The organism is Chitinimonas lacunae (assembly GCF_042650885.1).
GTDB classification, from domain to species: domain Bacteria; phylum Pseudomonadota; class Gammaproteobacteria; order Burkholderiales; family Chitinimonadaceae; genus Chitinimonas_A; species Chitinimonas_A lacunae.
Genome location: NZ_JBHSBU010000001.1, coordinates 852,847 through 968,189 on the forward strand (window position 1 = coordinate 852,847; position 115,343 = coordinate 968,189).

Sequence of the window (115,343 nt, forward strand, 5' to 3'; positions counted from 1 at the left end):
CACCAGGCAATTGACGCACCTTGGAGCCAGTGGCGACGATCACATGGGTGGCTTCGATGGTGTCGGACTTGCCGTCGGCGCCCTTGACCTCGAGCTGCCACTTGTCACCGGCGCGGCCCTTGAAGCTGCCAAGACCGTGCAGGCTGGTCACCTTGTTCTTGCGGAACAGGAAGGCGATGCCACCGGTGTTCTTGCTGATGATGTCTTCCTTGCGCTTGAGCATCTGCGCCACGTCCATCTTGACCGTGCCGGTCGAGATGCCGTGGTCGGCGAACTTGTGCAGGGCGCGCTCATAGTTCTCCGACGATTCGAGCAGGGCCTTCGACGGGATGCAGCCGACGTTGAGGCAGGTACCGCCCAGGCTGGGCTTGCCGTCCTTGCTGCTGGTGGCGTCGATACAGGCAGTGCTGAAACCGAGCTGGGCGGCACGGATGGCTGCAACGTAGCCGCCGGGGCCGCCGCCGATCACCACGACATCGAATTGCTTGGACATTCAAAAACTCTCCGGTTGGCCGACGGGGGCGAATCCCGTCAGCGGATATGCAGGCGCGAGGTACGCCGCTTGCCGTCCACCACCTCGGTCTTGCGCCAGGTGCTTTCGTCGTTGAGGGTGCGCCAGCGGCGCTCCTCGCGGAGATACACCCAGTCGCGCTCGTTCTGGTAGAAGATCTGCGTATCGCGTGCCTCGATGATATTGAGGATGCTGTTGTCGTGCTGGTTGCACTCGTCGAAGTCGGTGACGGCACGTTGGCCCATCTCCGAATAGAACTCGTTGAGTACCAGCAGCATATTGTTGGTCTCGTCGTCGAGCCCTTCGACATTGAGACCGATCCGCGCCGCTTCGCGCCGGGTGATCGGGTAGCTGTGCGAGGGATAGTCGCTGTTCATATGCTGGCTGATCGCGGTGGCCCGGGCGTCGTCGGTCATGTGATAGCGCAGGATTTCGGCGCAGATGCGGATCGACAGACTGCTCGAGCGATCGATCGCCCCCACCACCAGCGGATGGATATAGCGGAAGATTTCGCTATACGGATTGGTGGCGTGGTGCTCCTGACCACTCAGGCGCCAGAGCCGGATGATCCGGGCCAATTCGTCGGCGCTCACGCTGACCCGGTCGTTGTCGCGATCGAGCGGCGACAGATCGTGGGTCAGCGAAGAATCGACCGCCGTCAGATAGGACAGCGGCCCCATCCGGATCACATCGGCACCCAGGGCAATCATGGTGGCGGCCGAGGCGCATTCGAGCGGAACCAGCACATTGATGCGGCCACAATACTGCCGCATCAGATGCACGATACGCAGCGCCGACTCGGGGTCGCCGCCGCGTGACTTGATGAACAGCGAAATCTCGTTCTGCGTCCCGATCTTCTGGAACAGGTTATGCAGTGCCACCAGATCGTTGGCACAGACCGACCCATTGTTCGAGGTCCAATACGCCAACAGCCGGTGGCCGAGTCTGGCTTCGAGTTCACCGATCAGTTGCTGGGTCTTGGGGAACAGCACTGGCGGCCGCTTGACGCGCGGTTTCTTCACTTCGTCTTTGGCTTCGGTCATATTGGTCTCCTCCTGCTCCGGCGACCCCGGCCGGACGGCCGGGGACGGCGGGACGGTTTACAGGTCCAGCAGCAAGCGGGCCGGGTCTTCGATCGCGTCTTTGATCGCCACCAGGCTCAGCACCGCTTCGCGGCCGTCGATGATACGGTGGTCATAGCTCTGTGCCAGATACATCATCGGACGTACCACCACTTCGCCGTTTTCGACCACGGCGCGATCCTTGGTGGCATGCATGCCGAGGATGGCCGATTGCGGCGGGTTGATGATCGGGGTGGACATCATCGAGCCGAAAGTGCCGCCGTTGGAGATGGTATAGGTGCCACCCGACAGCTCTTCGATGCTCAGCTTGCCTTCCTGGGCACGCTTGCCGAAGTCGGCGATCTGCTTTTCGATCTCGGCCAGGCTCAGCTGGTCGGCATTACGGATCACCGGCACCACCAGGCCGCGCGGGCTGCCCACGGCCACGCCGATGTCATAGTAACCATGGTAGACAATGTCGCTGCCGTCGACCGAGGCATTCACGATCGGGAATTTCTTCAGGGCATGCACGGCCGCCTTAACGAAGAACGACATAAAGCCGAGCTTGACGCCGTGTTCCTTCTCGAACTTGTCCTTGTAGCGGTTACGCAGATCCATCAGCGGCTTCATATTGACCTCGTTGAACGTGGTCAGGATGGCGGCGGTGGATTGCGACTGGACCAGGCGCTCGGCCACGCGCTGACGCAGACGCGACATGGCCACGCGCTGTTCGGGACGATCACCCTGGATCTCGACCGGGGCCACGGCCGGTGCCGGCGCCGGAGCGGGCGACTTGGCGGCGTTGACCACGTCTTCCTTGAGCACCCGACCACCACGGCCGCTGCCTTCGACCTTGCTGGTGTCAACGCCCAGATCGGCTGCCGCCTTCTTGGCGGCCGGCATCACGGCGGTGCCGAAACCGATGGCGTTCTCCGGCACACCTGCCTTCTTGGCAGCTTCAGCGACACGGCCGGCTTCCGCGGCGGGCGTGGGAGCCGGCGCAGGTGCCGGGGCGGCGGCGGGAGCCGGGGCGCCTGCCCGGGCTTCGGTATCGATGGTGGCGATGATTTCGTTGCTGACCACGGTAGCGCCGTCGTTCTTGACGATCTTGACCAGCACGCCGGCTTGCGGTGCCGGCAGTTCGAGCACCACCTTGTCGGTTTCGAGATCGATCAGGTTCTCGTCACGTTCGACATAGTCGCCCGCCTTCTTTTTCCAGGCCACCAGCGTGGCTTCGGACACCGACTCGGGCAATTGCGGGACTTTGACTTCGATCAACATTTATTGTGACTCCAGGTTTTTTGCAGCCTAGCGTTGGGGTAGAACACGGCAAGCGGCCGCCCGTGGGCGGCCGGCTTGGCACGATTTACTTGCTGAGGGTCATGGCTTCGTCGAGGAAGGCCTTGAGCTGGGCGACGTGCTTGCTCATATAGCCCACCGCCGGCGAGGCCGAGGACGGCCGTCCGGCATACAGCAGGGCCTGCTTGGGCCGCATGCAGTTTTCCAGACGGTGGCGGATCTGATGCCAGGCGCCCTGGTTCTTCGGCTCTTCCTGCACCCACATGATCTCGCGCGCCACGATGTACTTGTCGAGTTCGGCCTTGAGCTCTTCGGTCGGGAAGGGATAGAGCTGCTCGACCCGGACGATGGCGATATCCTTGATGCCACGTTCCTTGCGGGCGTTCTGCAAGTCGTAGAACACCTGGCCCGAGCACACCAGCACGCGCTTGACCTTCTTGACATCAGGCTGGTCCGGGTCGCCGATCACCGGACGGAAGCCGCCCGAGGTGATCTGCTCGAGCGGGCTCATCGAGTCCTTGTAGCGCAGCAGGCGCTTGGACATCAGGATGATCAGCGGCTTGCGGTAGGGCCGCAGCATCTGCCGGCGCAGCACATGGAACATCTGGGCCGCTTCGGACGGCATCACGATCTGCACATTGTGCTCGGCGCACAATTGCAGATAGCGCTCGAGACGGGCCGACGAGTGCTCGGGACCCTGGCCATCGTAACCATGCGGCAGGATCATGGTCAGGCCGCAGTAACGGCCCCACTTGGTTTCACCCGACGTGATGAACTGGTCGATCACCACCTGGGCGCCGTTGCCGAAGTCGCCGAACTGGGCTTCCCAGATCACCAGTTCGTCCGGTGCCGAAGAGCTGTAGCCGTATTCGAAGGCCAGCACCGCCTCTTCGTTGAGGATCGAGTCGATCACCAGGAAATGGGCCTGATTGTCCGACAGATGGCGCAGCGGCACATAAGCGCCCTGGTCCCAGCGCTCGCGGTTCTGGTCGTGCAGCACGGCATGACGGTGCGAGAAGGTGCCGCGGCCCGAGTCTTCGCCCGACAGACGCACGCCATAGCCTTTTTCCAGCAGCGAGCCGTAGGCCAGCGTCTCGGCCATCCCCCAGTCGATTGCCTGGTTGCCAGCAGCCATTTCTCGGCGGGCGGCCAGGACCTTGTCCACGGTGGGATGGAGCTTGAATTCTTCGGGAATCCGGGTCAGTTTTTCGCCCAGACGCTGCACTTCGCCGGCCGACAGGGTGGTATCGGTCGGATGAGCCCAGTGGGTGCCCTTGAAGGCGCCGTAGTCGATGGCAAAGCTGCGCTTGAAGTCGGTCAGGGTGGTCTGTTCGACATGCTCACCCTTGTCGAGCGCGGCGCGGTAGGCCTTGATCAGCTCATCGGCCTCGGCTGCCGACAGCAGACCTTCGCCGATCAGACGGTCGGCGTAGAGCTTGCGTGCGCCGGGGTGCTTGGCGATCTTCTTGTACATCATCGGCTGGGTCAGCATCGGGTCGTCGCCCTCGTTGTGCCCGAGCTTACGGAAGCAGACCAGATCGATCACCACGTCCTTGTGGAACTTCATGCGGAATTCGAGCGCCGCCTGCATCACCAGACAGACCGCTTCCGGGTCGTCGGCGTTGACGTGGAAAATCGGCGCTTCGATCATCTTGGCGATATCGGTGCAATACAGGGTCGAACGCGCGTCGCGGGTGTCCGAAGTGGTAAAGCCGATCTGGTTGTTGATAACGATATGCACCGTGCCGCCGACACCATAGCCACGGGTCTGCGACAGGTTGAAGGTACCCTGGTTGGTGCCAAGGCCGATAAAGGCCGCGTCACCGTGCAGCAGCACCGGCAGCACCTGATCGCCGGTACGGTCGCCACGGCGCTGTTGCCGGGCACGGGCCGAGCCCACCACCACCGGATTGACGATTTCGAGGTGCGACGGGTTGAAGGCCAGACTGACGTGGATCGGGCCGCCCGGGGTCGGGATATCGGAGCTGAAGCCCATATGGTATTTCACGTCGCCCGACGGCAGATCCATGGTCGACTTGCCCTCGAATTCCGAGAACAGTTCGGCCGGACGCTTGCCCAGGGTATTGACCAGCACATTGAGGCGGCCACGGTGGGCCATGCCAATCACCATTTCCTGCACGCCCACGGCGCCGGCACCCTGAACCAGATGGTCCATGGCGGCGATCAGGCTTTCCCCGCCTTCGAGCGAGAAGCGCTTCTGACCGACGTATTTGGTATGCAGATAACGCTCGAGCGTTTCGGCGGCGGTGATCTGCTTGAGGATGCGCGCCTTCTTGGCCTGGTCGAAGCTCGGGGTCGAGCGGATCGACTCGAAGCGCTGCTGCACCCAGTGCTTCTGTTCCGACTGGGTGATATGCATGTATTCGAGACCGACATTGCTGCAGTAGGTCTGCTTCAGGCGGGCCACAATATTGGCGAGCGAATCACGCTCGGGGCCGACCAGGCTGCCACAGTCGAACTGTAGCGCCATATCGGCGTCGGTCAGGCCGTGGTAGGACGGCTCGAGCTCGGGCACCGGATTGAGATCCATGCGCTTGAGCGGATCGAGGTTGGCGTGACGCGAGCCCAGCACCCGGTAGGCCGAGATCAGCTTGAGCACCGCGACCTGCTTTTTCATCGACGCCGATTCGCTGGCGGCGCTGCGCGTCGCCAGACGTGGCTGCTTGGCCAACTGGATAAACGACTGCTCGATCGGCGCACGCGGAATATCACGATCCGCACTGCCGGGCAGTTGTTGCAGTTTGTCGAAATAATCCCGCCATTCCTGCGGGACCGACTGCGCGTCGGCAAGATATTGCTCGTACAGCTCCTCGATGAACGGCGCATTGCCGCCGAACAGATAGGAGTGGCTCATGAAGGTTTGCATCATGGTGAGGCCTTTTCCGGATTCCTTCTTCGCCCCCGGTTGAGGCGGGACGATTTCGACAAACGACTTGGGATAAAACGAACGGATGATTCGAGCCATACCGATGCCCCGCCGTCCGTCGGGGCATCGGTACGCTCCGGCCGGCAGGCCGGAGCGTCAGACGGGATTACTTGCGCTCGTCGAGCGGAACGTAGTCGCGACGCGGCGAGCCGGTGTAGAGCTGACGCGGACGACCGATCTTCATGGTCGGGTCGGCGATCATCTCGGTCCAATGCGAGATCCAGCCCACGGTGCGGCTCAGGGCGAAGATCGGGGTGAACATCGACACCGGGATGCCGATGGCCGACAGGACGATGCCCGAGTAGAAGTCGACGTTCGGGTAGAGCTTGCGCTCGACGAAATACGGGTCGTTCAGGGCGATCTCTTCGAGCTTCATGGCCAGCTTGAACTTCGGATCGTCCTGGAGGCCCAGTTCGGTCAGCACTTCGTGGCAGGTGCGGCGCATGATCTCGGCGCGCGGGTCCATATTCTTGTACACGCGGTGGCCAAAGCCCATCAGCTTGAAGCGCTTGTCCTTCACGCCCTGGATGAATTCGCCGATCTTCGACTCGTCGCCGATCTCGGCCAGCATCTTCAGCACCGCTTCGTTGGCGCCGCCGTGCGACGGGCCCCACAGACAGGCGATACCGGCAGCGATACAGGCAAACGGATTGGCACCCGACGAGCCGGCCAGACGGACGGTCGAGGTCGAGGCGTTCTGTTCGTGGTCGGCGTGCAGGATAAAGATGCGGTCGAGCGCCTTGGCCAGCACCGGGTTGACCTTGTACTCGGTCACCGGGGTCGAGAACATCATATGGAGGAAGTTCTCAGCGTAGGACAGACCACCCTTCGGATAGGAGAACGGCAGACCCTTGTTATAGCGGTAAGCCTGGGCGGCGATGGTCGGCACCTTGGCGATCAGGCGGAAGGCCGACACTTCGCGATGGTGCGGATCGTTGATATCGAGCGAGTCGTGGTAGAAGGCCGACAGCGCGCCGACCACCCCGACCATCACGGCCATCGGGTGGGCGTCGCGGCGGAAACCCTTGTAGAACGACAGGATCTGGTCATGCAGCATATTGTGGCGCATGACCATATAGTCGAAGTCGGCCTTTTCCTTGGCGTTGGGCAGTTCACCGTTCAGCAGCAGGTAGCACGCTTCGAGGAAGTCGCTGTGCTCGGCCAGCTGTTCGATCGGGTAGCCACGGTAGTAGAGCTGGCCCAGATCGCCATCGATAAAGGTGATCTTGGATTCGCAACTGGCGGTCGCCAGAAAACCCGGGTCGTAGGTGAACAGGCCGGTCTTGCCGAAGCTGCGGATATCGACGACATCGGGGCCGAGCGAGCCTTTCAGTACCGGCAGCTCGATCGAGTTCTGGTCGCCGTTATACGAGAGCGTGACCTTATCCATATTAGAAGTGCTCCTGAATTGTAGTTTCGGGTCGCGCCGGACCTGATCGGTCCGGCACGCGAATTACCGCATTATTGTTGATTTCCGGGCGCTTGCCAGCTACGCAGCCGGACCACCAGGGACTGGAAGCGTGGATCGTCGCTGTCGGTACGGCCATCGACCAGATCGAGCAGGTCGTTGTCCGGCAGCATCAGCAGATCGTCGTAGGCGGCCAGGGTCGCCTCGTCCAGATGCTCGAACTCGTGCGCCAGAAAGCGTTGCAGCACGAGATCCAATTCCAGCAGTCCGCGCCGCGAACGCCAGCGGATGCGGTTCTTGTCCGCCTCGGTATACATGACGACGACCTCAGACGATGCGCTTGACCATCAGATCCTTGATCTTGCCGATGGCGCGGGTCGGGTTGAGATCCTTCGGGCAGACATCGACACAGTTCATGATGGTATGGCAGCGGAACAGCCGGTACGGGTCTTCCAGATTGTCGAGCCGCTCGTTGGTCGCGGTATCGCGGGTATCGGCGATAAAGCGGTAGGCAGCCAACAGACCGGCTGGGCCGACGAATTTGTCGGGGTTCCACCAGAACGATGGGCACGAGGTCGAGCAGCAGGCGCACAGAATGCACTCGTACAGGCCATCGAGCTCCTTGCGGTCTTCAGGCGACTGCAGACGCTCGCGCTCGGGCGGCGGCGTGTCGTTGACCACATAGGGCTTGATCGAGTGGTACTGCTTGAAGAACTGGGTCATGTCGACGATCAGGTCGCGCACCACCGGCAGACCCGGCAGCGGCCGGATTTCGATCGGCTGCTTCAGGGTATCGATATCGGTGATACAGGCCAGGCCGTTCTTGCCATTGATATTCATGGCGTCGGAGCCGCAGACGCCCTCGCGGCAGGAACGACGAAACGACAGGGTGTCGTCCTTGACCTTGAGCTTGACCAGGGCATCGAGCAGCTTGCGCTCGGTCGGGTCGAGTTCGACGCTGATATCCTGCATATAAGGCTTGGCGTCCTTATCCGGATCGTAGCGGTAGAGACTGAATTTGACGGTACGGGTGGTCATTGCTAATCCCCTCAGTAGGAACGCGCCTTCAGGGCGATGGGGTCTACCGTCAGCGGCTGCATATTGACCGGCTTGTAGTCGAGCCGGTTGCCGTCGCGGTACCACAAGGTATGTTTGAGCCAGTTCTCGTCGTCACGGCCGTTCGGATGCGCGGGCGTGTCGGGCGCGTCGTCGCGCACATGGGCGCCGCGCGATTCGGTGCGGGCCTCGGCCGAGATCATGGTGGCCTTGGCCACTTCGATCAGGTTTTCCAGCTCCAGCGCTTCGATGCGGGCGGTGTTGAACACCTTGGACTTGTCCTTGATCTCGGTGCTGCGCACCATCTTCTCGACTTCGAGAATCTTTTCCACGCCCTGCTTGAGCAGGTCCTTGAAACGGAACACGCCACAGTGGGCCTGCATGGTGCGCTGCATGGCGAGACGGGCTTCGTTGACGTCGACGCCGTTCTTCTGGTTGTCGAGTCGGGCCACCCGGGCCAGGGCGCGGTCGATTTCCGACTGCGGCACGGGCGGCAGGCCGTCGCCTTCGCGGCGGATATAGTCGATCACCGAATCACCGGCGCTCTTGCCGAACACCAGCAGATCGAGCAGCGAGTTGGTGCCGAGGCGGTTGGCGCCATGTACCGAGGCACAGGCGACTTCGCCGGCGGCGTAGAAGCCCGGGACCACCCGGTCGCTGCCGTCGATGCGTTCGACCACTTCACCGCGGTAGTTGGTGGGGATGCCACCCATCTGGTAATGGCAGGTCGGCACCACCGGAATCGGCGCCTTGATCGGGTCGACGCCGGCAAACTTGATCGAGATTTCGCGGATGCCCGGCAGTTTCGACTTGATCAGTTCGGGGTCGAGGTGGGTGATGTCGAGCAGCACATGGTCCTTGCCCGGACCGCAGCCGCGACCTTCGTTGATTTCCGTGACCATGGCACGCGATACCACATCGCGCGAAGCCAGGTCCTTGGCAACCGGAGCGTAACGCTCCATGAAACGCTCGCCGGCGGCGTTGCGCAGAATACCGCCTTCGCCGCGCACGCCCTCGGTGATCAGCACCCCGGCGCCTGCCACACCGGTCGGGTGGAACTGCCAGAATTCCATGTCTTCGAGCGGAATGCCGGCACGGGCAGCCATGCCGAGACCGTCGCCGGTATTGATAAAGGCATTGGTCGAGGAATAGAAGATCCGACCGGCGCCGCCGGTGGCGAACAGCGTGGCCTTGGCCTGGAATACCACGACCTGGGCGGTTTCCATTTCCATCGCCACCACGCCGAGCACGCGGCCGTCTTCGGCACGGATCAGATCCAGCGCCATCCATTCGACGAAGAACTGGGTATTGGCCCGCACATTACGCTGGTAGAGCGCGTGCAGCATGGCATGCCCGGTACGGTCGGCAGCGGCGCAGGCGCGACGGACCGGCTTTTCGCCGAAGTTCGACATATGACCGCCGAACGGGCGCTGATAGATGGTGCCGTCGGCATTGCGGTCGAACGGCATGCCGAAGTGTTCGAGTTCGATCACCGCATCCGGTGCGGCGCGGCACATGAATTCGATGGCGTCCTGGTCGCCGAGCCAGTCGGAACCTTTGACGGTATCGTACATATGCCAGTGCCAATGATCGGGCTCGGAATTGCCGAGCGAGGCCGACACCCCACCCTGGGCCGCCACCGTATGCGAACGGGTCGGGAACACCTTGGAGAGCACGGCCGTCTTGAGGCCGGCTTCGGACAATTGCAGGGCGGCGCGCAGACCGGCGCCACCGGCGCCCACCACCACTGCATCAAAATGACGTTTAGCGATCGTCGCCATTACACACCCCACACCACTTTAACCGCGTATACGAAACTGCCGACCAGCCACAGAATGGTCAGGACATGGAGAGTCAGACGCAGACCGACGGGCTTGACATAGTCCATCCAGATATCGCGCACCCCGACCCAGGCGTGCAGCAGCAGCGCCAGCACCGTTACCGAGCTGAACACCCGGACCCAGGTCTGCGACAGCAGCGACTTCCAGCCTTCGTAGCTGGCGTCGGCGGCAAGGAACAGGAAGGCCAGCAGGCCCAGCGTATAGACCAGCATCACCACGGCGGTGATGCGTTGCAGCAGCCAGTCGCGCAAGCCGTAATGCGCGCCGATCACATGGCGATTTACCACAGGACACCTCCGATAACGAGCGTGAGCGCAATGCTGACGACCAGAACGGCCATCGCAGTCTTGCGGGCGGTCGGAAGATCGAGGCCCTTGTGCACGTCGAGGAACAGGAAACGCAGGCCGGCACAGGCATGGTGCAGATAGGCCCACAGCAGGGCGATCAGGCCGAGCTTGACGATGGGATGGGAGATAAAGCCACGGAACGCTTCGAATTGGGCTTCAGAGCTGAGCGACCCTTGCATCAGCCAGAGGACGACAGGGATGGCCAAGAACAGCAGTGCGCCGCTGATGCGGTGCAAGATCGAGACAAAACCCGGCAAGGGTAGCCTGATCTTGGGCAGGTCTAGATGCTTGGGGCGTGTTTTCTCCATGACTCTTTCCTTTTTAATAAACCACGCGACAAGACGGACAGCCCCGCCAGTTCGAACAAGACGGGGCAACCAAGCAATCGTTGCCGCAAAGCCTTGCGATTCTAGCAGAGTCTCCCTGCCGCATCCGGCGCCCCACCCCGATTTTGGGACGAACGCTCAAGGACGATAGCCGTACAGGTCGGTGCGGCACCATACGGTGGTCCACTCGACCGGACGGCCATCCATCCCGCTAGCGGTGCGAAGCACTTCAAGCAGCGGGGCGTCGAGACCGACACCCAGCAGCCGTGCCTCCTCCCGCCCGGCCAGACCCGCCCGATACAGCGGCGAATCGGACACCACCCGCAAACCGAACTGGCGTAACCAGATTCGGCGCAGATTGCAGTCGGCCTGCTTGATCCGCCGGGCATCGAGCCCGTCGAATCGTTCACTTGAGACACAACTATCGATAAGGGCGAACGGTTCGCCGGCCACCCGTGCAAGCCGCCTGACCACGGTGATGGCTGCACCGCGTCGCAGCCCCAGGGCGGCAGCGGCGGTATCGCCGGCATGGCCACGGCTGCAACTGAGCAGTTCGAGATCGGCGTCGAGCGGATGGCCGATGCCCGGCAATTCCGCCCTGCCCCAACCGTCGTCGGCCTCGGCCACGAAAGTGCCAAGTCCTTGACGGCGGCGTAGCACGCCTTCGGCTTCGAGCAGGTCCAGGCCTTTACGCACCGTGCCCTGGCTGACTCGGAAACGGTCAGCCAGTTCGAACTCGCTCGGCAGCATGTCGCCGGCATGCCATTCACCGGCTTCGATGCTGGTCACGATCTGATCGCGGACTTGTACGTACAGCGGCTGCCGACTCGGCAATTCTTCGCCGGTGCGCTGCGAATGGACGCTTGCCATAACTGTGCTGGGGATAGGGTTTTGCGTTTATACCCTTATCATGCACGGCTGTCTACCGCAGTCTTATATAAGACATAAGATTTCGTGCCGATCAGGCCGATGGCCGCGCTGGCGCGTGATGAATTCGGCCAAGGCCGGTGTTACACTGCGCGTCGTTGCACTGCCGCAAAGACGCTGCCTGGCCTAGCCGGGCGCCATGCACCAGACGGCGGGAACCGCCGCCCTAGTCCCACAGGAGTCCCATGATGAAAAAACCCGTTCGCGTTGCCGTGACCGGCGCCGCCGGCCAGATTGGTTACAGCCTTTTGTTCCGTATCGCCTCGGGCGAAATGCTGGGCAAGGACCAGCCGGTCATTCTGCAACTGGTCGAAGTGCCGTTCGAGAAGCCGCAACAGGCCCTCAAGGGCGTGATGATGGAATTGGAAGACTGCGCCTTCCCGCTGCTCGCCGGCATGGAAGGTTTCGACAACCCGCAGGCCGGTTTCAAGGATGCCGACATTGCCCTGCTGGTTGGCGCCCGTCCGCGCGGCCCGGGCATGGAGCGCAAGGACCTGCTGCTCGAAAACGCCAAGATCTTCACCGAACAGGGCAAGGCCCTGAACGACGTCGCCAGCCGTGATGTCAAGGTGCTGGTGGTCGGCAACCCGGCCAACACCAATGCCTATATCGCGATGAAGTCGGCGCCGGATCTGCCGGCCAAGAATTTCACCGCCATGCTGCGCCTCGATCACAACCGCGCCCTGTCGCAACTGGCTGCCAAGTCCGGCAAGCCGGTCGCCGATATCGAAAAGCTGGTGGTGTGGGGCAACCACAGCCCGACCATGTACCCCGACTACCGCTTCGCCACTGTCGGCGGCGCTTCGCTCAAGGACCTGATCGGTGACGAAGCCTGGAACCGCGACACCTTCATTCCGAAGGTCGGCAAGCGCGGCGCCGCGATTATCGAGGCACGTGGCCTGTCCTCGGCTGCTTCGGCTGCCAATGCCGCCATCGACCATATCCGTGACTGGGTGCTGGGCAGCAATGGCAAGTGGGTGACGATGGGTATTCCGTCCGACGGTTCCTACGGCATTCCCGAAGGCGTGATCTACGGCTTCCCGGTGGTTACCCAGAACGGCGAATACAGCATGGTCCGCGATCTGCCGATCGACGAGTACAGCCGCACCATGATGGACAAGACCCTGGCCGAACTCGAGGAAGAGCGCGCCGGCGTCGCCCATCTGCTGGGCTAAACGGCAAAAGCCCGTCACTTGGACGGGCTTTCTGTCAGGCAATAGAAAACGGCACCCGAGGGTGCCGTTTTTCATTGTTGGTGGCCGGTGATCAGGCGGCCACCACAAGAATTATTTAGCGGTGTTTTCCACCAGCTTGGTCCAGCCGGTATCGGCCTTGGCCACGCTGCAACCGCCGCTGGTCTTGATCCAGCCGAACGGCACATCGCAGGGGGTCGGGAACTCGCGGCACTCGCCGGTCAGCGGGTTGTAGGCGGGAGTGATCACCTGGATGCAGGCGGGCTTGGTGGGCTTGAGGTTGATCGCGGGAGCAGCGTGGGCAACACCAACGATCATCAGAGCGGCAGCAGCCAGTTTCAGAGTCAGCTTCATTTAATGTTCCTCCGGAGAGTTTTTGATTTACAAGTCACTGCACTTGGGTGTTTTTTGGCTTTAAAGCCGAGGCGAATAATAATTAAAATAAACAGACAAAGCAACACAAGAAACAATGCGAATAGTGCTTATATACTAAAAAATATATTTCATAAATTTGAAAGATTTATATTTAGTAAACATCAAAAACAGGTCGATTGGAAACAAAAAGGCATAAACGCCCCACCCCCTTCATCCACTGTCTCTCCAAAAGAAAATATCCTGCAAGTCACTTGCAGGATATTTCGTATTCCAGCCACTTCTTGCGGACTATTCAGTTCGGTCGCATCGCTGTAATCAAACCGATATGGGTCAGGCGGGAAGTCAGCGCCGTATCGGCCCGCTCCAGCGCCAGCGCGACCCGTTGCGCTGGTGAGGAATCGGCGAGCCGCAGGCCGAATTCGAACTCGGCCTCTCCCAGGCAGTAGCGGTGGCTATCGAGACCGAGCTGATACTGCGCCGCCCGCTCCAGCATCAGCGCCGCCACCGGCAGCTCGCGGCAGCGGGTCAGGCCGTCGGCGACAAAGCGGGCCAGGGTGGGCCAGTCCTGTGGATGGTGCAGCAGATGGGCACGCAGGATATTGGCGCATACGGCCAGATGGCGGGTCTGGGCACGGTCGGCGCTGCCGAGCAGATCGGCGGAGACCGGGTCGAAGCTGTGCCAGGTCGATTCGCCGAAACCGTCGAGCGGCGACAGCACCGCATCGAACAGCAACGCCACCATCGCTACGCCGCCCAGATAGTCGAGCCGGCCTTCGAGTATCTCGCGGCTCCAGATATCGAGCGGAAACAGCACCTGGTTGCGATCGTTTCCGGCTGCTTCCGACTGAAGCGTGGTCAGCTCATCGACCGGCCCGGCCAGATCGATCAGCCGTTGGCGGAAACCGGCGGCATGGCGGGTCTCATCGACCAGATAGGTGACGAAATATTCGCGCTCTTCGGTATTGGGGGCGAGCGCCGCCAGATGGCACAGGCTATGGGCTGCCAGATCCTTGGCATAGGCCCGGAACGATAATTCACGCACCAAGGCCCGGCGCAGCGGGCCATCCTCGCGCAACCACGGTGGCACCGGTTGACCACAGCGAAAACGTGCTGCCTGGACCGGGGCGAATTGGCGCATCCATTGTTCGACCCCGCAATCGCCCGGATGCAGCGTCATGACGCTGGTGGCTTCGTGCAGCACCGGGGGAGCATCGCTATCGGACGGCGTTTCGAGTTTCATCGGACAAGCTCCTCGCAAGGAATGCCATAACGAACGCAGCCGGATCGAGCCGGCGCGGCGAAACGGAAAATAACCGTGGCAGATTGCAGCAATATGCCGGACAGCCTGCTTTTTATAGACGCAAATAATCGTTTCGCCGAATCAGGCGAAATCGCATCGGGTTTTTATCGGGAAAAACAACGGAATGGTACTGCGGCGCGTCTCCTCGCCTCCGGTGCCGGCACTACATGGCGCTGGCTATCCGGACCCTGCCGTTTTGTCTTTTTGTGCAGCGGCGATCATACAATGCCGCCAGTTTAGGCCGCAACCGCGTCAGTCGGACGGCATATAGAAGGGTGAGTGGATTCATCCAGTTCAAGTGTCCGGTCTTCTGGATCAGCCCGATAAATCTCCGCGCCTTTCTTTCCCCTGCCGCAAAAAACCGCCGCCTGTGGTCCAGGCGGCGGTAAACAGGCGCTTAGGGATTTCTGACCTTCCACATCTCGCTCAGCAAGCTCCCGCTGCCATCGTCGCCGTCGAGCGACCAGCCAAACAGGCCACCGAGCCGCTGCTCCCGCACATAGCCGGCCTTGCGGGCAATCACGCTGGGGTCGTCATAGCTCCAGAAGTTGTTGCCGTCGTAGAACCAGAGTTGCGCGGTGACGGGATGGTAGTAGCGATTGCCGGTCTTGCCGCGCAGCACCTTGTAGTCGTCATAGCCATCTTCCCAGCTTCCCTTGGCCGGACCCGTTGCCGGCTGATACAGCCCGTCCCCGGCCGGCCCGGCCGTCACCCCCTGCCAACCCCGCCCGTAGAACGGAATGCCGACATTGAGCTTATCGCGCGGCACGCCTGCCTCGACCAGGGTACGCAGGGCATCGTCAACGGTGTAGTAGACGGCATCGCCCGTCACCGGCGCCTGCGGGTCGCGGAACAGATTGGAATGGAAATTGGTCGGCCCCATCGCTTCCCAGCCGCCATGGAAGTCGTAGCTCATCACGTTGATCCAGTCGAGATACTGGCTATAGAGCGCAGGCTCGGTATTACGGATCTTGTCGCCGCCGGAGCCGATCGCCACCGTCAGGTAGTAACGCCGCTGGTGCTGCCGGCCAATCTCGTCGAGCTGACGGCGAAATTCGGCCAGCAACAGGGTGAAGTTGCGCTTATCGGCTGGGTCGACCGAATTGCTCGGCAGACCGCCCCCGCCGGGATATTCCCAATCGATGTCGATCCCATCGAATACGCCCTTGGCAGCCCCCAGGCCACCTGCCCCCTCGGCGCGCGGCAGATTGCCCTGGATATACAGATCGATGCAGGACCGCGCCATCTCACGGCGACCGGCCTCGGTCGCCGCGAACCTGCCGAAGTTGCGCGACCAGGTCCAGCCGCCCAGCGAGATCAGCACCTTGAGATTGCGATTCTTGAACTTGAGCTTGCGCAATTGGTTGAAATTGCCGCGCAGCGCGTCATTCCAGCTATCGCCCACACTATCGACCGATTCGCCGGCAGCAAAGGAGCGCTGGTAGTCGGCCCAGCCATCCCCGCCATCGCCGTTGCCGTTCTCGGCCCGGGTGACGATGCCGCAGCGGCCGTCTGCATAGACATTGCCAAAAGCGTAGTTGAGAAAGGTCAGCCGTTGATGGCCGCCACTATCGACCAGATTGCGCAGCTTGTAATTGCGTCCGTAGATACCCCATTGGGTGAAATAGGCGCCGACATGGCGGCCTACCGTCGGGGTCGGCTCGGGTGGCAGGGTCGGGTCGGGCGTGCCGCCGCCGTCATCGCCGCTGCATTCGCCCTCAGGGCGCTGTTCCCACGGCCCCCAGGCCGATGCGCCCGGACGTTCGTTCTGGGTCCACCATTTGGCGCGCCAGGTCTTGCCGTCGGCCAGCGCATAGCTGCCCTGGGTGTAGACCTGACCGCTTTTCCATTCACTACAGACAGGCGCAGCCCAGACGGTGCCGGCCAGCGCCAGTCCCAGCCAGGGCAAAGTCCGGACAAACAGATGGGTAAAACGATGCATGACGTCCTCCTTCAAAGCCACGGCCAAGGCCGTGTCCGCCCAAGCTGTCAGTCGCTTTGCGGGCGGAAATCGATCAGTTGGTGGAATGGATGCCGCCTCGTCTGGCCGTAGGATGGGTCGATTGGACAGACATGCAGCAATCCAATCTAGTACCAGTTTCGATACCAGTCAAAGCCGAATTTTGCCTGTGGGCGGCAAATGGCTAGGTCTGCAATATGGCCCAGGAGAACGTGAGGAAGAAAACTGAAAATTCAGGAAAAACGACTGCAAGTTGCTGATGGAGTTTAAATGAAAAAATCAAATTACCAGCAAGTGACCTGTGGGGAGGTGGATTCGATGGACCCGCCCCGGCAAGACAAGACCAGTGGTGCTGTCGCGGCTACTCAGTGTCCTGCTCCTGTTGAACGATCCCGGCCAGCCCGAAAAGCGCGACCTTCGACTCCACCACCACCGGCAAACCGACCTCAAAAAGCCGTATAGCCCCACCAGGCGAGGAAAGGCACAGCAAACAGCGCGGCGACAGCATCATCGACCATCACGCCAAGGCCGCCCTTGAGATGGCGGTCGAACCAGCGGATCGGCCATGGTTTCCAGATATCGAACAGCCGGAACAGCCCCAAGGCCACCAGCATGCCGCGCCAGTCCTGCGGCGCCAGCGCCAGCAGCGGCAGCATGGCCACGATCTCGTCGATCACGATGGCGCCGTGGTCGCTGACGCCCAGTGCCCGGCCGGTCCGCTCACAAGCCCAGATGCCGAGGAAGAAGGCGGGAATGGCCAGCAGTGCAATCCATAGTGGTGGCATCAACAGCGCCAACCCCAAGTAGAGCGGCACGGCCGCCAGCGAACCGAACGTGCCGGGCGCCCAAGGCGCCAGCCCACTGCCGAAACCCAAGGCGATGAAATGGGCCGGATGGGCCAGCAGAAAACGGAATGTGGGCTGCAACGCAGGCATCGGCATTACTCGGTGGAGCCGCCCGACGACCCTCGTCGGGCGAAGCGGCGCGGATTATACGTCAAGCTCAGCCCGCAGCATCTCCACCTGCCAGGCCACCAACAGCATCCAGTCATTACTTTCGGCATAGACCCGGCGCAATTGCTCGGCATCGGTATCGCGCTGGTCGACCCGCTCGCGCAAGGCGTCGAACTGGGCGGTGCTGCCCAGCACCTCGGCATACGGCTGCAGTCGCTCAAGCAGATCGCTCAGTGCATCGCCGATATTTTCGCGCCGGGCATTCATTGGGTCGACGATATCGGCCTCCATCCCGAACCGGGCGGCCTGGAAGCGGTTATAGGCGTAGACGCGATACAGCGAGGTCATATCGAGCGGCGGCCGTTCATCGAGCAACCAAGCAACCAGTGCCTGGAGGAAGGCCGTGGTCGTCACGGCGCTGGAGATACGCAGCGGTGTATCGCAGATCCGTACTTCGACCGTGCCAAATTCGGGCTTGGGCCGGACATCCCAATAGAAATCCTTCATCGTCTCGACGATGCCGAGCCGACTCATATCGTGGAAATACGCCTCGAAACCGGCCCAATCGGCCACTTCAGGCATATGGCCGGCAAAGGGGAAGGCGGCGACATTGTTCATCCGCGCGCTGGCAAAACCGGTATCGACGCCTTGATAGAACGGCGACGAGGCCGTCAGCACGATCAGGAAGGGCACGAAGCGGCCAAGCTGGTGGATCAGATAGACGGCCGTATCGCCGTCGGGACAACCGATATGGATATGCTGACCAAACACGGTAAAGCGCTTAGCTAGATAACCGTATAGATCAGATAACATCCGGTAACGATTACCGGGAAAAATCAATCTTTCCTGCCAACGTTGGAAGGGATGGGCACCCCCGCCGGCCAGATCGATGCCAAGCGAGTTGGCCGATTCGACCAGATGGCGGCCGATCAAGCGCAGCTCTTCGGCCAAGGTGTCGATACGCTGATGGACTGAGCTGTTCAGCTCGATCATGCTCTGGGTGATTTCGGGCACGATCTGGTTGTGGTAAGGGCCGGCAGCGGTCAAATCCAACAGCGACTGGGCACGCGGTGCCAGATCACGGTCATTGCGGTTGACCAGCATCAGTTCAAGTTCAACCCCCAGCGTCAGCGGGGCCGAATGCCGGAACGGAAAGGCAAACAAAGGGGAAACATGGCTCGTCATGGGCGTCTCCGGGAGATCACCACGTCCGCGATGGGACGCGCTCTCAGGTTAGACACGGCAGCGGCTGTCACGATCACTCACAGCTCACCGCCACGGCGAAACCGACCCATGGTAGCCCATATTCCCCAACCGTTTAAGTCTTATTCAATCGATCCTGAAATAACAATAGCGCTATCTCACTGTCCCTCCTCGCCTCTCTCCCACCTTCCGACTCAGCAACCACCCTATCGAGGGCATCCAGGCCAGATGCCCAACCCATCCGGAGTCAATGTGCCCGACCCTGAAAGCACAAGCGTGCAACGAGCTACCAGCGTTAGCTGGCGACACCGGTTGAAATGGAAATACTCTGACGGCAAAGCGGTACAACGCTGTCCGGACAAGATAGGGGAATGGACACGATGGCAGCTTGCGAGCATCGGTCTGTACTGCTTGGCGAGCCTGGTTGCTACCTGGACGCCAGGTTGAAGACCGATGTGGAGCAATTGGGAGGGTGGAGGACAGATGGGAGAGGCGGGAGAGGAAAATATTTATATATTTATTTACCCCGCCATAAGTCTTGCAGACGCTTTTCCTTATTTTTTCTATTTGCCTGCAAAATGATCAAATCCGAGCCGTTCTACCTGTTGTGGGCGACCCGCGTCATCCAATAGCCGTACCCCCTGCCCTGCTTCGATCTGGCCGATCCGCGTCAACGGCAGGCCAAGTTTCTCGCCGATCCGCTCGATCGTCGCACGCTGCTGCGGCGCAGCGGTGAAGCAGAGTTCGTAGTCATCCCCGCCGCCCAGTGCGGCACGCCAGGCTGCGGCGGAGTTGGCCAGCGCGGGGGGCAGCGGCAACGAGGGAAGAAGATCGGTATGAAGATGCACCGCCACGCCTGAACAAGCAGCCAGATGGCCGGCATCGGCCAGCAGACCGTCGGAGATGTCGATGGCGGCATGCGCCAGGCCAGCGAGAGCCAGACCCAGCTCGACCCGGGGTTCAGGCCGATCAAGCCGGTTGGCGCAATAGGCCAGATCATCCGGCGCCAGCGTCAGGCGGCCGTAGCGCGCTTCGACGGCCAGTGCAGCGGCGCCGGTCGGGCCAGATAGCCAGACATCGTCGCCGATCCGGGCACCAGCGCGGCGCAATGCTTGCCCTGGCGCCACCTCCCCCAGTATCTGCACCGAAAAGGCCAAGGGGCCGCCGGTGGTATCGCCACCGATCAACTCGACCTGATGGCGCTCGGCCAGCGCATAGAGGCCGGCCGCGAAGCCGGCGAGCCAGTCGGGCTCGGCGGCAGGCAGAGTCAGGCACAGGGTGAACCAGCGCGGCGTGGCGCCCATGGCGGCCATATCGGACAGATTGACCGCCAGCGCCTTCCACCCCAGCGCCTCGGGCGCGGTGCCGGCGAAGAAATGGTGGCCTTCGACTAGCGTATCGGCCGCCACGACAAGCGCCTGACCCGGCGTTGGCGCCACCAGCGCGGCATCGTCGCCGATGCCCAGCAGTGCCGACGGCGTGGCGCGGCTGAAATAGCGCCGGATCAGATCGAATTCGCCAAGCGCCATGGTGGCTCAGCGCTGGCGGGTCTGCCGGCCCGAGCCGACCTCGTCGGGGCGGACCAGCAGGGCAAATTTGTCGAGCACACCGTTGACGAATTTATGGCCGTCGGTGCCGCCGAAGGTCTTGGCAATCTCGATGGCCTCGTTGATCACCACGGCGTAGGGGGTTTCGGGCTTGTTGAGCAGCTCGAACGCGGCAACGAACAAGATGGCGCGCTCGACCGGGGAAATCTCGGCCTCGTCGCGGTCGAGGCAGGGAACCAACCGCTCCTTGAGCTGTTCGGCGTCACGCATCGCCCCGTAGAAGATCTCGCGGAACAGGCTCTCGTCGGCGCGGCTGAACAGGGTGCTGCTGTCGCGCAGATACTTGTCGATACTGCCGACCGAGTCGCCGGTCAACTGCCACTGATAGAGTCCCTGCACGGCAAATTCGCGGGCACGGCGACGGGCCGATTTGTGCGGACCTTTCTGGGTAGAGGCGGGAGTGGCATTCATGGCTCGGTTCCTTTCAAAAAGAGCAAGGCGCGGCGGAAACGCCGCGCCGATCGATGGGTAGAAAGTCGGAAAAGGCAGATTTAGCGCGGATGGCGCAACGCAGCGTTGAGCCGGGCCATCTCGACCGCCACGCGGGCAGCGTCGCGGCCTTTTTCCTGCATCCGGACCAGGGCCTGGTCATCGGTATCGGTGGTCAGGATGGCGTTGGCGATCGGCATATCGTGGTCCAGCCCGACCCGGGTGACCCCCGCGCCCGACTCATTGGCCACCAGCTCGAAATGATAGGTCTCGCCACGGATCACTGCGCCCAGCGCCACCAGCGCATCAAAGCGGCTCGATTTGGCCATGGTCTGCAGCAGCAGCGGGATTTCCAGGGCTCCGGGCGCCGTCACGATCAGCATGTCGGCATCGCGCACGCCGAGCGCCTTGAGCTGGTCGGTACAGGCCGCGAGCAGACCCTCGCAGACGTCGGAGTTGAACCGGCTCATCACAATGCCGATCTTGAGGCCGCTGCCGTCGAGATCAGGTTCGATTTCCGGAATATGCGCAAAACGGGGCATGGGACATCCTCAGCTTAGGGAAGCGGGCACACAGCAGCGACGCAAACGCTCGGCCAGCACCGGGCGATCCAGGGCACCGTGCGCCGCATCCATGGTCCAGGTGAACAGTTCGGTATTGCTTGGCGTCGCGACGACGCCATTGAGGGACAGCAAGGTCAGCATGCAATCGGCGGCAGTGCGCCGGTTGCCGTCGATGAAGGGGGCTTCGCGCAGCAGTGCCAGGGCCAGCTCGGCGGCCGCTTCGATCAGGTCGCCACACTGGCGCCAGACCAACTCGGCAGCATCGAGCGCCGCCCGCAGCCGTTCGCCGTCGCGCAGGCCATGGCGACCGCCGAACACGGACTGCTGTTCGTGCTGCACGGTCATCACGGCAAGCGGACTGAGAAAAACCGGCATCGCTTCAGGCATCGGCCAGTTGATGGAAAGCACTGCGGTAGCGCCGCAGCAGCTCGCGGTGGGCCGCGAGCACCTCATCGAGTTCGGGGGAAAGCGGGGTAAGCACCAGACGGCCGTTCTCCTGGGCGATTTCGAAGCGCTGGCCTTCCTGCAATTGCAGCGATTGGACCAGTTCGGCCGGAATCGTGGTGACGAAACTCGAACCGACTTTACGCAAGGAAACCTGGCTCATAGGGCGACGCGACCGGGCATATATACAAAGGTATATATGCTAATACAGCGCCGCCCGGCCGTCAAAAAACCGTCACGCCTCCGGCTCGACAAAGCCTGTCACTTCGAGGCCGAAACCGGCCATGCTGGGCATCTTGCGGGTCGGCGACAGCAGCTTCATCCGTCCGACGCCCAGCGACTTGAGCATCTGGGCGCCGATGCCGTAGGTGCGCATATCCCATTTGCGCGGCACATTGCGCTTGAGTTCGGGCAACGCCCGCGCCAGCAGCTCGTCGCCGCTTTCGCTGCGATGGAGCAGGATCATCACCCCGCGCCCTGCGGCATTGATGGCGTCGAGGCTGGCGTGCACGCTCCAGGAATGGCGCGTCTGGCCGCAATCGATCCAGTCCATCACCGACAGGGGCTCGTGGACACGCACCAGCACTTCATCCTCGGGACGAATCTCGCCCTTGACCAGGGCCAGATGCACCGCTCCGGCCGTGGCGTCGCGGAACACCACCAGTTCGAACTCGCCGCGCGGCGTCATCACCGGACGGCTGTCGACCCGCTCGATCAGCGACTCGGTGCGGCTGCGGTAGTGGATCAGGTCGGCGATGGTGCCCACCTTGAGATCATGCTGACGGGCAAACTCGACCAGCTCGGGCAGACGGGCCATGGTGCCGTCGTCGTTCATGATTTCGCAGATCACCGAAGCGGGCGAACAACCGGCCATCGCGGCCAGATCGCAGCCGGCTTCGGTATGACCGGCACGCACCAGCACGCCCCCCTCGCGGGCCATCAGCGGGAAGATATGGCCGGGCTGGACCAGATCGCCCGGCCGGGCATCACGCGCCACCGCCACCTTGACGGTATGGGCGCGGTCGTGGGCCGAGATGCCGGTGGTGACGCCTTCGGCCGCTTCGATCGATACGGTGAAGTTGGTGCCGTGCGGGGTGCCGTTATTGCTGACCATCAATGGCAGATTGAGTTGACGGCAACGCGCTTCGGTCAGGGTCAGACAGATCAGGCCCCGGCCGAAGCGGGCCATGAAGTTGATCGCCTCAGGGGTGACATGGTCGGCGGCAAGGACCAGATCGCCTTCGTTTTCGCGGTCTTCCTCGTCGATCAGGACGACCATCTTGCCGGCGGCGAGGTCGGCAACAATATCTTGAATCGGGGCAATGGGCATGGCAGATGACATCGGTTGGCTTAACGGGCCTGGCTGTCGAAGCTCAGCATACGCTCGACATAGCGGGCGATCAGGTCGATTTCGAGATTGACCGCTTCGCCGACCTTGAGATGACGCAGGGCGGTCACAGCCAGGGTATGCGGGATCAGGTTGATCGAGAATTCACAGCCGCCCGGCACATCGCTGATCCGATTGGTGGTCAGCGACACACCATTGACCACGATCGAGCCTTTGGCGGCGATATATTTGGCCAGCGCCAGTGGCGCCCGGATCACCAGTTCGGTGCTCTCGCCCACCGGCTGGAATTTCACCACGTTGCCCAGGCCATCGACATGGCCGCTGACCAGATGGCCGCCCAGCCGGTCGGTGGGACGCAGCGCTTTTTCCAGGTTGACTTCGCGGCCGACATCATCAAGGCCGGAGGTGCAGTCGAGCGATTCTGCCGAGACGTCCACCTTGAAGCTCTTGTCGGTACGCTCGACCACCGTCATGCAGGCGCCGTTGATGGCGATGCTGTCGCCGATCTGCACATCGGACAGATCGAGCTGACCGGCGATCACCGTCAGGCGCACGCCCGATTCGAGCGGTTTGAGCATCCCAATGCGTCCAACGGCTTGGACGATTCCGGTAAACATGGTTTTCCTTTCGGTAAGAGGAAGAAGCGGGCCGCTCAGGCAGGTTTGCGGCAGGCCCGCATCCGCAGCGGCCAACTGACCGGGCGGGCATGGGTCGGGTCACCCCAGGCGGGTTCCAGTTGGTCCCATAGTTCAGGCAGCGGGTCGTGCTGCCGTGCCTCACGGTAGCGCCGGGTTGCCGACCAGGTGCCGAAATAACCGACCAGTTCCGCCAGAGTCCAGTGTTGGGTCATGGCAAAGGCCGGGGCGATCAATTCGGGGAACGGCAGATCGATGCCGGCATAGCCCTGTTCGATCCAACGCCGTTCAGGCGGCCAGTAGGGGCCGATGGTGTCATCGTAGAAGTGGGCCACCACGGCGTCCACCGCCGGCGCCACCTGACAGGTTTCATAGCACCAGGCTGCCAGCACGCCACCGGGTCGCAGCACCCGGCTGGCTTCGGCAAAGAAAGCCGGCATATCGAACCAGTGCAGCGCCTGGGCCACCGCGATCAGATCGACGCTGGCGTCAGCGAGGCTGCTGCGCTCGGCGGGCTCGCAGCGATAGTCGATGCGGGGATGGCGTGGCGCAGCGGCCAGTTGTTCGGCGCTGGGTTCGGTCGCAATAAGGTGTTCGAAGTGCTGGGCCAGCGCCAGCGTCGCCTGGCCACTGCCACAAGCGCATTCCCAGGCCAGCTGGCGCGAGGGGGCCTGGGCGGCCAGCCAGTCGAATAAGGCGGGGGGATAGTCGGGGCGGTAACGCGCATACTCTCCGGCATGAGCAGAGAAATGGTCTTGAAACGACATCAGGCAATCCTTTCGCACTGAAATCGGCCAGGCGCCGGGTGGGAAAACGGCAATGATGGCCTGATCGCGCTACGCCGTCGAGTCTGCCGCGCCGCGCTAGGACTTGGATAGCGCTTGGCGTCCCAGCGAATACGGCAGCAGGCGGGTGATATTGCGGGCGTCGTCGATGCCGCGATGGTGGGTGCCGGCAAAGCGCAGTCCGGCCAGACGCACTGCCTGCCCCAGGCCGATCCCGCGCTCAAGACCCTGCTTCTCGGCAAAGGCCCGTTTCAGATTGAGATGCGGGCCACGGATCGGATAGCCAACCCGGTGATAGCTGCAATCCTGCCGCAACTGGCGCTCGTCGTAATCACCCCAGGAGCCGAACACCAGGTCCGGCCAAGGTGCCAGCCAGTCGCGGAACTCGGCCATCACCGCCTTGAAGTCGCCGGCACCATCGACGTCGGCCTGGGTGATCGAGGTCAGTTGCGTACAGAACGCGGTCAGGCGCCGATGCCGCACCGGGCGGATAAAACGCTGAAATTCGGCCAGCGGCGCCAAGGTATCGGCAGCCACCATCACGGCGCCGATCTCGATGATTTCCATTTCATGACGCGGAACACTGCCTCGGTCGCAGCAGGTCGCTTCAAAATCGATCACCAGATAATGGGCTGGCGAATCGGACATATTCCATCTCCTTGAAATTCAATTACTAAAATTTTGCGAAAACTCTCTGCAAGATCACTAGCCGGCAAGAAAGAATAATGAACATTTCTCGCAGCCACTGGCAGTCGGACTCAGAACCCGCACAGTGCCCATAGGTTGGCCATCGTCACCATCGCAGTCGGACTCAGATAGGCGACAAAACCCAAGGTCAGCGCCACCATCAGCGCCAGCCAGCCGAGCAGCCGCCATCCGTTCATCATGCCTCCTGCGCCAGCGGCCGGACGATCGGAGCTTCCCGCACCGGCCAGTTGGCCAGCGCCGCCACCAGCCCCAATCCAATCGAGATATACCAAACCAGGTCGTAGCTCCCCATATGGTCGTATAACCAGCCGCCCAGCCACACGCCCAGGAAACTGCCGATCTGGTGCGAGAAGAACACGAAGCCCGACAGCATCCCAAGATGGCGTACCCCGAAGATTTGGGCGATCACCCCATTAGTCAACGGTACGGTGGACAGCCACAGGAAACCCATGCTGGCCGCGAAAATCCAGACCGAAACGCTGGTGAGCGGCATCAGCAGGAACAGGGCAATCGACAGGGCACGCAGCGCATAGATGGCCGACAGCAGATATTTCTTGGGCATCCGGCTGCCCAGATGGCCGGCAATAAAGGTACCAAAGATATTGAACAGGCCGATCAGGGCCAGCGCGATGGCAGCCGTGTCGGCGGGCAAACCCTTGTCCTTGAGAAACGACGGCAGATGCACCCCGATAAATACCACCTGGAAGCCACAGACGAAGTACCCGACCATCAGCAGTTGGAAGCTGCGATAGGCGAAGGCTTCGCGCGCCGCCGCCATCATGCTCTGGCCGCCCTGGGCATGGCCGTCGCGCGGCGGCTCGCGCAGGCCGAAAGCCGCAGGCGCCATTGCCAGCGCCATCACCGCCAGGATCAGCAGCGCCGGCACCCAGCCATAGCCGTCGATCAGCCGTTGTTCGATCGGCACCATGATGAACTGGCCGAATGAGCCCGCCGTTGCGGCCACTCCCATCGCCTGAGAGCGCCGATGTTCGGGCACCGAGCGGCCGATCACGCCATAGATCACGCTGTAGGTGGTGCCGGACAGGGCGAGGCCAAGCAGTAGGCCAGCCGAGCCCGACAACAGCCAGCCAGTCGAGGAAACGGTCATCAACAGCAGACCGAGCGAATAGAGAATGGCGCCGATCAGCAAGACCCGGAACGCGCCGTAGCGGTCGGCCAATGCGCCGGTAATCGGCTGGGTGGCGCCCCAGATCAGGTTTTGCAGCCCGAGCGCCAGGGCGAAGACTTCGCGACTCCAGCCGAATTCGCTGGTCATCGGCGGCAGGAAAAAACCAAAGCCATGGCGGATGCCCATCGCCAGCGAAATGATGATGCCGGCACAGACAATCAGACGGGTGGGGTTAGGCATGAGAACACTCCGGAAATCGGCCGCCAGTGTGCTCATGGCCCCATTGTCAGGGAAGTGACAGTCAGCCGAGGAAAACCGGACAGTTGTTGCAGAATAGGCGCCGACCGTCCACCTCACAGCTAGGCAAATGACCGGGAAGACCAACCGTCTGTCTGCCATTTCAGCCTCTCCACTGCCTCATCCCTCTCCCGCCACCCATCCAGACACCTCAAATCACCCGCCGCCTGCAATCGGACAGCGTCCAAGCCCACCATTTGCAGGGTGCCCACTCAGCGCCTTTCCATTCGAATCGGCCTCGCAGCAAGTCTGGTTGAGCGCCAGGAAACAGTGCTTTGAGGCCCGGACACGCTGACTCCGGATGGGCTGGAAATGCGCCAACGTCTGCATTGGCGTCGAGCTGCCTGTGGGATGGCCTCGGACTCCGGGGAGTTAGGCAGGGAGTGCGGTTTTGGGGGCGGGCGAGGGAAGGATTGGGGCGAGGAATCTGGTCGGAACGATCCGGGCAGAGGTTGGAGTAGGAGTCGATGATTTTGCAGGATTTTTGTTGTTTAATTTAATTTCAGCAATCCGCCTTGCAAGTGCCTTTCCTGATTTTTTCCAATTAAGCTAATTCTTTAAAATCAGCATCCCACCCTTGCCAAGCGGCAGACACAGCGTGCGATAGCCAGGCGTTGCTGCCACCAGATCGAAAAACGGCTGGCATTCCTCGGCGTGGGACAGGGCGTTATCGACCACGATCAGGCCGCGTGATCGCAGCACCCGCCGCAGATCAGGCCAGTAGTCGCCGTAGCGGCTACGGTCGGCGTCGAGAAAGATCAGGTCGTAGGCATCGGGCGCGCTGGCGGCCAGTACTTCGGCGGCGTCGCCGGTCAGCAGGGTGGCGAGTTCAAGCAGGCCGGCCTGGGCCAGATTGGTCCGGGCGGCGTTGGTCTTGTCGGGGTTGACGTCGATGCTGAACAGCCGCCCGCCAACGTCCTCGAGTGCAGCGGCCAGCCAGATCGACGATACACCGTTCGAGGTGCCGATCTCCAGCACCCGCCCCACCCGGCCGAACCAGGCGAGCATTGCCAGCAGGCGACCGATATCGGGATCGACATTCAGGCGTTTATGCGCGCGAATGGTCTCTCTGGTATCGATCGCCTGACCTTCCTCGTGCAGCCGGTCCAGTTGCGCCTGCCGCGCCGGGGTCAGCATCAGCGGTGATCCTTGCTGAAGTCCTGCATAAAGGCACACAGCGCCTTGACGCCTTCGAGCGGCATGGCGTTGTAGATCGAGGCACGCATGCCGCCCATGGCGCGATGGCCCTTGAGCTGCAACAGATTGCGCGCCTGGGCGGCCTTGACGAAGGCCTCATCGAGACTTTCGTCGGCCAGCCGGAACGGCACATTCATCCGCGAACGGAACGGACGGTCCACCGGGCAGATATAGAAACCGCTCGAGGTATCGATGGTTTCGTACAGCAGCGCCGCCTTCTCGATATTGCGCTGCTCGATGGCCTTGAGCCCGCCCTGGCGCTGCAACCACTTGAACACCAGACCGGCCACATAGACGGCAAAGGTCGGCGGCGTGTTGTACATCGAATCGCCGTCGGCGTGGATGCGGTAATCGAACATGGTCGGCGTGCCGGGAACGGTCTGGCCGAGCAGATCGTCGCGGATGATCACGATGGTAAGGCCGGCCGGGCCGATATTCTTCTGCGCACCGCCATAGATGCAGCCAAAGCGGCTGACATCGATCGGCCGCGACAGAAAATTCGACGACATATCGCACACCAGCGGCACGTCGCCCGAATTGGGCACATAGGGAAATTCGAGGCCGCCGATGGTCTCGTTCGAGGTGTAGTGGAGATAGGCGGCCTCAGGGTCGCGCTTCCAGGTGTCTTCGGGCGGGATATTGGCGTAGCCGCTTTCCTCACCCGAGGCCACCACATTGGTGCTGGCGTATTTGCGCGCTTCCTTGATGGCCAGCTTGGACCAGTGACCGCTGTTGATGAAATCGATGCTGCTGCGGCCGCGCAGCAGATTCATCGGCACCATGGCGAACTGGGTGGAAGCGCCGCCTTGCAGGAACAGGATGTGATAGTTCTTGGGAATGCCCATCAGATTGCGCAGGTCTTCCTCGGCCTCGGCGGCAATCTGCATAAATTCTTTGCCGCGATGGCTCATTTCCATCACCGACATGCCGGTGCCGTGCCAATCGAGCAATTCGTTCTGGACTTCGAGCAGGACTTCCTTGGGCAGCACGGCCGGACCAGCGCTGAAATTGAACACGGGTGACATAAGAATTCTCTCCCTCCGCCCTACAGGGGCGGACGCACGACTAAGGACTAGAACAGGTCGGCACCCCAGGCACCGCCACCGGGCCCACCGGGTCTGTCCGGGCCGGCCGTGTCGCCACAGCCGTGCCGGACAGACCGGCAGCGATCGCTTGTCTTGGCTCGGGCAGAAGCCGACCCGTGGGCCGTGCTTCAGCTCAGCAGAAAATGTGCACGTGCGACAGCAGTCGGTCGCGATTCATCGTCTTGCCAGGCCACCATCCGGACATTGGCAATGCGCTTGCCCTGCTTGGTGATGTCGCAGCGGGCGAACAGCGCCTGCGGCTTTCCCGAACGCAGGAAGTCGAGCGAGAAATCGATGGTGCGCGGCACATCGCTCGATTCGCGCGCCCAGACCAGATGCAGCAGCGCGGCATTCTCCAGAAAACCGCCGATCACCCCGCCATGCAAGGCCGGCAGATTGACGTTGCCGATATTGCGCTCGTGATAGGGCAGGACAAACAGCGGCAGACCGCCCTCTTCGCGCATTTCCACCCCAAGCAGCTTGGCGTAGGGGATCTGATCGATGATGCCGGCGTAGTCGCCTGACTCTTTGGCGGCCTGAAGGTATTCAAGTTGCACCATGGCTCAGCCCCCCTGCCGTTCGGTACTGAGCGCGTCGCCGATCTGGGCCTTGCTCGATTCGCGCATAAAGGCGCCGACGCCATGGGCGATCGGCTGATCGTTGCCTTCTTGATAGGCGGTGGCGCGGGTAAAGGCGATCTGGCGGCCGAGTCGATAGCACTCGGCCGTGCAATAGACCGGCTCACCCGGGGTGGCACTACGCAGGTAATCGATACGCAGATCGAGCGTGGCAATCGCCTCGCGCTCGGTCAGCATCGAGAACAGCGCCAGCGCGCTGGTGGTATCGATCAAGGAGGTGATCACGCCGCCGTGCAGCACCCCGGTGCGCGGATTGCCGACCAGGGCGGTATTGTAGGGAACCCTCAGCGAGGCGCGGCCGCGCTCGCCGTGGACGAATTCAAGACCAATGGTGGCCGAATGCGGAATATCACAGAACCAGCGCGCCACCTCGTCAAATAGAACGGGGTTGGCCACCGGCAACGGTAGGTTTCTCATCTGGGAGTCTCCGGCAAGGCGGGAACCTGGTCCCGCCTTTATCCAGTTTAGGCGTCCGAACCGGAATCTTCCTGTCCCGGTTCACCGCTCTCCTCACTCCCCTCTTCTTCCGGTTCGACGACTTTTTCCAGCCCGGATAGTTTTTCTCCGTCGTCGAGATTGATCAGTCGCACGCCCTGGGCGCTGCGGCCGGTTTCGCGGATCTCCGCCACCGAGGTGCGGATCAGCACCCCGCCGGTGGTGATCAGCATGACGCCTTCCCCTTCGCGCACCAGACTGGCGCCGATCAGCTGGAAGCCGGTCTTTTCGGTCAGCTCCATGGCGATTACGCCCTGGGTACCGCGACTGGTGAAACGATAGTCGGCGATCGGCGTGCGCTTGCCGTAACCACCGTCGGTGGCGGTCAGCACCTGCCAGTCTTCGGCATCGGCCACCAGCAGGGAAATCAGTTCCTGGCCGTCGTTGAGCTGCATGCCACGGACCCCGCGCGCTGCCCGACCCATCGGCCGCACGTCGGCCTCATCGAAGCGAACTGCCTTGCCGCCGTTGGAGAACAGCATGACCTGATGCTTGCCCGAGGTGATGGCCACGCCGATCAGCCGGTCGCCCTCGTCGAGGTCAACGGCGATGATGCCTTTGCGAAGCGGGCGCGAGAAATCGGACAGCGGCGTCTTCTTCACCGTGCCGCGCGCCGTGGCCATGAATACATAATGGTCGTCGCTGAAGGCCTTGACCGGCAGCACCGCATTGATCTTCTCGCCATCCTGCAAGGGCAGCAGATTGACGATCGGCTTGCCGCGCGAAGTACGACCACCCTGCGGCACCTCATACACCTTGAGCCAGTAGACCCGGCCCAGCGAGGAGAAGCACAGCACGTAGTCGTGGGTATTGGCGATGAACAGGTTGTCGATGAAATCGTCTTCCTTGGTCGCGGCAGCCTGCTTGCCGCGCCCGCCACGCTTCTGTGCTCGGTATTCGTCGAGCGGCTGGGCCTTCATATAACCCTGGTGGGTCAGCGTCACCACCATGTCCTGTGGCGTGATCAGGTCTTCGAGGCTCAGATCCTCGCCATGGACCACGATCTCGGAACGACGCGGGTCGCCGAACTGGGTCTTGATATCGGTCAGCTCGCTGGCAATGATTTCGGTGATCCGCTCGGGGCGGGCCAGGATATCGAGCAGGTCGCCGATCACTTCGATGATGGCCTTGTAGTCGGCGAAGATCTTGTCCTGCTCAAGACCGGTGAGGCGTTGCAGACGCAGGTCGAGAATGGCCTGAGCCTGGGCTTCCGACAGCAGATAGCCTTGACTGCTCAGGCCGAATTCGGCGGCAAGCCCCTCCGGTCGGCAGGCAGTGCCGCCGGCACGCGCCAGCATCTCTTCGACCAGCGCCGACTTCCAGGGCCGTGCCATCAGCGCCGATTTAGCTTCGGGCGGCGTGGCCGAAGCCTTGATCAGGGCAATGATCTCGTCGACATTGGCCAGTGCAACTGCCTGGCCTTCCAAGATATGGCCGCGTTCGCGCGCTTTTTTCAGTTCGAACACGGTGCGCCGCGTCACCACCTCGCGGCGATGGCGCAGGAAGCATTCGATGATCTGTTTGAGGTTGAGCAGACGCGGCTGGTTATCGACCAGTGCCACCATATTGACGCCGAAGCTGTCCTGGAGCTGGGTCTGCTTATAGAGATTATTGAGCACCACTTCGGGCAGTTCGCCGCGCTTGAGCTCAATCACCACCCGCATGCCCGATTTGTCGGACTCGTCACGGATTTCGGAAATGCCTTCGATCTGCTTCTCGCGCACCAGCTCGGCGATCCGCTCGAGCAGGCGGGCCTTGTTGACCTGGTAGGGCAGCTCGTCGATCACCAGCGCTTCGCGGTCGCCGCGGCCGATCGGTTCCACATGGGAACGGGCGCGTATCACCACCCGGCCACGGCCGCTGCGGTAAGCCTGCCGCACGCCGGCCACACCATAGATAATGCCGGCGGTGGGGAAATCGGGTGCCGGGATCAGGTCGATCAGCTCATCGACGCTCAGCTGGGGGTTATGCAGCAGGGCCAGGCAGCCATCGACCACTTCCACCAGATTGTGCGGCGGAATATTGGTGGCCATACCGACGGCAATACCGGCCGAGCCGTTGATCAGCAGATTGGGAATACGGGTGGGAAGAATCAGCGGCTCGAGTTCCGAGCCGTCGTAGTTGGGGCCGAAATCGACGGTTTCCTTGTCGAGGTCGGCCATCAATTCGTGGGCGATCCGGGCGCGGCGGATCTCGGTATAACGCATCGCCGCTGCATTGTCGCCATCGACCGAGCCGAAATTGCCCTGGCCGTCGATCAGCGGGTAACGCAGCGAGAAATCCTGGGCCATCCGCACAATGGTGTCGTAGACGGCGTTGTCGCCGTGCGGGTGGTATTTACCGATCACGTCGCCGACGATACGGGCCGATTTCTTATAAGCACGGTTCCAGTCGTTGCTGAGTTCGTGCATGGCAAAAAGCACGCGACGGTGTACCGGCTTCAGACCATCGCGCACGTCCGGCAGGGCACGTCCGACGATCACGCTCATGGCGTAATCGAGATAGGAACGGCGCATCTCCTCTTCGAGGCTTACCGGTATCGTTTCCTTGGCGAATTGTTGCTGTTCGGTCATAAGGGCGCAGGCCAGACTTGAGCGGAAAAATACCTGAAATTCTACCACGCCCGCCCGCTCGTCTCCAATTTGCTGCTATCCGTCATACGCGAACGATTGCTCCACGCGCGAAGCGTCAAGTAAACTCGCGGCCGGCCTCGGTTCGACAAAACCGTCGCCAGAGCCTATCTCAGTAGCCGTTCGCCAAGGCAGCGGCAAAAATTCGGACATGGCACCGTTATTGCTCTCGCCAGCCGGGTGACATTGCCGCAACGAGCAAGTCGCCTTGGCCGGTAAATACGGCGACATACGGCGAATTTCTACTAAGATAGGCTCAAGTGATTCAGCCCCTCATGGAGAACAACTATGCAAAAAATGACGCGAACCCTGGTTCAGGCCGCTGTCTGCGCCTCGCTGGGCCTGACTGCTGTCTCGGCCATGGCCAAGGATGGCTATGTAACTGATTCGCGCGACACCGTCGTGCGCAATAACTTCAATGACTGCTGGCGCACCGGTTTCTGGACCAAGGAAAACGCGATTCCTGAGTGCGACGCCAGCCTGATCCCGCCCGCTCCCGCCCCTGCTCCGGCTCCCATGCCGGCCCCGGCTCCGGCTCCGGAACCCACGCAGACTCCGGCTCCGACGCCGAAGAAGATGGAAACCATCACCCTGAACGCTTCCAGCCTGTTCGAATTCAACAAGGCCGCCCTGAGCAAGGAAGGCAAGGATTCGCTGGATGCCGTCGCCGGTGTGCTGACCGAACGCAAGTACGACCCGACCAAGACCAAGATCGAAGTGGTTGGCCACACCGACCGCATCGGCTCGGCCGAATACAACCAGAAGCTGTCCGAAGCGCGCGCCGCCTCGGCCCGTGACTATCTGGTCGGCAAGGGCATCGATTCCGGTATGGTCAGCGCCGTCGGCAAGGGTTTCGAGACCCCGGTCACCAAGCCCGAAGACTGCGCCAAGGTCAAGAAGAACCGCAAGAAACTGATCGCCTGCTACGCGCCGGACCGTCGTGTCGAAATCGACATCTACGTCACCCGCGAAGCCCAGTAAGCGAAAACCGCTTGTGCGAAAAAGCCCCAGCATTTGCTGGGGCTTTTTTGTCGCGCCCCGGTCGTGATCTCGACCGGGGACGGCAGGCCGGGCCTGCCTTAATGAGCCAGGGTATCCTGGTGGCGGCGCTTGTGGGGATCAACAGCACAGTAACGATTGACCTGCTCACGATCGCGCTCGAAGAACAGCGTCAGGCCACTCGACAGGCCGGCAAACAGCCAGCAGATAAAGAACCCCACCGAGTAGGCGACCATCCGGCTGCTGAACAGCGGTTCGCCATTGACGGTGAGTTCCAGCGGGTCGAACAGCGTGAAGAACAGGCTGTTAAGAATGCCGGCCACGACGAAGGACGGCCACAGCACGAGTATCGACTTGAGCTTCATCGGTCATTGTCTCCTTTGTGGATGCGGCCCGATCTGGTGTCGAACCTGCGCTTAATCCTACTCCACGCCCCGCCGGGCGCAAACCCTTTTTGCGACAAGGCTCTAGCACGGCTTGTATGCTGCGGCGCACGATCCGTGCAGACCCCATGCCAACGCGCGACGCTAGGCTATCCTACGGTAAGCCCTGACTCCCCGCTGCGTCGGCTTTCGACAACAATGCGGGCCTACAAGGCCGACTGACACGGCAGACATTCCGTTTTTCCGGAACAAGGCAATGCGAATCTCGCTCGACGCTCTGATCGTTCTCGACACCATAGACCGCAAGGGCAGCTTCGCTGCGGCAGCGACTGAGCTGCACCGGGTACCGTCAGCCATTACCTATGCAATCCAGAAGCTCGAACAGGACCTCGACCTGCTGATTTTCGACCGCAGCGGCCATCGCGCCCGCCTGACACCGGCCGGCCAGGAACTGCTGCGCGAAGGTCGCCCGCTGATCGAAGCCGCCACCGCACTCGAAGCACGGGTCAAGCGTGTGGCCACCGGTTGGGAACCCGAACTGCGGATCGCCGTCGGCGATCTGCTCAATTTCCATGCCCTGCTCGATTCGGTAGCCGCTTTCGATCGCAGCGGCGGCGAAACCCGTTTACGTTTTTCCCACGAAGCCTATGGTGGCGTCTGGGACGCCCTGCATACCGGCCGGGTCGATCTGGCCATTGGTGCCCCGGGCGAAATGCCCAGCGGCGGCGGCTTCCGTTCCCAGCCGTGCGGCAGCATCGACTTTCTACTGGTCGTCGCCCCCCACCATCCACTTGCCAGCGAACCACAACCGCTGACGCTGGAACGGGTTCGCAGCTTTCGCGCCGTGGTGGTATCCGACAGCTCGCGCAGTCTGGCACCGCGTACCTCGGGGCTGCTGACCGGCCAGCCCACCCTGACCGTCGCCACCCAACAGGACAAACTCGCCGCCCAACTGGCCGGCCTTGGCGTCGGCTATATCCCGCGCCGGCTCGCCGCACCACATCTGGCCGCCGGCAGTCTGGTCGAGCTACAGACCGACGAGCCGCGCGACAGCGTCCAGCTCTACCTTGCCTGGCCAGCCAAGGCGCGCGGTAATGCGCTGCGCTGGTTTATCGACCATCTTGGCAATCCGGCCGTGATCGACCGGCTGTGCAATGGGAGTCCACCGTGAAACTGGTCAGCCACGCCATCGACCCCGTCCTGCTCAGCCGGCTTAGCCGACAAGGCTTGCCCTATGAGGAATTCGACCCGGCCCGACCGCCAGCGACCGATGTGCCACGCTGGTGGCTGTGGAGTGCTCCCTTCCCGCCGCCGCTGGCTCCGGGCGATCTATGGATCGACACCTGCATCCGTCCGTTCGACCAGGACATCACCACGCTGCTACCGGGCGTTCCGGTCCTGAGTCTGGTATGGCAACACAGCTCGTTTGCGGCGGAACACGGTTTTCTGCTGACTGTCGGCGGTCAGACCGACACGGTGCTGACCGCTCGACCATTGCTCGACGCCCTGGCTCCCTTGCCCGGCGGCTGGCTACACGCCGGTGATACCACGGCGCCACGGTTCCTGGCCGCCGTGGCCGGTCGGGTAGGCGGCAGCCTGCAACAGCTCGCCACCCTGGTGATGCAAAGCGGCGCTACTTCACTGCTGCCTTTGCTCGATCTGCACCGCACACTGCTGCTCGATCTGGCTCAGTTGTCGCAAAGCTATCTTGCCTGCCCAAGCCAGCCTTACCGCCCCGCCCTGCCGCTACCACCCCTGTTCGCGCCGCTCGGTCCGGAAATCTCCGACGACGACTCTCCTGCCCGCCGTGTCGCCAAAACCATTGTCTGGTTGGTGTTACAACAACAGACTCAGCCTTGAGGCGCGCCGCCAGCTCAGCTTGTCGTTCTTGCATACCACCTGAGCGTTTTTTACAAACGGCGGCGACCGACCCAGCGTCTGACTTCCCCATCGATCCAGTGCGGACGCCGAGTCAGAGTCAGCAAGTATCCCGCACAAAATATTAAAAAATTATTTTTTCCCGCCTTTTTTTTGCATTCTATTTTCTTGATTTTTTACTTTCTTTCTGTTCCCCAAAAGAAAACGGGCGACGGTTTCACCACCGTCGCCCGTCTGCTTCCGCATGCGGAAATCAATCACGGAAATTCTGGTATTGCAGCGGGAATTCATCGATCGACTTGCGCACCAGTGCGATCGTCTCCTGTAGCACATCGCGCTTGGCACCCGACACCCGCACCGCTTCACCCTGGATGCTGGCCTGGACCTTGAGCTTGGAATCCTTGATCAGCTTGACGATCTTCTTGGCCAGTTCGGTTTCGATGCCGACCTTGATCGTGACGGTCTGCTTGACCTTATTGCCACTGACCTTGTCGATCTTGCCTTCGTCGAGGCAGCGCACATCGACATTACGTTTGGTCAGCTTGCCGGTCAGGATTTCCTTCACCTGATCGAGCTTGAACTCATCGTCGGCGAAGACGGTCAGCACTTTGTCGGCCTGCTCGATACGAGCGTCCGAACCCTTGAAATCGAAGCGGTTGGCGACTTCCTTGTTGGCCTGTTCGACCGCGTTGCGAATCTCGACTTCATTGACTTCGGAGACGATATCGAAAGACGGCATAATGACGAACTCCCTTTTAATTTAAACCGGCTATTGTACCCCACATGAATGCCCGCCCCGACGCTTTTACCCGGCGTATCGCCCGCCAGGTTGTCTACCAGATCTTCCCCGAACGCTTCGCCATCGGCCGTGGCCTCGACAGCGCCGGCAAACTGGCCGATCCGGCCTATCAGATCGAAGGCGCCGTCGCTCGCGACTGGAACGACAGTACGATGCATCAACCCTGGGCCCAGCAATTCTTTGGCGGCGACCTCGACGGTATTGCCGACCGGCTTGATTATCTGCAAATGCTGGGCATCGACACGCTCTATCTCACACCCATCTTCAGCGCGCCATCCAATCACAAATACGACGCCACCGATTTCTTTTGCGTCGACCCGATGTTCGGCGGTGACGCCGCGCTCGACCGCCTGCTGAACGCACTGCGGCCCCGCGCAATGGGACTGCTGCTCGACGCCGTGCTCAACCATGTATCGGACCGCCACCCCTGGTTCCTGGCTGCCCAAGCCGGTGATTCCAATTATCGGAATTTCTTCGGCTATAACGCTCAGGGCGAAGCACTGTGTTGGCAGGATTTTGGTTCCATGCCCGAACTGAATCTGGCCAACCCCGAGGTCCGCGACCGGCTGTACCGTCAACCCGACAGCGTGGTGCAGTACTGGCTGGCCCGCGGTATTTCGGGCTGGCGCTTCGATGTGGCACAGGATGTCGGCATCGAAGTTGCCGAAGATCTGGTTGCCAGCGTCGGGAAGCGCTATCCCGATGCGCTGTTGCTGGGCGAGCTCAACGGTTTCTCGGGCAGTTGGTTCGACTCGGGCCAGGGCTTCCACGGCATGATGAACTACTGGTATCGCACGGCGCTGCTGGCCTGGCTGGGCGGCGAGATCGATGCCATCCAGATGAACCGGGCCATCAGCGATGCCCGCCAGGGTTATGGCCTGTCCGGGCTGCTGTGCTCGTGGAATATGCTGTCGAGCCATGACACCCCTCGCCTGCTGACCAGCCTGGGGTCGAGCCGTCGGGTACGACTGGCGCAACTGGCCCAGTTCACCCTGCCGGGCGTGCCGCTGCTCTATTACGGCGAGGAAATCGGCATGGAAGGCGGCCCTGATCCCGATTGCCGGCGGCCGATGCGGTGGAATCCGGCCGAACAGGATCAGCAGCAGCTTGAGTGGACCCGCCGCCTGATCGCGCTCCGTCGGGCCAATCCGGCCCTGCAATACGGCGATGTGATTGTGCTGGGTGACCGGCTGCCGGGCAATGCCCTGGTCTATCTACGCCATACCGAACGCCCGGGCGAGGCGGCGCTGATCGTGATCAATCTGGGCGAGCAGCCGTTGCGGCATAAGCTGCTGCTACCCTATTCCCACTGGTACGACGGTGTACCGCTGCGCGATGCCCTGGGTAACTGCTCCGATACCCGGATGGCCGCCGGTGCGGTCCAGCTCGATGTGCCGGCCGGCGAGGCCGCGCTGTATCAAGCATTCGAGCCCTATAACCGCTACACTTTCTTTAAGCCGCGCAACGGCGGCTGATCGGGGCACTTTCCGCAAGCTAAAGGCAAGGCGCGAGATGAACGACACCGACAAGGAAATTCTGTACAAGCGCAAAGCGTACTTTCTGGCGCAGACCTTCTTTATCAAGGACAACAGCGCCGACCTGCTGCTCAATGCCCACAAGTACGACTTCGATATCCTGTTCTTTGATCAGACTGCCGATTTTCTCCGCGCCTTGGACGATGGCGACGATGAAGACCTGTTTGTGGTCGACCTGGATGTGCTCTACAACCTCCAGGCCGACCGCAACAACCGCACCCTGTTTCTGCGCGATCTGTTGAAACTGCTGCCCGACAATCGTCATTACGTCTATTTGCAGACTGAAAAGCAGAGCGGCCGCTTTCTGCTGCAAAAGATGCTGATCGATTCCAACTGCCTCGCCTACGCCGAAAAACCGATCTCCAACGAGAATCTGATCGACAAGCTGTTCCAGTTATTTGCCCGGCACCAGCGCGATAGCCAAGGCCGGGTGCTTTATCTGGGCGCCGAGGTCGAACTCGATATCGATCTGCTGTCGCAACGGCGGATTTCCGTCCGCCCTCACGACGATGTGCAATCGCTTCATCTGGAAGTCAAGGACTGGCGCCCCGATGTGGTGGTGATCGAAGATGGCTTTTTTGCCCGCACCGAAGTCGTGGCCGAAATCATCAAGAAGAATATCGAAACCGACCCGAGCCTCGACATCATCCTGTTCCAGCGCCGGGCCGATACCGAACAGGCCCGCCGTGCCATCGCGGTCGGGTTTGACGATGTGCTGGTCAATCAGGCCAGCGATATCGCCACCCGCCAATTGATCAACCGATTGGCCAAGATCCGTATCAACAAGGATTTGATCAGCAAGGATCGGGCAACCGGTCTGCTCAACAAGATCGGTTTCCAGCAACGCGCCCGCGAATTGATCCGTCAGGCCGAAAGCCGCAAGAAATCGCTGTGCCTGACCGTATTCGACATCGACAAGTTCAAGACCATCAACGATACCTGGGGCCATTATTTCGGCGATATCGTGATCAAGCGCCTGTCGCTGCTGCTTGGCAATTACGTCGGCGAGCGCGATCTGCTCAGCCGTTTCGGCGGCGAGGAATTCGTGATGCTGTTCTGGGATATCGACCCCGACGCCATGCAAGCCCGTCTCGATGAGATTCGTGAAGCGTTCCACGCCATCAGTTTTGAAGTGGAACCGGGCGATATCCGCCAATTCTCCTTCTCGGGCGGTGGCGCCTTTTTCCCCGAGTTCCGCTCGGAGAATGAATTGTTCCTCCAGGCCGATGCCAAGCTCTACGATGCCAAGCATGGAGGACGGAATCAGATCCGCCTATAGACGATGGGTAGTCCGGAAATTTTCATTAATTCAAATATTAGAATGAGCGTATAGCAAACATCAGGCACATTATTTTATTACACTGATCCGGACACGATTCCGACCAACAAACGGACAGCCATGCGATTTCCCGCATGGCTGTTTTGTTTTGGTGCGCCGCGCAACTTCCACAATCTTTGCACAAACCCATCAGGCCCTGCCGTCACTCAGTCGGGGAGGCGCCATGGTGCGCGATTGCGGAAGGAGAACAGTCATGAATCCCATCGGACAATTCCAAGAGCTGGTAACAGCGCTGGGCCAAGCACTACGACTCAAGCTCGGCGCCATCGATACCGGCACCCGTTCGGTCGAAGTGCAATATGAAGACGGCTCCAATGTGGTGCTGTCCTGTCTGGAAGAACGCGGTGAAATCAGCCTGTCGTCGGAACTGTGCTTTGCCCCGACTGGCGAGCGCTTGCAGGCACTTTCGCTGGCCCTGCTGTCCGATCATGCTTTTGGCGTCGAAACCAACGGCGTGTATTTCGCCTTCAATAAGTCGGCTGGCAAATTCCTGGTATTCAGCACCCATCCGTTGCGCAATCTGGACGGCGACACTTTACGGACTGCATTGAATAGTCTGATCCGGACACGTCTGCAATGGCGCAAAGCCTACGATCAAGGTCATCTTGGCCAAGCCGCCGAACTGCAAGCCACCATTCCTGCCTGCCCGGTGGGTTTCAATTTCGCCTGAGGAGAAAACGCCATGACCAATCCGCTTCAGAATCATGTTCAGTCACAGAATATTTCTTTACCGAATCAGTCGTCGGTCAATCTCGATAATAACAACAATAACAACGAAAAAGGCATTCCCAATGCCAACCAGATCACACAGAACAACGCGAACAACGACGCTTCGCCCAACAATGTGCTCGTGAAAAGCCAGCAGGAACAGCCTTCCTTGGAACAACCGCAAGAACAGGTAATTGTTCCAAATCCGAAATCGATAAACCCAGCCAATCAGGAACCGTTGCTTCAATCGAATATTGGCTTGAAAGACCAGCCCAACATCCAATCGAACAACAACATTCAATCAAATATCCCCTCACAAAATCAATCGATTAAAAACCAGGACATCCAGAAAGCCATCCCCAAAGAAGAAATGAAGCGGTGCAGCGACATCTACCAGAATGCCATGATCGACAACAATCTCAGCAAAGGCATTAGAGATGTTTTCTCTACACTGGACAATGCCTATGATGATTTCAATTTCTCCAGAAAAGGCGAAGAAATCAACAAGCAAGAATTCTCCCAGGGGATGTACCGCACCATGCTGCTGAAAGGCGCGCATATCGTGTTTGAAGATGGCGGGGAATTATTTAACAGCCTGCAGGAAAAAGGTGGCATGTGCAAAGACAAGCCACAAGCTGACGGTAAATTCTTTGATCGCGGCGGTGCCTCGTCACATTACTGGGAATATACCAAGGATGCCACCGACGAACAGAAGAACTGTGCGCACGCCTCCACTTATAAGTGCAAAGCAGAACTGGAGATGAATGGCTTGTATCCACAAAGAAAGGAATATATACAGACAAAACAAATGGGTGCCGATATCGGCCTGGCTGCCAAAGCATCCGGATTTAAGCATGATCTGGGTCATCTGCTGATCGGTCTCGATTGGGAGGGAAACACCTTTGTTCAATTTGAAAAGCACGGTTATTCAGGATTGACGGAAAAGGCGCTGCATGGAGTTGACTATTTTGACCATTCCTACTCCGAAGACCAGATTGGTCCCCAGGGGGATTTCGACGCCACTGAAAAACAGGGCAATAAGTCTCTACTTACGAAAAGTGCTGTTGTGGTCAAGAATATCAACTCCTACGGCATCCCTTACCTCAATAAGGGACTCGACCAACTTGGCCGTCAGCAAATTGAAAACTATAGCCATGAGAAGTTGAGCTTCGCCAGAGAAGCCTCTCACTTTATTGCCACACCTCAGGAGATTGAGGATGTTTCCAATCACAACAACAATAACTCAAACAACAACAACTTAAACAATGGCCTCATGATAAGCAGCAGTTCCTCAGCCTACAGTAAGGAAATCGTAGACAACCACAACAACAGTCTCCTCAACAACAATAACAATATTCCCAGCAATCATTCGAACTCCGCAAATAACAATAACGACGACAAGAAGGAGGTCAAACTCAATGTCAACCCGGTGAACAACAATAATAACAATGACCCTCTTGACGACCTCGAACTGGATTAAGTCGGGTCAAAAACAAAATCGGCGGGATAAAACTCCCGCCGATCTCGCTCTATTACCCTGAACAGCCCGGTTCTCGAAAGAGCTGATCTTATGCCTGTACCGTCGACGCCGCAGCCGCCCTGCCAGAGGTTGCCGGACTTCTTGCCTGCTTGATCTGCGCCAGATTGATCACTCGATCAGCCGACTTGATGGTGTCGGGGCGATGGGCAATCAGGATGCGGGTGATCTGCATACTGCGGATCGCCTCGTTGACCCGCTGCTCCAAAGCCACATCGAGATGGCTGGTGGCCTCGTCGAGAAACAGAATCTTGGGTTGACGGTAGAGTGCCCGCGCCAGCAACAGGCGCTGTTTCTGCCCGCCCGACAGACTGGTGCCCATATCGCCGACCAGACTGTGGTAGCCCATGGGCATGGCGACGATATCGTCGTGCAAAGCGGCCGCCCGGGCGCAGACCTCGGCACGCTCCACATCGATCTGCGGGTCGAAGAAGCAGATATTGTCGAGCAGCGAACCCGACAGCAATTGATCGTCCTGCAACACGGCCGCGATCTGGCTGCGGTAATGCAGCAGGCCCAGACGGCGGATATCGTGGCCATCGGCGCGCACCTCGCCTTCGCTTGGCTCGACCAGGCCCATCAGCATCTTGAGCAAGGTGGTCTTGCCGCAGCCAGACGGCCCGACGATCGCCACCGACTCGCCGGGTTCGATGCGGAAATGCAGATCGCGGAAAATCCACGGCTCCGACTCGGCGTAGCGAAAACTCAAACCTGCCGCTTCCACGGCCCCGTCCAGCGGCTGTTCCCGCCGCTCGCCTTCGAGATTGGCTTCGGTCTTGGCCAACGCCACATCGGCCAGCCGGGACAGATGCAGATCGAGCATCTTCAGATTGATCCACTGCTCGATCAGCGCCGAGGCACGGGTAACGAATTGCTCTTTGTAGGACAGGAAGGCAAACAGCATCCCGACCGATAGCGCACTTTCCATGGCCATCCGGGCGCCGAAATAGATCACCAGGATATTCTGTAGGCCAAATACCAGCTGGTTGACCCCGCTGTAGCCCAGATTGAATTTGCCCAGCGCAATCCCGGCATTGAAGCGCTCGGCGAGCCGGTTCTGCCACAGCATCAGCCGTTCGGTCTCCTTGCCGAACATCCGCACCGAAGGCATGGCGCGAACGGTTTCCATGAAATTGCTTTGTTCCTTGGCGCCAGCCACGATCTGGGTTTCGCTCAGTCGCCGGTGATAGTCGTAGCTGAGGCCACGCACCAAGCCATAGAGCAGCACCGAGGCCAGCACGATCCAACCGAGCCTGGGCGCATAGACAAACATCATGGCCAGCGTGGCCAGGGCCATCAGTCCGTCGACCACCGCCCCCACCAGACCACTGGTGAGCTGCGACTGGATCTGCGACAGCGAATCGAAACGCGCCATCACATCGCCGATATGGCGCTTCTCGAACCAGTCGAGCGGCAGGCGGAACAGATGGCGCGCCAGTCGCACCGACATCTGGAAGCTGAACAGATTGCTCAAAGCCAGCATCAGCCACTGGCGCAGCAGGGTGGTCAGGGACGTGATCAGCAGCAACAGGCCAAAGCCGATTGCCAGAACCAGCAATAGATCGCCATCGAAGCTGGTCAAAACCTCGTCCACCACCAGTTGCTGGTAGAACGGCGCCAGCAGCGCAAAGAACTGGAGAATCAGCGACAGCCCAAGCACCTTAGTCAGGCTCGCGCGCAGTCCCGGCACATTGCGGGCGAAATCGGACAGACGCAGCCTGGCAACATCCTTGCCCGGCTGGAATGCCTCGGTGGGCGTCAGCTCAAGCGCGATGCCCGTGTAGTGTTTGCTCAGCTCGTCGTAATCGATGACCCGGCGGCCATAAGCCGGATCGTGGATCACCGCGCGACGGCCGTCGGTCGAGGCCAGGACCACGAAATGGTTCAGATCCCAATGCAGCACGCAAGGCAGCCGCAGCGTGGTCAGTTCGGACAGCGGCGCACTGAGGGCACGCGAGGCCATGTCGAGCCGATCGGCGCAGCGTACCAAACCGCCCAGCGTCATGCCTTTGCTCGATAGCGAGAAACGTTGGCGCAGCCGGCTCAGATCGATGTCCAGCCCGTGAAAACCCGCCACCATGGCCAGACAGGCCAGACCGCATTCGGCCACTTCGGTTTGGCGGATGATCGGCAGGCGGCGCCCACCGAAAAGTTGCAATGCAGACAGCAGATGCGACATCACGGCCTCCTAAGCGCCGAAAACCCGGCCATGTACCGCATAGAGCGGTTCGAACAGCCACTGCCACAGAGGACGGCGGTCGAGCACGATATCGGCTCCCACGGCCATGCCGGGCTTGAGGGGATGACGCACGCCATAGGCCAGCACATCCTGCCGATCCAGTCCGACCTTGACCCGGTAGACCGGCTCGTTGACCTTGATGGGTCCGGTCAGCTCTTCGGGCGCCAGCACGGTCTGGGAAACCGTTTTCACCACACCACCCTGCATGCCGAAGCGCTGGTAGGGAAAGGCGGCGATCTGCAGCCTTACCCGCTGGCCGGGCCGGACAAAGCCGATGGCCCGGGTCGGTACGAACAGTTCGGCTTCGAGGCTGGCGTTTTCCGGAATGATGGCCAGCAGCGGCACACTGAGATTGGCCGGCTGGCCGGTGACAGCCTGTAGTGCCGTGACCCGGCCGCTGATGGGCGCGGGCAGGATCGAATGGCGGCGGTGTTCCAGCTCCAGCGCCCGCTGGCGCAGATCGGAATCGGTCGACAGCAGCCGGTCGCGCTGGTCGGCGCTGTCGATGCGCGACTGCGCCAGCTCCAGCCGTGCCTGGGTCAATTCGGCCTCGCGTCCGGCCAGCTGACGCACCAGATCCTGCCGTTGCTGTTCCTGGGCCAGCACCGCCTCTTCGTATTCGCGGAAACCGTTTTCGGAGATAAAACCGTTGTTCAGCATGGTGCGCATCGAATCGCGTTTCTGCTGAGCAAGGTGGAGCCGGCGTTCCTGCAAGGCCAACTGGCTGCGCAACTGGGTCAGTTCACGCTCCAGCCCACGCTCACGTGCTGCCTGCTTGTCGATTTCGGCGTCGGAACGGGCGTTGAGCCGATCGAGCGTGGCACGCACGCCACGGTGCTGCTTGGCCAGTTCGTCGAGCAGACCGGCTTCCAGCGCGGCGGTGCGCTCGGAATCGACTTCCAGCAAAGGCTCGCCCGCCCGCACCAACTGCCCCTCCTCGACCAGCACCCGGCCAATGCGGCCATCGCGCAGGGCAAAGACCTTGACCAGCCCGCTCGACGGCAGCGTGACCCCATCGGCGCGTGCTTTGCGTGAATACTCTGCCAGCGACAGAAACAGCAATATCATCAAGGCCAGCGTTGCTGTCAGTGTCAGCGCCAGACTGATCGGGAGCGAGCGGATATTGATGCTCTCGCCGACCTCGCGGTCGCGCTGATGCCGGACCGCTTCTTCACGAAATAAAATCATGGGTTTGTCAAAGGATTACGGGGGAATGGCAATCCGACGGCGAAGCCGGATCTTGGACGAATTTCCTGAAAAAACCTGCCTGATATTTGATAACAAACGGCAGCGAGCCTTATAGCACGGGTCCGACCACTCACCAAGCCGGCCGGGATGCGGTAGCGCGGCCTTCCTATTACAATCGCGCCCCAATGCCCCCAGGGCTTTGATCCAGAAAACCGAAAACGGAGACCCCATGCGTTCGCTCATCCTCGCCGGCCTGATCGCGGCCGCCTTCGCGCCCGCCGCCCTGGCCGCCAAACCGGCAAAACCTGCCAAGACCGCTGCGCCCGCCGCCAAACTCGATATCGCCGTGCGCGACCTGTCGCCCAAATTTGTCGAGTTCTACCAAGTCGCCAGCGAGCCGGTGAAAACCGAACCGGGCAAGCCGGTCGAGAACGAAGCCGATGTGCGCTGGCGCTATTTCAAGCAGGGCTATGACTTCAGTGTCCACCAGGACGAGGCCGCCGCCCGCGCCGCCTTCGAGCAGGCCTGGCCGCGCTATCCGGCAGTGATGAAGCAGATCGAGGGCGGCTTTGATGCCATGACGCCCAAGGTCGACCAGATGCTGAGCACGCTGGCCGACCAGTATTACTTCACCAAACCGCTGACCCTGCGCTTCGTGTCCTACGTCGGCACTTTCGAAGGCCGCGTCTGGAGCGAGCAGGATGGCGACCGCACCAATATCTACCTGCCGCTCGAAACCGGCCCGGAAACCCGTGCGCTGCCGCTGGCACGGCTGCTGAGCCGGATGATGCTCGACAAGGAACTGCCCTGGCCCAATGGCCGGCCGCGCAATCTGGCCGAGCAGATCATTGCCGAAGGCGTGCTGGCCCATGGTCTGAGCGCCGCCGTGCCAGGCCAGCCCGATGAAGCCTATCTCGACCTGCCGGCCGCCAAGCTGGCCGAACTCAAGCAGAACAAGCCTCAGGTGCTGCGCAGCATCATTCCGCTGCTCAAGAGTGGCGCCGACGATACGCTTGCCACCTATCGCAGCGACAAGCTGGCTGAAGCGCGCTATGCCGGCTGGATGCTGGTCAAGGGTTTCCGTGGCAGCCAGAAGGCGCAATTGGCCGATCTGATCCGGCAGAACCCGAACGATCTGGTGCGTGCCAGCGAATTGATGCTGGCCGGTCTCGCCAAGAGCAAATAAGGTCGCCCGCCCGTCGGGCGGCCGGGCCGGTTATGATGGCGTTCCCGGCGCCCGACGCCTCGCCCGGCGATTGCCATGGCCGAAGACAGCGACCTCGAACGAACCGAAGACCCCTCGCCCCGACGGCTCGACGAAGCGCGTGCCCGGGGCCAGGTGCCGCGTTCGCAGGAGCTGATCACCTTCTCGGTGCTGGTGGCCGGGATGGGCAGTCTGATCGTCAGCGGCGACAGCCTGCTCGACGCCCTCAAGCGCACCATGCACAGCAATCTGCGCTTTGAGGCCGCCACGCTGGTCAATCTCGATGTGATGCTGATCCGGCTGGCCCAGAGCGCCTACGATCTGTTGCAGACCCTGTTGCCGCTGCTGGGCGCCTGTGTGGTGGCCTCGGTCCTGGCCAGTCTGATGATTTCGGGCTGGATTTTCACTTTCGAGCCGCTGCAGCCCAAATTCGACCGTCTCAACCCGCTGAGCGGCATCGGTCGGCTGTTCTCGGTGCGGGCGCTGGTCGAAGGCGGCAAGGCGGTGCTCAAGTCCTCGCTGATCGGTGGCGTCGCGGTCGCGGCGATCTGGTACTACAAGGACACGGTGCTGCAACTGATCGCCCTGCCGCCGCTGACGGGGCTGGCCATGCTGTGGGAGCTGACCCGGACCATCCTGCTCTATGTGATCGGGGCCATGCTGCTGATCGTGCTGATCGACGTGCCCTACCAGCTCTGGGACTATAAGCGCGGCCTCAAGATGACCAAGGAAGAGGTCAGGCAGGAGGCCAAGGAGTCCGAAGGTGACCCGCACGTCAAAGGTCGGATCCGTCAGTTGCAGATGCAGGCGGCCCGTCGGCGCATGATGGCCGAGATTCCCAAGGCCAGCGTGGTGGTCACCAACCCGACCCATTTCGCGGTGGCCCTACGTTACGAGGAAGGCAAGACCAAGGCGCCCCAGGTGGTGGCCAAAGGTTCGGCCCTGCTGGCGCAGCGGATTATCGAAGTCGGCCGCGAACACCAGGTGCCGGTGCTGCGGGCGCCGCCGCTGGCGCGGGCGCTGTATCACCATACCGAGCTTGGCGACGAGATTCCGGCCGCGCTCTATTCGGCGGTGGCCGAGGTGCTGGCCTATCTGTACCAGCTCGACCACTGGCAGCGTCACGGCGGCGCCGAACCGGCCCTGCCGGGCGATCTGCCCGTGCCGCCCGACCTCGACCCGGGGGGAGATGAATGACAGGCTCGATTCCGGCACATAAGTATCATTCCTGCGACAAAGTAGCGGTTTTGTCGCATCCTGCTGACAAGCGACGAAAAATGGCTTACTTCATCTATATGAACCAGGATCTTTCGTCGAAGGCCGTGCCGCCAGCGCCGTACCCGCGCCATGTTCAGTAGACTCAACCTCAATCAGCTCGCCGGCCCCATCCTGATCCTGATGGTGCTGGCGCTGTTTATTCTGCCGCTGCCGCCGTTCCTGCTCGATCTGTTCTTCACCTTCAATATTGCGATCTCGATCATCGTGCTGATGGTCTCGATCAATACCCGTGAACCGCTCGAGTTCTCCGCCTTTCCGACCGTGCTGCTGATGACCACGCTGTTGCGGCTGGCGCTCAATGTGGCCTCGACCCGGGTGATCCTGGGCAACGGCAATCAGGGCGAGGCCGCAGCCGGCAAGGTGATCGAAGCCTTCGGCCACTTCCTGATCGGCGGCAATTTCGCCATCGGTATCGTGGTGTTCGTGATTCTCACCATCATCAATTTCGTGGTGATCACCAAGGGTGCCGGCCGGATTGCCGAAGTGTCGGCCCGCTTCACCCTGGACGCCATGCCCGGCAAGCAGATGGCCATCGACGCCGACCTCAACGCCGGCCTGATCGGCGAAGAGGAAGCACGGCGCCGCCGCAATGTGATTGCCCAGGAAGCCGACTTCTTCGGTTCGATGGACGGTGCGTCCAAATTCGTCCGTGGCGATGCGGTCGCCGGCATTCTGATCATGTTGATCAACCTGGTGGCCGGCATTATCGTCGGGGTGGTGTCGCACGATATGTCGGTCGGCGAAGCGGCGCGCACCTTTACCCTGCTGTCGATCGGCGACGGCCTGGTGGCCCAGATTCCCTCGCTGATCATCTCGACCGCCTCGGGCATCGTGGTATCGCGGGTGGGCGACGAAGCCGACCTGTCCGAGCAGCTGCTTGGGCAGATGTTCTCCAAGCCGCAGACGCTCTATATCACCGCCGGGGTGATTGGCCTGTTCGGCCTGATCCCCAATATGCCACATGTGGCCTTTCTGTTGATTGCAGCAAGCCTCGCCGGCCTGGCCTATTGGCAGGAGCAGCGCGCCTTGCGGCTGGCCACCGCCGCTCCCGCCGACGCCGCGGCGGCCCAGGCGGCGCAGCAGGCGGCCGAGCAGCCGCCACAGGAAGTGGGCTGGCATGATGTGGCCCCGGTCGACCCGGTCGGTCTGGAAGTCGGCTATCGGCTGATTCCGCTGGTAGACCGCAATCAGGATGGCGAACTGCTGCGGCGTATCCGTGGCATCCGCAAGAAGATGGCGCAGGAAATGGGCTTTCTGGTGCCGCCGATCCATATCCGCGACAACCTGGAGCTGCGCCCCAATGCCTACCGCATTCAGCTCAAGGGGGTCGATGTCGGCGACGGCGAGGCGTTTGCCGGCCAGTTCCTGGCGATCAACCCCGGCCGCGTGCTCGGGCCGCTGCCCGGGACCCCCACCACCGACCCGACGTTCGGCCTGCCGGCGGTCTGGGTCGATGCCACCATGCGCGATCAGGCGCAGACGCTCGGTTATACCGTGGTCGATGCCAGCACCGTGGTGGCCACCCATATTTCCAATGTGCTGCAAAGCCATGCAGCCGAGCTGCTGGGGCGGGAAGAAGTGCAGCAACTGCTCGACCATATCGGCAAGGAATTCCCCAAGCTGGTCGAGGATCTGGTGCCCAAGGTGATTGCGCTGGGCACGCTGCAAAAGGTACTGCACAACCTGCTCGACGAAGGCATGCATATCCGCGATATGCGCACCATTCTGGAAACGCTGGCCGAGCATGTCGGCCGCACCGGCGATATCGACGAATTGACCTCGGTGGTGCGGGTAGCGCTCGGGCGGGCCATCGTCCATCAGTTGTTCCCGGGAGAGAACGAGTTGCAGGTGCTGGCGCTCGACCCGGGCCTTGAGCAGATGTTGATGCAGGCCACCCAGGGCCGTGGCGGCGGGCTCGAGCCCGGGCTTGCCGAGATGCTGCTCAAGCAGGCCAGCGAACTGACCGAGCAGATGGAGAGCCAGGGTCTCAATAGCGTCCTGATCGTACCGGCCCAGCTGCGCGCGCTGCTGTCGCGCTTTCTGCGCCGTTCCATTCCCCAGTTCCGGGTGATTGCCCACAGCGAGATACCCGATAGCAAGACCATCCGTATCGTCGGCGTACTCGGCGGACGGAGCGGGGCCTAAGGAGAACCACGATGATGGTGAAGAAATTCCACGGTGCCTCGACCCGCGACGTGCTCAAGCAAGTGCGCGATGAACTCGGCCCCGATGCGCTGATTCTGTCCAATCGTCAGCTGCCCAACGGCAGCATCGAAATCATGGCGGTGGCCGACACCGATATGGCGGCACTGACCGATAACCGCCCGGCGCCCGTGCCGGCACCGCGCCCGGTCATCCGGGCCGAGCCGCCGCGTCCGGCCTCCCCCCCTCCGGCCGCACCGCCTTCGTTCAGCAAGGTGCTACAGCGCACCTACGCGCTGCCGCCCGAACTCAGCGACGACGACGAGCTGGGACCAGCCGAACTGCCGCCGCTGCGCCCGAGCCAGCCGCCGGTCACGGCACGGATCGAACCACGCGCCCCGGTCGAGCCGCCGCGTCCCGAACCGGTCCTGGCGCCGCGCCAACGGCCCGAGCCGATCTTCGACGAACCACCTCCGCCGCCGCCCTCGCAGCTACGGGTTGAACCAACCCTGACCGTCCCGCTCGAAGCTGCGCCGCCGCGCCCCCATGCGCCACGTCCGCTGGAGCCGGTCGCCGCCATGCCGCAGCCGACCGTGCAGCCGGTCGCGGCAGCGGAACCGCATGGCCGGGTCGAGCCCAAGCTCGAACCCAAGCTTGAAGGCATCTCGCACGATATCGAGGATATTTCGCAGGAAATCCGCATGCTGCGCAGCCTGCTCGAAGGTCAGCTGGCGGGTCTGGCCTGGAATGAGCTGAAGCGTCAGGACCCCGAGCGGCTCGAAGTACTGCGGCGTCTGCTGTCGGTCGGTTTCAGCCCGGCGCTGAGCCGGCAGATCGTCGAACACATGCCGGCCAACTACTCGACCGAGCGCGGCATGAAATGGGCACGGACGGCCTTGCAGCACAATCTGCCCACTGTGGGGCCGGGGGCCGACATCATCGAGGCGGGCGGCGTCTACGCGCTGGTCGGCCCGACCGGTGTCGGCAAGACCACCACGGTCGCCAAGCTCGCCGCCCGTGCCACCCTCAAGCATGGCGCGGCCAAGGTGGCGCTGGTGACCACCGATGGCTACCGGATCGGCGCACAGGACCAGTTGCGTATCTACGGCAAGATTCTCGGTGTGCCGGTTTATGCCGTCACCGACGAAAAAGACCTGCATCAGACGCTGGCCGACCTGCGCAACCGCCATCTGGTGCTGCTCGATACGGTCGGCATGGGCCAGCGCGACCAGCGGGTAGCCGAACAGATCGCCCTGCTGTCTACCCATGCCCAGCCGGTGCGCCGCTTGCTGCTGCTGTCGGCCAATGCCCAGGGCACCACGCTCGATGATGTGGTACGGCGCTACCACGGCGGCGGCCTGACCGGCTGCATCTTCACCAAGATCGACGAAGCCTTCAGCCTTGGCGCCGGGCTCGATGTGATCGTGCGCTACAAGCTGCCGCTCTACTACATCACCAATGGCCAGCGGGTACCGGAGGATTTGCATATCGCCTCCAGCCTCTACCTGATCGACCGAGTATTCAAGACCCCGCCCGAGGCGCCGGCCTACCGCTTGAAGAGCGAGGAATACCCGCTGTTCCTCGGCGCCCGGGTCGAACCGACGCTGGATTTCTCGTGGCGCGAGCAGAACTGACCTTATGACCACCCGATTCGACAACTATGTCAGCACGGTTACGTCCGACCAGGCCGCCAGCCTGCGCCGACTGGTCGGCAGCGCAGGCGGCCGTACCGTGGCAGTCAGTGGCGGCGGACAGACCGGTATCACCACCCTGTCGGTCAATCTGGCCACCGCTCTGGCTGCACAGGATCGGCGCGTCCTGCTGCTCGACGAGGATGAATCGCGCCATAACGCCATCAACCGGCTGCAACTGCGTCAGCGCTACGCTTTTCATCATGCAGCGGCGCGCGAAATCCGGCTCGACGAACTGATTCTGCAAGCGCCCGGTTTCGAGCTGATGCCGCTGCATATTCCGTCCCATCTGGCCGTCGATCTGCCACCGGGCCGGGCCGACCAGCTGGCCGACGAATACGATTCGCTCAGCGCCCGAATCGACTGGGTGCTGATCGACGCTCGTCCCATCGTGGCCGACAGCGCACCGGGGCTGGCGCTGGCGGCGGATGAAGTGGTGATTGCGATTACGCCGTCGGGCGAGTCGATTACCGACGCCTACGCCACGGTCAAGCGGCTCCATGTGGAATTCGGCCGGCGCGACTTCTGGGTGCTCGCCAACCGGGTACGCACGCTGGAAACCGCCATGGCGCTGTTTCGCCGGGTCAAGGAAGTGGCGCGCCGCTATATGGATGTGCGGCTGCGCCTGATGGGTTTTGTCCCCGAAGACGAATTGCTGGGCCGGGCCGACCGACTGGGCGAGCCGGTGACGCGGGCGTTTCCGCAGGCCGAAGCCAGTATTGCCTTCAACCAGTTGGCCGCCGCCATGCTGCGCTGGCCCCGGCGTGACGGCAGTGTAGATCGGGCGAATTTGCTGTATCGGGCCTTGGAAGTCAGTCGCAGATTGTCTTGGGATGTCAGATAGAAAATATTTAGCCAAATCAATGCAAGACCCATATTAACTTACAAAGAAATAGAAAATTTTTAAGACATTTTATGAGTAACTCCCCCTTCAAACCCACTGAGACCGTGCAAGCGGCTGGTCTCGAGAACAAGGGCGATGGCGCAGTACCGACACTGCCGCGCTGGGTCCAAATCCCTGTCGGCCTGTTGCTGGCCCTGTTCACGCTGCTCTGCCTGCTCGGCTCGATCGTCGGCTTGTTCACCCGCAATCCTCAGGCTCCCCTCCTGGTGCCCCTGGTCAGCCTGGTGATGATCATCGCCAGCCTCTGGCTGCTGCTGTGCTGCGCTCGCATGATCTTCAATTGGCGGCCCCAGCAAGGACTCATCGGGCCAGGCATATTGCGCCTGTGCGCCTGGTGCTTTCTGCTGTTGCCGCTGGGCAGTCTCTTCACGGGCTACCTGGAAGCCTATCCCGTGCGCACCTTGATACAGACGGTGGTATATGTCTCCATCTTCTTCTCGCTGCGCTCGCTGGCAGCTTCGCGGGAGCGCAGGACGCCGCAGCCCCCCATCGAAAGCGTTCCGACAGCGTCCAACTGAGCCGTTGCCACCCAATCAAAAAGCCCTGTCCATTCGGTGGACAGGGCTTTTTTGCTGGCTATCGCTTTGCCCAGCGAAGCGGACAAGCAGAACAGGTTTTGTACTTATGGCATCCCGATGCCCAGCAGCGCCAGTACACCCAGTGCTGCAAACAGCAAAGCCGCGATGCCGTGCACCAGCCGGGTCGGCAGGAAACGCGCAGCGCGTTCGCCGAACCAGACTACCGGTGCATTGGCCAGCATCATCCCCAGAGTCGTACCCAATACCACCGGCCACAGCAGAGGGTATTTGGCGGCCAGCATCACCGTTGCGATCTGGGTCTTGTCGCCCATTTCGGCGAGGAAGAAGGCAATCAGCGTGGCTAGGAACACGCCGGCGCCGTCGCGCAGACGGGTGTCTTCCTCATCGAGCTTGTCGGGAATCAGCATCCAGCAGGCCATCGCCAGAAACGACAAGCCCAGTCCCCAGCGCAGGCCGGTCGGGCCGATCAGGGTCAGCAGCCAGGCACCGACTGCACCGGCCAGGGCGTGATTGACCACGGTGGCCGCGAAAATGCCGCCAACGATGGGCCAGGGCTTTTTAAAGCGGGCAGCAAGCAGCAGCGCCAACAGTTGGGTTTTATCGCCGATTTCAGCGAGAGCGACGATGCCGGTGGAGACGGAGAAGGCTTCGAACCACATCGAGTAGAACATCCCGGGGCCGGCATATACCTATGACTTCACCCGCCGCGGCCCCATGCCGGTCGGACAAAGTCAAAGGTCTTGCCAGGTTGGACGGCCCATCAGCTTGCACTGCAAGCAGGCCGACCACTACACGCGCCATGGCCGGTGGACCAAGTATGTTGACGCGGGTTTCCGCCAGGGTGGCGGAACGGCTACTCCCCTAAGACTGGGCGGATTCTAACCGTCAACGCCGATTAAATCTATCGCCCTGTCGATCGTTTGAGCAAACACCCAGGCGTTCTGGTCGCCGGACCCGGACAGCCAGGTTTCATCCGCCTTCAACACAGCTCATCGATTCGTCTTGTCAGTGGAATCGACAGCGTTCCCCAGCGATGGCAGTAGCTCCGGCGTCAGCGGGTCGGGACACGGACACCGGGCGTCAGGCCGAAGCCAATCAACCTGCCTACCCGTTCTCGCGCAAGGTCAACATCACTTCAGGCCGCCCCGGCCAGATGGCGATCGGCAGGAAGCCGGGCGGTACTGGCATGCCGGTCAGTTCCGCCATGGCCAGGATGAAAGTGGTGAATGGCCAGGACAGCCCTTCATCAGCCGCCCCCAGCAGCCCCTTGGCCGTGAAGGTCTGGCTGGCCACGGCCACCGCCGCCAAGGCATTGCGCATGTTTTTCAAATGCGGCTCAAGCTGCCTGAGCAACGCTTCGGGCCGGTCGTGGGCCCGGGTCGGATCGAGCGCCTGCTGTAGCGCCCGGGAAGCCTGCGCCAGCTTGTCGCCGCTGCGCACCACGACGGCCAGCCGGTGCACGACACCAAAGCGCAGATTCTCGTCGATATGGTAGCCGCCGCTTGCCACCACATCGGGAAAGCCCACCCGGGCAGCCAGTGACAGATCGGGATCGGCGACACTGACGTAATGGTCGGGATAGAGCGAGAGATAACGCAGTAAACGGCCGGTCTCATCGAGTGCCGCCATATCAGCGATGCCCGCCAGTGCCACTTCGGCATGCTGGTGGATCACGGCTGTCGGAGACTCGTGGGCAAAGGGCTTTCTGTCGGCATAGTACAGATCGAGACAGCGTCGGCCGTATTTAAGGAAAGTGGCCTGGATGACTGGGGAGGAATGGGCACAGAAGCGTTCCCACTGAGTCGCGGACAGCTCCAGCGGCAATACCAGCGCCAGGTCGCGCCAGAAATGTTTGGCTCCCATCTCCTGGTCGTCCGGAATAGCCAGCAACATGCGCAGATCGAGCCGGTTATGCACACCCATCGCGCCCGCCAGTTGGTCGAGCAGATGCTGTACCGAGCGGCGATCGGTCTTTTCTCCGGCGGCGGTAAAGGCACCCAGCAGTTCCAGCGACAGGGTGGGAGTGCCGCTCTCGGGGTGCCGGCTCAGGTCAGCGACCACCCCAAGCTGGACACAGCGATGTTTCCAGGGATTGTTCACCGTGGTCTGCGCCTGGGCCTGGGCCTTTGCCACCAGCAGGCGGCCGGCACGGTCGGCCTGAAGGTGGGCGTCGGTCAGCAGCAGCTGACTGTTTTCAAACGAGAAACCGAGCAGGTCGATACCGATCCGGGCCTGGCTCATTCGGCGGAAACCGGCCAATAGCCAGCCGTCGGCATCCTGCACGGCACCAGCGGCTTCGGCCTGGCGGAGCAGATCATCGAGCAAGGCCAGCCGGCCACCGCACAGGGCGAGATAGAGCTGTCTGGCTTCATGGCAGGCCATGCCCGGGGCGAACCAGATACTGAGCATCTGCCCGGCATAGCGACTCGATTGCCATTCCAGGCCCAGCGCCAGCTTGAGCTTGGCGCGCTGGGCAATGGTCAGTGACTCGATCAGTTCCTCACGGCTGGCGGCATAGCGGGCCAGCTCCTGCCTGATCGGCGCTTCCCAGGCCGCTGCTGCCTGCGGTGGCATCGGGCTCAACCGGGCACCCAACTCGCCCAGCGAAGCCAGTAACTGTTTCCGTGCCGGCCCCTCCTCTTCCAGATTGCGCGCCAGCTTGTCCATGGCCTGCCCCAGACGCTCGCCGGCCTCGTTTATCGCTTCGCTGACCAGCGGCCGCAATCGGGCGCTCAGCGTCTCTTTGAGCTTACCCGCCGCCTTGTCGAGCAAGCGTCGGGTCAGCCGCTCGGTCAAGCCATCCGGATCGGCTGAACCATTGGCCAGACCACCGAGCGCCTGGTCCAACTCATCGGCCAAGGTATCGGTCAGCCGTGTCACCAGCTGTTCGCGCTGCTCCCAGGTGCTGTGGCCACCAATCAGCAGCGTCACCAGATCCTTCAGTCGGTCGCTGTCGATCTCCTGGAGCAGACGCTGACGTAACAGATCACGCACGCCCTGACCGGGCCGGGTCAATGAATCGAGCCGCGCTCCCTGGGCCGCCGGCCAGGCGGCGCGCAATACCTGCTCGGCGCTGTCGGTGAGACCGGACAGATCCAGCCCTGCATTGAGCTTCAGCGAAAAATCGCCGCTATGGCCGCTGCCAAGGTTGAGCACCACCCGCAGCCCCTTGATGCCATGATGCAGCTCAGGCTGAACCCGCAAGCGGTAGTCGCCGGCCAGCTGCAAACGGGCCTCGGCCCGTGCGGAGAGCGACAGGCCAAGCTGTGCCTTGTCTCCGTCAAGCCCATAGGTCCAGCCAGCCGCGCTGGCAGCGGCACCGGCGGCCAGACTGACGTACAGATCCCCCTGCATGCTCATCGACAGCCCACGGAAGCGGTTGTCGCCCACCCGCTCGAGCAATCCCTGCAAATCGGTCGGCAGCAGCCAGTATTCGCTGGCATCGGTGATGGCCTCAATCAGCCTATCCCCTTTGGAACCCTCGATAAACCAGTCGATCCGGGCATTGCCATTAGCGCCTGCCTTGGGCTCGACACTGCCCCAGGCGCCGATCTGCTGAGTACCCGTCAGCGACGCCTTGAGTTCGAGTGCCGCGCCGTAGCACAGCAGCAGATGATCCAACGCCGGTTCGATGCCCAGCTGCCTTTGTTGCGCCTCGTCGAGCAGATCGATATCGAGCCGGACCGAGTTGCCGACCACGGCATCCCAGCTCCAGCCGGCATCGTCAGTCTGAATCTGTCGCCCGGCATCGAGCAGGGGCAGACTCAATTCGGGCATTGCCTCGCGCGGCAGGTCGCCGATAGGAGTCGCCAGACGCTGCACCTGCTCATCGGCCCCCAATGCCTTGAGTATCTGCGGCATCGACTGGCTGGGGTGGTTGATCCACTGTCTGGCCTGATCGACCAGTTTCCGGTTCAGGGGGATCAAGTGGCTTCTTGTACTTATCATCAAAACACCTCCGCCGTGCAGATAGTTGGAAGAGACCGCGCCCGCACTGTAGCGCGGCTACTGTGTCCCGGCCCATCCTCCAAATGGAGGGTGAATTCCGCCCAGCCTCCAACTGCCCCCGCCACAGCCGAGCTGGCGTCCTGCTGCGCTCGGGCACCGCACCCTAAGACCGGACAGAGGTTTCAGCACAAAAAAATAAAATAATCAGCAAACCCACTGCAAGATAAATAGGGATATAAAAAGAAAAATGGCTGGAATCTGCCTTCCAGCCATTTCTCGATCCAACTGCGGAAAACGTTTATTGACCGCCGATGGTTTCCATCACCTTCCAGTCACCGCCTTCGACCTTATAGACGGTGATGCCACCGTCACGCAGGTCGCCGCGGGCATCGTAGGCGATCTTGTTGGAAGTGACGCCGGCGTATTCGATCTTGGCCAGCACCGGCAGATACTTGGCCGGCTCGACCGAATCGGCCTGCTTCATGGCCGCGATCATGGTGCGCACGGCGTCGTAGCCATAGGGCGAGTAGATTTCCATCTGGCCGAATTTGGCCTTGAAGCGGGTCTCGAACTCTTTGCCCTTGGGCATCTTGTCGAGCGGCAGGCCGGCCAGCGAGGCAATGGTGCCTTCGGCATCGGTGCCGGCGAGCTTGAGGAAGGTCGGGGTACGGGTCATTTCGCCCGACAGCAGCGGCGCCTTGATGCCGAGCCGCTTCATCTGCTTGACCATCGGTGCGGCCTGGGCGTCGGCGCCGCCGTAGAACAGCGCATCAAAGCTGGCCGCTTTGAGACCGGTCAGGATGGCGGTGAAATCGGTGGCCTTGTCGTTGGTGAACTCACGACGCACGATCTCGGCGCCGGCGGCCTTGGCGGCCTTCTCGAATTCATCGGCCAGACCTTGGCCGTAGGCGGTGCGGTCATCGATGATGGCGATTTTCTTGGCGCCCAGCTTCTCCACCGCAAACTTGCCGACCACGGCGCCTTGCTGGGTGTCCGAGGTCATCGAGCGGAAGGTGGTGTCGTACTTCTGATCGGTGAAGGCCGGGGCCGTGGCCATGGCGATCTGCGGCAGACGGGCTTCGTGGTAGATCTTGGAAGCGGGAATCGAGGTGCCCGAGTTGAAGTGGCCGATCATCCCGGCAATTTTCTGATCGACCAGCTTCTGGGCGATCTGGGTGGCGACCTTGGGGTCGGCCTGGTCGTCTTCAGCCACCAGCTCGAACTTGACCGGCTTGCCGCCAATGGTGGGTTTCTCGGCGTTGGCGTCTTCGATCGCCATCATCACGCCATTCTGGTAGTCCTTGCCCAGATGGGCCTGCGGACCGGTCAGCGGGGCGGCAAAGCCGAGCTTGACCGTTTGCGCCTGACCGGCAGCCTCAGCGGGTGCAGCGGACGGCTCCGGACTGTCGGCCTTCTTCTCACCACAGGCGGCCAGCGCAAAAGCGGCTGCGACGACAAGGCTCAGACGGGTCAGCATGGGGCGTTGCATATTGTCTCTCTCCTGATTGGACGAACCGGGCGGGATCAGCCCGGCAGCGGGCCGATTATGGCCAGCCGGCCACCTCAGCGGCAATAGCGGGGTTTCCCTAGTACCAGGGCGCTTAGACAGTCCGGCGAAAGGTTTTTCAAAACAACTTATTCACCAACTTCTGTCTTGCAGAAGATTTTCCTGTTTTTTTAGGAAGTTAGAGACCGTAGCGACGCCGCAAGGCGGCGATTTCATTGGCGTTGCGGCTTAAAAACTGGTCGAACTGGCGGATCAGTTCAGGATGGCGCCGACTGGACAGATAGTAGTGACTGTCCTGGATATCGAGCAGGCCAGGGTCCGGCACCAGCGCCCCCTCGGCCTTCAATGCCCTGAGATGGTGGTTGGCGACCTGCCAGGCCATATCGACTGCATCGACCCGGTCCAGCATGGCCATTTTGAGCAGCTCGCGCGCCCCTTGCGCCTCTTCGACCCGGATACGGCCGGCGGTGATGTCGTCCTGGAACTTCCACGGCGTGAAGCCGCGGATCACCCCAAGTACCTGCACCGATTCGCGGCCGCGGCCCAGCCGCTCGGGTTTGACCAGGATCACATTCTGGAACACCAGCAAGGGCGCCGAGTAATGGAGTTCCAGGCCCTGTTGGCGCTTGGTGTCGCTGTTCCAGCGCGGGCTGTCGGGAAACACCAGATCGAAGCGACCCTGCCAATATTCACGATAGAGCCGCTTGACCGGCAACGGTCGATAGACGAAGCGGTGACCATGCTGGGCGGCGAAACGGTCGAGCACATCGCGGGCGTAACCGACGTAGCGCTGTTCGGGCCCGCTGACGCTGAAAATGGGGAAGTAATCGATATCTTCGACGCCGACCGTGAATTCAGCGGCGAGCGCAGCAGCGCTCAGCCAGACGACAGCCAGGGCCCGAAAACCTTGTTGTCGAATCACGCCCCTCCTCCTGCGTTGCCGTGCCACTGCTTCACTATAGTCCGGCCGTCTTGATAAGCCGGCAGAGCCGGGCAAATACACTAAGATTGATCAAAGCGTCGAATACAGACGCAGCTTTTCATTCCACCCAGTCGCATTCCTTGTCTCCCAGTCAAGGCTATGCCACTACCGCGTTCCCCGCGCGGTGACGGAAAAGGAGGGGGAAAGATGTCCACCCTGTTCGCCGCCTGGCGCCGCTTCTTTGCGCCGTCCGGCCCCGGACCGGCGCTGGCGCTGGGCTTGGTCAGCCTGGCTTTGGTGTTATGGATAGCCGTATCGCAGTCGACCCGCTTGGTAGGTCCGCTGCTCGGCATCCTGGTCCTACAGGTATTGCTGCTGTTACGCCGCTGGCTGCCGCCGGCCCGGCCGGTTGCCACAACGGACCCTGCCACGGCGCCGTTTTCATTGGCCAATCTGGTCGATTACGCTCCCAATCCGATGCTATTGCTCGACGAGCGCGGCCGTATCCGTATGGCCAACCGCCCGGCCGAGCAGCTCACCGGCTACAGCAATGCCGAACTGAGCGACCAGATTTTCGCCAGTCTGCTGCCCGACCGTCCTGACCCGGCCCTGCCGGGTTTTCGTCATATCAACCATACCGATCAGATGCTGCGGCGCAAGGATGGCAGCAACGCCCCGGTCGAGATCAGCATCGGCCCGGATGGCACCATGCTGGCCGCGCTGATCGACCTGACCGAACGCCATGCCGCCGAGACCCGGTTCCGCATGCTGGTGGAGGCGTCGCCCACGGCCATCCTCCTGGTCAATACCCAGGGCCGTATCGTGCTGGTCAATGGCCAGAGCGAAGACCTGTTCGGTTATGCGCGCACCGAAATGCTGGGCCAGCCGATCGAGATGCTGATGAACGAACTCGATCAGGAAGGCCATGCCCGGCTGCGTTCGGACTATGTGCGCACCCCGACTTCGCGCCGGATGGGCAAGAACCGCGATCTGTACGCCCGTCACAAGACCGGGCGGGCGATTCCGGTCGAAGTCGGCCTGTCGCCCATCGTGGTTGGCAATGAAACGCTGATCCAGGCGGCGGTGGTCGATATCAGCCTGCGCAAGCAGACTGAACAGCATCTGCGCGAACAGGCCGAGCAACTGAGCCAGGCCAGCCGCTACAAATCGGAATTCCTGGCCAATATGTCGCATGAGCTGCGCACGCCGCTCAACAGCATCCTGATTCTGAGCGAACAGCTGCGCAATAACCGCAAGGGCAATCTCGACGAGCGCCAGGTGATGCATGCCGATCTGATCAACCGCTCGGGCACCGATCTGACCCAACTGATCAACGACATCCTCGACCTGTCCAAGGTCGAGGCTGGCCTGATGCGAGTGGTGCCCGAGCTGATCGACCTGGGCCAGTTGGTCAGCGATCTGTGCGATACCTTCCGGCCGCAGGCGCAGACCAAGGGGATCGAGCTGCACTGCAATGTGGCGTCCAACGTACCCCGGCTGATCCATAGCGATCCGCAGCGGCTGTCGCAGATCCTCAAGAATCTGCTGGCCAATGCGCTCAAGTTCACCGAACAGGGCTCGGTCCGGCTCGATATCACCCGGGCCGAACCGGCCAAGCCGCCGCAGGTGCCGGACAACGCCTCGCTGGCTTTCCGGGTCAGCGATACCGGCATCGGCATTCCGGCCGACAAGCAGGCGCTGATCTTCGAGGCATTCCAGCAGATCGATGGCTCCACCAGCCGCCGTTTCGGCGGTACCGGCCTGGGGCTCACCATCTGCCGCCAGCTGGCCGAACTGCTGGGCGGGGCGATTACGGTCAACAGTCAGATGGGGGTGGGCAGCCTGTTTACCCTCTATCTGCCCAGCCAGGAACAGGACGACACCGCCGCCCCGTCCACGCCACGCGGCACCGCTTCGTCGAGGCCGCACGAGCTGGCCCCGCCCGAGCGGCGCGAGGTGCTGATTGTCGAGGACAACCCGCAGTTCGCCGAGATTCTGCGCGATAACGCCGAACAGTTCGGCCTGGTCCCGGTCGTCTGCAGCGATGGCCAGAGTGCCTTGCATCAATTGCAGGAGCGCCAGTTCCTGGCCGTGCTGCTCGATCTGCTGCTGCCCGATATCAGCGGCTGGCACATTCTCTACAAGATCAACCAGCAGCCCCCCGAGCGGCGGCCGCCGGTGCATATCCTGTCCTGCGTCACGCCCGATGTGAACTGGGAAAGCCATGCCGCCAGCTATCTGGTCAAGCCGGTGGCAGCCAGCGATCTGTCGGCGCTGTTCCGCCAGATCGCCAGCGGCTATCCGGCCACCAAGCTCGCCCTGTTGCTGGTCGAAGACGACCCGGTCGAGCGCGACGAATACCTGACCCGTGCCAAGACCCTGGGCCTGCACAGCCGTGGCTGCGCCACCATGACCGAAGCCATCGGCCTTTATCGGGCGCAGCATTTCGATCTGCTGGTGATCGATGCCAAATTGCCCGACGGCTCGGGCATCGAGCTGCTCGACCGGCTCGACCGTATCCGGCCTTTGGCAGCAAGCCGGATCATTCTGCACACCAACCTCGATCCCGATCCGGAACAGAGCGCCATTCTGGCCCGCCACCAAGTACGACTGGTCGGCAAGACCGATAGCCGACGCGAAGCGCTGGTGCAGGCGCTGCGCGAGCTGATCCTGCAATTGCAGACCCCACCCGCCGAGCCCTGCAATGAACCCTTGCGCCGGCTGCTGCTGGTCGATGACGATGAGCGCAACTGTTATGCGCTGAGCCTGTTGCTCGAAGGAATGGGCTTTGCTGTTGATCTGGCACATAACGGTCGCGAGGGCGTCGAATTGGCCCAGACGGGCGACTATGCGCTGATCCTGATGGATATTTCCATGCCGATCATGGACGGCTACGAAGCGATCCGCATCCTGAAGCAACAGATGCGGTTGGAGACGCCAATCATTGCCCTGACCGCCCGGGCAATGAGCGGAGACCATGACAAATGCCTGGCCGCCGGCGCCGACGACTATGTCTCGAAGCCGGTCACCAGCAGCAAACTGGCCCAGGCACTGTCGCATTGGCTGGACAAGACACCGAAGGAGTAGCCCGACTATGCACGACAACAGCGACCGACCGACGCTGCTGCTGGTCGACGATATACCGGCCAATCTGCTCAGCCTCGAAGCGGTACTGGGAGACACCGACTGCAATCTGATCTCGGTGACATCAGGTGAGGCGGCGCTGGAGGTGCTGCTGCAAAAGCCGGTGGCGCTGGTATTGCTCGATGTCCATATGCCCGGCATGGACGGCTTTGAAGTGGCGCGACATATCCGCTCCAACCGCCGTACCAGCGAAGTGCCCATTCTGTTCCTGACCGCCCAGATGGATGACCCCGCCTCGATCGAGCGCGGTTATGCCGCAGGCGCTACCGACTATCTGACCAAGCCGCTCAATATCCACACGCTGTGCGCCAAGGTAGAGAAATTCCTGGAGATGCACGCGACCCGGGTCAAGCTGGAAAAATTCAATATCGAGCTCAACGAGGCGCGTGCTTATTACTCGGCGATTCTGAACACCACGGCCGAGGGCATCCTGGTGGTGTCGAACGAGTGTGTGATTCTCTACACCAACCCCTCGGCGCGCCGGCTGCTCAATGCGCCCGAGCAGCAGTTGATCGGCTATGACTTCTCGGCGCTGGTGCGGGTGCCGTCGAGCGACCATGACGACCGGCTCGACTTCGAGCGCCTGCAAAGCCATGCCCTGCACAGCCCCACCACGCCGCTCGAAGCCACGCTGGTGTCACCGAGCGGCATTATCCTGCCGGTGCAGCTCAGTTGCGCCGTGCTACAGGCGCCGCATGAAGGCATGGTGGTGGCCTTCCAGGACATCAGCCAGATCAAGCATCTGGAGCAGCGACTGCGCCAGCAGGCGGTGACCGATCCGCTGACCCAGTTCTACAACCGGGTCGGTTTCTTCCAGATCGCCGGAGCGGCCGTGGCCCGGGCGGCGCGCGGTGGGGCGCTGCTGGGGCTGCTCTATCTCGACCTCGATGGTTTCAAGCGGATCAACGATACCTATGGCCACCAGGCCGGCGACCAGCTGTTGCGCGAATTTGCACTGCGCTTGAAGAAAATGGTGCGCAAATACGATGTCTGCGCCCGGGTCGGCGGCGATGAATTCCTGGTGCTGCTCGATGAACTCGAAGACGAAACCCAGGCGTCCTTCGTGGCCGACAAGATCATCATGGCCCAGCGCGACCCCTACCCGATCGGCGATACGCTCGTCTTACTCGGCGCCTCGATCGGCATCGCCACCTATCCGGCCTGCGGGGCCACGCCCGAGCTGCTGATGCAGGCGGCCGATACCGCGATGTACCAGGCCAAGCGCGAAGGTCGCAATCAGTACCGCTATTTCACTTCCGAAATGAACGGCCGGGTCCGCGCCCGCATGATGCTCGAAGAAAGCCTGTGCGAAGCAGTGCGCACCCAGCAATTCATGCTGCATTACCAGCCGCAGATTCGGGTCAGCGATGGCCGTCTGATCGGGCTCGAAGCACTGCTGCGCTGGCGTCACCCGAGTGCCGGGCTGATCATGCCGGGGGTGTTCATTCCACTGCTTGAGGAAACCGGTCTGATCATCGAGGTCAGCGACTGGATACTCGAACAAGCCTGCCGCCAACGCCATGCCTGGCAAAACCGTCTGGCGCCCGAAGTGACGGTGGCGATCAATCTGACGGCACGCCAGTTTGCCGACCATCGGCTGGTCGACTATATGGCAGCGTTGCTGGCCAGTATCGAGCTGCCGGCGCGCTGTATCGAACTCGAAGTCACCGAAAGTGCGCTGATCCACGATATCGAATTCAGTTGCCAGGTCATCCGCGATCTGCGCGCCCTTGGGGTGCGAATCGCCATGGATGATTTCGGAACCGGCTATTCCTCGCTCGCCTATCTGAAACAGTTGGAGGTCGATGCCATCAAGATGGACCGGCTGTTCGTGGCCAATCTGCAAAGTTCGCCACGCGATCAGGCGATTGCCTACGCCATCATCGAGCTGGCCCATCATCTCCAGCTCGAGGTGATCGCCGAAGGGGTGGAAACCCAGGAACAGTTCGACCTGCTGGCGCAGATGGGCTGCGAAACCATCCAGGGCTTTCTGTTCTCGCGCCCGTTGCCTGCCGACGAGCTGGAGAAAATGCCATCAGAGTTCCGCCCTCGCACCAGCGCAGCGGCACCGGCCAGCCAAAGCGCGACGCTGCAAAAGGAAGTCAATAAATAGAAAATTTTAGGAAATACAACTGCAAGACACAGAGCCAGAAATATCTAATTTAGACAAATTCCTGCAATTTACCTACCCCTACCCGGACGCCACCACAGTCACGACCGATCACCACGCCGGTGCGCCGCGTCCGCTTTGCGCCGACAGCCTTAGCTGGGCTGCGCCGGACGCCGAGCAAACCCTATCGTCCCGTATCGCCGCATTCAAGAAGAGGCTCGTTGACTGCCGCTGCGCCAGGGTGTGCGGCAAGGCATGGTTCCGGACGGGACCAAGAAGCGGCCGCTTGCGGCTGGTACAGCCAAGTGGTTTGTTCTATCACCAAGCTAGCGGCGGCGGTGCCATCCCGGTACCGGTTCGTCGAAACCTGCCTGGGAGATGACTATGTTCCGTGCCTTATCGCGTTCCATTCTTTGTCTGCTGGCCGCGACGCTGGCCCTGGTCCAGGCGGCCGAGATACGGCTGGCCAATGGCGAATGGGCGCCTTATCTGGCGGAGAAAGCGCCGCATAACGGTTTTGCCTCGCATGTGGTCACGGCGGCATTTGACAAGGTCGGCGTCAAGGTGCGTTACGAGTTCTATCCCTGGGCTCGTGCGCTGTCGATGGTGCAGAACGGGGAAATCGCCGGCTCTGTCGTCTGGTCGCGCTCGCCCGAGCGCGAGCCCTTTGCCCTGTTCAGCGAGCCAGTGATTACCGACGAGGAAGTACTGTTCCATCTCAAAGAAAAGCCTTTGAGCTGGAACGATGTCTCCGACCTGCGCGGCAAATCGATTGCCACGCCGCTCGGCTCCAAGCTCGGCATGTGGGAAGCCCCGATCAAGAGCGGCATTATTCGTAACCAATCGGTTCCCAATGTCGAAGCGGCCATGAAGATGCTGCTGGCCGGTCGGATCGATTTCCTGCCGATGATCAGAACCGTCGGCTATCAAACCCTGCGCGGCAAGCAGTTCAGCGACGCCGAACGCGCCCGTATCGGCCACGCCAGCAAGGTCGCCGACAAGATCGACTATCGCCTGATGCTGTCACGCAAGGTCGCCGGCAACGAACAGATGCTGGAACGCTTCAACGAAGGCTTGCGCCAACTGCGCAAGAGCGGCGAATACGCCAAGATGGAAGCCGATCTGCAAGCGGGCAAATACGATTGAGCTGTGCAGCTTTGGCGCATTTCGCTTTGAGTCGGCGTCGCCGCCAGACCGGGGGGCGATACGCCTGTGCCTTGAAGTCCGCACCCACTGACTCCGAATTGGCTGAAAATGCTCTGATGCGCCGTCCGGCCCAGGACGGCGCTTTTGTTTGCCGGAAATGATCAGGGCAAGCATCGCCATCAATATCGCGCTGCCAGCCGCGGCCATGACGAGACGCCAGGCCATTTCCTCATCGGCGGCATTGCTCAGCGCATAGAAGAACAGCCAGCCACTCATAGACAGATAAGCCAGGAAATGCAGGGCGATATTTGCCGAAATGCGCCAGAACCTGTCGAGGACGCAAAAAAGCCGGTTCATCGGAACCGGCCTGGAGCTTTCTGCAAGCAGGGCAACGCTCAAGTCGTCGGCTGATGGAAATGCGCTTCGATCACGGCCGGGTCAACTCCGGCCAGCGTGGCGGGCTGCCAGCGCGGCGCATTGTCCTTATCCACCAGCAGCGCACGCACGCCTTCGGCGAAGTCATGCTGGCGGCAACACTGGCGCGACACGTTCAATTCCATCTCGAAGACTTCGCGGAGCGACAGATGACGCGCCCGTTTCTGTGCTTCGACGATCAGATGCATCGACGTGGGCGAGCCGGCCGCCAGTTTCTTGGCACCACCACGCAGCCATTCGTCGTCACCGGCATAGTCGGTGATCGCCTTGACGATTTCTTCGACCGTATCGTAGTCGGTCAGGGCCACGATGGTGTCGTAGTGGGCACGGACCTGCGACGGCGGCAGATCGAGCGCCGCCTGGCGGCTGGCATCGCGCAGATAGTGCGACAGCAGCCGGCGATCGGCCTCGCCCTGCCCTTGCCATGCCACAGCCTGTAGCGCTTCGATCAGGCCAAGGCGGAAAGCACTGGGGAGCGCAAAGTCGGCCAGGCCGACATAGAGGGCGTCGGAAGCGCTGAATGAGGCACCGGTGAGGCCCAGGTAGATGCCGAGTCGGCCGGGCAGGCGGTTGAGGAACCACGAGCCGCCGACATCGGGATAAAGCCCGATGGTGACTTCGGGCATGGCAATACGCGACTTCTCGGTGACGATACGGTGGCTGGCGCCCACCATCAGACCGACACCACCGCCCATCACGATGCCATGCCCCCATACCAGCAGCGGCTTGGGGAAGCTGTGGATCAGATGGTCGAGCGCATATTCCTCGGTGAAGAAATCATCGCAATGGGCCAGATTGCCGGCGCGGATGGCGTTGTGGATATCGACCACATCGCCACCGGCACAGAAAGCGCGCTCGCCCGCGCCTTGCAGCAGCACGCAGGCAACAGCAGGGTCATCGCGCCAGGCGCGCAATTGTGGCGCCAAGGCCCGGATCATCGGCAGGCTCAGCGCATTGAGCGACTTTTCGGCATTGAGGGTGGCGACGGCAATCTGATGGCCATTGGCGGCCGGATACACGGAAAACAGAACGGGATCAGTCATCGGCGGCATCGAACAGATCGGCGCGACGGACAGGCCGTCGCGCGCTGGGAAGGACGGGAAAACCGGACGCAATGCTCAGCGGTTCTTCCACTCGGGTTTACGCTTGGCCAGGAAGGCCTGGACGCCCTCTTTCTGATCCTCGGTATCAAACAGATCGGCGAAAGCTTCACGCTCCTGCGAAAGCGCCTGCCACATCGGCTGATGACGGGCGGCACCGATCAGCTTCTTGCACGCCTTGACCGCCGAAGGGCTTTGCCGGCCCACTTGTTCGGCCAGTGCCAGGGCCCGCTGACGGGCTTCGCCGGTCGGCACGACTTCCTCGACCAGACCGATACGCAGCGCCGTCGGTGCATCGACCCGTTCACCGCACAGAATCATCTTCTTGGCCCAGCCCTCGCCGACCATCCAGGCCAGGTTCTGGGTACCGCCGGCACCGGGCAGCAGGCCGACGGCGGCTTCGGGCAGCGCCATCACGGCTTGTTCTTCAGCAATACGGATATCGCAGGCCAGCGCCGCCTCGAGGCCGCCGCCCATGGCATAGCCATTGATGGTGGCAATCGAAACACCACGGAACTGGGCCAGGGTTTCGAAAGCCTGGCCGAACAGTTCGATCATGCGGCGACCACGGGCCTTGTCGCCGTCGGCAAAGATATTGAGGTCGGCACCGGCACTGAAGAATTTGGCGCCGTCACCGGTCAGGACCAGGGCATAAACATCGAGGTCGTCGTTGAGCTGTTCGACCAGTTGCTTCAATGCCGGCAGGCTGGTTTCGGTCCAGGTATTGGCGGGGGGATTACGGATGGTGATCAGGGCAGTGTGGCCCAGGCGCTCCAACTGAAGCAGGTCGCTCATCGTGTCTCCTCGGTTGTTCGATAAAGAAACACTATAACGCCAGGGCCGACGATGGCGCCAGCAAGTTGACGTTTACGTCAATTGGCCGGCCAACAGGCGGCGCATCTGCTCGCTGGTGGAGCCGGCCACCTGGGCCAGCTCGCCCACGGTGCGCTCGCCGACCTCATTGCACAGGTCCAGCCATTCACTGGCCATGCTGACCGGGCTGGCGCTCAGATTGGCCAGCCGCGCCATTCCTTCACCCGAGCCGAGAGACAGGCTCATCCCCAGGCTACGGGCCAATTCCATCAGACTGGTGTTGTAAGGCAGGAAGTACATCACGATTTCACGGACACCGACATTGCGGGCATGAACAATGGCCCGGGTCAGCATCCGGGTAGCAAGGCCACGGCGTTGGAAAGGACGCTCGACGCTGACACCGATCTCACCACACAGACCGCGCGCATCGATCCCGAGGTGGGTGTGGCCGATAAGCTGGGTCGAGCCGTCCTGATCGCGGTGCAGAATGCCGAAATGGGCATCACGGCTGAAATCGAGCTGTTCGACATAGCGCTCCACAATCTCGGTGGCCACTGGCTGGCCGAAACGCTGGGTCCGATCTTCCATCTCCAGCCGCAGCAGGTGGGCCAGAATGGCCGGACGGTGTTCGGCACGCAATTGATTCAGCAGAGGGATCGACGACATGGCGCTACTCCTTTTCCAGATGTGAACCTCGGTCTACCTTCGCATTCGATGTTGTATCCCGTGTTGTGGATGGTTTGTGCATTGCAGCAGGCGAATTTTATGACAAAGGCAAAAAAGATCAATCGAAAAAATCCGCTTTTCACCCAGCTCGACAGTCCTCCAAGCAAGCCACGTTCCCAGCCTCATCAAGCGGTCCATTTTCCTTCCCCCCAGTCACCCACACAAACCCCCTCCATTAGAATCTCCGACTTCCTCTCGATATCCTCAAAATAATCAACCATTTAATCAACATCCTCCGGTAAACAATTAGCGGAGAATTCCTCAACTCCGCACGCTCCACCGCCACCTTCCTTATCCCTCCTCGCTCGCCTCCCCGCTTTCCAAGAATATTCCGTCCAGATGGACGGCTATCTCCGCGCCTGCTCGCCGCTGGGGATTTTGCTGCAACGCGCAAAGAGGAAATGGAGGTGAAGATGGTCACCAGGGAGGATGGGATAAGGAGCGTCCAGAGCCGCCCAACGCAGGGATGGCTTCTGTTTCTGGCGCTGAGGGTCGCTCTTGCTGGCGGCGACCGGACGCTGCGTCAGAGGCGATATGGGATTAGCGGCGCTCAAGGCATTTCGTAAAAATATTTAGTTTCTCTTTATATATATTTTCCTGTCTTGCAAGCATTTGGCACTTAAATTTAAAAAACGCCGCCCTTTGGCAGGGCGGCGCTTCTGGAGTAATGGAGACCAGCGAGTCAGGCTAGCAGAGCAGGCTTGGCATCGGGATGCTCCGACGCCGATTGCTGTGGCAAGCCTCGAATCAGGCCGTGCCCCCGATGGTCAGGCCACCGTCGATCCGGATGGTCGGTTGCCCGACGCCGACCGGTACATGCTGGCCTTCCTTGCCGCAGGTACCGACGCCCGGGTCGAGTGCCATATCGTTGCCGATCATGCCGACCCGGGTCAGCACATCGGGGCCGTTGCCGATCAGGGTGGCACCTTTGACCGGATATTGGATCTTGCCGTCTTCCACCCAATAGGCTTCTGCCGCCGAGAACACGAATTTGCCCGAGGTGATGTCGACCTGACCGCCGCCGAAGTTGACCGCGTAGAGGCCACGCTTGATCGAAGCGATGATCTCGTCGGGCGATTTGTCGCCGTTGAGCATCACAGTATTGGTCATGCGCGGCATCGGGATATGGGCATAGGATTCGCGTCGGCCGTTGCCGGTCGGGGCCACGCCCATCAGGCGGGCGTTCAGATTGTCCTGCAGGTAGCCGCGCAGGATGCCGTCTTCGATCAAGACGGTGCGTTGGGTCGGATTTCCCTCGTCATCGACATTGAGCGAGCCACGGCGGTCGGGCATGGTGCCGTCGTCGATCACCGTCACGCCGGCGGCCGCCACCCGCTCGCCCACCATGCCGGCAAAGGCCGAGCTGCCTTTACGGTTGAAATCGCCTTCAAGGCCATGACCGATGGCCTCGTGCAGCAGGATGCCGGGCCAGCCGCTGCCGAGCACCACGGTAAACTCGCCGGCCGGGGCCGGCCGGGCATCGAGATTGATCAGGGCCTGCCGGACCGCCTGGCTGGCGTAGTCCTTGAGTACCTCGTCGGTGAAATAGGCATAGTCGAAACGGCCTCCGCCGCCGACCTGACCGGTCTCGCGTCGGCCGTCCTGCTCCACGATCACATGGATGCCCACCCGCACCAGCGGCCGCACATCGGCCGCATGGCGGCCGTCGTGGCGCACCACGAACACCACCTCATATTCGGCCGACAGGCTGGCCATGACCTGGATCACCCGTGGATCAGCCGCCCGGGCAAAGCCTTCGAGCCGCTCCAGCAGCGCCACTTTTTCGGTATGGCTGAGACTGGCCAGCGGATCGACATCGCGGTAGAGGCCGCGCCCTTCGGTGCGGGCCGGATGGGCCGCCACGCCGCTGCCGCCTTGGCGGCCGATGGCGCGGGTGGCGCGGGCCGCTTCGAGCAGCGCCGACATACCGATATCGTCGGAGTAGGCAAACGCGGTGCGCTCACCGCTGATCGCCCGCACCCCTACCCCCTGGTCGATATTGAAACTGCCCGATTTGACGATGCCTTCATCGAGGCTCCACGCCTCGGACCGGCTGTACTGGAAATACAGATCGGCATAATCGACATCACGGGTCATGATTTCGCCGAATACCCGATCCAGCGCCGGCAGGTCGAGCGAATACGGTTGAAGCAGATAGGCATCGGCCGTAGCCAGCGGCGGCACGGCAAGCGAGGGAGCTGTAGTCATGGGCTTGGCCGCGCCGGGCGCGGCCCTCCTTTGTCGGGTCAAGGTTTGGGAGTCAGCTCGCGCGCCTCGCGCGGAGAGACATAGTTGCGATAGATCTTTTCCAGCGTGCCGTCCTGGCGGATGCCGTCAAACAGCATCGACCAGGCCGCGAGCTGCGCCGCATTGAAACGGCGGCGCGACAATATCCAGCCGCCCAGAAGCGGCGGTTCACTGCCGTTCCAGTCGTACTGCACGACCAGGCCATCGAGCCCATTGAGTTTGAGCAAGTGCCCCGCCACCAGCGGATGCGCCACCATGCCCTGGATGCGATTGAGCCGCAGCCAGCGGAACAGGGTTTCGATATCGGACGCCTCCTCGATGCGTCCTTCGGTGGCCAGGCGGCCGATCAGACGGTCGTATTCGGCACCGTGACGGAAACTTCTGACCACGCCCATCCGGAGCGAGCGGTCGGCAAGGAAAGCCTCGGGCGAGTCGATTCGGCCCGCCAGCGAGTTGGGCAGCAGAAAACGATTCCTGGAAACCAGATAGGGCAGAAACAGGCCGAAACGTTCCCGCTCGGGCGTCGGCAAACCGGCAGTTGCCATATCGAGCTGGCCATTCTCGAGCAATTGCCAGATCAGCACCCGCGACAGCTCGCGGCCGCGCAGGCGACAGCCGGAACGTTGTTCCAGCTCACGCGCCAGCTCGACATCGACGCCGGCTGGCTGATCATTCTGATCAAGGTAGTACAGGCTGCCGAAGCGGAAATACGCCAGCGACAGCGGTTGCTGGCAGCCGAACCGTGCCGGGTCGGCGACGGCCAGGCCGCCGCAGCATACCAGACACAGCAGGGCCAGCCGGTTGCCCATCACAGCACCCGATGCGCCAGCGCCGGCAGACTTTGCCGCAGCGTCGCCTGATAGTCGCGATCGATCGCAGCCACCACCACGCCCGAGCCACGATCGAGCCGGTCGAGCACCTGGCCCCACGGGTCGATGATCATGCTGTTGCCGTGCGTCTCACGGCCGTTCTGATGATGGCCACCCTGGGCCGAGGCCAGCACATAGGCCAGATTCTCGATGGCCCGTGCCCGCAGCAGCGTCTCCCAGTGGGCACGGCCGGTGGTTTCGGTAAAGGCGGCCGGCACCACCAGCAGATCGACCTCGGGCATATGGCGAAACAGCTCGGGAAAGCGCAGGTCGTAGCAGACCGCCAGACCGATCCGGCCAAACGGCGAATCGAACACCACCACGCTGTCGCCAGGGCTGATGGTGGCCGACTCGCGGTAGGATTCCTGCCCCATCTGAAAGCCGAACAGATGAATCTTGTCATAGCGCGCCACCTGGTTGCCGCGATCGTCGTAGACCAGACAACTGTTCTTGACCAGATCGGGCTGCTCGCACCAGAGCGGCACCGTGCCACCGATCAGCCACACCCCGTAACGGCGGGCAGTGGTGGCAAGGAAATCCTGGATCGGACCCTGGCCCGGGGTTTCGCGTACCGCCACCTTGTCGCGGTCGGACATCCCCATGATCGCAAAATACTCGGGCAGGGCGACCAGCTTGGCCCCCTGGGCGGCAGCACGGCCGATCAGCACCTCGGCCTCGCGCAGATTGGTCGGGATATCGATGCCGGAGGCCATCTGCACGGCAGCGATGCGCGGCGCATGGGATGCGGTGCGGACGGAACTGGGGCTGGACATGAGGCTTCCTTTCTGGACGACGTTGACAGCGCTATTTGGCGGCGGTTGGGAACAGGCTGCCGACCCGTTCGATCTTGGGGTCGTCCCAGCGGCCGGAGATATCGTATTCGTAAGCGATCAGTTGTCCGAGCGGGTCCTTGAGGGCACGCTGCAACAGGAAGGCGCCCACCCCCAGGGCCGGATTGGCCAAGGCCACCCCGGCCGTGACGGCGATACTGTCACCGATGGTGGGCACGATCCGCACCCGGAGGACCTGGGTTTCGGCCTCGAGATCGGTCTGGCCACGGAACAGGATCTGCGCGGCCGGGCCGACGATGGTCAGATTGTCGGTGCTCAATATACCGGCGACGATTTTACTATCGCCTTCGATGCGGTCGAATGCAAAACCCTCGCTGAAGATATCGCGAAAGTCGAGCGAGATACGCCGTGGCAGCGCTTGCAGGCTCAGCACGCCAAGCAGCCGCCCGACGCCCGGATCGACCTTGGCGAACTGACCGCTTTCGACCACCAGCTTGAGATGGCCGTTCATGGTCAGGAACTGCGGTGACAGGGGCGAACCGCGCCAGCTCACTTCGCCGCCCAGGCGACCGCTGCCCCGCCGCACCGTCTCGGGATAACCGAAGCGGCCCAGCAGCTTGCCCAGATTGTCCGATTCGATATCGATATTCATCCGGGTATCGCCCACCGTCGGCCGCCAGGTGCCGTCGAGCGTTAGGCGGCCGTCGCTGTTGCGGATAGCGAAATGCTCGATCGCCCAGCCTTCGGTCAGCGGTCTGGCCCGCAGATCGATACGGCCAAGCGGATGGTCGCGGTATTGGAATTCCTCGACCTGGGCATCGACGGCCGGCCAGCGTTTCCATTCGTCGGCAGCGGCCGCCTCGTCGACGCCCACATCGCGCTGCGGCAGCGGCAAAGCCAGGCGGCTCATCCGGGCATTGAGGCGACCGCGCCCCTGTGGCAGCCAGCGAGCGTTGCCGCTGGCCTGCCGGCTGGCCAGATCGATCTGCCAGCCTTCCTCCTGCGCCTGGACCTGGGCCTTGACCTCGTCAAGCCGATGGCTGCCGAACAGCAGGCGGCCGATACGCAGATCGGCGCCGGCAAACGCGGCCGCACCGCCGCCTGACCCACCTTCACCGGCCAGCGCCAGCCAGGCATCGAGATCCAGCTCGGGCAGCGTGCCGCTGAGCCAGATGCCCGGCCGAGCCAGGCTCGGCTTGCCTTCGCCGAAGCGAATCTCGGCCCGGTCGAGCTTCCAGTTCGGGCCATTGGCCACTCGTCTGACTTCGGCACCGATCCGCTCGCCCAGAGCCACCCGCCAGCGTTCGCTGCGCTCGTCGATTTCCAGCGCCATCCGCAGCGGTCCGGCTTCACCGGCGGCCAGATCGAGCGGCGCCGGCAAGCCCGAGCTGACCTGCTTCAGCGGCGCTTCCAGGGCCAATTGCCAGCCCCCCTGGGGCGGCAGCCGCAATTCGGCGCGGTAATCGGTGCTGCCCTGGAGCTGTCCGGCCTGCGGCACACCATAGTATTGGGCCGCTACCCGGGCATCGGCCTGGCCACTAATCGCCACCTTGACCTGACCGGCGCTGTCGGTGGCCATATCGAAGCTCAGCGGCCCGCCCAGGGCATGGGCACGCATTCCTTGCGCCTCGGCGCCGCGCTCGCTGAAATGCAGTGTGCCGTCGAGCCCGGTCAGCTCGGGCATCGCCTCGGTCAGGCGAAGCCGGTTGCCGCCAAAGCTGTAATGGCCTTCGACCCGGGTGTTTTCGGCCTGACTCAACGGAATGGCCAGACGCAGACCGAGCCGGCCATCGCCGGCGCTGACTGCGCTGCGGCCGATGCCCTCGAGCAGCTGGTCGAGCGGACTGCGATTGATGAATTGGAAGAATTCGCCGGTCGGGCCGGCGGCCTTGCCTTCGATGGTCAGCAGATCGTCATGGGCAAGATCCTCCAGGGTCGCGCGGGCCTGTTCGACCTGGGCGCCGAGGATACGACCGGCACGGGCATCGATCTGCATGCGGGCACGCTCGAACAGCAGATCGGCCGAGATATTCTCGACGTCGGGCCAGCCATCGGCGTAGTGCAGACGGGCATTGCGCACTTTGGCATTGACCCGCCAGATACCACGCCGGTCCCGGTCAAACGGAAAAGCCGCCAGCGGCCCCTTGAGCACAAAGCGGCCATCGGTCGCTTCGCCGGCCAGAATGGCCTGCTTGAGCCAGGCCCGGGTGTCGTCGCCGACCACGAGCGGCAGATAATCGACCACCTTGGTCGCGACGACACGCGGTGTGGCGGCTTCAAGATCGAGTTCGCCCGGCCCACTGCCATTCCAGCGCCAGACGGCCCGGGCATTGGCGTCGAGATCGGCGTTGCCGGCCTCGAATTCACCCACTCGCACAGTCAGCGCCCGGCCGGACCGTGTCCAATCGGCCTTGAGACCAAGTCGATCGAACCGCAGTGGCTTCTCGAACAGTTGGCCGGCTGCCAGGGTGAACGAGCTGCTTTGCACTGCCAGTTTGCCGCCCTGCTCGCTCAACTGAAGCTCGCCGTCGAGCGGACCCATGGTGGGCCACGGAGGTGGGGCGGTCAGTCCTATTCCCTGGAAAGTGACCTGTCCCTCATAACGCGAAGGTTCTCGCCAGTCGCCCGCCCAACTGCCGCGTACTTTGTCGATCCGACCAGCCGGTTTGAGGCCAGCCAGCGCGTGGCGAATTTCGCGTGGCAAGGGCAATGCTGCCGGCAGGCCGGCCAGGCTGGGCAGGGTCAGGCCATCGAGTTCGACGCTGCCGCCCCCCTCACGCTCCAGAACCACCTTGGCCTCGCTGCCTGCCAGCACCCGACCGCCTTCGGCCGCCAGCGTCAGCGGTGCCAGCGTCAGTTCGCGCCGACCATCGCGGTCCTGCCAGCGCGCGGTGGTGACCAGCGTATCGACATCGAGATCGGCCAGCCCTTCGGCCAGCAAGAGCCGGGCGGCGCGAATATCGAGCTTGGCCTCGACATCGCGCGGCAGTCCGTCGGCAAAGCGCAGCGTCAGATGGAGCTTGCCCGAGCCGTGCTTGACCTTGATCGGATACGGCAGCCAGCGGCCCCAGGCAGCCAGGTCCACATCGTCGAGCAGCAGCCGCAGATCGCCGCGCCATTGTCCCGCTTGGTTGACATCATCGCCGCGCCAACTGCCTTCGACACGCACGGGTGCCGCGAGCGCGGCGGGAGGTTTGGCCAGGACAGTGAAGCGGTGACGGCCGAACAGCAGATTCTCGACCGAGAGATCGACCTGTTCGAGCACCAAGGGTGGTGCGCCACGCAGATGGTCGACCCAGATCACGCTGCCGTTGCGGATCGCCAGATCGTGCTGGCGCAGCAACCAGTTGGCCAGCGTGCCATCGCTCGGCCCCTGGTCGAGCCGCAGACCGGCCAGCCGGATCGAGCCATCGCGTTCGCGGGTCAGTTCGAGAGTGGGAGAGACCACGGTCAGCGCGTCAAAGCGCAGATCGCCAATGATGATGGGCCACCAGGCCAGCGTGGCCTCGGCTTGCGGCAGCGTCACGGCCGGTCGGCCATCGTCGCCGAGCAGGCTGAAGTTACGCAGGGTGAGGGAAGGTTTGAGATTGCTCCAACCGCCGTCGAGCCGGCCGATCTGCACAGGACGGCCGATTGCGTCACTGAGCCGGGTTTCCACCACATGGCGGTAACGGTCGAGGTTGGGGAACAGCCACCAGTTGATCCAGGCGCCACAGCCGGCGATACCAAGTACCACGGTCAGGGCCAGCCAGATCAGCGCTCGCGAATGCCAATGCAACACCCGCAGGGAATAGCGCGTAAGTACACGCAGACGTTTGACTAGTCGATACGGCGGGGACTGGCTCATCGGTGGGTGGACGATGGTTTTCCGGGGCGAGTGGAGGCGATCTGGGCTTGAAACTCGCGCCGGGGCGATGAATACGCCATTATTCGGGGCGATGCATCCGCCCGGCTTCGCATTTGCTTCGCTGTTGCGCCGGACGGGGTCGCCAATTGTAGCGCCCTTGCGCCGGCCCCGTCGCTCCGTTCGACGTCCTGCGAGTTTTTTTGCCACATGACCCAACGATTGCAAGCTGCTCTTGATCACAGCCGTTATCTGCAACGGCTCTTTACTCAACAACCCGCCCTGGCCCTCGCTACCGAGGACCGGCTCGACCTTCCCTTCACCCGCCAGGAGATGGAAGCCGCCCTGCCCGACCCGAGCAGCGACGATGAAGCCGCCCTGGCCATCGCGCTGCGCCGGCTGCGTCAGCGCGTGATGGCCAGACTGTTGGCCCGCGACCTGGGCGGCCTGGCCGACCTCGATGAAGTGGTGACGACGGTCAGCGATCTGGCCGAAGTGGTAATCGGCGCCGCGCTCGATCTGGTCAGCCGGCCCGATCCACGCCATGGTCAGCCGATCGGCGAAGAATCCGGTACACCGCAGCGCCTGCTGGTCGTCGGCATGGGCAAACTCGGCGGACGCGAACTCAATGCGTCGAGCGATATCGATCTGATCTTTGTCTATCCCGAGGATGGCGAAACCGACGGGCCGCGCCATATCAGCAACCATGAGTGGTTCGCCCGTGCCGGCCGGCGACTGATCGCCCTGCTCAACGATGTCAGCGCCGACGGGTTTGTCTTCCGGGTCGATATGCGACTGCGACCTTATGGGGACTCGGGGCCGCTGGTCTGTTCGTTTGCCGCGCTGGAAAACTATCTGCTGACCCAGGGCCGCGAGTGGGAACGCTATGCCTGGATCAAAGGCCGTCCCATCGCCGCCGAGCCGGCGCAGGAAGCAGCCTTGATGCAGCTGATCACCCCGTTTGTCTACCGCAAGTACCTCGACTATGGCGCCTATGCCTCGATGCGCGATTTGCACGGCCAGATCCGCCGTGAAGTGGCGCGGCGCGAGCTGGCTGACAATATCAAGCTGGGGCCGGGCGGCATCCGCGAGATCGAGTTTATCGCCCAGGTATTCCAGTTGATTCGGGGCGGCCGCCGCCCGGCGCTGCGGTTGCGTCCGACCCGCCAGGTACTGGCTGAACTGGCGGCGATGGGCCAGCTCGAACCCGACACGGTCGAGGAACTGGACGCCGCCTATGTGTTTCTGCGCAATCTGGAACACCGGCTGCAATACCTAGACGACAACCAGACCCAGATGCTGCCCAGCAACGACGAGGATCGCGGTCGCATCGCCCACAGTCTCGGCTTTACCAGTTGGGACGATTTTCTGTCGGTGCTCGACCGTCACCGCCACTGCGTCGCCCGCCATTTCGAGCAGGTGTTCGCCCTGCCCCAGGCCGAAGGCGATGCGGTGCATCCGCTGGCAGGACTATGGCTGGGGATTGCCGACGGTCAGGACGCCGGCGCCCGTCTCTCGCAGCTCGGTTTCCAGAATCCTGGCGAAATCGAGCGTCAGTTATCGGCCATTGCCCATTCGAGCCGTTATCAGACCCTGGCCGATAAAAGCCGGCGCCGGCTCGATGCCCTGATTCCGCCGCTGGTCGAGGTGGCGGCGCGCTATCCCAATCCCGACGCCACCTTGACGCGCATTCTGCGTTTTCTGGAAACCATCAGCCGACGCGAATCGTATCTGGCGCTGCTGGCCGAACATCCGCAGACCTTGTCGCGGCTGGCCGGCATGCACAGCGCCAGCGCCTGGGTGGCGGATTATCTGCGCCAGCACCCCATCCTGCTCGACGAGCTGCTCGATGCCCGACTGCTGTACGCGCCGCCGGACTGGCCCAAACTGCGCGCCCAGCTCAAGGCCGATCTGGACGCCCATGCGGGGGACTCCGAAGTAGAGATGGATTTGCTGCGCCATTTCCAACATCAGCAGGTATTCCGGCTGGTTGCCCAGGATCTGGCGGGACGCTGGCCGTTGACGCAGTTGTCGGACCATCTGTCCGATCTGGCCGATCTGGTGCTCGATGTGACGCTGAACCGCACCTGGGCAGAGTTATCGAAACGCCATCGCGAGCGGGCCAGCTTTGCCGCCATCGGCTATGGCAAGCTCGGCGGCAAGGAGCTGGGGTATGGCTCCGATCTCGATGTGATCTTTATCTATGACGACCCCGACCCCGATGCCGGTGAGCTGTATGCCCGGCTGGCGCGGCGGGTGATGAGCTGGCTGTCCACCACCACACCGGCCGGCAGCCTTTATGAAATCGATCTGCGGCTCAGGCCCAATGGCTCATCGGGACTGCTGGTATCCAGTCTGGATGCCTTCAAGCGCTACCAGTCCGATGAAGCCTGGGTGTGGGAGCACCAGGCGCTGACCCGTGCCCGCTTTGCGGCGGGCGACGAGGAGCTGGGACGGCGTTTCGAGGTGGTGCGGCGCGAATTGCTGGCCCAGCGGCGCGACCCGCAGCGGCTGGCTGAAGAAGTGGTCAAGATGCGCGAGCGGATGCTGGTGACCCATCCGGCGCTTGAACATGACGTCAAACATCGGCGTGGCGGGCTGGTCGATGTCGAATTTATCGTGCAATACCTGGTGCTTGCCCACGCCTATGCCCTCCCCGCCTTGCTCGACAACAGCGGCAATATCGCGCTGTTGGGGGTGGCGGCCGATGCCGGGTTGATTCCGAAAAATCTGTCGGTCGAGGCCCAGGAAGCCTATCGTCACCTGCGCGAGCTGCAACACGCCGAACGACTCGAAGGCGCCCCGCCCGACGCCACCAAACTGGCCGCTATCGAGCCTTATTGCGAGGCAGTGCGCTCGCTGTGGCATCTGGTGTTCGACTGAATGTGGTCTTTGGCGTCCAGAAGATGAGTCTGGACGCCAAGCATCCACCCCTCTCCCGCAGGGTGCGGCTACGGCTGTAAGGTCGTGACCTACCCTGGCTTGTGGTGGCTCTGGACTCCCCTGAGCCATTTTTCCCATCTCCTTCCTTAAAGACGACCTGTTCGGGAATGTGGACGGTTTGTGTCCATCTTTCGTATCCAGCGTGCTCTATTGAATTGCTTTTATCGCTCTGGATTATGTCAAATAAAATGAAATTATAATCACAGACTCTCAGCAGCCTCTGCTTGATCGTGGTTCGTCGTTGGGTAATGGAGAGATGGAAGGTCCGGTGGTGGGAAAGATCAGGCCATCCACTAACCTTCCAAATTAGATTATGTAAACAGTCAGCAATTTATAGTACGCGGCCAAGTTTCGGAACAAGACGGCCCCGGACACCTGAAAAGCGCGATCTTCGGCTCATCCTCTCTTCCCTGCTCCTCCAGGACGCAGGAAGAAAAACGTGCGTGGGAGTGGTGGAAGGAAGGAGAGGATGGACACAACGGAGAGGCTGACCTTGCTGGCACGCACCCGCCGAGCGCTGTCCCCTTCCCTCTTCAACTAGCACTTACCCAACACCCCAAATCCATTATGTCAACCAAAGACGCCTAATAACTCCTATCGATAGATATGCTTTCATTGCATGCCAATTTGCCTGAGTGCGCGACTTAGATTAAAGAGCAAGAAAATAAGACTTGCGTTTTATGCATATCTCCTCCTCCTCGCTCCTCCCTCCACCCACCCCACTGCTCACCCAAACACCCTGTCTTTTTCCACACCATGGGCAAGCAAGTCGAACGGTGCTACCCTTCGCGCCCGTTAATCCCTCAGATTCGACTGCTATGCGCCGCTCCCTGCTTGTCCTGCCCGCTCTGCTTTCGCTGGTCGGCTGCGCTTCGTTCGCGCCGTCTCCCGCCAAATCTGCCGCTCCAGCGACGGGAACCCTCGATGTCAAGCTGATCGCCTTCAACGACTTTCACGGCAATCTGCGCCAGCCCGGTTCGGGTGTGAAAGTGCCCGACCCGGCCGATCCGAACAAAACCTTGACCGTCCCCGCCGGCGGCTCGGAATACCTGGCAACCTGGATCAAGCAGCTCAAGGCCAAGAACCCCCACCATGCCGTCGTCTCGGCCGGCGACCTGATCGGCGCCAGTCCCCTGTTGTCGTCGCTGTTCCATGACGAACCGACCATCGAGTCGATGAACGAGATGGGTCTTGAATTCAACGCAGTCGGCAACCACGAGTTCGATGAAGGTGCGGAAGAGCTGCTGCGTATGCAGCGCGGCGGCTGCCATCCCAAGGACGGCTGCAAGATCGGTGATTTCAACGGCGCCCGTTTCAAGTTCCTGGCGGCCAATGTGATCGAGCGCAGCACGGGCAAGCCGCTGTTCCCGGCCTATCAGATCAAGCGCTTTGAAGGCGTGCCGGTGGCCTTTATCGGGATGACCCTCAAAGATACCCCCACCATCGTCAACCCGAGTGGCGTGGCGGGACTGCAATTCCTCGATGAGGCGGAAACGGTCAACCGGCTGGTGCCCGAACTGAAGGCGCAGGGCGTGCGGGCGATTGTGGTGCTGGTCCATGAAGGCGGCGTGCAGACGCCCGATGGCGGTATCAATGACTGCAAGGGCATCTCGGGCGCCATCGTCGACATCGTCAAGCGCTTCGACCCTGAAGTCGATGTGGTGGTCAGCGGTCACACCCACCAGCCGTATAACTGCGCAATGGATAACCGTCTGCTGACCAGCGCCTATTCCTATGGCCGGTTGGTGACGGAAATCGACCTCAAGCTCGACCGGGCCAGCGGCGATGTGATCGAACGGCGTGCCAACAATCTGATTGTCGCGACCAACGTCAACAAGGACGCCAACCAGACCGCCCTGCTCGAACGGGTTTCCAAGCTGGTCGCCCCGCTGGAAGGCCGCATCATCGGCACGATTGGCGGCGCACTGACCAACCAGGCCGACCGCAACGGCGAAACCACCGCCGGCCGCTTTATCGCCGACGCCCAGCTCGAGGCGACCCGCGATCCCAAGCTCGGCGGCGCGCAGATCGCCTTTATGAACGATGGCGGCGTGCGCGGCGACATCGTTCCCGATGCCCAGGGGCGCGTTACCTTCGGCCAGCTCTTCACCGCCCAGCCCTGGGGCAACAATATGATGACCGTGACGCTCAAGGGCAGCGATATTGTCGAGCTGCTGGAGCAGCAGTTCCGGCCCAAGCTCGGCGTGATGATGTTTGTGTCAGAAAACTTCACCTACCGCTACGACCTGCGCCAACCCGAAGGCCAGCGCGTGCTGCGCGATTCGATCCACCTCAACGGCGCTCCGCTCGATCTGAATGCCGACTATCGCGTCGCTGCCAACAGCTTCCTTGCTCTTGGCGGCAATAACTTCAGCGTCTTCCTGCGCGGCCGCAACCCGGTCGGCGGCCCGCTCGATGTCGATGCGCTGATCGAGTACGTCGAACGCCAGCCCGGCCGTCCGGTGCCGACCACCCCGCGTGCCAACAAGGTGGAGTAATCTGCTGTTCTGGCAAGAAAAGAAAAATTCCTGCAAACCAATCGCAAGATATTCAAACAGAAATAAAGAATTTTTATCTTTTTTTGCCATCACCAACTCAAGCAGGCCGGTCATCCACCGGCCTGCTTTTCATGGTAGAGCCGCTCGGCCCATCGCGGCACCACGTCCTCCCCCCTCTCATCCTCCCACGCCTCACAGCTTTCCTTTCAACATGGCGTCCATCCCTCCACAAAATCGTAAGATGCCTTACTCACAAAGCGGCGTAATGCATCATTTTCCTCCAGTTTCACCTGGATAATGGCAATCTTCTAGGCTGTCCCACCAGAGGATGCTGGAGCTCTTTAACGCCATCCCTAACGAGAATTTTTTGGGGTAAGAAAATCAGGTGAAGCCTGATCGGCCTTTTCTACAGACTGGGTTTGGACAAGTTGAAACAGGCAGTTCGGCGGCGTGATGACTTACTCCACCGCAGTCCCCAACTTGAAGGTCCTCTGTTCGATATAGCGTTGCAGATGCTGCTCAAAACGCTTATTGGCGAATGCTTCCTGGGCGGCATGTTCGTAGCGGCCCAGCAGACGAGGGGAAGCAGTTTTCGAGAAGGCCGCGAACACTTCGCGCGCCCGCAACGGCAAAGGCAGGGTGCGGACGGTATAACCAGCGCCCTTGGCGAAATACAGCGGGGTATAGGGATTGGAGAAAAACGCGGCATCGATCCGCCCCAATTGCAGCTTGCCCATATTGGAACGTTCCCATTGGACTTCGCCATTCATATCCCACTGAATAGCGGGACGCTGTAGTGCCGGCTCCAGCACACTTTGCTTGACCCAGCCGATACGCAGCCCATCGAGCTGGGAAAAATCGGTGATGCGCTGCAAATGACTATTGGGCCGTACCGCCAGCACCGGCTCGAAGCGGATATAAGCCTGGCTGGCGTAATCGACCTGTCGTCGCCGTTCGGGCGCATAGCTCAGGATCGGCGCCATATCGGCGCTACCGGTTTCCAGACTGCGCAGCAGGCGCGCCACCGTCATCGGTGGCAACCAACGGAAGCGCACCCCCATACGCGGTGCGATCTCCTGGTCGAAGAACTCCACCAGAGCCCCACGCACCGAGCCGTCCATATCGACCACATAAGGCGCCACGCTGAAGGTAGCGACCTTGACCTCTTCGCCAGGCATCGGGCTCGATTCGGCCTGGACCAGCAGTACCGTGCAAAGCGTCAGCCATTTCATCGCGCACCCACAACCCCTGCCAGCTTATATTCCCTTCATCATAGATATTGTCAGCGTGGCGGTTACGGCTTAGCTCGTCACGAAAGTAGTGATCCGCTCCAGCACCAGCGGGTCGCGCAAGATCCGGTTATGACCCAGCCCTTCTGTTAGCTCGAAACGGGCGCCGGGCCAGGCTTTGGCAATCGACTCGCCGACCTGCGGCGGCAATTCGCGGTCGTCGCGGTCGTGGATCACCAATCCCGGCTGGCGCAAACGAGCGACCAGCGGCGGGACCGTCAGCTCGTCCCAGCGGATGCCGAATTCGGTCTCTATCCGGTTCTGCACCCGGGCCCGCAAATCCTCATCGAAGCCAAGCAGACGGGCCACCTGGTGCGAATAGGCCACCAGATCGGCGCTGGGCGCCACCAGCACCACCCGCGACACCGGCAGCCCCGCCGCCAGCGCATTGACGGCCGCAGCGCCACCCAGTGAATGAGCCACCAGACCATCGACCGGCCCGACCGACCGTATCAGCCGCTGCAAGGCATGGACCACATGCACGATCGACGACAACCGTCCGGCACTCTCGCCATGGGCCGGGGCATCGATGGCCACCACCTCGTAGCCGCGCTCGACCAGCAGCGGAATCAGCGCATAGAACTGTGTCGCCCGTCCGCCCCAGCCATGCATCAAGGCAATCCGACCGCGTCGCGCCTCGCCCCAGCGATAGGTACGCATCGGCTGGAAATTCCACTGGTCGCGCGGCAGGCCGACCGTCATCAGCCAGCCACGGCGGGCATTGTCACGCCACGGCTGCTCGGCGATGGGCCAATCGACCCGACCCGGCGTCAGAAACCGTCGCGCGACCCAGGCCGTCGCCAGCATCGGTGAAGTACGGTTGAGCAGATCGATGGCAAAGCGGATCGATCCCAGGACAATATCTTTACGAACGTTCGTGCTTTTTCTGGGCGAAGCGAGCAGTGCGGTAGTCATGACGAATCTCCTGCGTAGATGAGAACGGGCCGGTCAGCCCGGAGAAGCCGCCGTCAGACGGGGCGGCGCAGCGATCAGCCGCTCCAGCCCGCGCCAGGCCATCGGATAGAAGCGCTGGTCGTCGAGCAGGCCGTGGTGATGATGAACAGACAGAATCAGACCGAGCCATTCAAAGGCGAATTGCTCGATATCGGTATCGGCCGGCAGCTCCCCGGCCTCGACTGCCAGCCGGGCCATCCGGCCCAGACCGGTCAGCCAGGTTTCGGTCTGGCTGGCCAGGAAATCGCGCACCGGGCCCGGTCGATCGTCGAATTCGCTCGCAGCGGCGAGGATCACGCAACCACCAGGCCGCTCCTGCCGCATGGTCCAGTCGAGCCAGCCGTGATACATGGCCCGCAGGCGCTTGAGCCCACGTGGATGGGTCAGCGCGGGACGCAACACCTGCTCGTCGAAACGGGCCTGGGCCGCGCGCAGCACGGCGAGCTGCAATTCCTCCTTGGCGCCGAAATGGGCAAACAGCCCGCTTTTCGACATCCCGACCCGCTCGGCCAGGGCACCGATGGTGAGACTGGCCAGCCCGACCTCACGTGCCAGCGCAATCGCGGCGTCAAGGATGGCTTCCCGCGTGGCTTCGCCTTTACTGAGGGAGCGGGCCATTTCAGTGATCCCCGAGTCGCAGGCCAAGCACGGCCAGATCACGTTCCACCCCATCGAGCACCGCGACACGCGGATACCAACCCCAACGGCTAAAGCCGAATGCTTCAAACAAGGCCAGACTTGGTCGGTTATGGCCAAACACAAAGCCCAGCAAGGTATGCACGCCAAGCGACGGCGCATGATCGATCGCCGCTTGCAGCAGATAGCGCCCCAGGCCGCGCCGGCGCTGTTCGGGATGAATATAGAGGCTGATTTCCGCCGTCGGCGCATAGGCCGGCCGACCGTAGAAATCGGAGAAACTCAACCAGGCCACCACCTCGCCCGCCTCCTCAACCACCCACAACGGCCGCCGTGACGACGGATGAGCCTCAAACCATGCTTCACGCTGCGCCACGGTCACGGGTTCGGTGTCAGCCGTCACTTCGCGTGAGGCAATGGTGGCGTTGTAGATCGCCACAATGGCCGCAAGGTCTGCGCGAACAGCAAGGCGATGTTGGAAGGACATGGCAGACAAGCACGGTCGGTCAGCAATGCGGCAAAAATTAGCACGACCGTTCGTTCCAAACAATTGCCGTTTGTCGAATGCACGATGGTGAACGAATTTTCAAAAAAAATATCCTCCCTCCTATCGAAAACAATCAAAGCGCTGCCAGGCTGCGGCGCTCACATCAATTGACCTGGACGACCTGCCACGGTGTATGGGCATAACTCGGCAACTTAGGCAGCCATTACAACTGTTTACACTTACGCCAACCTCAGAAACACGTCGTCAGGAAACGCTCGCCTACACTGGCTGCATGCCTATCCTTCCCTTGATGCGAGCCAGTCTGCTGGGGCTTGTCTGTCTTGCCGTACTCGCCGACGAACCTCCTCCTTGCTCGCCTGCACCGCTGCCTGCCAGCCTGACCCTGGCGCAGGCAGTCGATCAGGCGCTCTGTCGTCATCCGCAGACCCGGATCGCCTGGGCGCAGGCCCGGGCTCAGGCCGCCTCGCTCGATATTGCCAGAGCGGCTTTTCTGCCGAGTCTCGATGCCAGTGTCAGCACCTCGCTCAGCGATGAAGATGGCCGCAGCAGCCATGCTGCGTCCGGTGGGCTGCGACTGGCCTACGCGCTGTTCGATTTCGGTCAGCGCGCCGCCCGGCGCGACAGTGCCGAAGCCCTGCTCGATGCGGCACGCCATGGCCGCGACAGCGTGATCGCCCAGGTCTGGCGCGATACGGTCAATGCTTATCTCAATGTGGCGAGGGCCGACGCCCAGGCTGAAGCCGGACGGGCGGCCGAGCGCGCCGCTCAGGCTGGTCTGGCGGCAGCCGAGGCGAGATTGGCGGCCGGAACTGTCACCAGCGCCGATGTGCTGCAGGCCCGTACCGCCCTGTCGCGCGCCACCCTGATCCGACTGCGTGCCGAAGGCCAGGGTGCTGGCGCCCGGGGGCAATTGGCACAGCAGCTTGGCCTGGGTCCAACGGCCCTGCCCTCTCTGGTGCCGCTGACGCCTCCCGCTCCACAGCCCATTCCCGACAGTGTCGTCGAAGCTCTGATCGAGCAGGCCAGCCAGCGCCGCGCCGAACTCAAACAGGCCCAGGCCGATCTGCGCGCGGCCGAAGCGGCCATCGCTGCTGCACGGGCAGCCGACCGGCCAAGCCTGGGACTCTCGGCCAATGCCGGCTTGGCGCAGCAACGCGACCAGGACCGACGCCACAGCGGCAGCATCGCCTTGATGCTCAATATTCCGGTGTTCGAAGGCGGTGCGCCACCGGCGCGGATACGACAGGCCGAAGCCCAGCGCGACAGCCGGCTGGCTGAACTCGAACGACAGCGGCTCGCCATTGCCCAGGAAGTCTGGCAGGCATGGCAGTCGCTCCGTACTGCCGAAGCTGCCACCACCGCCGCCGAGGCGGCGCAGCAGTCGGCCCGTCGTGCGGCGGAAGTCGCGCTGGGACGCTACCGGGCCGGGCTTGGGATCGGACTCGATGTGCTCAATGCTCAAAGTGCCGAAGCCGAGGCCGAACGCGAACGGGTCACCACTCTTTATGACTGGCTCGCCGCCCGCGCCGCGCTGGCCTACGCACTGGGCGGCAGCCTGCCCGCCGATCTCGGAAACTGGACCCCGGCCCCATGAAGAAACCTCGTCTACTCCCTACCCTGCTCTGGCTGACGCTGTTTTCCCTGCTTGGACTGGCTGCCTATTACGCCTACCGCCGCAGTGCCGATCAGCCGTTGGCCGACACCCTCCGTACCGAACGGGTCACACGCGGTCCGCTGGTGATCAGTGTCAGCGCCACCGGCACGCTCAACCCGGTCAAGGTGGTCAATGTCGGCACCCAGGTTTCGGGCACGGTCCGCAAGCTGTATGTCGATTTCAACGATCAGGTCAAAGCCGGCCAGATACTGCTTGAACTCGACACCGACCAGCTCGACGCCCAGGCCCGCAGCAGTGCCGCCCAGGTAGCGCGCCAGACGGCCGCCACCGGGCTGGCCCGACTCAAAGCCACCCGTTACCGCGAGCTGTTCGGCAAGGAATTCGTTTCGCGCCAGGAACTCGACCAAGCCGAATCGGAGCTGGCTCAGGCCGAGGCGCTGCTGGCCCAGTCGCGGGCCGAGGATGAGCGGGTACGCGCCAATCTCGGCAATGCCATCATCCGCTCGCCCGTCTCGGGCGTGGTACTCGACCGGGTGGTCGATGTCGGGCAAACGGTGGCCGCGAGCTTCCAAACGCCCACGCTGATCAAGATCGCGCAGGATCTGTCCACCATGCAGATCAACGCCAGCTTCGCCGAAGCCGACCTTGGCCGGGTCAAGGCCGGGCTGCCCGCTCAATTCAGCGTCGATGCGTTTCCGGACCGGCGCTTTCGCGGCAAGGTGCGCCAGCTTCGGCTCAACCCGACCGTGCAGCAGAACGTCGTGACCTACGATGTGGTGATCGATGTCGATAACGCCGAGCAGATCCTGCTGCCCGGCATGACCGCCTACGTCAATCTGGTGCTGGAGCGACGCGAAGCTGCGCTGACCGTGCCCAATGCCGCCCTGCGTTTCCGCCCGGCCGAGGAACGGGGGCAACGCAAGGAAGAAGGCAATCACCCGCGCGGTGAAGGTCGGCGCGAAGGGGAAGGCCGCCGCGAGCGCCGTGGACGCGGCGAGAGCGGTACAGCGGCCGTCTATGTGCTTGAAGGTGAGCAGTTGCGTCGGGTGGAAATCCGCACCGGCCTCAGCGACAACCGTCGCACCGAAGTGCTCGCAGGCGACCTCAAGGTCGATGACCTGGTCGCCGTCGGCACGGTCGCCAAGGAAGGCGAAGCCGCCGCACCAGGCGGCCGGGGGCCGATGGGCATGCGGAGGTTCTGAGATGACAGCGGTGATCGAAGTCGCCGGGCTCGACAAGTCCTACCGTACCGAAGCCGGTGACGTGGCCGTCCTGCATCAGGTCGGCCTTCGGATCGACCAAGGCGAATTTGTCGCCGTGATGGGGCCATCGGGTTCAGGCAAGTCGACCTTTATGAATATCCTCGGCTGCCTTGATCGCCCAAGCGGCGGCAGCTACCGGCTGACCGGCCGCCCGGTGGCCGAACTCGACCGCGATGCGCTGGCCCAGTTACGGAATCAGACCATCGGTTTCGTGTTCCAGGGCTTCAATCTGCTGCCGCGTGCCACGCTCGAAGACAATGTGGCACTACCGTTGGTCTACGCCGGCGTCGGACGCCACGAACGGCGGCAACGGGCGCGGGCGCTGCTTGAGCGGGTCGGGCTCGGCCGCTATGCCCAATCCCGCCCCAACCAGATCTCGGGCGGCCAACAGCAGCGGGTGGCCATTGCGCGCGCGCTGGTCGGCCAACCTCGTCTGATCCTGGCCGATGAGCCGACTGGCAATCTCGACAGCAAGACCAGCGAAGAAGTGATGGCGCTGTTCTGCCAGCTCAACGATGAAGGCATCACGATCGTGCTGGTGACGCATGAGCACGATATCGCCGCCTACGCCAAGCGGCTGGTGCGTTTTCTCGATGGCCGCATCGTCGAGGATCATCCCGTTTTGCCACGGAGCTGGCCGCCATGTTGATGACCACCATGCTGGGCGAAGCCTGGAGCGCCATGCGGGCCAACCGGCTGCGCACCTTTCTGACCATGCTGGGCATGGTGATCGGGGTGGCGGCGGTGGTGCTGATGCTGGCGGTCGGCCAGGGCGCGCGCGAGGCGGTGCGGCGCAGCATCGACTCGATGGGCAGTCATCTGTTTGTCGTGCTGGCCGGCTCCAGCAATGTCGGCGGGGTGCGTAGCGGCGGCGGCGGCGCCAGTACCTTGACCATCGACGATGCCGAAGCACTGGCCGGCCTGCCCGGTGTCGCCCTGAGCGCGCCGGTGGTGTCAGGCGGTGCCCAGCTGGTCGCCGGGGCCAATAACTGGAATACCCAGGTATTGGGCTCGACCGCCGACTATCTGGCCATCCGGGGCTGGGAGGTGGCACGCGGCGACGGCTTTGACCCGGGCGATATCCGCACCGGCAACCGGGTGGCGCTGCTTGGTGCCACGGTGGCCGAGAATCTGTTCGGCGAGCGTGACCCGATTGGCCTGACGCTGCGGATACGGCAAAGCCCGTTCACCGTGATCGGCGTCCTGGCACGCAAGGGCCAGAGCCTCGATGGCCGCGATCAGGACGATACGGTGCTGGTGCCGATCAGCGCCGCCCAGCGCAATCTGTTCGGCAGCCGTTTCCGTGGCTCGGTGCGGATGGTGCTGGTCCAGGCCGAATCGGACCAGGCGATGGCCACCGTCGAGCCAGCCATGGCCGAATTGCTGCGCCAGCGCCATCGCTTGCGCGAAGATGCCGATGACGATTTCTCGATTGCCAACCTGACCGCCGTCGCCAATTCAGCGGCTGCCATGGCCCGCACCATGTCGCTGCTTTTGGGGGCGATTGCCTCGGTATCGCTGCTGGTCGGGGGCATCGGCATCATGAATATCATGCTGGTGTCCGTGACCGAACGGACGCGCGAAATCGGCATCCGCATCGCTATCGGTGCGCGGCAGCGCGATGTATTGCTGCAATTCCTGCTCGAAGCGATCGCAATGTCGCTGGCCGGTTGCCTGATCGGCGTAGGGGTCGGGGTGGGCGGCGCCCTGGTCGCCCAACACTGGTTTGAGGTAGCGATAGCGCTGAGCGGCGGCGCGGTGGCCCTGGCTTTCGGCGTGGCAGGATTCACGGGGGTATTTTTCGGCTTTTACCCGGCGCTCAAGGCGGCGCAGCTCGATCCGATTGAAGCATTGCGCTATCAATAAATGGGCTGTCTTATAACTATCCTTCGCTTCAATAAACAACATCATGCGTCTGAGCGCGACCCAGATGCAGCATTGAAGCCATCTTGAGCACAGCGGATACCAAGCCTTCTGAAAATACTCCATTGACGGCATTCCGACCCGGCCCGCTTCCCTTACCGTCCATCACCTGAGCCGCCGGTAAAAATCGGGGGCCTATAGTGAAGGGGATTTATCGAGCCGAGGATACTGCCATGCGCCTGTCTGTTGTCGCTGTCCTGATCGTCTTCTCGCCCCTGGGTCTGGCCGCACCCAAGCCCGCCGATATCGACCGGCTGCTTAACTGGGGCGAGGCCAGCTATCCCGCCTTGCTGACCCCGGCAGCCACCTCGCGCGATGAATTCGGCTACCGCTATCGCTGTTACGGTGGTGGCACGACGCTGTGTCTGGGTGTCAACGAGCAAAGCCAGCTTCATCTGTATCAAAACGGCCAGTTCAGCAATCTGGGCAATCTGAGCGACTGGCTGCGCACGGCCGACCGCGACCAGATCGAGAATGGCAAGGTGTTCCCGCGCTCGCTGGCGGCCAGTGCGCCGACACGGCAGGACAAAAACGGCTTTGCCGCCACCTTTGCCGCGCTGAGCTATCGCGGCGCCACCACCCGGATCGACGCCTTGCTGACTGGCGCAGCGACCGGGCTTGGCAGTTTCGATCCCAACCTGTTCCTCGCTGAAAGCATGGATGCCGCCTGCTTCGGCCCCACCATGCAGTACAGCGGCCATCCCGACGCGGCAAGCGGTGGTCCGTCGAGTGGCATGTTGCCGCGCGGCGATCTGGGACTGTGGAAGGAAGTCGATACCCCGACCGGCGACGCCTGCGCGGCGGCCCAGCTCAATGCCCAGATGGACGGGGTCAGCATGCGCGGCAATATGGCGATGATCGGTCTGGCGGTGTTGTTGCGGCAGGCGTATGTCTCGGGCAAGGGTCTGCCCGCAGCAGGTGCCAGCGTCGATCTGCTGGCCGAAATGAATGCACTGGGCAGCGCCGCCACTTTCAGCAAGGCCACCCTCAGCCTCGACAGCAGCGGCAAGACCTGGCGCTATGGCATGGAATTCAGCTTCACCGACGGCAGCGGCCAGCCTCATACGGTCTATCTCCAGCTCGACCACACTCCCGGCGGCAGCCCGAGCGCCTATCAGGGCCTGCTGACCTACGGCATCACCCAGCAATTCCAGGGCGGGACCTGCGGCAGCGGCAACAATCCGGTGACGCGGATCGGCACCTTCAAATATCAGCGTGCCGACGCCAATATCAGCAGCATCCTGCGCCAGGGCCAGTATTGCGGTCATGGCAGCCCCAGCTCGCTGGGAGCCTTCCAGAGCGACGGCCAGCTCGACCCGTCGCTCAAATGGTCGGACAGCTTTATGCGCTTTGGCGCCAACTACGACCCCTCGACCCAGAAAGGCAAATATCTGAGCGCCTGGCAGGCCGGCCTGTTCGACCCCAACAGCCGCATTCTGCAACTGGGCATCAATGGCATAGGCAGCGGCACCAGCAATGACGGCGAGTCCTACTACGGCTACGGCGCACCGCTCAGCAGCAGCGACGGCAAGATCCTCGGTTTCTACTGCAACTGGGCCGGCCCGAAACCGGCGAGCCCGGTCGGCCTGCACAAGGAATACGCCCAACGCCAATTCCTGCGCTACAACGCCAGCAGCGGCAAATGGGAACAACCAAGCGGCGGCGCCAATATCCGCTATGCCCCGACCGATGCCTGCACCAACACCAGCGGCAGCTTCTGGTACGACCGCAATCTCGACAATCTCAACAATGAAACCAGCACCGATCTGCTGGTCTCCACGCCTGATCTGTTCGGACTGGGCAGCAGCAGCACCATTGCCGAGGCGATAGCCGCACGGGGGTATGTGATTCCGGCGTTCTGAGGGTGTCTTGGAGCTAGACCACAGGCCGTAATGCACGGCTGTTTCCGTCCTCGCTGAGGATCGAGCGACAGCATGTGACGCAAGCCCGGTGCATTACGGCGCTTTGCGGCTAGCGCATTTACTGCACTCGGCATCGCCGCAAGTCTGGTTGAGCGTCAGGAACCGGCACTTTGAGGGCCGGATACATTGACTCCGAATTGACTGGAAATGCGCTAACGGTACCCGACGCCGCGGTCGATTCGGACACCAAGCCTGATGAAACAGAGCCGGCTTCTCAGCCTCAGTGCGCAGCAGGAGCCGGCACTGAAGTGCGTGCCAGCAGCTTAGCCCGAAGCTCCTGCATCTTGCGCTCCGTCCCTTCCCGGTCAGCATCGTCCGCGCCCGGGCTTTCCAGCGAATAACGCAGGGAATACCACTTGTCGCCGGCCACCCAGGCCAGATTGGGGTTGCCCATCAGGTCGCGGCAGGACCAGGAAGTGGTGTCGGCCGGGGGGTGGCCGCTGGGTTTCTTGCAGGAGGTGGAGAAATTGGCAAAGAAAGCCTGCTTTGCATGCTCATGCAGACCGACCTGGACTTTATCGAGCGACCCGACCGAGATATCGAGAGAACCGACCCGATCCGGTACGCCATAGCGGCAGCCCTGCACGCCCAGCCATTCGGCCACCACGACCTTGCTGTTGAGCAGGCCCTTGATGGACGGCAGCATCGAGGCATCGGTAATCGGGCAGTAGCCGCCGTGGGCGATGAATTCCTGTACGTGCGCCTCTCCCTGGGCGAAAGCCGAGCGGGTGATGGCGGCCAGCGGTTCGCGGTCAACGGTGGTGGACAGCTCGGTTTCATTGCTGCGGTCCACGCCGACTTCGACAAACAGCTTGCCGAACCAGCCCACCACCTTGTAGACCTGCGGTTTATCGTTGAGCGCGCCATAGGACGCCCGATTGCCGAGCTTTTCGATAAAGCTGGGTGGATTGACCAGCGCGCGCTCTTCGCGCCTGAAATCCTGTTGCGCGTCCTTGGTCGAGGTGTGAAGGCGCAAATCGATATACAGATACGCCCCTTTGCTGCCTTCAAAGCGGCAATGTTCCGCGGTCAGCAGAAACAGCGACCAGGGGCCGCCGGGCAAGGCGGCGATGGTCTTGGGGTCCACCAGATGACAGTCCTGGGCCCAGGTCGATACTCCCATCAGCCCCAGCAGGCCGACTGTGACGATCCGTCTAGCCATTCAAAGCGGCTCCTGACTCACTTCCCGAAAAACAAAATAATCGGCAAATACGTTGCAAGATGGGATGTGCGATTTAGGAGAAAAAGAAATTTCCTCACTTACATCAGGCTGTGGATTGACCACCGGGTCGGCAAGCTCGGCTGCCTGTTTCGCCTCTACCCGCCCGAGCCAGCGCACGACCGCTGCGCCCACCAGGGTGGTCCAGGAACTGCCGCCCACCATTCCCAGATGATCCATCTCTCGCTCCTCCTTGTTGGCACATCAGCATTGCCCCGCTTTTTGATCTGGTAAGGGGCACTGAAAATATAGCGAGATTTAGGGAAACGACAGCCAATCGAGCGTCAGCATGCGCTCCGGTGAAGGAATTGTGCGATTTGAGCCACGCCAGGCTGGCGCCCGGGCAGGTGCCAGCCCATCGCTCAATGACCGGCGTGCAGCCCGGCCGCATCGACATCGACCGGCTCGACCTTGATTTCGACCTTGACTTGCCCGGCCTTGGCAAAACGCAGGGTCAGCGGCAGGTTGGCGCCCTGCGGCAGCGGTTTTTTCAGATTGATCAGCATGATATGGAAACCACCAGGCGCCAGCAGTGCGCTGCCCTTGGCCGGCACCGGCACCTGATCGACCTGGCGCATCCGCATCACGCCCTGATCGTTGACGTGGTTATGGATCTCGATCCGCTCAGCCAGCGCCGGATTGCTGGCGCCCAGCAGCGTGTCGGCCTGATCGCCGGCATTGTTGATCTTCAGATAGACCGCCCCGGTGGACGCGCCGGTCGGGGTGGCACGGGCCCAGGGATGATGGATTTCCAGCTTACCCGCCTTGAATTCATGCGCCTGCGCCGCGACCAGCGAGCACGCACCCAACAGCACCATGGCGATACGGTTGACGAAAGACTTCATGGAAACGATTCCTGTACACGAGAAGAAAACGAACAAAGTGCCCGGACCGCTCGCTCCGGGCCTCACATTTCAACGGGGCAAGGCAAGCCAGCCCGGGAAATCCGCCAGCGTCGGCCCACTGAGCAGGAAATAGCCAAAGTGGCCCTCCGGCAGGGGCAAGGGTTCGGCCAGCGCCCAACGCTCCACTTCACGGCCGCCCGAGACGCTGCGTTGTTTCCACCCCACCGTCCAGGCCGGCGAATGGACACCGCCGAGCACGATACCGGCCGCCGCACTGCGATCGAGCACGGCCCAGCGGGCGGCCGAGGCGGCCATCAGTGTATCGAGCAGCTCGGGCGTCACCTGATCGCGCAAAGTCGACTGCAACAGCCACTGCCCGACCCAGAGATAGAACTGCCACCCCATCGACAGATCCTGCTCGGCCGCCCAGCGCATAAATGGCCGATAAATCGCCATGCCATCCGGACCGCTCAGTGTCAGCAGCGCCGGGCAGATATCGAATAGATTGTGCCAGTACATCCGCAAGCTGATATCGATGCGCACATAGGCGCGCGACGGTCGCGGCCATTCTTCCTGCCGCTCCGGCAGCAGCAACAGGTCGATCACCTCGGCTTCGACGGCCCCGGCGCTCATGCTGCCATCTCCGCCGCGGCAAAACACTGCCGCAGCCGCGCCAGGTCCTCTGCCACGCTCTCATAGTCGATCTGATCGTCCCGCTCATAGGTCAAGGTCGCCCCAGGCTTATCGAGCTGCCCACGCGCCTGGGCCAGAAACGCCAGGGTATCCGCCGCCAGCGCCCTGTCGTGCGAATCGACCGCTACCCGCTCATCGATAAAGGCAGTGCTGTAGCCGGCCACATGGAAATGCCGGGTCGATGCAATGACGTTCTGCCAGGCGGCCAGCGGCAGACCGCAGTTACGCTGGGCGCAGACGGCATTGGAAATATCGAACAGCACACCCGCACCGGTCTCCTGCCCCAGCCGCTCGAAAAAGCCCGGCGCGGCCAGACCGTCGTCGAGCAGCGAAGGATAGTTCTCGAAAAACACCTGCTGGCCGAGCAGTTCCTGCCATAGCGCCACACGTTGCCGGGCCCGTTCGTAGTCCGCCACATAATCGAACTCGGCCAGATGGAACAGCTGGCGGCCGCGATGGGAGAAGCGGGCAATATGATCCGACAGATAGATCGGTTGCAACAGCGCGATATACGGCCGCAGCCGCCGCGCCAGATCATGCAGCGTGGCCTCGTCGCATTCGAGGAATTTGGAAAACATGATGTGAAAGCCAACCGGACAGTCGAAGGCCCGGGCCAGTTCGTCGGGCGGGACTTGCAGGAAGTTGTCGATCAGCAGCTCGCAGTAATCGATCCGCCCTTCGCGGATCAGCCGCTGCACCAGTTCCAGCGTCTCGCCCAGGGTGAAATTGAAACCGATCTGCATGGGGTGGCGTCCTGTCCGGGTGGGTCTTGGGTGCGGGTGAAGGACCCGCAGATGAATTTATTTATTTTTAAATATCTTAAAAACCGGATCTTGCGATTATTTGTCCTGATTTTTTCCAAAAAAGGGACACATCGGCCACCGGTTGCCAAGGCGTCCCTTCCGGCGCTTACACCACGCCGCAGGAATGGGCGCAGCGCGAACCGGCGCGGCCGATCACCGAAACGGCCTGCTTATTGGCGATCACAATCTTGTTTTGCATGGCGGTACTCCTTTATCAGAGGTGGACGGGCACTTTGTCCCAGTGCCCAAGGGATGGCTCGCCGTCGAGACGGCGGACGGCGACCGGTCCGCTCGCCCTGCGGCAAACGGGTCGGCAAAACGTGGATTGGTGACGAAGTTGTGGTCGGTCAACGCTTGCAGAAACGCCACCAGATCGCGCACTTCGCGCTCGCTGACCCGAAAGCCCTCGATAAACTGGCTGCGCAGCGGGCTGGCACGCTGTCCGCGCGTCACCGCCATGCCTTTCTTGGCGTAATGGCTGCGGATGACGGCGGCCAGCGTCGGAATCGAGCCGTCATGCATATAAGGCGCGCTCAGCGCCACATTGCGCAGCGACGGCGTGCGGAATTTGCCCTCGTCGGCCGCCTCGCCGCTGAATTCGCGCAAGCCCTGCTGACCGGCCGGATAGGCACCCTGCCCGTTGAGATTGAATAAGCCGGTGTTATGAAAGCCGAGTTCCGGAAAAGCCAGGCGGCTGTGTTGCAGGTTGTCGGTGAAGTTGATGCCGCCGTGGCAGTGGTAGCACTCCATCTTTTCACCGAAGAACAGCCGTTCGCCACGACGGGCCGCCGCGGACAGGGCATTCTTATCGCCGCCGTAACGGTAGCGGTCGTAGGGCGAATCAAACGACAGCAAGGCCCGCTCAAATGCCGCAATCGCGCGCACCACGGTGGCAAGCGAGATTTCTCCGTCGGGAAAGGCCGCCTGGAATAGCGGCGGATAGTGCGGATCACTCCGCAGCCGCGCCAACAGTTCGGCCTCGCGCCCGGCCATTCCCATCTCGACCGGATGCTCGCCAAACAGCGGCACCAGAGCCTGCTGCTCAGGCTGTTTCAGATTGGGGTTGGCCCAGGTCAGCACTGGCAGATAGGCGATATTGGCCAGCGACATGGCATTGCGCACACCACGCTGACCGGTACTGCCAAACGGCAGCGGTCGCCCGTCGCTGAAGCCGCGGGCCTGCTGGTGGCAAGTCGCGCAGGACTGGTTCTGCCGCAGCGACAGACGCCGGTCGTAAAACAGATGGCGCCCAAGCTCCACCTTGGCTTCGCTCATCGGGTTGTCGGCGGGCACCACGGGCGGCGGTACCCAGGCCGGCAGCTTCCAGTCGTAAGCCGGCTCGGCGGCCACGGCCAGCGTGCTCAGCAAGGCCAGCCCCATGCACCAGCGTTTCATGGCGTCAGCCGGACGAACAAGCGCTGCATGGCGCCACCCTTGAGCCCCAGCGCAGCAAGAATGCCATGGCAGTCAGGGTCGTCACTGCCCGACATGCAGCCAGGCGGGCTGCCGGGCCAATTGCGGTCGAGCCGGGTTTGCGCAAGCAGGGCCGACAGGTCCACGCCCACCACATCGCTCTCGGGATCAAACTGCGGCAGTTCGACCTCGACCCGATTAGGCTGACTGCAGCGGCTGGCCGGTTCGGTCGCCGAGCCAGATTGGCAGCCCGTGCTGCCCAGATGAACCGGAAAGCCGACTCGGCCCTGTCCCACCAGTTCGAGCTTGAGAAAGCGATAGCCCCCCTGCCAGCTCCAGAACATTGCCGTCAGATTCAGCGGCGACGGCGCCAGCGTCACATCGGCGTGATTACGCGCAGGCGACAGTCCCAGGGTGAAGCGAAGGCCCCGATAGTCGCCAGCCGGCACCCGTCCACTGATCGCTTCATGCCGACCTGGGGTGCCATTACGACACGCGCCCTCACCATGCTCGAAATCGAGCAGGGCCACGTCCTCATGCTGCCAGACGCCATCCTGTTCGAGCGTGAGCGGGACGCTCCTGCCATCGGTCTTCAACAGAGCGACCGATGAGACATAAAAGCGCAGATCGGTAGCCGTAAGCGCTGCACCGGTGCGCCCCAACTGCTCGTAACGCTGACCGCAGACAAAAGGCCGCCCCTGCAAGCTCGCGGCAAACCGCAGCGTCACGGCACGGTCGGCCATGTCCGCCTGTGCAGGTACGCCTGCCAAGGCAAGGCCCAACAGCAGGCTGTAGGGACGGATACTGCCCAAGGTCATCGGTTCCTCCTCCTGGGGCCGTCGGTGCGGAATCGTCCGACGGGCCGGATAGTCGTCTGGTGCTGGATCGGAAGACAGGGCGGGATTGGTTGTTGTGGACCCGGTCTTGAGTGTTAAGCAGGATACTTTTCTTTATCTATATATCTAGCATCTAATCTTGAAGTGATTTGGCATTTTTTATTAAAACCCCGCACTGATCGCCAGCCGGTACGCTCTTCCCATCTCGGCAGTCCGTGCCGACGGGTTGGCGGACTGATAGACCACATAGTGCTTGTCGAACAGATTGCCGATGGCGGCATCGAGCCGTAGACGGTCGTGTCCGGCCCATCGCCAGCGCAGAAACAGATCGTGCACGCCATAGCCCGCCGTTCGCCGCGCAACGGTCGCGTCATCGTTCTGCGCCGCGACGAATCGGGCGCGCCAACTGGCATCGAGCTGCTCGCCATGCCAGTCCAGCGTCAGCACCAGCTTGTCGGGCGGGGCAAACAGCGATTCGCCGCTGTCGCGGTTGCGCACCCGCAGCCGGCTGTACGCCATGGCCAATTCCCAGGCACCCCGCCGATAGGCCGCCTCCAGCTCCGCGCCATGGCGTCTGGCCTGGGCTTCGTTGCGGCTCTGGAAGATCAGGCCGGTGCCTGAAAACGGCGCGCTGCGGGTATAGCGTCCGATCACGGCCGTCGAGATCAAATCCTCGACCCGCGAGCGAAACAGCGCGCCCTGAATGCGCAAGCGGTCACCCTCGGCCAGCCAGCCACGGCGACGATAGTGGAAACCGGCTTCGACGCCACGGTCGATTTCCGGCCGCAGCGCGGGATTCGGGACGAAATTGAACAGATATTGGCTGCCGCTGAGCGACATCCCGCTCTCGCTCAGCGAAGGCGCGCGGTAAGCCTCGGCGTAGCTGGCGTAGAGCCGCCCATCGCGCCCGACTGCGCCAGTCAGGGTGAGTTTGGGCGACAGACGACCCGACGTGTCTGTCGGGCCGGTGCGGTAGCGGTCCTGCCGCACGCTGGCGATCAATTGCAGCGAGGCGTTCAGCTCGACCTCGTCTTGCAGGAAAGCGCCATAGACGGTCTGCCGTCCTGCCGGCAGCACGGGGTTGGGCTGCCCATCGTCATCGGCATGCTGGCGGTCGCGGTAGACATCGAATCCATAACTGATCCGATGATGCCGACCACCTTCTTCAAGACGCAGACTGTGAAACAGATGGCCACCGACGGTCTCGGTCAGCGTGGCACTGCGGCGCAGATTGAAATCAGGATTGGCCTCGGCCTGCTGATCGAGTTCGGTGTGGTAGAGCCCAACGCTGAAAGCCGGCTCAGCCTCGGTATCCCCGACCGTCGCCCCGAGCGAGGTCTGTACCTGACGGGTGAGATGACGCTGAACCGGCACCTGACCCGGCCCTCCCAACGCCACATCGGCCTGTGGATTATTGGGCCGCAACACGCTCTCCCGATAAGCCCGATGGCTGAAATGCAGCCGGGTGCGCGCATCCCAGCCATAAGCCAGGGTGAGCAGCCCATTGGCCGAGCGGCCGGCATTGGGCCGCAAAGTGCGACCGGCACCTTGGCGGATACGGTCCCAATCGGCCACGGCCAGCGCGGCAACCCCGTCCAGATTGCCTGAGCGGCCATCCACCCGCGTCTGCACCCGTTTTGACAGGTCGCCCGAATCGACCCCGGCCCGCCATTGGATCGCGTGGCTTTCCTCCTCAGAGAGCCGCTCGCGCGCCGACAGGGTACGCAGCGACAGCACGCCACCAAGGCCACCATTGCCATAGAGCGAGGAACTCGCTCCACGCAGCACTTCGGCACCCTCCAACAGGAAAGGATCGATATAGAGCGGAGAATGCAGGCCCGATGCGGCATTGAGCCGGACACCATCGACCAGTACCGTGATCTCCCGCCCCGAAAACCCCCGAATCGTCGGCACCCGCCCAGCCGCCCGTGGCCCGCCGCCGAAATCCACATTGGGCAGATCCTGCAACACTTCGCCAACCGTACTGGCCTGCCGACGGACAAACTCCTCGCCCTCCACCCGGCTCACCGAGGCAGCGACCTGATGCTGCGGCGTGGCGGTGCGGGTGGCGGTGACGACGACGGTTTCCAGGCTGTCGGACGTTGCCAGCGTCGGTGGACAAGCGGTGAACGCCAACAACAGCGGACGGAGGAGAACGGGGGAATTCATGGGCGGCGACTATAGCAGCGCCGGGAAAGGAGACTGTGCGACATAAGGTCGCAGAACGAGACCGAGGCAGATAAAGGGAGTCGCAGGCTGGTCCCAGTCCATCACCCTCTGTGCTGGCGTCGGGTCGGACCGCGCAGAGGCTCAATTAGTGGTGCTCACTTAGCGCATTGCCGAACCATTCGGAGTCAGAGGGTTTCGACACCAAGCGTCAGAAACCTTGCTAGCGGCTCCGAGTTAGACGGGAACGCTTTCGCGTCCGAGCCGGGCCCGAACCAGTCCGGGACGCGCTTAAAAACGCAGGATCTGGAACACGTCCAGAATTATCCGTAAGCCGCGTCATCCCAACCTGAACACCGCCACCCGCCGCTCCAACTCCAGCGCCAGCGTGCGCAACTGCTGGGCGGTAGAGGCCGAGGACTCGGCGGCATGGGTGTTTTCTGTCGACATCTGGGCGATGGTTTCCACCTGACCGGCGACGTCGTTGGCGACGGCAGACTGTTCCTTGAGCGAATCCCTGATCTCGCGCACCGAATTGACCACCGAGGCCGAGCTGCGGCGTATCTGACCGATGGCCTCGCCGGCCTGAGCCGCCAGCTCCACCCCGCCTTCGACTTGTTGCACGCCGTCTTCCATCCGCTCGACCACGCCCTGGGTATTGCCCTGGATGCGCTGGACCAGGCTGGCGATCTGGTCGGTGGCGTCAGCGCTGCGCTCGGCCAATTTGCGCACCTCATCGGCCACCACGGCAAAACCTCGCCCGCTCTCACCGGCTCGGGCCGCTTCGATGGCCGCGTTCAGGGCCAGCAGGCTGGTCTGGTCGGCAATATCCTTGATGATACGCACAAAACCACTGATGGCTTCGGCATCGCGCCCCAGCGCGCTGACGCTGCCGGAAGCATTGCGTACCGACTCGGCAATCCGCCGCATGCTCTCAACGGTCCGCTCGATCACCACGCCGCCCTCGCTCGACATACGGCCCGACTCGGCCGAAGCCTGCTGCACTTCCTCGGCATTGCCAGCCATATGGTTGATGCTGACCGTCAATTCCTCCACCGCAGCCGCCATCGCCGCGGCCGCGTTGTTTTGCTCATTGGTCGAGGCGGCCACCTGGGTGCTGACCCCGGCAATATCGGTGGCCGCTCCCATCAGTTCGCTTGCGCCAGCACGAATCTCGCGCAAGGTAGCGCCAAGCTTTTCGGTCAACATCCGGGCGCTAGTGGCCACATGGCCCAGTTCGTCTTCGCCCGGCTGGGCCGATACAGCGCTGAAGTCACCTTCCGACAGCCGGGCCATTTCGCGTTCGAGCCGGCTGGAACGCTGGTTCAGGTCACTGGCAAAACCCGCGATCAGATAAGCCACCAACAGCAACATGCCGGCATTGAACACAATGCTCAGCGCCAACTTATCAATTCGGAGATCTTTTTGAAGTAGCCGGCGGCGTTCTGCCAATCGCCCGACTGCAACTGCCCGCCCATCTCGGCCCGCAGCGCCTGGATGCCTTCACGGACCGGCTGCCACTGCGCCACCATCTTGGCACCGCTGCTGGGATTGGTATCGCTGAGCAGTACCAGATCATTATCGATGTGCTCGATCAGTGACAGGATTTCACCGTTCACCAACATATCGAGCCGTCCGATCGTCTTCGGATCGACCGATTTGACCAAAGTGGCCGTCCAACCCCGGGTCTGACCGAGTCGCTCGCGCAGTCGGGGCAGCGTATCGATCATGGTGACGATCATGTAGTAGGCATCGGCCTCCGGATCGAGCAGCAGCCCCGTATCGCCTGCCACATGGTGGCGGTATTCATTGACCAAGGAAATCAACCGACTATGTTCAGCGAAATTGACCTCGACCGGCTTGCTGCGCCAACCCGACCTGATGGCCTGCCAAGCCGTGACAATGGCCTCACGCTGACTTTTCCATTGTCCGATATGGATATGCGGCAGCTCCCGCTCGCTGGCGATCTTCTGTAACGACTGATCGATGGTCGCAACAGCCTCGGCAATCGAGGCTTCCAGCGAGGAGTCGCCGTTGAGCAGCGCCGTGGAAGCACCGCGATGCACAGCAAGCGCCTTGGCCAAGGGGGTGAAATCCTGCAGATAGACCGCCCCCTGCCGCTCCACCTCATCGCGCACCACGGCGCGGTAGCCATCGCGCAGCGAACCACTCAGTATCCAGATTCCCGGCCCCACCGACAGCAGAAAGATCAGCAGAAATTTCCTGCGGAAACTCAAGCGTTGCGACAGTCTGCGTGCGGGCTGCAATAAGACTTCGAACATGGCTCCCCTTTCTCCTTGTCGGCTGCGTGATCGATGCGTGAGCGATAAGCCGGTTCAGTATGGACGATGAGATTGAGGATAGCGGGATCGGGCCATGGGATCAATACAGAAGATAACGCGCCCGCATCGCCTCGAACGCTCGCAAGGCCGGCTGCCAGTCCAAGGCCAGGGTATCGGGATCACTTCCCTGCCGCAGTCCTTGCAGCACGGCACGCGAGCCGATCATGCCAAGCGTGCGGTCGAGCCGGAAACGGTCGGGATAGAGCCTATACAAGCCCTGCGTCAGGTAAAGTCCCAAGCGGCTCATTTCGAACCGGTCGCGATCAAGCAGATGGAGCCGGATACCTTGGCAACGCTGACCAGCATACGGGCCACTGGCCGGGGTGAATTCGGCAGGCTCGATGCTGACACCCGCCAGCGCCTGACCATTTAGCCAATGGGCCAGCTTGTCACCGTCGATCCACGGCGCCCCAAGCAGACCAAACGGCCGATCGGTGCCACGGCCAACGCTGACATTGGCGCCTTCGACCAGCGCCACCCCCGGATAGAGCGTCGCCGCCGCCAGGGTCGGCAGATTGGGTGATGGCGCGACCCAGGGCAGGCCGGTGGCATCGAACCACTGATCGCGCTGATAGCCGCGCATGCTGATCACGCGCAGATCGGCGCCGATCCGATTTTCGCCATTGAACAGCCGCGCCAGCTCGCCCACCGTCATGCCATGGCGCACCGGCAGCGGGAAATAGCCGGTGAACGACAACAGATCATGGTCGAGCATCGGCCCTTCGATGCGATCGGCCCGGATCGGGTTAGGCCGGTCGAGCACGAATACCGGCAACCCACGCGGCGCCGCCGCTTCGAGGACATAGGCCAGCGTGCTGAGATAGGTGTAGAAACGCGCCCCGACATCCTGAATGTCGAACACCAGGGCATCGAGGCCGATCAGCATCTCGGCTGTCGGCCGGCGGGTCGCGCCGTAGAGACTATGGATCGGCAGCCGCCTTGCCGTATCGACGCCCGATTCGATCTTCCCTTCCCGATCGGCCGCAAAACCGTGCTCGGGGCTGAAGATCGCCACCAGCTCCACCCCGGGCGCGCTGCGCAGCAGATCGAGCGTCAGCCGGCCCTGGGCATCGACGGCGCTGCGGTTGCTGATCAGGCCGATCCGCCGCCCCACCAGTGCCTTGAACCCATCGGCTGCCAACACCTCGATGCCGGTCTGAAACGCCACCGGCTGCGACAGCGTGTCCCAGAACGGCGTCAACCACGGTTGCTCGGCCAACACCGACTCCCGCTGCCATGGTGCGGCCGAGGCAACCAGTGCGAGAATCTGCCGCCGCAGCGGCCGCACGTCACCCAGGCCATCAGGATGGTGACGATGGCTCAGCACCACCACAAAGCGGTCGCTGACCGGATCGATCCACAGCCCCGTGCCGGTAAAGCCGGTGTGGCCAATTGCCCCGACACTGGGTAGCTGCTCACGACCGGCCAGCAGCGGCGCCTCGAGCCGCCAGCCCAGACCGCGCCATTCGCGCTGACTCAACGGTATCTGCGGCAGCGTCATCGCGGCCACCGACTCGCGGCGCAAGATTCGGCGCCCATCGAGCTGACCGCCGCCCAGCACCATCCGGGCAAAGCGGGCAAGGTCATCGGCGCTGCCGAACAAGCCGGCATGACCAGCCACGCCGCCCATGGCGCGCGCAGTCGGGTCGTGTACAACGCCAATATTTACTTCTGTCGGAGCAATACGTAGGTACTTGGAGACATCAGGCAGAAACCCTGTATCCAACATCGCCAACGGACCAAAAATCCGCTCCTGCCCATAGCGCTGCAACGACAGACCGCTGACCCGCTCGACCAGATAACCCAGGGCGATGAAATTGAGGTCGCTGTATTCGACTTGCTGACCGGGCGGTGTCTGGAGCCGTTCGGCCGCCACGGCTTGCAGGATGGCGGCCCGGTCGCGCGGCCGACGCTGCGGCGGTAAGCCTGCCCGCAGACCCGAGGTATGCGCGAGCAGTTGACGTACCGTCACCGCCTGCTTGCCATGGACGGCAAACGACGGCCAGTAGCGGGCAACCGGCTCATCGAGCGCCAGACGGCCCTGTTCGGCCAGTTGCAGCACGGCGGTTGCCGTGACCAGCGGCTTGGTCAGTGAGGCCAGATCGAACAGCGTATCGGGCGTCAGCGGTTCGCTCACCGCTGCGCTGCGTCGATGACCGATGGTGGCGCGGTAACGCACCCCCGTGCTGTCGCCGATCAGCACCACCGCGCCCGGCAGCCGCCCAGCCCAGATTTCCCGCTCGACCAGCGCCGGCACGGCACTCCAGGTCCGCAACTGCTCAGCCGTCGGCGGCGCGGCCAATGCCGCAACGGAGAGGAAAAAGGCTCCGAGCATTGCTGCCTGGAGCCACCGTAGTCCATCGATCATCGCTGCCATCCTTTCAGCCTGTCTTGCCCGATCAGTTCTGCTGGGCAGGAATCAATCATTGGCATGCCAGGCTGCCCATTCGTCTTCGTCGGAAAAACCGCCGATCACGCAGATCACCCAGTGATGGACCTTACGCGCAAAATAGCCGCTGGCCAGCAGGCCCCCTATACAGAAGAGCCATTCCGTCCACCTCGATGGCTCATGGATATCCAATGGCTGATTGAACAAGAACTGACAGACAAGCAAGGCGATTGCGCCAAGAATGAAAAAAATCGGCAGGCACATAGCCACAGCTATCGTTCGATACAAAAAGAACCGCATATTGCGCGCAATAAAAGTCCAACCACTCATCCAAGTCAGCCCAAACAGGCGACTCCATCGACTCGACCTCCCCATAGCGCCCGGCATCGACCCAGGCACCGCCTGCGCATTTCCCGGCAAATCGAAGTCGCCGCCAAAGCTGATGGAGCGCTGTACACCTGCGCCTTGAGCTTGGGACACGCCGACGCCGAACTGGCTGGAAGTACGCCAGCGTGCCAGCGGATCTGTCAGCCAAGCTATCCGCCATCCTTCTTCAACCCGGCCGCGCTATAGCGATTGCGCGGATTCCATAACAGCCAGCCGGCGCTGTCGTTCTTCTCGGAGGCATCGATCTGGCGGCGGATTTCCTTCTCGCCGAATTCGCGCCGATCAAAGCCGTAATCTCGGAACGCCTGCAACCAGGGCCGGAAGCGTACTCCAGGCAGACCGCTGCGTTCACGCGACTTGGCCAGCGTGCGGTCGATCAGCTCGAAAGGCGTTGCCACCGGGTTACGGTAGCCCGGGATGCCTAAATGAAAGCCCGAGGGATAGAGCATCGGCGAAATATAGTCGAGCGACTCGCCCAGCCGTTCGATCTGCTGGCCGATCTCGGTGTCGTCGATATTCCACGCCACATAGCCAAATACATCAGCCGAGACGAACACGTTATAAGGCGTCAGCCGCCGTCGTGCCTCGGCCAGAAAGCCGCTGATGGCCTCGACCCGGTTTTCCCGTGTATTGGGTTTGGAAAAGCGCAGACCGCGCGTATCGGGAAAGCGCACATAGTCAAACTGGATTTCATCAAAACCCATCCTGGCCGCTTCTTCCGCAATATCGATCACATAGCGCCACACCTGCGGGTGGAACGGCTCGACCCAGGCCAGCTTCTCACGATCACGCCAGATATTGCCGTCGCTGCCGCGGATCGCCCATTCGGGATGGGCGGTGGCAAGCAGGGTGTCCTTGAACACCACCACCCGGGCAATCAGATAAATATTGCGCTGCTTAAGCTCGCCAATCAGCGCCGGCATGTCGCGCACCGTGGTGATCCGGCGGGCGCCGATCCGCTCGGCCATCTCGACCCGGCTGGCGTAGGGGATCATGGCGCGGTCGCCTTTGACATCCACCACCAGGGTATTGAGTTCGGTCTGCTCCAGCAGATCGAGCGCCGCCTGACGGATCGGGCGGCTGCCGATACCGTAGAACGATAGATAGATCCCCTTGGCCCGGAACGACTGCAAGGGAAATAGATAAGGGGCAGAACGGCCCGGCTCGACCGTGAAGCCGTGCCGTTGGTAGCCCGGGGCACGGACGCCGACATGGCGCTCGGGCCCGTCGAACTGGACCCGGCCATCGGCGCCGCTGGTCAAGGCGCGCCCCCCCACCGTGACAATCGCACCGGCAATCGGCGCCTTGGTTCGACTGTCGATCACCTGCCCCGACCAGGGCCAGGCCGAACTTGCCAACAGCAGGGCCACCAACGCTGCCCGCCACGATTGCTTGCTGATCATGCCTTCACCTTTGTCCGTACCGGCCCCAGCTCGGGCCGGCCAGTGTAAACAATCCTCCTAATATATTTATTTTTCTTTTATTTTGTTACTAAGTCTTTGAATGGTTTTGCAGAAAAATTTCCAATCGATAATTTCTCCCTAACGCTCCCCTGCCACCAGTCTGGCGAAGGCCCGGTCATCGATTGCTTCGACCATCAGATAGCGCGGCAGCGCCATCGGCCGCTCGCTACGGCTGACGGGTCGGCCGTCGATGGAAAACGCTGCCCGGTAGCCGGCCGCCGCGGCTTGCTGTTCGAGTTCGGCGTCATAGATGCCAAACGGCCAGGCCAGCACATCGATGGTCGTGCCGAAACGGGTTTGCAGCCGACTGCGCGCCCGGCCCAGTTGCTGCTCGACCAGGGTGCGGTACGCCTCGGGACTCAGGCGGCGCTTTTCGATCTTGAAATTGGGATGCCAATAGGTATGGGATTGGATATCGATAGCCCCGCCGGCCACCAGTTCGTGCAGTTGTTCCCAGCTCATGGCATAGCTGGCGTTGGAGATGGCGGAGGGATAGATGAACAGCGTCACCGGCACCTTGTAGCGCCGCAACAGCGGCCGGGCGGCTTCGTAGACCGAGCGGTGACCGTCGTCAATGGTGATGACCACCGGGCGCGGCGGCAGCGCCGGGCCACGGCCGGCCAGATGATCAAGCAGTTGGCGCAGCGGGATCACGCTATAGCCGTTGTCGGCCAGATAGCGCAACTGGCGCTCGAAGGTAGCGGTACGTATCGTCATGCCGTCGCTGACGCTGGGCCCGAAGCGGTGGTAACACAGCACCGGTACCCGCACCTCGCCCACCTGCCGATCGGCCGCCGACACCACAGTGGCCCAGATCAGGCAACACAGCCACAAGATCCTACGCATCGCTGGCAATCCCCGCTTGAACGGTAAGGGACGCCCACACGGGGCGCCTCGAATCCATCCTAGCAAGTTTGTCACCCGGTCTGCCGAACACCCATGCTGCAACGCAATCCAGCCAGGCTGAAGAACCGTCCGGTGCGGTCTACACTGTTCTTGGTATCAGTTCGTCCGCTGGCGGACCACAGACAACAACAGGATGACCATCGAGTCGTCCGCTGGAGGGCAATATTCATGGCGGTCACGCCGCACGCTCCATTCCTCGCTCCGACCGTACCGCTACTACTGCTGCCCTCGCTGCTGCTGGGCCTGATGGTCGTGGGTACGGCCCTGTTCTGTCTCTATCTGTCGAGCCTGCCCGGTGCCGTCGCCACCTTCTGGCTGCCCAATGCCGTGCTGGCGGCCGTGCTGGCCCGTACCTCACCACAGCAATGGCCAACCTGGTGCAGCATTGCCGCCTTGGCGGTACTCAGCGCCAATCTGCTCTACGGCAATGACTGGCTGATGAGTGTGGCCCTGATCCTGCCCAATCTGATCGACCCGTTGGTGGTCGCTGCTTTTCTGCGGTACAGCCAGCCCGCTGAAGGCTTCAGCTTCTCGCGCCCTGCCGACACGCTGGCCGTGCTGGGCACAGCCACCCTGCTGGGTCCGCTCAGCGGCATGGTGGTCGGGATTCCCTTGCTGTACTGGCTCAAGGACCTGCCGCCGCTCGAGACGGCGATCAAATGGTATGCCGGCGCGGCAGTCGGCACGCTGGCCATGCTGCCGCTGGGACTCTCGGTATCGCTGGCCCAATGCCGCCTGTTGCTGACCCACAGCCGCCGGCTGTTTGAATTCCTCGGCTGGTTGCTGCTGGTGCTGCTGATGCCCTGGCTGCTGCACCGCGTCTCCACCCCATTTGTCTTTATCGGCCTGCCGCTGCTGCTTGCCGCGATGCGTCTGCCGCTGCTACAGAGTCTGCTGTTGAATCTGGCTGCCACGATTGCAGTAGTGGGACTGGCGGCCGCCGGTGTCTTTCCTCTGCGCCCGCTGCTGCCGGGCAGCTCGGCCATCCTGGGCTATCTGCCGCTGGCGCTGACCATCCTGCCGGCGTTTATCCTGGCCACCCTCAACCATATCGCCGATACCCGCCATCGTGCCCTGGCGCTCAGCGAATCGCGTTTTCGCAGCGCCATGGAACACTCGGCCATCGGCTTTGCCCTGGTGGGGCTCGATGGCCGGCTGCTTGAAGTCAATCCGGCGCTATGCACCATGTTGGGCTACCCCGAAGCGGAGTTGCAGGGACGGCAGCTCAATGAATTCGTGCCAGCCGACGAACAAGCCTTGCAACAGAATCAGGCATTGCTGCAAGGCTGCTTGCCGAGCTACCAGATCGAGCAGCGTTACCGCTGCCGCGACGGCCAGGCCCTGTGGGGACTGCTCTCGGTATCGCTGGTACGCGACCGCGAAAGCCGGCCGGTCTATTTCGTCGTGCAGATCAAGAATATCGAACAGCGCAAACAGGCCGAACAGCGGCTGGCCGAGAGTGAAGTCCGCTTTCGGGCGGTCGCCGAAACCGCCCATGACGGTCTGATCTCGGTTGACAGCGAACGACGCATCGTCTACTGCAACGCCGCGGCCGAGCGGCTGTTTGGCTATTCGGCCAGCGCAATACTGGGCTTTCCCATCGACCGGCTGATCCCCGATTGCCCGGCCCCGGCCGAGGAAGCCAATCCACCTGGTCAGGCCATAGGCGAGAAAACCGCTCAGGGAATGACAGCGCCACCGGGCGCCCCCACCACACCAGACAGCCTCGCCCCACGCCATGAACTCGAAGGGATACGCCGCGACGGCAGCCGCTTTACCCTCGAACTGTCGCTGGCCGGCTGGCGGATCGGTGAGCGGCGCTTTTTCACGGCCATCCTGCGCGATGTCAGCGAACGGCAGCGCATCGCCCACCAACTGATCGAGAGCGAAGCGCGCTTTCGGGCGGTAGCCGAGACGGCCAACGATGCCTTTATCTCGGCCGACGAACGCGGCCGTATCACCTATTTCAATGCCGCCGCCGAGCGCATCTTCGGCTATCGCGCCGAGGAGATCATGCAGCAGTCGATCGAACTGCTGATTCCGCAGCGCTACCGCCATCTGCACGAATTCAGCATGCAACGGGCGGTGATTGCCGGCCACGGCGATGCCGTGCCCCTGATGGGCGGCCGCACCCGCGAGCTCGAAGGCTTGCGCCGCGACGGCCGCGAATTCCCGCTGGAAATCTCGCTTGCCACCTGGAGCCTGTCGGGCCGCCAGTATTTCACCGCCGTGATCCGCGATATCAGCGAACGGCGTCAGGCCGAGCGGCGTGCCGCCGCCGACGAGGCACGCTGGCGTTTTGCGCTCGAAAACGATGCCCAGGCTGTCTACGACTGGAACCTGGTCAGTGACACGCTGTTTCGCTCCGATACCTGGCAACGCCTGCTGGGCGCTTCCGAACCCGATACGGAGTCGGGCGACTGGATCGCCCGGCTCCATCCCGACGATGCCGAAACGGTGCGGCAGGCGCTCGACGCCCATTTGCGCGGCGATACCGAAATCTTCAGTTGCGAATACCGCTTCCGCCACCATGACGGCCACTATCTATGGCTGCACGATCACGGCCGGGTCATCGAACGCGACCGCACCGGGCGGGCGCTGCGGATGGTCGGGGTGCAGCGCGACATCTCGTCCGAGAAGGCCGCCGCCGAAGAGCGGCAGCGCCTGCTCGACCGGATTACCGTCGCGACCCAGGCCGTGGGCATCGGGATCTGGGAATGGGATATCAGTGATAACAGCGTGGTCTGGGACCAGCGGATGCTCGAACTCTACGGGCTGCCCGCACCACCGAGCGATTACGACGGCTGGCGCGCCACTCTCCACCCGCACGATATCGATCGGACCGAAGCCGAAATCAGCCTGGCCCTGTCGGGCTGGGTGCCTTTCGATGTCACCTTCCGCATTGTCCGCCCCGACAGCGAAGTCCGGGTGCTGCGCGGTGTGGCACGCATCCTGCGCAATGAGCGCGGGGCGGCGCTGCGGATGGTGGGGACCAACTGGGATATTTCCGACAGCGTGCGGGCCGAGCGCAAACTCAAGGAAATCAACGACAGGCTGCAAAAGAGCTATCAGGACATCGCCGCTGCCAACGAGGAAGTACGCAACTTCGCCTATATCGTGTCGCACGACCTGCGCTCGCCACTGGTCAATGTGCAGGGCTTTGCCGGCGAGCTGCGCTACGCCATCGGCGTGCTCGACGAGCAGTTGAACAACCATGGCACCGCCCTGCCCGAGGCGGTACGTGAGCGCTGCCGCCAGTTGCTGGCCGAAGACATGCGCGAGTCGCTCGACTTTATCAATACTGCCGTCAACCGGATGGACCGGCAGATCGCCGCCGTCTTGCGGCTGTCCAGGATGGGCCGTCAGCAGTTGCAGGTCGAACAGGTCGATCTGGCGGCCTTGACCCAGAATATCGTCGCCACCTTGAATCACGATCTCGAATCGGCCGAGGGCAGCGTCACACTGGCCCCGCTGCCCACGGTACAGGGCGACCGGCAGGCGCTTGAGCAGATACTGGGCAATCTGCTGTCCAATGCCGTCAAGTATCGCCAGCCAGGCCGGCCGCTGCATATCGTCGTCTGGGCCAGCCAGAGCAGCCGGGGAATGTCTCTCCATATCATGGACAACGGCCGTGGCATCGCGGCCGAGGATATTCCGCGTGTATTCGAGCTGTTTCGCCGGGTGGGTGTACAGGACAGCGCCGGTGAGGGAATGGGACTTGCCTATGTACAGGCACTGGTAAAGCGCCACCAGGGCCGAATCTGGTGCGATTCGGAACCGGGCGAAGGCAGCGTATTCCATGTATTCCTGCCTCCCGCTCCCGGGCACACGCCCTGGGGCGCCTAGCAAGGAGACCACGATGGACCCCAATGCCACCATCCTGGTGGTCGACGACGATCCGGGCCATGCCCGTCTGGTGGAAAAGAACCTGCGCCGCAGCGGGATTGCCAATGCCATCCATCGCTTTGGCAGCGGCGCCGAGGTGCTGGCATTCCTGGCCAGCCCGCAGTATTCCAGCCAGGCACTGGTACTGCTCGACCTCAATATGCCCGGCATGCACGGCCAGCAGGTGCTGGCCCGGATCAAGAACGACGCTCATACCCGCCATCTGCCCGTGATCGTGCTGACTACCGCCGAGGATGGTGCCGAGATGCGCCGCTGCTATGAACTGGGTTGCAATTTCTATCTGACCAAGCCCGTGCATTACGACGACTTTGTGGCAACCGTGCACAAGCTCGGCCTGTTTCTGTCCATCGTCGCCATTCCCTGACGGCCATGACCATCGAACCCACCATCCTGTATATCGAGGACGATCCTGGCCAGGCCCGCCTCGTACAGCGCCGTCTCCAGCAGCACCGCTACAAAGTAATGCTGGCCGAGTCGCAGACCCAGGCGCTGGCCGCCGTGGACGGCTTTCGCTTCGATGTGATCGTCACCGATTACCGGCTGCCCGATGGCGACGGCCTCGAGCTGCTGGCCCAGTTGCGCCAGCGCGATCTCGATATTCCGGTCATCGTGCTGTCGATGCTGGGCGATCTGCGGGTAGCGGTCGAGGCGATGCAGCTCGGAGCCGCCGACTATCTGCCCAAGGATGTCGAAGGACGCTATCTCGACCTGTTGCCGGCCGCCGTCAACCGCTTTCTCGAAGCCCATCAGCTGCGTCAGGCCAAGGTGCAGGCCGAACGCTCACTCACCAGCGAACGTACCCTGACCCGGGCGGCGGTCGATCAGATCAGCCAGGGGCTGTGCGTGTTCGATGCCCTGTTCCGGCTGCAATTCTGCAACCGTCAGTTCCAGACCCTGTTCCAGTTGCCCGAAGAGGTGATCCTGCACGGCACCCCGCTTGAGACCCTGGTGCGGCTATGGCTGTTACGGGGCGACTACGGCAGCGAAACCTCGGTCGCCACCTTGCTTGCCAACGAACAGGACGCGCTGAGCTGGACCGACCATCCGACCGAGCGGCTCTGCCCCAATGGCCGGCTGACCGAAGTGGTCAGCCATACCATGCCCGACGGCGGCTATGCCGTGACCTACACCGATATCACCGAGCGCAAGCGCACCGAGGACTACATCAGCCATATCGCCCACCACGATGCCTTGACCAAGCTGCCCAACCGGCTGCTGCTGCAAGACCGGCTGGCGATGGCGCTTGAACGGGCCAAGCGCTTTGGCAATCAGGTCGGCTTGATGGTGATCGATCTCGATCTGTTCAAGCGGATCAACGATTCGCTGGGCCACCATATCGGCGATGAACTGCTGATCGAGGTGGCTGACCGCCTGCGTGCCGTGGTGCGGGCGACCGATACGGTGGCGCGGATCGGCGGTGATGAGTTCGTGGTGCTGCTGCCCGATCTCAACGAGGCCGAATCGCTGCATCGGGTCGCCACCAATCTGGTGCAGCAGATCGGCCGGCCGGTGCTGGTCGGCTCGCACCGGCTTCAGGTCGGCTCCAGTATCGGTATCGCGGTCTGCCCGCAGGATGGTGACGACGCCCAGACCCTGCTCAAGCATGCCGACAGTGCCATGTACGCCGCCAAACGGCTGGGGCGTGGCCATTATCAGTTCTTCACCCGCGATATGGCCGAGCAGTCGGAACAGCATGTGGCGCTCGAACAGGCATTGCAGCTGGCTCTCTACCGCCAGGAATTCCGCCTGCATTTCCAGTTGCAGGTCGATCTGACGCAAGGCCGGCCATTGGGGATCGAAACCCTGCTGCGCTGGCAGCATCCCGAACGCGGCCTGCTCGCGCCGGCCGAGTTTCTGGCCCAGGCCGAATCGGGCGGCTTGACCCTGGCATTGGGAGAATGGGTACTGAGCGAGGCCTGCCGACAGTTCCGGCCATTACGGGCGGTACTGGGCATGGGCGCTTTCCTGGCGATCAATCTGTCGCTGCGCCAATTTGAAAACAAGCAGCTGCTGTCGCAACTCGACGCCGTGCTGGCAGAGAGCGGCCTGCCCGCTTCCTGTATCGAACTCGAACTGACCGAGGCCATGCTCGATCTCGACAGCAGCGCCAGCACCCTGGGTGCCTTGCGCGAGCACGGTTTCCGGCTGACGCTCGATGACTTTGGCACGGGACCGGCCAGTCTCAGCCTACTGGCCCGCCATCCGCTCGACCGGCTCAAGATCGACCGCAGCCTGGTGCAGCAGATCAGCCTGGGCGGCCGCCATCGCGCGCTCGTCGGCGCCGCGCTGGGTCTGGCACATGGACTAGGGATGCAGACGGTCGCCGAAGGCGTGGAGACCGAAGAACAGTTGCAATGGCTGCGCGAATACGGCTGCGAAGCTGCCCAGGGCTTTTTGTTTGCCGAAGCGGTGCTGGCGACCGAGTTGCCCGACCGGCTGTATGCGCTCAGTCATCATCCGCTGTGCAGCGAACAGCCGGCTTCGTTGGCCTGAGTGATGCAAGAAAACAAGCAAAGAATAATTTATATTATTTTAATTTCCCTACCTCACCAAATCTTGCAACGATTTCGCCGGTTTTTTGATCTTTTATCGCAATGCCTGCCTGTCAACCCGGAACATCAAGTTATGGCTCGCCATGCCGATTGCCCAAGCCGGCCCCAGCAACTACTTTGGTAGCTGACTGATCACGATGATTCCCTCACCAAATTCGCGCCCCCTGACTGAAAACGCCGAGCGCATGCGCCTATCCGAACAGCCCCTCTTCCCGCTTCGCTGGCCGGCGCTACGCCACTGGCCCATTCAAGCGCAACTGCGGGCGCTGGTGTTGGCGAGTCTGCTGCCGCTAGCCTTGTTGATCGTGATCGACGTCATCAGTTCGGCCCGCCATGCGCTCGATTCAGCCCGCAATGAAACCCGCCATTTGATCGAAGACGCCACGCGCGATATTGAACATATCGTGCTCGATACCGAGCGCACCCTGGCGGTATTGGCCAGACGGCCGCAGGTGCAGCAGGCCGACCGGTCCAATTGCGACCCGATCTTCCAGAATGTCGGGCTGATGACGCCCGATTTCACCCGTCTGGCGCTGCACGCCCCCGACGGCCAGCCGCTCTGCGGCGCGGCCCAGGCGACCAGCCCGACTTCCCTATGGTTTAGCGAGGGACTGCGCAGCCCCGGTGTGGTGCTGGGCGACGCCCGTTTTGACCAGAACAGCCAGCGCTGGTATCTGATGCCGACCCTGGCCGTGCGCGACAATAGCGGGCAGGTGACGGCACTGCTGTCTTTGCAGATCGACCTGCCCGCCTTGCGCAGCCGGATCTTCCCGCATGCTCTTCCCTCGCAGCAGGCCCTGGCCGTGCTTGACCGTCAGGGGCGGTTTCTGGTGCGGACACCCGACAGTCAGACCTGGGTCGGCCGGACCACCAGCGACGTGGATGCGATCCAGCGCATGGCCTTTCAGCCCGATGGCGGTTTCGAGCGGGCCGTCGACGTCGATGGCATTACCCGCCTGCGCAGCTATCGACCGCTGCCTGGCAGCGGCTGGACCGTGATCGCCGGGATCGACGAGAACGCCGCGCTCGCCCCTTACGAGTGGCGTCTGGCGCTCGGGATCGCCCTGGGGATCGCCGTGTTATGGCTGGCCTTGACGCTGGCCCGCCACCTCGGCCAGTTGATCGCGGCACCGGTACACGAGCTCGAGCGGGTGGCCATTGCGGTCGCCAACGGCGACGGTTCGGCACGCGTCACGGAAGACGGCCCCTCC

At 62.3% G+C, this 115,343-nt stretch carries 94 protein-coding genes and 1 riboswitch (2 of these 95 only partly in view); of the genes, 28 read left to right on the top strand and 66 right to left on the bottom strand.

Annotation, left to right across the window (positions count from 1 at the left end; all coding sequences use genetic code 11):
• From lpdA to ACFOW7_RS03890, 11 genes are all read right to left on the bottom strand, one after another.
• On the bottom strand, positions 1-493 hold the 5' portion of the coding sequence (gene lpdA, locus ACFOW7_RS03840; RefSeq protein WP_378161213.1) for a dihydrolipoyl dehydrogenase. 944 nt of this gene lie to the left of the window's left edge; 493 of the gene's 1,437 nt are visible here — the first part of the coding sequence; the start codon lies at positions 491-493; the stop codon falls past the left edge of the window.
• Positions 494-531: 38 nt separating this feature from the next.
• Positions 532-1,554: an ATP-dependent Clp protease proteolytic subunit gene (locus ACFOW7_RS03845; RefSeq protein ID WP_378161215.1), complete on the bottom strand. Its 1,023-nt coding sequence runs from the start codon at positions 1,552-1,554 to the stop codon at positions 532-534.
• A gap of 57 nt (positions 1,555-1,611) precedes the next feature.
• Positions 1,612-2,853, bottom strand: a complete 1,242-nt coding sequence (odhB, locus tag ACFOW7_RS03850) for a 2-oxoglutarate dehydrogenase complex dihydrolipoyllysine-residue succinyltransferase (protein ID WP_378161217.1) — start codon at positions 2,851-2,853, stop codon at positions 1,612-1,614.
• A gap of 85 nt (positions 2,854-2,938) precedes the next feature.
• Positions 2,939-5,761 carry a 2-oxoglutarate dehydrogenase E1 component gene (locus ACFOW7_RS03855; RefSeq protein ID WP_378161219.1) on the bottom strand — a complete coding sequence of 941 codons (2,823 nt, stop codon included), beginning with the start codon at positions 5,759-5,761 and terminating at the stop codon, positions 2,939-2,941.
• A gap of 163 nt (positions 5,762-5,924) precedes the next feature.
• Positions 5,925-7,208, bottom strand: coding sequence for a citrate synthase (gltA, locus tag ACFOW7_RS03860; RefSeq protein WP_378161222.1), 1,284 nt, complete (start codon positions 7,206-7,208; stop codon positions 5,925-5,927).
• A gap of 71 nt (positions 7,209-7,279) precedes the next feature.
• Positions 7,280-7,543, bottom strand: coding sequence for an FAD assembly factor SdhE (locus tag ACFOW7_RS03865; protein WP_378161224.1), 264 nt, complete (start codon positions 7,541-7,543; stop codon positions 7,280-7,282).
• Between the two features lie 10 nt (positions 7,544-7,553).
• Positions 7,554-8,264, bottom strand: coding sequence for a succinate dehydrogenase iron-sulfur subunit (locus tag ACFOW7_RS03870; RefSeq protein ID WP_378161226.1), 711 nt, complete (start codon positions 8,262-8,264; stop codon positions 7,554-7,556).
• An 11-nt stretch (positions 8,265-8,275) separates the two neighbouring features.
• Positions 8,276-10,063 carry a succinate dehydrogenase flavoprotein subunit gene (gene sdhA / locus ACFOW7_RS03875; protein WP_378161228.1) on the bottom strand — a complete coding sequence of 596 codons (1,788 nt, stop codon included), beginning with the start codon at positions 10,061-10,063 and terminating at the stop codon, positions 8,276-8,278.
• Positions 10,063-10,410, bottom strand: a complete 348-nt coding sequence (gene sdhD / locus ACFOW7_RS03880) for a succinate dehydrogenase, hydrophobic membrane anchor protein (protein ID WP_378161230.1) — start codon at positions 10,408-10,410, stop codon at positions 10,063-10,065. Before sdhD ends, sdhA begins: the two co-directional genes overlap by 1 nt.
• Entirely contained in the window at positions 10,404-10,778 is a 375-nt protein-coding gene (gene sdhC / locus ACFOW7_RS03885) for a succinate dehydrogenase, cytochrome b556 subunit (RefSeq protein ID WP_378161232.1), read from the bottom strand. The genes sdhD and sdhC overlap by 7 nt, the downstream gene beginning before the upstream one ends.
• A gap of 156 nt (positions 10,779-10,934) precedes the next feature.
• On the bottom strand, positions 10,935-11,666 hold the full coding sequence (locus ACFOW7_RS03890; RefSeq protein ID WP_378161234.1) for a GntR family transcriptional regulator: 732 nt from the start codon (positions 11,664-11,666) through the stop codon (positions 10,935-10,937).
• Between the two features lie 245 nt (positions 11,667-11,911).
• On the opposite strand from ACFOW7_RS03890, the gene ACFOW7_RS03895 reads away from it, so the two are divergent.
• The gene (locus tag ACFOW7_RS03895) at positions 11,912-12,898 is read left to right on the top strand and encodes a malate dehydrogenase (RefSeq protein ID WP_378161236.1); all 987 of its coding nucleotides are present in this window, start codon (positions 11,912-11,914) and stop codon (positions 12,896-12,898) included.
• 111 nt (positions 12,899-13,009) lie between these two features.
• Here the strand turns inward: ACFOW7_RS03895 and ACFOW7_RS03900 are convergent, their stop codons facing one another.
• The 21 genes from ACFOW7_RS03900 to gyrA form a co-directional block, all read right to left on the bottom strand.
• The gene (locus ACFOW7_RS03900) at positions 13,010-13,270 is read right to left on the bottom strand and encodes a hypothetical protein (RefSeq protein ID WP_378161238.1); all 261 of its coding nucleotides are present in this window, start codon (positions 13,268-13,270) and stop codon (positions 13,010-13,012) included.
• A 313-nt stretch (positions 13,271-13,583) separates the two neighbouring features.
• A complete protein-coding gene (locus ACFOW7_RS03905; protein WP_378161241.1) occupies positions 13,584-14,531 on the bottom strand; it encodes a hypothetical protein in 948 nt (315 codons plus the stop codon).
• A gap of 457 nt (positions 14,532-14,988) precedes the next feature.
• Positions 14,989-16,533: a glycosyl hydrolase family 18 protein gene (locus ACFOW7_RS03910; RefSeq protein ID WP_378161243.1), complete on the bottom strand. Its 1,545-nt coding sequence runs from the start codon at positions 16,531-16,533 to the stop codon at positions 14,989-14,991.
• Between the two features lie 464 nt (positions 16,534-16,997).
• Positions 16,998-17,486: a phosphatidylglycerophosphatase A family protein gene (locus ACFOW7_RS03915; RefSeq protein ID WP_378161245.1), complete on the bottom strand. Its 489-nt coding sequence runs from the start codon at positions 17,484-17,486 to the stop codon at positions 16,998-17,000.
• 54 nt (positions 17,487-17,540) lie between these two features.
• Positions 17,541-18,689, bottom strand: coding sequence for a YbdK family carboxylate-amine ligase (locus ACFOW7_RS03920; RefSeq protein ID WP_378161247.1), 1,149 nt, complete (start codon positions 18,687-18,689; stop codon positions 17,541-17,543).
• A gap of 581 nt (positions 18,690-19,270) precedes the next feature.
• Positions 19,271-20,236 (bottom strand): thiamine-phosphate kinase, encoded by a 966-nt coding sequence (thiL, locus tag ACFOW7_RS03925; protein ID WP_378161250.1) that lies wholly within the window; start codon positions 20,234-20,236, stop codon positions 19,271-19,273.
• A gap of 6 nt (positions 20,237-20,242) precedes the next feature.
• A complete protein-coding gene (nusB, locus tag ACFOW7_RS03930; RefSeq protein WP_378161252.1) occupies positions 20,243-20,725 on the bottom strand; it encodes a transcription antitermination factor NusB in 483 nt (160 codons plus the stop codon).
• An 80-nt stretch (positions 20,726-20,805) separates the two neighbouring features.
• Positions 20,806-21,285: a 6,7-dimethyl-8-ribityllumazine synthase gene (gene ribH, locus ACFOW7_RS03935; RefSeq protein WP_378161254.1), complete on the bottom strand. Its 480-nt coding sequence runs from the start codon at positions 21,283-21,285 to the stop codon at positions 20,806-20,808.
• Positions 21,286-21,294: 9 nt separating this feature from the next.
• Complete coding sequence (locus tag ACFOW7_RS03940) at positions 21,295-21,681, bottom strand: type II toxin-antitoxin system death-on-curing family toxin (RefSeq protein ID WP_378161257.1); 387 nt, start codon at positions 21,679-21,681, stop codon at positions 21,295-21,297.
• Positions 21,682-21,685: 4 nt separating this feature from the next.
• Complete coding sequence (locus ACFOW7_RS03945; protein ID WP_378161259.1) at positions 21,686-21,913, bottom strand: AbrB/MazE/SpoVT family DNA-binding domain-containing protein; 228 nt, start codon at positions 21,911-21,913, stop codon at positions 21,686-21,688.
• A 72-nt stretch (positions 21,914-21,985) separates the two neighbouring features.
• A complete protein-coding gene (gene ribBA / locus ACFOW7_RS03950) occupies positions 21,986-23,080 on the bottom strand; it encodes a bifunctional 3,4-dihydroxy-2-butanone-4-phosphate synthase/GTP cyclohydrolase II (RefSeq protein ID WP_378161261.1) in 1,095 nt (364 codons plus the stop codon).
• Between the two features lie 20 nt (positions 23,081-23,100).
• Positions 23,101-23,715, bottom strand: a complete 615-nt coding sequence (locus tag ACFOW7_RS03955) for a riboflavin synthase (protein ID WP_378161263.1) — start codon at positions 23,713-23,715, stop codon at positions 23,101-23,103.
• Positions 23,716-23,750: 35 nt separating this feature from the next.
• Positions 23,751-24,500 (bottom strand): class I SAM-dependent methyltransferase, encoded by a 750-nt coding sequence (locus tag ACFOW7_RS03960; RefSeq protein ID WP_378161266.1) that lies wholly within the window; start codon positions 24,498-24,500, stop codon positions 23,751-23,753.
• 96 nt (positions 24,501-24,596) lie between these two features.
• Positions 24,597-25,166 carry an exonuclease domain-containing protein gene (locus ACFOW7_RS03965; protein WP_378161268.1) on the bottom strand — a complete coding sequence of 190 codons (570 nt, stop codon included), beginning with the start codon at positions 25,164-25,166 and terminating at the stop codon, positions 24,597-24,599.
• Between the two features lie 110 nt (positions 25,167-25,276).
• Positions 25,277-25,405 carry a hypothetical protein gene (locus ACFOW7_RS03970; RefSeq protein ID WP_378161270.1) on the bottom strand — a complete coding sequence of 43 codons (129 nt, stop codon included), beginning with the start codon at positions 25,403-25,405 and terminating at the stop codon, positions 25,277-25,279.
• Complete coding sequence (locus tag ACFOW7_RS03975) at positions 25,402-26,595, bottom strand: MFS transporter (protein ID WP_378161272.1); 1,194 nt, start codon at positions 26,593-26,595, stop codon at positions 25,402-25,404. The genes ACFOW7_RS03970 and ACFOW7_RS03975 overlap by 4 nt, the downstream gene beginning before the upstream one ends.
• Before the next feature lie 606 nt (positions 26,596-27,201).
• Entirely contained in the window at positions 27,202-27,789 is a 588-nt protein-coding gene (locus ACFOW7_RS03980) for an O-methyltransferase (RefSeq protein WP_378161274.1), read from the bottom strand.
• Positions 27,789-28,874 (bottom strand): 3-phosphoserine/phosphohydroxythreonine transaminase, encoded by a 1,086-nt coding sequence (gene serC, locus ACFOW7_RS03985; RefSeq protein WP_378161276.1) that lies wholly within the window; start codon positions 28,872-28,874, stop codon positions 27,789-27,791. Before serC ends, ACFOW7_RS03980 begins: the two co-directional genes overlap by 1 nt.
• Before the next feature lie 188 nt (positions 28,875-29,062).
• The gene (locus tag ACFOW7_RS03990; RefSeq protein ID WP_378161278.1) at positions 29,063-29,494 is read right to left on the bottom strand and encodes a PaaI family thioesterase; all 432 of its coding nucleotides are present in this window, start codon (positions 29,492-29,494) and stop codon (positions 29,063-29,065) included.
• Between the two features lie 3 nt (positions 29,495-29,497).
• Positions 29,498-29,989 (bottom strand): PaaI family thioesterase, encoded by a 492-nt coding sequence (locus ACFOW7_RS03995; protein ID WP_378161280.1) that lies wholly within the window; start codon positions 29,987-29,989, stop codon positions 29,498-29,500.
• 47 nt (positions 29,990-30,036) lie between these two features.
• Positions 30,037-32,640: a DNA gyrase subunit A gene (gene gyrA, locus ACFOW7_RS04000; protein ID WP_378161282.1), complete on the bottom strand. Its 2,604-nt coding sequence runs from the start codon at positions 32,638-32,640 to the stop codon at positions 30,037-30,039.
• A 345-nt stretch (positions 32,641-32,985) separates the two neighbouring features.
• Between gyrA and ACFOW7_RS04005 the strand changes: the two genes are divergently transcribed.
• Positions 32,986-33,678 (top strand): OmpA family protein, encoded by a 693-nt coding sequence (locus ACFOW7_RS04005; RefSeq protein WP_378161284.1) that lies wholly within the window; start codon positions 32,986-32,988, stop codon positions 33,676-33,678.
• A 98-nt stretch (positions 33,679-33,776) separates the two neighbouring features.
• Here the strand turns inward: ACFOW7_RS04005 and ACFOW7_RS04010 are convergent, their stop codons facing one another.
• Positions 33,777-34,061: a hypothetical protein gene (locus ACFOW7_RS04010; protein WP_378161286.1), complete on the bottom strand. Its 285-nt coding sequence runs from the start codon at positions 34,059-34,061 to the stop codon at positions 33,777-33,779.
• Between the two features lie 274 nt (positions 34,062-34,335).
• Here ACFOW7_RS04010 and ACFOW7_RS04015 point away from each other — a divergent pair, with 274 nt between their 5' ends.
• Together ACFOW7_RS04015 and ACFOW7_RS04020 are read left to right on the top strand one after the other, a co-directional pair.
• Positions 34,336-35,250 (top strand): LysR substrate-binding domain-containing protein, encoded by a 915-nt coding sequence (locus tag ACFOW7_RS04015; RefSeq protein ID WP_378161288.1) that lies wholly within the window; start codon positions 34,336-34,338, stop codon positions 35,248-35,250.
• Positions 35,247-35,939, top strand: coding sequence for a hypothetical protein (locus ACFOW7_RS04020; protein ID WP_378161290.1), 693 nt, complete (start codon positions 35,247-35,249; stop codon positions 35,937-35,939). Before ACFOW7_RS04015 ends, ACFOW7_RS04020 begins: the two co-directional genes overlap by 4 nt.
• A gap of 271 nt (positions 35,940-36,210) precedes the next feature.
• On the opposite strand, the gene ACFOW7_RS04025 is transcribed toward ACFOW7_RS04020, so the two are convergent.
• On the bottom strand, positions 36,211-36,696 hold the full coding sequence (locus tag ACFOW7_RS04025) for a YajQ family cyclic di-GMP-binding protein (RefSeq protein WP_378161292.1): 486 nt from the start codon (positions 36,694-36,696) through the stop codon (positions 36,211-36,213).
• A gap of 44 nt (positions 36,697-36,740) precedes the next feature.
• On the opposite strand from ACFOW7_RS04025, the gene ACFOW7_RS04030 reads away from it, so the two are divergent.
• The 4 genes from ACFOW7_RS04030 to ACFOW7_RS04045 all read left to right on the top strand — a co-directional run bounded on the left by ACFOW7_RS04030 (position 36,741) and on the right by ACFOW7_RS04045 (position 41,818).
• Entirely contained in the window at positions 36,741-38,231 is a 1,491-nt protein-coding gene (locus ACFOW7_RS04030; RefSeq protein WP_378161294.1) for a glycoside hydrolase family 13 protein, read from the top strand.
• A 37-nt stretch (positions 38,232-38,268) separates the two neighbouring features.
• Positions 38,269-39,570, top strand: coding sequence for a GGDEF domain-containing protein (locus ACFOW7_RS04035; RefSeq protein WP_378161296.1), 1,302 nt, complete (start codon positions 38,269-38,271; stop codon positions 39,568-39,570).
• A 253-nt stretch (positions 39,571-39,823) separates the two neighbouring features.
• On the top strand, positions 39,824-40,300 hold the full coding sequence (locus tag ACFOW7_RS04040; protein ID WP_378161298.1) for a type III secretion system chaperone: 477 nt from the start codon (positions 39,824-39,826) through the stop codon (positions 40,298-40,300).
• Between the two features lie 12 nt (positions 40,301-40,312).
• On the top strand, positions 40,313-41,818 hold the full coding sequence (locus ACFOW7_RS04045) for a hypothetical protein (RefSeq protein WP_378161300.1): 1,506 nt from the start codon (positions 40,313-40,315) through the stop codon (positions 41,816-41,818).
• A gap of 88 nt (positions 41,819-41,906) precedes the next feature.
• On the opposite strand, the gene ACFOW7_RS04050 is transcribed toward ACFOW7_RS04045, so the two are convergent.
• Positions 41,907-44,054 carry a peptidase domain-containing ABC transporter gene (locus ACFOW7_RS04050; RefSeq protein WP_378161302.1) on the bottom strand — a complete coding sequence of 716 codons (2,148 nt, stop codon included), beginning with the start codon at positions 44,052-44,054 and terminating at the stop codon, positions 41,907-41,909.
• A gap of 9 nt (positions 44,055-44,063) precedes the next feature.
• Positions 44,064-45,302 carry an HlyD family secretion protein gene (locus ACFOW7_RS04055; protein WP_378161304.1) on the bottom strand — a complete coding sequence of 413 codons (1,239 nt, stop codon included), beginning with the start codon at positions 45,300-45,302 and terminating at the stop codon, positions 44,064-44,066.
• Between the two features lie 229 nt (positions 45,303-45,531).
• On the opposite strand from ACFOW7_RS04055, the gene ACFOW7_RS04060 reads away from it, so the two are divergent.
• The 6 genes from ACFOW7_RS04060 (at position 45,532) to ACFOW7_RS04085 (ending at position 53,039) form a co-directional block, all read left to right on the top strand.
• On the top strand, positions 45,532-46,488 hold the full coding sequence (locus ACFOW7_RS04060; protein ID WP_378161306.1) for a hypothetical protein: 957 nt from the start codon (positions 45,532-45,534) through the stop codon (positions 46,486-46,488).
• A gap of 75 nt (positions 46,489-46,563) precedes the next feature.
• Entirely contained in the window at positions 46,564-47,703 is a 1,140-nt protein-coding gene (flhB, locus tag ACFOW7_RS04065) for a flagellar biosynthesis protein FlhB (RefSeq protein WP_378161308.1), read from the top strand.
• 150 nt (positions 47,704-47,853) lie between these two features.
• Positions 47,854-49,929, top strand: coding sequence for a flagellar biosynthesis protein FlhA (flhA, locus tag ACFOW7_RS04070; protein WP_378161310.1), 2,076 nt, complete (start codon positions 47,854-47,856; stop codon positions 49,927-49,929).
• A gap of 11 nt (positions 49,930-49,940) precedes the next feature.
• Positions 49,941-51,560, top strand: a complete 1,620-nt coding sequence (gene flhF, locus ACFOW7_RS04075; protein ID WP_378161312.1) for a flagellar biosynthesis protein FlhF — start codon at positions 49,941-49,943, stop codon at positions 51,558-51,560.
• A gap of 4 nt (positions 51,561-51,564) precedes the next feature.
• Positions 51,565-52,461, top strand: a complete 897-nt coding sequence (locus ACFOW7_RS04080) for a MinD/ParA family ATP-binding protein (RefSeq protein ID WP_378161314.1) — start codon at positions 51,565-51,567, stop codon at positions 52,459-52,461.
• Positions 52,462-52,532: 71 nt separating this feature from the next.
• On the top strand, positions 52,533-53,039 hold the full coding sequence (locus ACFOW7_RS04085; protein WP_378161316.1) for a hypothetical protein: 507 nt from the start codon (positions 52,533-52,535) through the stop codon (positions 53,037-53,039).
• A gap of 104 nt (positions 53,040-53,143) precedes the next feature.
• On the opposite strand, the gene ACFOW7_RS04090 is transcribed toward ACFOW7_RS04085, so the two are convergent.
• The 4 genes from ACFOW7_RS04090 to ACFOW7_RS04105 form a co-directional block, all read right to left on the bottom strand.
• Positions 53,144-53,731 (bottom strand): TMEM165/GDT1 family protein, encoded by a 588-nt coding sequence (locus ACFOW7_RS04090; RefSeq protein WP_378161318.1) that lies wholly within the window; start codon positions 53,729-53,731, stop codon positions 53,144-53,146.
• A 62-nt stretch (positions 53,732-53,793) separates the two neighbouring features.
• Positions 53,794-53,934, bottom strand: a riboswitch (yybP-ykoY riboswitch).
• Positions 53,935-54,164: 230 nt separating this feature from the next.
• Positions 54,165-56,987, bottom strand: coding sequence for a hypothetical protein (locus tag ACFOW7_RS04095; protein ID WP_378161320.1), 2,823 nt, complete (start codon positions 56,985-56,987; stop codon positions 54,165-54,167).
• A gap of 319 nt (positions 56,988-57,306) precedes the next feature.
• Positions 57,307-58,497 (bottom strand): branched-chain amino acid ABC transporter substrate-binding protein, encoded by a 1,191-nt coding sequence (locus tag ACFOW7_RS04100; protein ID WP_378161322.1) that lies wholly within the window; start codon positions 58,495-58,497, stop codon positions 57,307-57,309.
• 196 nt (positions 58,498-58,693) lie between these two features.
• The gene (locus ACFOW7_RS04105; RefSeq protein WP_378161324.1) at positions 58,694-59,437 is read right to left on the bottom strand and encodes a substrate-binding periplasmic protein; all 744 of its coding nucleotides are present in this window, start codon (positions 59,435-59,437) and stop codon (positions 58,694-58,696) included.
• Between the two features lie 207 nt (positions 59,438-59,644).
• On the opposite strand from ACFOW7_RS04105, the gene ACFOW7_RS04110 reads away from it, so the two are divergent.
• From ACFOW7_RS04110 to ACFOW7_RS04120, 3 genes are all read left to right on the top strand, one after another.
• Positions 59,645-62,524, top strand: a complete 2,880-nt coding sequence (locus ACFOW7_RS04110) for a response regulator (protein WP_378161326.1) — start codon at positions 59,645-59,647, stop codon at positions 62,522-62,524.
• A gap of 7 nt (positions 62,525-62,531) precedes the next feature.
• On the top strand, positions 62,532-64,694 hold the full coding sequence (locus tag ACFOW7_RS04115; RefSeq protein ID WP_378161328.1) for a GGDEF/EAL domain-containing response regulator: 2,163 nt from the start codon (positions 62,532-62,534) through the stop codon (positions 64,692-64,694).
• Between the two features lie 381 nt (positions 64,695-65,075).
• Entirely contained in the window at positions 65,076-65,837 is a 762-nt protein-coding gene (locus ACFOW7_RS04120; protein ID WP_378161330.1) for a substrate-binding periplasmic protein, read from the top strand.
• A gap of 395 nt (positions 65,838-66,232) precedes the next feature.
• Here ACFOW7_RS04120 and ACFOW7_RS04125 read toward each other — a convergent pair whose 3' ends face one another.
• The 7 genes from ACFOW7_RS04125 to ACFOW7_RS04155 all read right to left on the bottom strand — a co-directional run bounded on the left by ACFOW7_RS04125 (position 66,233) and on the right by ACFOW7_RS04155 (position 76,665).
• A complete protein-coding gene (locus ACFOW7_RS04125) occupies positions 66,233-67,315 on the bottom strand; it encodes an enoyl-CoA hydratase/isomerase family protein (RefSeq protein WP_378161332.1) in 1,083 nt (360 codons plus the stop codon).
• 75 nt (positions 67,316-67,390) lie between these two features.
• The gene (locus tag ACFOW7_RS04130; RefSeq protein WP_378161334.1) at positions 67,391-68,167 is read right to left on the bottom strand and encodes an enoyl-CoA hydratase; all 777 of its coding nucleotides are present in this window, start codon (positions 68,165-68,167) and stop codon (positions 67,391-67,393) included.
• A 72-nt stretch (positions 68,168-68,239) separates the two neighbouring features.
• On the bottom strand, positions 68,240-68,851 hold the full coding sequence (locus tag ACFOW7_RS04135; protein WP_378161336.1) for a GNAT family N-acetyltransferase: 612 nt from the start codon (positions 68,849-68,851) through the stop codon (positions 68,240-68,242).
• A gap of 807 nt (positions 68,852-69,658) precedes the next feature.
• Positions 69,659-71,119 (bottom strand): metalloprotease TldD, encoded by a 1,461-nt coding sequence (gene tldD / locus ACFOW7_RS04140; protein WP_378161339.1) that lies wholly within the window; start codon positions 71,117-71,119, stop codon positions 69,659-69,661.
• Positions 71,120-71,157: 38 nt separating this feature from the next.
• Positions 71,158-71,967 carry a substrate-binding periplasmic protein gene (locus ACFOW7_RS04145; RefSeq protein ID WP_378161341.1) on the bottom strand — a complete coding sequence of 270 codons (810 nt, stop codon included), beginning with the start codon at positions 71,965-71,967 and terminating at the stop codon, positions 71,158-71,160.
• Positions 71,967-72,800 carry a carbon-nitrogen hydrolase family protein gene (locus ACFOW7_RS04150; RefSeq protein WP_378161343.1) on the bottom strand — a complete coding sequence of 278 codons (834 nt, stop codon included), beginning with the start codon at positions 72,798-72,800 and terminating at the stop codon, positions 71,967-71,969. Before ACFOW7_RS04150 ends, ACFOW7_RS04145 begins: the two co-directional genes overlap by 1 nt.
• 31 nt (positions 72,801-72,831) lie before the next feature.
• Positions 72,832-76,665: a YhdP family protein gene (locus ACFOW7_RS04155; protein WP_378161345.1), complete on the bottom strand. Its 3,834-nt coding sequence runs from the start codon at positions 76,663-76,665 to the stop codon at positions 72,832-72,834.
• A gap of 111 nt (positions 76,666-76,776) precedes the next feature.
• On the opposite strand from ACFOW7_RS04155, the gene glnE reads away from it, so the two are divergent.
• Both glnE and ACFOW7_RS04165 read left to right on the top strand, forming a co-directional pair.
• Positions 76,777-79,545 (top strand): bifunctional [glutamate--ammonia ligase]-adenylyl-L-tyrosine phosphorylase/[glutamate--ammonia-ligase] adenylyltransferase, encoded by a 2,769-nt coding sequence (glnE, locus tag ACFOW7_RS04160; RefSeq protein WP_449252241.1) that lies wholly within the window; start codon positions 76,777-76,779, stop codon positions 79,543-79,545.
• 878 nt (positions 79,546-80,423) lie between these two features.
• On the top strand, positions 80,424-82,103 hold the full coding sequence (locus tag ACFOW7_RS04165; RefSeq protein ID WP_378161347.1) for a bifunctional metallophosphatase/5'-nucleotidase: 1,680 nt from the start codon (positions 80,424-80,426) through the stop codon (positions 82,101-82,103).
• 458 nt (positions 82,104-82,561) lie between these two features.
• On the opposite strand, the gene ACFOW7_RS04170 is transcribed toward ACFOW7_RS04165, so the two are convergent.
• The 4 genes from ACFOW7_RS04170 to ACFOW7_RS04185 all read right to left on the bottom strand — a co-directional run bounded on the left by ACFOW7_RS04170 (position 82,562) and on the right by ACFOW7_RS04185 (position 85,469).
• A complete protein-coding gene (locus tag ACFOW7_RS04170; protein WP_378161349.1) occupies positions 82,562-83,335 on the bottom strand; it encodes a substrate-binding periplasmic protein in 774 nt (257 codons plus the stop codon).
• A 69-nt stretch (positions 83,336-83,404) separates the two neighbouring features.
• Positions 83,405-84,307: an alpha/beta hydrolase gene (locus tag ACFOW7_RS04175; protein ID WP_378161351.1), complete on the bottom strand. Its 903-nt coding sequence runs from the start codon at positions 84,305-84,307 to the stop codon at positions 83,405-83,407.
• A gap of 33 nt (positions 84,308-84,340) precedes the next feature.
• Positions 84,341-84,964: a TetR/AcrR family transcriptional regulator gene (locus ACFOW7_RS04180; RefSeq protein ID WP_378161354.1), complete on the bottom strand. Its 624-nt coding sequence runs from the start codon at positions 84,962-84,964 to the stop codon at positions 84,341-84,343.
• A gap of 1 nt (position 84,965) precedes the next feature.
• Complete coding sequence (locus ACFOW7_RS04185) at positions 84,966-85,469, bottom strand: GNAT family N-acetyltransferase (protein WP_378161356.1); 504 nt, start codon at positions 85,467-85,469, stop codon at positions 84,966-84,968.
• 292 nt (positions 85,470-85,761) lie between these two features.
• Here ACFOW7_RS04185 and ACFOW7_RS04190 point away from each other — a divergent pair, with 292 nt between their 5' ends.
• From ACFOW7_RS04190 to ACFOW7_RS04210, 5 genes are all read left to right on the top strand, one after another.
• Entirely contained in the window at positions 85,762-87,084 is a 1,323-nt protein-coding gene (locus ACFOW7_RS04190; RefSeq protein ID WP_378161358.1) for a TolC family protein, read from the top strand.
• The gene (locus ACFOW7_RS04195; RefSeq protein ID WP_378161361.1) at positions 87,081-88,307 is read left to right on the top strand and encodes an efflux RND transporter periplasmic adaptor subunit; all 1,227 of its coding nucleotides are present in this window, start codon (positions 87,081-87,083) and stop codon (positions 88,305-88,307) included. Before ACFOW7_RS04190 ends, ACFOW7_RS04195 begins: the two co-directional genes overlap by 4 nt.
• A gap of 1 nt (position 88,308) precedes the next feature.
• Positions 88,309-89,016 (top strand): ABC transporter ATP-binding protein, encoded by a 708-nt coding sequence (locus ACFOW7_RS04200; protein WP_378161364.1) that lies wholly within the window; start codon positions 88,309-88,311, stop codon positions 89,014-89,016.
• Entirely contained in the window at positions 89,010-90,233 is a 1,224-nt protein-coding gene (locus ACFOW7_RS04205; RefSeq protein WP_378161366.1) for an ABC transporter permease, read from the top strand. The genes ACFOW7_RS04200 and ACFOW7_RS04205 overlap by 7 nt, the downstream gene beginning before the upstream one ends.
• Before the next feature lie 230 nt (positions 90,234-90,463).
• Positions 90,464-92,152 (top strand): hypothetical protein, encoded by a 1,689-nt coding sequence (locus tag ACFOW7_RS04210; protein ID WP_378161368.1) that lies wholly within the window; start codon positions 90,464-90,466, stop codon positions 92,150-92,152.
• A gap of 280 nt (positions 92,153-92,432) precedes the next feature.
• Here ACFOW7_RS04210 and ACFOW7_RS04215 read toward each other — a convergent pair whose 3' ends face one another.
• The 15 genes from ACFOW7_RS04215 to ACFOW7_RS04285 all read right to left on the bottom strand — a co-directional run bounded on the left by ACFOW7_RS04215 (position 92,433) and on the right by ACFOW7_RS04285 (position 107,614).
• Positions 92,433-93,374: a hypothetical protein gene (locus ACFOW7_RS04215; RefSeq protein WP_378161370.1), complete on the bottom strand. Its 942-nt coding sequence runs from the start codon at positions 93,372-93,374 to the stop codon at positions 92,433-92,435.
• Positions 93,375-93,611 (bottom strand): hypothetical protein, encoded by a 237-nt coding sequence (locus ACFOW7_RS04220; RefSeq protein WP_378161373.1) that lies wholly within the window; start codon positions 93,609-93,611, stop codon positions 93,375-93,377.
• A 182-nt stretch (positions 93,612-93,793) separates the two neighbouring features.
• Positions 93,794-94,276: a copper chaperone PCu(A)C gene (locus tag ACFOW7_RS04225; RefSeq protein WP_378161375.1), complete on the bottom strand. Its 483-nt coding sequence runs from the start codon at positions 94,274-94,276 to the stop codon at positions 93,794-93,796.
• Between the two features lie 69 nt (positions 94,277-94,345).
• Positions 94,346-94,909 (bottom strand): methanobactin biosynthesis protein MbnC, encoded by a 564-nt coding sequence (mbnC, locus tag ACFOW7_RS04230; RefSeq protein WP_378161377.1) that lies wholly within the window; start codon positions 94,907-94,909, stop codon positions 94,346-94,348.
• Positions 94,906-95,712 (bottom strand): methanobactin biosynthesis protein MbnB, encoded by an 807-nt coding sequence (gene mbnB, locus ACFOW7_RS04235; RefSeq protein ID WP_378161379.1) that lies wholly within the window; start codon positions 95,710-95,712, stop codon positions 94,906-94,908. The genes mbnC and mbnB overlap by 4 nt, the downstream gene beginning before the upstream one ends.
• A gap of 166 nt (positions 95,713-95,878) precedes the next feature.
• On the bottom strand, positions 95,879-95,971 hold the full coding sequence (gene mbnA, locus ACFOW7_RS04240) for a methanobactin (protein WP_378161381.1): 93 nt from the start codon (positions 95,969-95,971) through the stop codon (positions 95,879-95,881).
• Positions 95,953-97,167, bottom strand: coding sequence for an MbnH family di-heme enzyme (locus ACFOW7_RS04245; RefSeq protein WP_378161384.1), 1,215 nt, complete (start codon positions 97,165-97,167; stop codon positions 95,953-95,955). Before ACFOW7_RS04245 ends, mbnA begins: the two co-directional genes overlap by 19 nt.
• Positions 97,164-98,003 carry an MbnP family copper-binding protein gene (locus ACFOW7_RS04250; protein WP_378161386.1) on the bottom strand — a complete coding sequence of 280 codons (840 nt, stop codon included), beginning with the start codon at positions 98,001-98,003 and terminating at the stop codon, positions 97,164-97,166. The genes ACFOW7_RS04245 and ACFOW7_RS04250 overlap by 4 nt, the downstream gene beginning before the upstream one ends.
• Positions 98,004-98,183: 180 nt before the next feature.
• Positions 98,184-100,190: a TonB-dependent receptor domain-containing protein gene (locus ACFOW7_RS04255; RefSeq protein WP_378161388.1), complete on the bottom strand. Its 2,007-nt coding sequence runs from the start codon at positions 100,188-100,190 to the stop codon at positions 98,184-98,186.
• 336 nt (positions 100,191-100,526) lie between these two features.
• Complete coding sequence (locus ACFOW7_RS04260; protein WP_378161390.1) at positions 100,527-101,591, bottom strand: methyl-accepting chemotaxis protein; 1,065 nt, start codon at positions 101,589-101,591, stop codon at positions 100,527-100,529.
• The gene (locus tag ACFOW7_RS04265; protein WP_378161392.1) at positions 101,582-102,469 is read right to left on the bottom strand and encodes a hypothetical protein; all 888 of its coding nucleotides are present in this window, start codon (positions 102,467-102,469) and stop codon (positions 101,582-101,584) included. The genes ACFOW7_RS04260 and ACFOW7_RS04265 overlap by 10 nt, the downstream gene beginning before the upstream one ends.
• Positions 102,470-102,569: 100 nt before the next feature.
• Positions 102,570-104,897, bottom strand: coding sequence for an exo-beta-N-acetylmuramidase NamZ domain-containing protein (locus tag ACFOW7_RS04270; protein WP_378161394.1), 2,328 nt, complete (start codon positions 104,895-104,897; stop codon positions 102,570-102,572).
• Positions 104,898-104,948: 51 nt separating this feature from the next.
• Positions 104,949-105,398, bottom strand: a complete 450-nt coding sequence (locus tag ACFOW7_RS04275) for a hypothetical protein (RefSeq protein ID WP_378161396.1) — start codon at positions 105,396-105,398, stop codon at positions 104,949-104,951.
• A 56-nt stretch (positions 105,399-105,454) separates the two neighbouring features.
• Positions 105,455-106,708 carry a putative glycoside hydrolase gene (locus tag ACFOW7_RS04280; protein WP_378161398.1) on the bottom strand — a complete coding sequence of 418 codons (1,254 nt, stop codon included), beginning with the start codon at positions 106,706-106,708 and terminating at the stop codon, positions 105,455-105,457.
• 138 nt (positions 106,709-106,846) lie between these two features.
• Positions 106,847-107,614, bottom strand: a complete 768-nt coding sequence (locus tag ACFOW7_RS04285; protein WP_378161400.1) for a polysaccharide deacetylase family protein — start codon at positions 107,612-107,614, stop codon at positions 106,847-106,849.
• A gap of 228 nt (positions 107,615-107,842) precedes the next feature.
• Between ACFOW7_RS04285 and ACFOW7_RS04290 the strand changes: the two genes are divergently transcribed.
• The 4 genes from ACFOW7_RS04290 to ACFOW7_RS04305 form a co-directional block, all read left to right on the top strand.
• Positions 107,843-111,520, top strand: coding sequence for a PAS domain S-box protein (locus ACFOW7_RS04290; protein ID WP_378161402.1), 3,678 nt, complete (start codon positions 107,843-107,845; stop codon positions 111,518-111,520).
• A gap of 13 nt (positions 111,521-111,533) precedes the next feature.
• Positions 111,534-111,944 (top strand): response regulator, encoded by a 411-nt coding sequence (locus ACFOW7_RS04295; protein WP_378161404.1) that lies wholly within the window; start codon positions 111,534-111,536, stop codon positions 111,942-111,944.
• 5 nt (positions 111,945-111,949) lie between these two features.
• Positions 111,950-114,073: a putative bifunctional diguanylate cyclase/phosphodiesterase gene (locus ACFOW7_RS04300; protein WP_378161406.1), complete on the top strand. Its 2,124-nt coding sequence runs from the start codon at positions 111,950-111,952 to the stop codon at positions 114,071-114,073.
• A gap of 244 nt (positions 114,074-114,317) precedes the next feature.
• Positions 114,318-115,343, top strand: the 5' end (the start) of a protein-coding gene (locus ACFOW7_RS04305) for a GAF domain-containing protein (protein ID WP_378161408.1). The gene runs 1,770 nt beyond the window's last position; only the first 1,026 of its 2,796 coding nucleotides appear in the window; its start codon is at positions 114,318-114,320; the stop codon falls past the right edge of the window.

Excerpts from the sequence above, each read along its gene's own strand:
- mbnC (WP_378161377.1), bottom strand. The coding sequence starts at position 94,909 with ATGAGCGCCGGGGCCGTCGAAGCCGAGGTGATCGACCTGTTGCTGCTG.
- ACFOW7_RS03965 (WP_378161268.1), bottom strand. The coding sequence starts at position 25,166 with ATGTCCGATTCGCCAGCCCATTATCTGGTGATCGATTTTGAAGCGACC.
- ACFOW7_RS04200 (WP_378161364.1), top strand. The coding sequence starts at position 88,309 with ATGACAGCGGTGATCGAAGTCGCCGGGCTCGACAAGTCCTACCGTACC.
- ACFOW7_RS03910 (WP_378161243.1), bottom strand. The coding sequence starts at position 16,533 with ATGCATCGTTTTACCCATCTGTTTGTCCGGACTTTGCCCTGGCTGGGA.
- ACFOW7_RS03980 (WP_378161274.1), bottom strand. The coding sequence starts at position 27,789 with ATGCTGACCCCGGCGCGGCAGGCGCAACTGGACCGGCTGCACGAGGAA.
- ACFOW7_RS04040 (WP_378161298.1), top strand. The coding sequence starts at position 39,824 with ATGAATCCCATCGGACAATTCCAAGAGCTGGTAACAGCGCTGGGCCAA.
- ACFOW7_RS03855 (WP_378161219.1), bottom strand. The coding sequence starts at position 5,761 with ATGATGCAAACCTTCATGAGCCACTCCTATCTGTTCGGCGGCAATGCG.
- tldD (WP_378161339.1), bottom strand. The coding sequence starts at position 71,119 with ATGACTACAGCTCCCTCGCTTGCCGTGCCGCCGCTGGCTACGGCCGAT.
- ACFOW7_RS04135 (WP_378161336.1), bottom strand. The coding sequence starts at position 68,851 with ATGTCGTCGATCCCTCTGCTGAATCAATTGCGTGCCGAACACCGTCCG.
- ACFOW7_RS04245 (WP_378161384.1), bottom strand. The coding sequence starts at position 97,167 with ATGAAACGCTGGTGCATGGGGCTGGCCTTGCTGAGCACGCTGGCCGTG.
- ACFOW7_RS03865 (WP_378161224.1), bottom strand. The coding sequence starts at position 7,543 with ATGTATACCGAGGCGGACAAGAACCGCATCCGCTGGCGTTCGCGGCGC.
- ACFOW7_RS04250 (WP_378161386.1), bottom strand. The coding sequence starts at position 98,003 with ATGACCTTGGGCAGTATCCGTCCCTACAGCCTGCTGTTGGGCCTTGCC.
- flhA (WP_378161310.1), top strand. The coding sequence starts at position 47,854 with ATGTTCAGTAGACTCAACCTCAATCAGCTCGCCGGCCCCATCCTGATC.
- gltA (WP_378161222.1), bottom strand. The coding sequence starts at position 7,208 with ATGGATAAGGTCACGCTCTCGTATAACGGCGACCAGAACTCGATCGAG.
- ACFOW7_RS04165 (WP_378161347.1), top strand. The coding sequence starts at position 80,424 with ATGCGCCGCTCCCTGCTTGTCCTGCCCGCTCTGCTTTCGCTGGTCGGC.
- ACFOW7_RS04035 (WP_378161296.1), top strand. The coding sequence starts at position 38,269 with ATGAACGACACCGACAAGGAAATTCTGTACAAGCGCAAAGCGTACTTT.
- odhB (WP_378161217.1), bottom strand. The coding sequence starts at position 2,853 with ATGTTGATCGAAGTCAAAGTCCCGCAATTGCCCGAGTCGGTGTCCGAA.
- ACFOW7_RS03870 (WP_378161226.1), bottom strand. The coding sequence starts at position 8,264 with ATGACCACCCGTACCGTCAAATTCAGTCTCTACCGCTACGATCCGGAT.
- ACFOW7_RS04265 (WP_378161392.1), bottom strand. The coding sequence starts at position 102,469 with ATGTTCGAAGTCTTATTGCAGCCCGCACGCAGACTGTCGCAACGCTTG.
- ACFOW7_RS04055 (WP_378161304.1), bottom strand. The coding sequence starts at position 45,302 with ATGATTTTATTTCGTGAAGAAGCGGTCCGGCATCAGCGCGACCGCGAG.
- ACFOW7_RS04025 (WP_378161292.1), bottom strand. The coding sequence starts at position 36,696 with ATGCCGTCTTTCGATATCGTCTCCGAAGTCAATGAAGTCGAGATTCGC.
- ACFOW7_RS04255 (WP_378161388.1), bottom strand. The coding sequence starts at position 100,190 with ATGAATTCCCCCGTTCTCCTCCGTCCGCTGTTGTTGGCGTTCACCGCT.
- serC (WP_378161276.1), bottom strand. The coding sequence starts at position 28,874 with ATGTCACCCGTGTTCAATTTCAGCGCTGGTCCGGCCGTGCTGCCCAAG.
- ACFOW7_RS04190 (WP_378161358.1), top strand. The coding sequence starts at position 85,762 with ATGCCTATCCTTCCCTTGATGCGAGCCAGTCTGCTGGGGCTTGTCTGT.
- ACFOW7_RS04280 (WP_378161398.1), bottom strand. The coding sequence starts at position 106,708 with ATGATCAGCAAGCAATCGTGGCGGGCAGCGTTGGTGGCCCTGCTGTTG.
- ribH (WP_378161254.1), bottom strand. The coding sequence starts at position 21,285 with ATGCCCCGTTTTGCGCATATTCCGGAAATCGAACCTGATCTCGACGGC.
- nusB (WP_378161252.1), bottom strand. The coding sequence starts at position 20,725 with ATGAATGCCACTCCCGCCTCTACCCAGAAAGGTCCGCACAAATCGGCC.
- ACFOW7_RS03940 (WP_378161257.1), bottom strand. The coding sequence starts at position 21,681 with ATGCCGGTTTTTCTCAGTCCGCTTGCCGTGATGACCGTGCAGCACGAA.
- ACFOW7_RS04300 (WP_378161406.1), top strand. The coding sequence starts at position 111,950 with ATGACCATCGAACCCACCATCCTGTATATCGAGGACGATCCTGGCCAG.
- ACFOW7_RS04060 (WP_378161306.1), top strand. The coding sequence starts at position 45,532 with ATGCGTTCGCTCATCCTCGCCGGCCTGATCGCGGCCGCCTTCGCGCCC.
- gyrA (WP_378161282.1), bottom strand. The coding sequence starts at position 32,640 with ATGACCGAACAGCAACAATTCGCCAAGGAAACGATACCGGTAAGCCTC.
- ACFOW7_RS04080 (WP_378161314.1), top strand. The coding sequence starts at position 51,565 with ATGACCACCCGATTCGACAACTATGTCAGCACGGTTACGTCCGACCAG.
- ACFOW7_RS04180 (WP_378161354.1), bottom strand. The coding sequence starts at position 84,964 with ATGGCCCGCTCCCTCAGTAAAGGCGAAGCCACGCGGGAAGCCATCCTT.
- ACFOW7_RS04045 (WP_378161300.1), top strand. The coding sequence starts at position 40,313 with ATGACCAATCCGCTTCAGAATCATGTTCAGTCACAGAATATTTCTTTA.
- ACFOW7_RS04220 (WP_378161373.1), bottom strand. The coding sequence starts at position 93,611 with ATGGATCATCTGGGAATGGTGGGCGGCAGTTCCTGGACCACCCTGGTG.
- ACFOW7_RS04170 (WP_378161349.1), bottom strand. The coding sequence starts at position 83,335 with ATGAAATGGCTGACGCTTTGCACGGTACTGCTGGTCCAGGCCGAATCG.
- ACFOW7_RS04215 (WP_378161370.1), bottom strand. The coding sequence starts at position 93,374 with ATGGCTAGACGGATCGTCACAGTCGGCCTGCTGGGGCTGATGGGAGTA.
- ACFOW7_RS04100 (WP_378161322.1), bottom strand. The coding sequence starts at position 58,497 with ATGCAACGCCCCATGCTGACCCGTCTGAGCCTTGTCGTCGCAGCCGCT.
- thiL (WP_378161250.1), bottom strand. The coding sequence starts at position 20,236 with ATGGCGCTTGGCGAATTCGATCTGATCCGGCGCTATTTCAGCCGCGCC.
- ACFOW7_RS03905 (WP_378161241.1), bottom strand. The coding sequence starts at position 14,531 with ATGAAACTCGAAACGCCGTCCGATAGCGATGCTCCCCCGGTGCTGCAC.
- ACFOW7_RS03845 (WP_378161215.1), bottom strand. The coding sequence starts at position 1,554 with ATGACCGAAGCCAAAGACGAAGTGAAGAAACCGCGCGTCAAGCGGCCG.
- flhF (WP_378161312.1), top strand. The coding sequence starts at position 49,941 with ATGATGGTGAAGAAATTCCACGGTGCCTCGACCCGCGACGTGCTCAAG.
- mbnA (WP_378161381.1), bottom strand. The coding sequence starts at position 95,971 with ATGCAAAACAAGATTGTGATCGCCAATAAGCAGGCCGTTTCGGTGATC.
- ACFOW7_RS03915 (WP_378161245.1), bottom strand. The coding sequence starts at position 17,486 with ATGCCTGCGTTGCAGCCCACATTCCGTTTTCTGCTGGCCCATCCGGCC.
- ACFOW7_RS03990 (WP_378161278.1), bottom strand. The coding sequence starts at position 29,494 with ATGGTGCAACTTGAATACCTTCAGGCCGCCAAAGAGTCAGGCGACTAC.
- ACFOW7_RS03945 (WP_378161259.1), bottom strand. The coding sequence starts at position 21,913 with ATGAGCCAGGTTTCCTTGCGTAAAGTCGGTTCGAGTTTCGTCACCACG.
- ACFOW7_RS03900 (WP_378161238.1), bottom strand. The coding sequence starts at position 13,270 with ATGAAGCTGACTCTGAAACTGGCTGCTGCCGCTCTGATGATCGTTGGT.
- ACFOW7_RS04085 (WP_378161316.1), top strand. The coding sequence starts at position 52,533 with ATGAGTAACTCCCCCTTCAAACCCACTGAGACCGTGCAAGCGGCTGGT.
- ribBA (WP_378161261.1), bottom strand. The coding sequence starts at position 23,080 with ATGCCCATTGCCCCGATTCAAGATATTGTTGCCGACCTCGCCGCCGGC.
- ACFOW7_RS04225 (WP_378161375.1), bottom strand. The coding sequence starts at position 94,276 with ATGAAGTCTTTCGTCAACCGTATCGCCATGGTGCTGTTGGGTGCGTGC.
- ACFOW7_RS04050 (WP_378161302.1), bottom strand. The coding sequence starts at position 44,054 with ATGTCGCATCTGCTGTCTGCATTGCAACTTTTCGGTGGGCGCCGCCTG.
- ACFOW7_RS04130 (WP_378161334.1), bottom strand. The coding sequence starts at position 68,167 with ATGAGCGACCTGCTTCAGTTGGAGCGCCTGGGCCACACTGCCCTGATC.
- sdhC (WP_378161232.1), bottom strand. The coding sequence starts at position 10,778 with ATGGAGAAAACACGCCCCAAGCATCTAGACCTGCCCAAGATCAGGCTA.
- ACFOW7_RS03895 (WP_378161236.1), top strand. The coding sequence starts at position 11,912 with ATGAAAAAACCCGTTCGCGTTGCCGTGACCGGCGCCGCCGGCCAGATT.
- ACFOW7_RS04150 (WP_378161343.1), bottom strand. The coding sequence starts at position 72,800 with ATGTCCAGCCCCAGTTCCGTCCGCACCGCATCCCATGCGCCGCGCATC.
- ACFOW7_RS04030 (WP_378161294.1), top strand. The coding sequence starts at position 36,741 with ATGAATGCCCGCCCCGACGCTTTTACCCGGCGTATCGCCCGCCAGGTT.
- ACFOW7_RS03890 (WP_378161234.1), bottom strand. The coding sequence starts at position 11,666 with ATGGCAAGCGTCCATTCGCAGCGCACCGGCGAAGAATTGCCGAGTCGG.
- ACFOW7_RS04125 (WP_378161332.1), bottom strand. The coding sequence starts at position 67,315 with ATGACTGATCCCGTTCTGTTTTCCGTGTATCCGGCCGCCAATGGCCAT.
- ACFOW7_RS04290 (WP_378161402.1), top strand. The coding sequence starts at position 107,843 with ATGGCGGTCACGCCGCACGCTCCATTCCTCGCTCCGACCGTACCGCTA.
- ACFOW7_RS04195 (WP_378161361.1), top strand. The coding sequence starts at position 87,081 with ATGAAGAAACCTCGTCTACTCCCTACCCTGCTCTGGCTGACGCTGTTT.
- ACFOW7_RS03955 (WP_378161263.1), bottom strand. The coding sequence starts at position 23,715 with ATGTTTACCGGAATCGTCCAAGCCGTTGGACGCATTGGGATGCTCAAA.
- mbnB (WP_378161379.1), bottom strand. The coding sequence starts at position 95,712 with ATGCAGATCGGTTTCAATTTCACCCTGGGCGAGACGCTGGAACTGGTG.
- ACFOW7_RS04270 (WP_378161394.1), bottom strand. The coding sequence starts at position 104,897 with ATGATCGATGGACTACGGTGGCTCCAGGCAGCAATGCTCGGAGCCTTT.
- ACFOW7_RS04115 (WP_378161328.1), top strand. The coding sequence starts at position 62,532 with ATGCACGACAACAGCGACCGACCGACGCTGCTGCTGGTCGACGATATA.
- ACFOW7_RS04210 (WP_378161368.1), top strand. The coding sequence starts at position 90,464 with ATGCGCCTGTCTGTTGTCGCTGTCCTGATCGTCTTCTCGCCCCTGGGT.
- ACFOW7_RS04185 (WP_378161356.1), bottom strand. The coding sequence starts at position 85,469 with ATGTCCTTCCAACATCGCCTTGCTGTTCGCGCAGACCTTGCGGCCATT.
- ACFOW7_RS03975 (WP_378161272.1), bottom strand. The coding sequence starts at position 26,595 with ATGCCTAACCCCACCCGTCTGATTGTCTGTGCCGGCATCATCATTTCG.
- ACFOW7_RS04110 (WP_378161326.1), top strand. The coding sequence starts at position 59,645 with ATGTCCACCCTGTTCGCCGCCTGGCGCCGCTTCTTTGCGCCGTCCGGC.
- ACFOW7_RS04010 (WP_378161286.1), bottom strand. The coding sequence starts at position 34,061 with ATGAAGCTCAAGTCGATACTCGTGCTGTGGCCGTCCTTCGTCGTGGCC.
- ACFOW7_RS04015 (WP_378161288.1), top strand. The coding sequence starts at position 34,336 with ATGCGAATCTCGCTCGACGCTCTGATCGTTCTCGACACCATAGACCGC.
- ACFOW7_RS03995 (WP_378161280.1), bottom strand. The coding sequence starts at position 29,989 with ATGAGAAACCTACCGTTGCCGGTGGCCAACCCCGTTCTATTTGACGAG.
- ACFOW7_RS04205 (WP_378161366.1), top strand. The coding sequence starts at position 89,010 with ATGTTGATGACCACCATGCTGGGCGAAGCCTGGAGCGCCATGCGGGCC.
- flhB (WP_378161308.1), top strand. The coding sequence starts at position 46,564 with ATGGCCGAAGACAGCGACCTCGAACGAACCGAAGACCCCTCGCCCCGA.
- ACFOW7_RS04005 (WP_378161284.1), top strand. The coding sequence starts at position 32,986 with ATGCAAAAAATGACGCGAACCCTGGTTCAGGCCGCTGTCTGCGCCTCG.
- ACFOW7_RS04090 (WP_378161318.1), bottom strand. The coding sequence starts at position 53,731 with ATGTTCTACTCGATGTGGTTCGAAGCCTTCTCCGTCTCCACCGGCATC.
- ACFOW7_RS03960 (WP_378161266.1), bottom strand. The coding sequence starts at position 24,500 with ATGTCGTTTCAAGACCATTTCTCTGCTCATGCCGGAGAGTATGCGCGT.
- ACFOW7_RS04120 (WP_378161330.1), top strand. The coding sequence starts at position 65,076 with ATGTTCCGTGCCTTATCGCGTTCCATTCTTTGTCTGCTGGCCGCGACG.
- ACFOW7_RS03920 (WP_378161247.1), bottom strand. The coding sequence starts at position 18,689 with ATGACGAGCCATGTTTCCCCTTTGTTTGCCTTTCCGTTCCGGCATTCG.
- ACFOW7_RS04145 (WP_378161341.1), bottom strand. The coding sequence starts at position 71,967 with ATGGGCAACCGGCTGGCCCTGCTGTGTCTGGTATGCTGCGGCGGCCTG.
- ACFOW7_RS04295 (WP_378161404.1), top strand. The coding sequence starts at position 111,534 with ATGGACCCCAATGCCACCATCCTGGTGGTCGACGACGATCCGGGCCAT.
- ACFOW7_RS04285 (WP_378161400.1), bottom strand. The coding sequence starts at position 107,614 with ATGCGTAGGATCTTGTGGCTGTGTTGCCTGATCTGGGCCACTGTGGTG.
- ACFOW7_RS03970 (WP_378161270.1), bottom strand. The coding sequence starts at position 25,405 with ATGATGAACGGATGGCGGCTGCTCGGCTGGCTGGCGCTGATGGTGGCG.
- ACFOW7_RS04175 (WP_378161351.1), bottom strand. The coding sequence starts at position 84,307 with ATGACTACCGCACTGCTCGCTTCGCCCAGAAAAAGCACGAACGTTCGT.
- sdhA (WP_378161228.1), bottom strand. The coding sequence starts at position 10,063 with ATGGCGACGATCGCTAAACGTCATTTTGATGCAGTGGTGGTGGGCGCC.
- ACFOW7_RS04155 (WP_378161345.1), bottom strand. The coding sequence starts at position 76,665 with ATGAGCCAGTCCCCGCCGTATCGACTAGTCAAACGTCTGCGTGTACTT.